General features: G+C 55.7%; 98 protein-coding genes, 3 tRNA genes, 1 pseudogene and 1 riboswitch. Of the genes and pseudogenes, 48 read left to right on the top strand and 54 right to left on the bottom strand.

Features of this window, described 5'->3' with window-relative positions; genetic code table 11:
- A pseudogene (locus EDC90_RS09015) lies at positions 1–187 on the bottom strand (phosphomannomutase); the annotation flags it as partial.
- A gap of 344 nt (positions 188–531) precedes the next feature.
- On the opposite strand from EDC90_RS09015, the gene EDC90_RS09020 reads away from it, so the two are divergent.
- Positions 532–608, top strand: a tRNA-Pro gene (locus tag EDC90_RS09020).
- A 50-nt stretch (positions 609–658) separates the two neighbouring features.
- Here EDC90_RS09020 and EDC90_RS09025 read toward each other — a convergent pair.
- A complete protein-coding gene (locus EDC90_RS09025) occupies positions 659–1,312 on the bottom strand; it encodes a ribonuclease HII (RefSeq protein ID WP_132310725.1) in 654 nt (217 codons plus the stop codon).
- A gap of 101 nt (positions 1,313–1,413) precedes the next feature.
- Positions 1,414–2,517, bottom strand: a complete 1,104-nt coding sequence (locus EDC90_RS09030; protein WP_245511008.1) for a PA0069 family radical SAM protein — start codon at positions 2,515–2,517, stop codon at positions 1,414–1,416.
- 177 nt (positions 2,518–2,694) lie between these two features.
- On the opposite strand from EDC90_RS09030, the gene EDC90_RS09035 reads away from it, so the two are divergent.
- Positions 2,695–3,216 (top strand): glycosyl transferase, encoded by a 522-nt coding sequence (locus EDC90_RS09035; RefSeq protein ID WP_132310729.1) that lies wholly within the window; start codon positions 2,695–2,697, stop codon positions 3,214–3,216.
- Between the two features lie 6 nt (positions 3,217–3,222).
- Here EDC90_RS09035 and moaB read toward each other — a convergent pair whose 3' ends face one another.
- The 4 genes from moaB to EDC90_RS09055 form a co-directional block, all read right to left on the bottom strand.
- On the bottom strand, positions 3,223–3,762 hold the full coding sequence (gene moaB / locus EDC90_RS09040) for a molybdenum cofactor biosynthesis protein B (protein ID WP_132310731.1): 540 nt from the start codon (positions 3,760–3,762) through the stop codon (positions 3,223–3,225).
- Positions 3,763–3,765: 3 nt separating this feature from the next.
- Positions 3,766–4,665 (bottom strand): 4-(cytidine 5'-diphospho)-2-C-methyl-D-erythritol kinase, encoded by a 900-nt coding sequence (locus EDC90_RS09045; protein ID WP_132310887.1) that lies wholly within the window; start codon positions 4,663–4,665, stop codon positions 3,766–3,768.
- A 2-nt stretch (positions 4,666–4,667) separates the two neighbouring features.
- The gene (locus EDC90_RS09050; protein WP_132310733.1) at positions 4,668–6,488 is read right to left on the bottom strand and encodes a tetratricopeptide repeat protein; all 1,821 of its coding nucleotides are present in this window, start codon (positions 6,486–6,488) and stop codon (positions 4,668–4,670) included.
- 114 nt (positions 6,489–6,602) lie between these two features.
- Positions 6,603–7,619: a polyprenyl synthetase family protein gene (locus tag EDC90_RS09055; protein WP_245511001.1), complete on the bottom strand. Its 1,017-nt coding sequence runs from the start codon at positions 7,617–7,619 to the stop codon at positions 6,603–6,605.
- 109 nt (positions 7,620–7,728) lie between these two features.
- On the opposite strand from EDC90_RS09055, the gene EDC90_RS09060 reads away from it, so the two are divergent.
- Both EDC90_RS09060 and EDC90_RS09065 read left to right on the top strand, forming a co-directional pair.
- Complete coding sequence (locus EDC90_RS09060; protein WP_132310891.1) at positions 7,729–7,953, top strand: DUF2007 domain-containing protein; 225 nt, start codon at positions 7,729–7,731, stop codon at positions 7,951–7,953.
- Positions 7,950–8,753, top strand: a complete 804-nt coding sequence (locus EDC90_RS09065; protein ID WP_132310735.1) for a tRNA1(Val) (adenine(37)-N6)-methyltransferase — start codon at positions 7,950–7,952, stop codon at positions 8,751–8,753. The genes EDC90_RS09060 and EDC90_RS09065 overlap by 4 nt, the downstream gene beginning before the upstream one ends.
- 16 nt (positions 8,754–8,769) lie before the next feature.
- On the opposite strand, the gene EDC90_RS09070 is transcribed toward EDC90_RS09065, so the two are convergent.
- A complete protein-coding gene (locus tag EDC90_RS09070) occupies positions 8,770–9,282 on the bottom strand; it encodes a Dps family protein (RefSeq protein WP_132310737.1) in 513 nt (170 codons plus the stop codon).
- 242 nt (positions 9,283–9,524) lie between these two features.
- Between EDC90_RS09070 and EDC90_RS09075 the strand changes: the two genes are divergently transcribed.
- The gene (locus EDC90_RS09075; protein ID WP_132310739.1) at positions 9,525–11,030 is read left to right on the top strand and encodes a sensor histidine kinase; all 1,506 of its coding nucleotides are present in this window, start codon (positions 9,525–9,527) and stop codon (positions 11,028–11,030) included.
- A 170-nt stretch (positions 11,031–11,200) separates the two neighbouring features.
- Positions 11,201–12,241, top strand: a complete 1,041-nt coding sequence (locus EDC90_RS09080; protein ID WP_132310741.1) for a PRC-barrel domain-containing protein — start codon at positions 11,201–11,203, stop codon at positions 12,239–12,241.
- Positions 12,242–12,449: 208 nt separating this feature from the next.
- On the opposite strand, the gene EDC90_RS09085 is transcribed toward EDC90_RS09080, so the two are convergent.
- On the bottom strand, positions 12,450–13,157 hold the full coding sequence (locus tag EDC90_RS09085; protein ID WP_132310743.1) for a phosphoribosyltransferase: 708 nt from the start codon (positions 13,155–13,157) through the stop codon (positions 12,450–12,452).
- A 384-nt stretch (positions 13,158–13,541) separates the two neighbouring features.
- Here EDC90_RS09085 and EDC90_RS09090 point away from each other — a divergent pair, with 384 nt between their 5' ends.
- A complete protein-coding gene (locus tag EDC90_RS09090) occupies positions 13,542–14,519 on the top strand; it encodes a magnesium transporter CorA family protein (RefSeq protein ID WP_132310745.1) in 978 nt (325 codons plus the stop codon).
- Positions 14,520–14,698: 179 nt separating this feature from the next.
- Here the strand turns inward: EDC90_RS09090 and EDC90_RS09095 are convergent.
- A tRNA-Gly gene (locus tag EDC90_RS09095) sits at positions 14,699–14,773 on the bottom strand.
- A gap of 299 nt (positions 14,774–15,072) precedes the next feature.
- Between EDC90_RS09095 and EDC90_RS09100 the strand changes: the two genes are divergently transcribed.
- The 5 genes from EDC90_RS09100 (at position 15,073) to EDC90_RS09120 (ending at position 18,791) form a co-directional block, all read left to right on the top strand.
- Positions 15,073–15,582, top strand: coding sequence for a prolyl-tRNA synthetase associated domain-containing protein (locus EDC90_RS09100; protein ID WP_132310747.1), 510 nt, complete (start codon positions 15,073–15,075; stop codon positions 15,580–15,582).
- Positions 15,583–15,644: 62 nt separating this feature from the next.
- A complete protein-coding gene (trxA, locus tag EDC90_RS09105) occupies positions 15,645–16,616 on the top strand; it encodes a thioredoxin (protein WP_132310749.1) in 972 nt (323 codons plus the stop codon).
- 23 nt (positions 16,617–16,639) lie between these two features.
- Positions 16,640–17,305: an LON peptidase substrate-binding domain-containing protein gene (locus EDC90_RS09110; protein WP_132310751.1), complete on the top strand. Its 666-nt coding sequence runs from the start codon at positions 16,640–16,642 to the stop codon at positions 17,303–17,305.
- Positions 17,306–17,316: 11 nt separating this feature from the next.
- Positions 17,317–17,505 (top strand): Trm112 family protein, encoded by a 189-nt coding sequence (locus tag EDC90_RS09115; RefSeq protein WP_132310753.1) that lies wholly within the window; start codon positions 17,317–17,319, stop codon positions 17,503–17,505.
- Between the two features lie 152 nt (positions 17,506–17,657).
- Positions 17,658–18,791 (top strand): lytic murein transglycosylase, encoded by a 1,134-nt coding sequence (locus tag EDC90_RS09120; RefSeq protein WP_132310755.1) that lies wholly within the window; start codon positions 17,658–17,660, stop codon positions 18,789–18,791.
- Between the two features lie 54 nt (positions 18,792–18,845).
- On the opposite strand, the gene EDC90_RS09125 is transcribed toward EDC90_RS09120, so the two are convergent.
- Entirely contained in the window at positions 18,846–19,703 is an 858-nt protein-coding gene (locus EDC90_RS09125; protein WP_132310757.1) for a MurR/RpiR family transcriptional regulator, read from the bottom strand.
- A gap of 498 nt (positions 19,704–20,201) precedes the next feature.
- On the opposite strand from EDC90_RS09125, the gene EDC90_RS20870 reads away from it, so the two are divergent.
- From EDC90_RS20870 to EDC90_RS09135, 3 genes are read left to right on the top strand one after another with little or no spacing between them, the layout of a single operon-like run.
- Positions 20,202–20,357, top strand: coding sequence for a hypothetical protein (locus tag EDC90_RS20870; protein ID WP_165972795.1), 156 nt, complete (start codon positions 20,202–20,204; stop codon positions 20,355–20,357).
- Positions 20,354–21,373, top strand: a complete 1,020-nt coding sequence (locus tag EDC90_RS09130) for a serine hydrolase domain-containing protein (RefSeq protein ID WP_132310759.1) — start codon at positions 20,354–20,356, stop codon at positions 21,371–21,373. The genes EDC90_RS20870 and EDC90_RS09130 overlap by 4 nt, the downstream gene beginning before the upstream one ends.
- Positions 21,370–22,494 carry an anhydro-N-acetylmuramic acid kinase gene (locus EDC90_RS09135; protein WP_132310761.1) on the top strand — a complete coding sequence of 375 codons (1,125 nt, stop codon included), beginning with the start codon at positions 21,370–21,372 and terminating at the stop codon, positions 22,492–22,494. Before EDC90_RS09130 ends, EDC90_RS09135 begins: the two co-directional genes overlap by 4 nt.
- Positions 22,495–22,516: 22 nt before the next feature.
- Here the strand turns inward: EDC90_RS09135 and EDC90_RS09140 are convergent, their stop codons facing one another.
- From EDC90_RS09140 to EDC90_RS09155, 4 genes are all read right to left on the bottom strand, one after another.
- Positions 22,517–23,149, bottom strand: coding sequence for a nucleoside/nucleotide kinase family protein (locus EDC90_RS09140; protein ID WP_132310763.1), 633 nt, complete (start codon positions 23,147–23,149; stop codon positions 22,517–22,519).
- Positions 23,150–23,209: 60 nt separating this feature from the next.
- Positions 23,210–23,524, bottom strand: coding sequence for an L-rhamnose mutarotase (gene rhaM, locus EDC90_RS09145; RefSeq protein ID WP_132310765.1), 315 nt, complete (start codon positions 23,522–23,524; stop codon positions 23,210–23,212).
- 31 nt (positions 23,525–23,555) lie between these two features.
- Complete coding sequence (gene rhaI, locus EDC90_RS09150; protein ID WP_132310767.1) at positions 23,556–24,842, bottom strand: L-rhamnose catabolism isomerase; 1,287 nt, start codon at positions 24,840–24,842, stop codon at positions 23,556–23,558.
- A 100-nt stretch (positions 24,843–24,942) separates the two neighbouring features.
- Positions 24,943–27,042, bottom strand: coding sequence for a bifunctional rhamnulose-1-phosphate aldolase/short-chain dehydrogenase (locus tag EDC90_RS09155; RefSeq protein ID WP_132310769.1), 2,100 nt, complete (start codon positions 27,040–27,042; stop codon positions 24,943–24,945).
- Between the two features lie 193 nt (positions 27,043–27,235).
- Here EDC90_RS09155 and EDC90_RS09160 point away from each other — a divergent pair, with 193 nt between their 5' ends.
- From EDC90_RS09160 to EDC90_RS09185, 6 genes are all read left to right on the top strand, one after another.
- Positions 27,236–28,036 (top strand): DeoR/GlpR family DNA-binding transcription regulator, encoded by an 801-nt coding sequence (locus EDC90_RS09160; protein WP_132310771.1) that lies wholly within the window; start codon positions 27,236–27,238, stop codon positions 28,034–28,036.
- A gap of 47 nt (positions 28,037–28,083) precedes the next feature.
- A complete protein-coding gene (gene rhaS, locus EDC90_RS09165; RefSeq protein ID WP_132310773.1) occupies positions 28,084–29,073 on the top strand; it encodes a rhamnose ABC transporter substrate-binding protein in 990 nt (329 codons plus the stop codon).
- A gap of 83 nt (positions 29,074–29,156) precedes the next feature.
- Positions 29,157–30,674, top strand: a complete 1,518-nt coding sequence (locus EDC90_RS09170; protein WP_245511002.1) for a sugar ABC transporter ATP-binding protein — start codon at positions 29,157–29,159, stop codon at positions 30,672–30,674.
- Entirely contained in the window at positions 30,671–31,654 is a 984-nt protein-coding gene (locus tag EDC90_RS09175) for an ABC transporter permease (RefSeq protein ID WP_132310775.1), read from the top strand. The genes EDC90_RS09170 and EDC90_RS09175 overlap by 4 nt, the downstream gene beginning before the upstream one ends.
- Positions 31,651–32,685 (top strand): ABC transporter permease, encoded by a 1,035-nt coding sequence (locus EDC90_RS09180; RefSeq protein WP_132310777.1) that lies wholly within the window; start codon positions 31,651–31,653, stop codon positions 32,683–32,685. The genes EDC90_RS09175 and EDC90_RS09180 overlap by 4 nt, the downstream gene beginning before the upstream one ends.
- Entirely contained in the window at positions 32,682–34,091 is a 1,410-nt protein-coding gene (locus tag EDC90_RS09185) for an FGGY-family carbohydrate kinase (protein ID WP_245511003.1), read from the top strand. The genes EDC90_RS09180 and EDC90_RS09185 overlap by 4 nt, the downstream gene beginning before the upstream one ends.
- Before the next feature lie 193 nt (positions 34,092–34,284).
- Here the strand turns inward: EDC90_RS09185 and EDC90_RS09190 are convergent, their stop codons facing one another.
- The 10 genes from EDC90_RS09190 to EDC90_RS09235 form a co-directional block, all read right to left on the bottom strand.
- Positions 34,285–35,100, bottom strand: coding sequence for a tellurite resistance TerB family protein (locus EDC90_RS09190; protein WP_207903881.1), 816 nt, complete (start codon positions 35,098–35,100; stop codon positions 34,285–34,287).
- Positions 35,101–35,159: 59 nt separating this feature from the next.
- A complete protein-coding gene (locus EDC90_RS09195; RefSeq protein WP_132310781.1) occupies positions 35,160–36,818 on the bottom strand; it encodes a hydantoinase B/oxoprolinase family protein in 1,659 nt (552 codons plus the stop codon).
- 12 nt (positions 36,819–36,830) lie between these two features.
- Entirely contained in the window at positions 36,831–38,903 is a 2,073-nt protein-coding gene (locus EDC90_RS09200) for a hydantoinase/oxoprolinase family protein (protein WP_132310783.1), read from the bottom strand.
- Positions 38,900–39,403 (bottom strand): GAF domain-containing protein, encoded by a 504-nt coding sequence (locus EDC90_RS09205; protein WP_132310785.1) that lies wholly within the window; start codon positions 39,401–39,403, stop codon positions 38,900–38,902. The genes EDC90_RS09200 and EDC90_RS09205 overlap by 4 nt, the downstream gene beginning before the upstream one ends.
- Complete coding sequence (locus EDC90_RS09210) at positions 39,390–40,199, bottom strand: ABC transporter ATP-binding protein (RefSeq protein WP_132310787.1); 810 nt, start codon at positions 40,197–40,199, stop codon at positions 39,390–39,392. Before EDC90_RS09210 ends, EDC90_RS09205 begins: the two co-directional genes overlap by 14 nt.
- Positions 40,196–41,086 carry an ABC transporter ATP-binding protein gene (locus EDC90_RS09215; RefSeq protein WP_132310789.1) on the bottom strand — a complete coding sequence of 297 codons (891 nt, stop codon included), beginning with the start codon at positions 41,084–41,086 and terminating at the stop codon, positions 40,196–40,198. Before EDC90_RS09215 ends, EDC90_RS09210 begins: the two co-directional genes overlap by 4 nt.
- Positions 41,083–41,916, bottom strand: a complete 834-nt coding sequence (locus EDC90_RS09220) for an ABC transporter permease (protein ID WP_132310790.1) — start codon at positions 41,914–41,916, stop codon at positions 41,083–41,085. The genes EDC90_RS09215 and EDC90_RS09220 overlap by 4 nt, the downstream gene beginning before the upstream one ends.
- Positions 41,913–42,935, bottom strand: a complete 1,023-nt coding sequence (locus EDC90_RS09225; RefSeq protein WP_132310791.1) for an ABC transporter permease — start codon at positions 42,933–42,935, stop codon at positions 41,913–41,915. Before EDC90_RS09225 ends, EDC90_RS09220 begins: the two co-directional genes overlap by 4 nt.
- 235 nt (positions 42,936–43,170) lie before the next feature.
- On the bottom strand, positions 43,171–44,772 hold the full coding sequence (locus tag EDC90_RS09230; protein WP_132310792.1) for an ABC transporter substrate-binding protein: 1,602 nt from the start codon (positions 44,770–44,772) through the stop codon (positions 43,171–43,173).
- A 32-nt stretch (positions 44,773–44,804) separates the two neighbouring features.
- Positions 44,805–45,467 (bottom strand): helix-turn-helix domain-containing protein, encoded by a 663-nt coding sequence (locus EDC90_RS09235; protein WP_132310793.1) that lies wholly within the window; start codon positions 45,465–45,467, stop codon positions 44,805–44,807.
- 264 nt (positions 45,468–45,731) lie between these two features.
- Here EDC90_RS09235 and EDC90_RS09240 point away from each other — a divergent pair, with 264 nt between their 5' ends.
- The 3 genes from EDC90_RS09240 to EDC90_RS09250 all read left to right on the top strand — a co-directional run bounded on the left by EDC90_RS09240 (position 45,732) and on the right by EDC90_RS09250 (position 50,593).
- Positions 45,732–46,796, top strand: coding sequence for a siderophore-interacting protein (locus EDC90_RS09240; RefSeq protein WP_132310794.1), 1,065 nt, complete (start codon positions 45,732–45,734; stop codon positions 46,794–46,796).
- Between the two features lie 215 nt (positions 46,797–47,011).
- Positions 47,012–48,628: an FMN-binding glutamate synthase family protein gene (locus EDC90_RS09245; RefSeq protein WP_132310795.1), complete on the top strand. Its 1,617-nt coding sequence runs from the start codon at positions 47,012–47,014 to the stop codon at positions 48,626–48,628.
- 363 nt (positions 48,629–48,991) lie between these two features.
- Entirely contained in the window at positions 48,992–50,593 is a 1,602-nt protein-coding gene (locus EDC90_RS09250; protein ID WP_245511004.1) for an APC family permease, read from the top strand.
- 69 nt (positions 50,594–50,662) lie between these two features.
- Here EDC90_RS09250 and apaG read toward each other — a convergent pair whose 3' ends face one another.
- A complete protein-coding gene (gene apaG, locus EDC90_RS09255) occupies positions 50,663–51,061 on the bottom strand; it encodes a Co2+/Mg2+ efflux protein ApaG (RefSeq protein ID WP_132310797.1) in 399 nt (132 codons plus the stop codon).
- Between the two features lie 337 nt (positions 51,062–51,398).
- Positions 51,399–52,583 carry an O-succinylhomoserine sulfhydrylase gene (locus tag EDC90_RS09260; RefSeq protein ID WP_132310798.1) on the bottom strand — a complete coding sequence of 395 codons (1,185 nt, stop codon included), beginning with the start codon at positions 52,581–52,583 and terminating at the stop codon, positions 51,399–51,401.
- A gap of 33 nt (positions 52,584–52,616) precedes the next feature.
- Positions 52,617–52,694, bottom strand: a riboswitch (SAM riboswitch).
- A gap of 71 nt (positions 52,695–52,765) precedes the next feature.
- Here EDC90_RS09260 and EDC90_RS09265 point away from each other — a divergent pair.
- Positions 52,766–53,863 carry a 2'-deoxycytidine 5'-triphosphate deaminase gene (locus tag EDC90_RS09265; RefSeq protein WP_132310799.1) on the top strand — a complete coding sequence of 366 codons (1,098 nt, stop codon included), beginning with the start codon at positions 52,766–52,768 and terminating at the stop codon, positions 53,861–53,863.
- 41 nt (positions 53,864–53,904) lie between these two features.
- Here the strand turns inward: EDC90_RS09265 and EDC90_RS09270 are convergent, their stop codons facing one another.
- From EDC90_RS09270 to EDC90_RS09280, 3 genes are all read right to left on the bottom strand, one after another.
- Positions 53,905–55,347: a homospermidine synthase gene (locus EDC90_RS09270; protein WP_132310801.1), complete on the bottom strand. Its 1,443-nt coding sequence runs from the start codon at positions 55,345–55,347 to the stop codon at positions 53,905–53,907.
- Positions 55,348–55,495: 148 nt separating this feature from the next.
- Complete coding sequence (locus EDC90_RS09275) at positions 55,496–56,425, bottom strand: heme-dependent oxidative N-demethylase family protein (RefSeq protein ID WP_132310803.1); 930 nt, start codon at positions 56,423–56,425, stop codon at positions 55,496–55,498.
- 12 nt (positions 56,426–56,437) lie between these two features.
- Complete coding sequence (locus EDC90_RS09280; protein WP_132310805.1) at positions 56,438–56,731, bottom strand: YciI family protein; 294 nt, start codon at positions 56,729–56,731, stop codon at positions 56,438–56,440.
- Between the two features lie 322 nt (positions 56,732–57,053).
- Here EDC90_RS09280 and EDC90_RS09285 point away from each other — a divergent pair.
- Positions 57,054–57,138 (top strand) — tRNA-Leu (locus EDC90_RS09285).
- Positions 57,139–57,293: 155 nt separating this feature from the next.
- On the opposite strand, the gene EDC90_RS09290 is transcribed toward EDC90_RS09285, so the two are convergent.
- The 3 genes from EDC90_RS09290 to EDC90_RS09300 all read right to left on the bottom strand — a co-directional run bounded on the left by EDC90_RS09290 (position 57,294) and on the right by EDC90_RS09300 (position 62,214).
- Positions 57,294–58,907, bottom strand: a complete 1,614-nt coding sequence (locus EDC90_RS09290) for an ABC-F family ATP-binding cassette domain-containing protein (protein WP_132310807.1) — start codon at positions 58,905–58,907, stop codon at positions 57,294–57,296.
- A 286-nt stretch (positions 58,908–59,193) separates the two neighbouring features.
- Positions 59,194–60,360 carry an aminodeoxychorismate synthase component I gene (locus EDC90_RS09295; RefSeq protein ID WP_132310809.1) on the bottom strand — a complete coding sequence of 389 codons (1,167 nt, stop codon included), beginning with the start codon at positions 60,358–60,360 and terminating at the stop codon, positions 59,194–59,196.
- Positions 60,361–60,369: 9 nt separating this feature from the next.
- Positions 60,370–62,214, bottom strand: a complete 1,845-nt coding sequence (locus tag EDC90_RS09300) for a M3 family oligoendopeptidase (RefSeq protein ID WP_132310811.1) — start codon at positions 62,212–62,214, stop codon at positions 60,370–60,372.
- Positions 62,215–62,605: 391 nt separating this feature from the next.
- Between EDC90_RS09300 and EDC90_RS09305 the strand changes: the two genes are divergently transcribed.
- Together EDC90_RS09305 and EDC90_RS09310 are read left to right on the top strand one after the other, a co-directional pair.
- Complete coding sequence (locus tag EDC90_RS09305; RefSeq protein ID WP_432419999.1) at positions 62,606–64,171, top strand: DUF882 domain-containing protein; 1,566 nt, start codon at positions 62,606–62,608, stop codon at positions 64,169–64,171.
- Between the two features lie 61 nt (positions 64,172–64,232).
- The gene (locus EDC90_RS09310) at positions 64,233–64,487 is read left to right on the top strand and encodes an ArsR/SmtB family transcription factor (RefSeq protein WP_132310815.1); all 255 of its coding nucleotides are present in this window, start codon (positions 64,233–64,235) and stop codon (positions 64,485–64,487) included.
- A gap of 257 nt (positions 64,488–64,744) precedes the next feature.
- Here the strand turns inward: EDC90_RS09310 and EDC90_RS09315 are convergent, their stop codons facing one another.
- Complete coding sequence (locus tag EDC90_RS09315) at positions 64,745–65,329, bottom strand: GcrA family cell cycle regulator (RefSeq protein ID WP_132310817.1); 585 nt, start codon at positions 65,327–65,329, stop codon at positions 64,745–64,747.
- A gap of 375 nt (positions 65,330–65,704) precedes the next feature.
- On the opposite strand from EDC90_RS09315, the gene EDC90_RS09320 reads away from it, so the two are divergent.
- From EDC90_RS09320 to EDC90_RS09330, 3 genes are all read left to right on the top strand, one after another.
- Positions 65,705–66,910, top strand: a complete 1,206-nt coding sequence (locus EDC90_RS09320) for an aspartate aminotransferase family protein (protein WP_165972796.1) — start codon at positions 65,705–65,707, stop codon at positions 66,908–66,910.
- Between the two features lie 22 nt (positions 66,911–66,932).
- Positions 66,933–67,853 carry an ornithine carbamoyltransferase gene (gene argF, locus EDC90_RS09325; RefSeq protein ID WP_132310821.1) on the top strand — a complete coding sequence of 307 codons (921 nt, stop codon included), beginning with the start codon at positions 66,933–66,935 and terminating at the stop codon, positions 67,851–67,853.
- A gap of 134 nt (positions 67,854–67,987) precedes the next feature.
- Positions 67,988–68,989, top strand: coding sequence for an Hsp33 family molecular chaperone (locus tag EDC90_RS09330; RefSeq protein WP_132310823.1), 1,002 nt, complete (start codon positions 67,988–67,990; stop codon positions 68,987–68,989).
- 24 nt (positions 68,990–69,013) lie between these two features.
- Here EDC90_RS09330 and EDC90_RS09335 read toward each other — a convergent pair whose 3' ends face one another.
- The gene (locus tag EDC90_RS09335) at positions 69,014–70,270 is read right to left on the bottom strand and encodes a GGDEF domain-containing protein (protein ID WP_245511006.1); all 1,257 of its coding nucleotides are present in this window, start codon (positions 70,268–70,270) and stop codon (positions 69,014–69,016) included.
- A 234-nt stretch (positions 70,271–70,504) separates the two neighbouring features.
- Between EDC90_RS09335 and EDC90_RS09340 the strand changes: the two genes are divergently transcribed.
- A complete protein-coding gene (locus tag EDC90_RS09340) occupies positions 70,505–71,182 on the top strand; it encodes a TetR/AcrR family transcriptional regulator (protein WP_281015401.1) in 678 nt (225 codons plus the stop codon).
- An 83-nt stretch (positions 71,183–71,265) separates the two neighbouring features.
- On the opposite strand, the gene EDC90_RS09345 is transcribed toward EDC90_RS09340, so the two are convergent.
- Together EDC90_RS09345 and EDC90_RS09350 are read right to left on the bottom strand one after the other, a co-directional pair.
- Positions 71,266–72,852, bottom strand: coding sequence for a DHA2 family efflux MFS transporter permease subunit (locus EDC90_RS09345; RefSeq protein WP_132310827.1), 1,587 nt, complete (start codon positions 72,850–72,852; stop codon positions 71,266–71,268).
- A 92-nt stretch (positions 72,853–72,944) separates the two neighbouring features.
- Positions 72,945–74,087 (bottom strand): HlyD family secretion protein, encoded by a 1,143-nt coding sequence (locus EDC90_RS09350; protein WP_132310829.1) that lies wholly within the window; start codon positions 74,085–74,087, stop codon positions 72,945–72,947.
- 368 nt (positions 74,088–74,455) lie between these two features.
- Between EDC90_RS09350 and EDC90_RS09355 the strand changes: the two genes are divergently transcribed.
- The 3 genes from EDC90_RS09355 (at position 74,456) to lysS (ending at position 78,345) form a co-directional block, all read left to right on the top strand.
- A complete protein-coding gene (locus EDC90_RS09355; RefSeq protein WP_432420000.1) occupies positions 74,456–75,199 on the top strand; it encodes a TerC family protein in 744 nt (247 codons plus the stop codon).
- 184 nt (positions 75,200–75,383) lie between these two features.
- A complete protein-coding gene (gene gltX / locus EDC90_RS09360; protein WP_132310833.1) occupies positions 75,384–76,850 on the top strand; it encodes a glutamate--tRNA ligase in 1,467 nt (488 codons plus the stop codon).
- 1 nt (position 76,851) lies between these two features.
- On the top strand, positions 76,852–78,345 hold the full coding sequence (gene lysS, locus EDC90_RS09365) for a lysine--tRNA ligase (protein WP_132310835.1): 1,494 nt from the start codon (positions 76,852–76,854) through the stop codon (positions 78,343–78,345).
- A gap of 69 nt (positions 78,346–78,414) precedes the next feature.
- On the opposite strand, the gene EDC90_RS09370 is transcribed toward lysS, so the two are convergent.
- Positions 78,415–79,041 carry an NADPH-dependent F420 reductase gene (locus EDC90_RS09370; RefSeq protein ID WP_132310837.1) on the bottom strand — a complete coding sequence of 209 codons (627 nt, stop codon included), beginning with the start codon at positions 79,039–79,041 and terminating at the stop codon, positions 78,415–78,417.
- 102 nt (positions 79,042–79,143) lie between these two features.
- On the opposite strand from EDC90_RS09370, the gene EDC90_RS09375 reads away from it, so the two are divergent.
- Entirely contained in the window at positions 79,144–80,040 is an 897-nt protein-coding gene (locus EDC90_RS09375) for a LysR family transcriptional regulator (protein ID WP_132310839.1), read from the top strand.
- Positions 80,041–80,068: 28 nt separating this feature from the next.
- Here EDC90_RS09375 and EDC90_RS09380 read toward each other — a convergent pair whose 3' ends face one another.
- Entirely contained in the window at positions 80,069–80,281 is a 213-nt protein-coding gene (locus EDC90_RS09380) for a tautomerase family protein (protein ID WP_132310841.1), read from the bottom strand.
- Between the two features lie 35 nt (positions 80,282–80,316).
- Entirely contained in the window at positions 80,317–81,051 is a 735-nt protein-coding gene (locus EDC90_RS09385; protein WP_132310843.1) for an SDR family oxidoreductase, read from the bottom strand.
- Between the two features lie 105 nt (positions 81,052–81,156).
- Here EDC90_RS09385 and EDC90_RS09390 point away from each other — a divergent pair, with 105 nt between their 5' ends.
- Both EDC90_RS09390 and EDC90_RS09395 read left to right on the top strand, forming a co-directional pair.
- Positions 81,157–82,050, top strand: coding sequence for a LysR family transcriptional regulator (locus tag EDC90_RS09390; RefSeq protein WP_132310845.1), 894 nt, complete (start codon positions 81,157–81,159; stop codon positions 82,048–82,050).
- A gap of 108 nt (positions 82,051–82,158) precedes the next feature.
- A complete protein-coding gene (locus tag EDC90_RS09395) occupies positions 82,159–82,920 on the top strand; it encodes an SDR family NAD(P)-dependent oxidoreductase (protein WP_132310847.1) in 762 nt (253 codons plus the stop codon).
- Positions 82,921–83,005: 85 nt separating this feature from the next.
- Here EDC90_RS09395 and EDC90_RS09400 read toward each other — a convergent pair whose 3' ends face one another.
- The 13 genes from EDC90_RS09400 to EDC90_RS09460 all read right to left on the bottom strand — a co-directional run bounded on the left by EDC90_RS09400 (position 83,006) and on the right by EDC90_RS09460 (position 96,588).
- Complete coding sequence (locus EDC90_RS09400) at positions 83,006–84,391, bottom strand: amidase (RefSeq protein WP_132310849.1); 1,386 nt, start codon at positions 84,389–84,391, stop codon at positions 83,006–83,008.
- A gap of 60 nt (positions 84,392–84,451) precedes the next feature.
- Complete coding sequence (locus EDC90_RS09405; RefSeq protein ID WP_132310851.1) at positions 84,452–85,267, bottom strand: ABC transporter ATP-binding protein; 816 nt, start codon at positions 85,265–85,267, stop codon at positions 84,452–84,454.
- On the bottom strand, positions 85,264–86,091 hold the full coding sequence (locus EDC90_RS09410) for an ATP-binding cassette domain-containing protein (protein WP_132310853.1): 828 nt from the start codon (positions 86,089–86,091) through the stop codon (positions 85,264–85,266). Before EDC90_RS09410 ends, EDC90_RS09405 begins: the two co-directional genes overlap by 4 nt.
- A complete protein-coding gene (locus EDC90_RS09415) occupies positions 86,088–86,906 on the bottom strand; it encodes an ABC transporter permease (protein ID WP_165972797.1) in 819 nt (272 codons plus the stop codon). The genes EDC90_RS09410 and EDC90_RS09415 overlap by 4 nt, the downstream gene beginning before the upstream one ends.
- Positions 86,903–87,847, bottom strand: coding sequence for an ABC transporter permease (locus EDC90_RS09420; RefSeq protein ID WP_132310855.1), 945 nt, complete (start codon positions 87,845–87,847; stop codon positions 86,903–86,905). Before EDC90_RS09420 ends, EDC90_RS09415 begins: the two co-directional genes overlap by 4 nt.
- 79 nt (positions 87,848–87,926) lie before the next feature.
- Positions 87,927–89,420: an ABC transporter substrate-binding protein gene (locus EDC90_RS09425; protein WP_132310857.1), complete on the bottom strand. Its 1,494-nt coding sequence runs from the start codon at positions 89,418–89,420 to the stop codon at positions 87,927–87,929.
- Positions 89,421–89,545: 125 nt separating this feature from the next.
- On the bottom strand, positions 89,546–90,469 hold the full coding sequence (locus tag EDC90_RS09430) for a LysR family transcriptional regulator (RefSeq protein WP_132310859.1): 924 nt from the start codon (positions 90,467–90,469) through the stop codon (positions 89,546–89,548).
- Between the two features lie 66 nt (positions 90,470–90,535).
- Positions 90,536–91,429 (bottom strand): N-acetylmuramic acid 6-phosphate etherase, encoded by an 894-nt coding sequence (locus EDC90_RS09435; protein WP_132310861.1) that lies wholly within the window; start codon positions 91,427–91,429, stop codon positions 90,536–90,538.
- A 29-nt stretch (positions 91,430–91,458) separates the two neighbouring features.
- Positions 91,459–92,361, bottom strand: a complete 903-nt coding sequence (locus EDC90_RS09440; RefSeq protein ID WP_165972798.1) for an N-acetylglucosamine kinase — start codon at positions 92,359–92,361, stop codon at positions 91,459–91,461.
- Positions 92,358–93,215, bottom strand: a complete 858-nt coding sequence (locus tag EDC90_RS09445; RefSeq protein WP_207903882.1) for a carbohydrate ABC transporter permease — start codon at positions 93,213–93,215, stop codon at positions 92,358–92,360. The genes EDC90_RS09440 and EDC90_RS09445 overlap by 4 nt, the downstream gene beginning before the upstream one ends.
- On the bottom strand, positions 93,212–94,063 hold the full coding sequence (locus EDC90_RS09450; RefSeq protein ID WP_245511007.1) for a carbohydrate ABC transporter permease: 852 nt from the start codon (positions 94,061–94,063) through the stop codon (positions 93,212–93,214). Before EDC90_RS09450 ends, EDC90_RS09445 begins: the two co-directional genes overlap by 4 nt.
- Before the next feature lie 162 nt (positions 94,064–94,225).
- Positions 94,226–95,467, bottom strand: a complete 1,242-nt coding sequence (locus EDC90_RS09455; protein WP_132310867.1) for an extracellular solute-binding protein — start codon at positions 95,465–95,467, stop codon at positions 94,226–94,228.
- Between the two features lie 59 nt (positions 95,468–95,526).
- Positions 95,527–96,588: an ABC transporter ATP-binding protein gene (locus EDC90_RS09460; protein ID WP_132310869.1), complete on the bottom strand. Its 1,062-nt coding sequence runs from the start codon at positions 96,586–96,588 to the stop codon at positions 95,527–95,529.
- A gap of 270 nt (positions 96,589–96,858) precedes the next feature.
- On the opposite strand from EDC90_RS09460, the gene EDC90_RS09465 reads away from it, so the two are divergent.
- The 4 genes from EDC90_RS09465 (at position 96,859) to EDC90_RS09480 (ending at position 100,657) form a co-directional block, all read left to right on the top strand.
- The gene (locus EDC90_RS09465; RefSeq protein WP_132310871.1) at positions 96,859–97,596 is read left to right on the top strand and encodes a GntR family transcriptional regulator; all 738 of its coding nucleotides are present in this window, start codon (positions 96,859–96,861) and stop codon (positions 97,594–97,596) included.
- A 36-nt stretch (positions 97,597–97,632) separates the two neighbouring features.
- Complete coding sequence (locus EDC90_RS09470; RefSeq protein ID WP_132310873.1) at positions 97,633–98,661, top strand: SIS domain-containing protein; 1,029 nt, start codon at positions 97,633–97,635, stop codon at positions 98,659–98,661.
- A gap of 1 nt (position 98,662) precedes the next feature.
- Positions 98,663–99,817, top strand: coding sequence for an N-acetylglucosamine-6-phosphate deacetylase (gene nagA, locus EDC90_RS09475; RefSeq protein WP_132310875.1), 1,155 nt, complete (start codon positions 98,663–98,665; stop codon positions 99,815–99,817).
- Positions 99,818–99,946: 129 nt separating this feature from the next.
- A complete protein-coding gene (locus tag EDC90_RS09480) occupies positions 99,947–100,657 on the top strand; it encodes an outer membrane protein (RefSeq protein WP_132310877.1) in 711 nt (236 codons plus the stop codon).
- A 17-nt stretch (positions 100,658–100,674) separates the two neighbouring features.
- Here EDC90_RS09480 and EDC90_RS09485 read toward each other — a convergent pair whose 3' ends face one another.
- Entirely contained in the window at positions 100,675–101,790 is a 1,116-nt protein-coding gene (locus tag EDC90_RS09485) for an Mrp/NBP35 family ATP-binding protein (protein ID WP_132310879.1), read from the bottom strand.
- A 656-nt stretch (positions 101,791–102,446) separates the two neighbouring features.
- Between EDC90_RS09485 and EDC90_RS09490 the strand changes: the two genes are divergently transcribed.
- The 6 genes from EDC90_RS09490 to EDC90_RS09515 all read left to right on the top strand — a co-directional run bounded on the left by EDC90_RS09490 (position 102,447) and on the right by EDC90_RS09515 (position 108,245).
- The gene (locus EDC90_RS09490) at positions 102,447–103,349 is read left to right on the top strand and encodes an SMP-30/gluconolactonase/LRE family protein (protein WP_132310881.1); all 903 of its coding nucleotides are present in this window, start codon (positions 102,447–102,449) and stop codon (positions 103,347–103,349) included.
- A 57-nt stretch (positions 103,350–103,406) separates the two neighbouring features.
- Positions 103,407–105,284 (top strand): DNA mismatch repair endonuclease MutL, encoded by a 1,878-nt coding sequence (gene mutL / locus EDC90_RS09495; protein WP_132310883.1) that lies wholly within the window; start codon positions 103,407–103,409, stop codon positions 105,282–105,284.
- A 39-nt stretch (positions 105,285–105,323) separates the two neighbouring features.
- Complete coding sequence (locus EDC90_RS09500; protein WP_132310906.1) at positions 105,324–105,554, top strand: DUF2093 domain-containing protein; 231 nt, start codon at positions 105,324–105,326, stop codon at positions 105,552–105,554.
- Between the two features lie 142 nt (positions 105,555–105,696).
- Positions 105,697–106,734 carry a ferrochelatase gene (gene hemH, locus EDC90_RS09505; RefSeq protein ID WP_132310909.1) on the top strand — a complete coding sequence of 346 codons (1,038 nt, stop codon included), beginning with the start codon at positions 105,697–105,699 and terminating at the stop codon, positions 106,732–106,734.
- A 30-nt stretch (positions 106,735–106,764) separates the two neighbouring features.
- Entirely contained in the window at positions 106,765–107,769 is a 1,005-nt protein-coding gene (locus EDC90_RS09510) for an SPFH domain-containing protein (protein ID WP_432419998.1), read from the top strand.
- 5 nt (positions 107,770–107,774) lie between these two features.
- Complete coding sequence (locus tag EDC90_RS09515) at positions 107,775–108,245, top strand: NfeD family protein (protein WP_132310885.1); 471 nt, start codon at positions 107,775–107,777, stop codon at positions 108,243–108,245.
- Positions 108,246–108,402 lie beyond the last annotated feature (157 nt).

The raw sequence follows: 108,402 nt of genomic DNA on the forward strand, positions 1-108,402 counted from the left end.
TGCATCTGGCCGCGATTTTAGGGCTGGAGGCGCGAAAATCCTGCCCGACGAGGACCGGAGCACCTTGTTCAGCATGTCCTGACTCAATCAGATGGCGGCAGAACGCCGCCGTGTATAATGAAGATGGCTCACCAACGAGATCGGAAGAAAGACCCCGAAGTCCACTGGTTCCGAATTTGACACTCATGGAATGATGTATCCTGATCGTATCTGTTGTCCGGTTAAAATCAATTTGTTCAGTTTCTCAAAACAAAGGCAACCTGACGTGCCCATACCTGGGGTTAACAACTTCGGCGACGAAAAGTTCCGTTGACCAGAGCATTGGGCAATTGGTCCGCAGCGCTCGACCCTCGAAGGGGCAGGCTTCATCTTTATTCTGCAAAACTGACCGCTGATTGCAAATGACCTTCGTCAGGGCGGCAAAATCGCTGCGTTTCGAGGTCCTCCGCCGCTTACTGAATTATGTCGGAAATTTAAAAAACAGTGCTTGCCGAACAGCCTTTGCTGTTTTATAGAAGCCTCCGCTGGTCACGGAGTGTAGCGCAGCCTGGTAGCGCACCTCGTTCGGGACGAGGGGGGCGCAAGTTCGAATCTTGCCACTCCGACCATCACTTCTCCCCTTAAAATTTGTCTGGTTTGAAGTCTTTGATCTGGCCTGTCAGTCCTTGCGCATCGGGCGAAAACTCATGCGATGAAGCGGGCATGGGCCATCTTCGGCAATGGTCTGCCGATGCCTGGCTGTGCCGTAGCCCGCATGGCCGTCAAAACCATAAGCCGGATAGACGGATGCCGCATTCTCCATCATTCGGTCCCGGGTTACTTTGGCAACGATGGAAGCGGCCGCAATCGAAAGTGAACGCGTGTCACCCTTGATGATCGCCTGAGCTGGACACGCGATGCCGGGGGGGATATCGCGTCCATCGGTCAGGACGAGTGCCGGTTTCCGGCTCAGTGAATTGACTGCCCGGCGCATGGCATCCAGACTCGCTTTGAGAATGTTGCCTCGATCAATGTGCTGTGCGCAGCTCGATGCAATGGAAACTTCCGCTGAAGCGCAGATTGCCTCGAACAGAAGCGCCCGTTTTCTGGCCGAAAGCTTTTTTGAATCATTCAGTCCGGTCGGAATGTTGTCCGGGTCGAGAATAACGGCTGCTGCCACGACCGGACCTGCCAGCGGTCCGCGCCCCACTTCATCGGAGCCTGCTACTGGCCAGAGACCGCGCCGTTTCGCATCGGTTTCAAACGTAAAGTCCGGCCCGTTGGAGCCGGATGAGAAAAGATCAGGAGAATCAGGCGGTCGGCGTGATGACATGAAACGCATTTCGCACGACCGCCCGATCTCCTGCAAGTCCCCTTATAAATGGCGGCTTCAAGGGGACTCTTCGACCGGGCCAGGGGAGCCGGGCCGGAAACTTAAAAAAGATTGAGCTGGGTTCCGCCAAAGCCCGGTGAGACGAACAGGTCGTCACGCAGGGCGATACCACGTTTGGCAAGTCCCAGACGTTTCGCCGCCATATCGAAGCGGCGGGCGATCTGCCATGCATAAGGTCCGCTCCCTTTCATGCGCTTACCGAATTCGGCGTCGTAGTCCTTGCCACCGCGCATGGAGCGGATCAGGCTCATCACATGGCGGTAACGTTCCGGATGGTTCTCCAGGAGCCAGTCTTTAAACAGCGGGGCGACCTCCAGCGGCAGCCGCAGGAGAATGTAGCTGGCCTCAGTTGCCCCCGCTGCCTTGCCGCTATCGAGAATGCGCTCGATTTCGTGGTCGGTCAGCACCGGGATAACCGGAGCTACGGAGATGCCCACCGGAATGCTCGCCTCTTTGAGCTGGCGGATGACCTCCAGCCGCCTTGGCGGGGTCGCCGCACGTGGCTCCATGGACCGGGAAAGCTTTCTGTCCAGTGTGGTGACAGAAATCGCAACCTTCACCAGACGCTTCTCCGCCATCGCTGATAACAGATCGAGATCACGCAGGATCAGCGCAGATTTCGTTGTAATGGCTACCGGGTGATTGGCGGCAGACAGCACTTCCAGGATCTGACGCATGATTCGCCATTTTTTTTCAATGGGCTGATACGGGTCAGTATTGGTGCCGATGGCAAGGGTCTTGGCGTGATAGCCAGGTTTTGAAAGTTCACGGGTCAGCTGTCGTGGTGCATCTGGCTTGGCAAAAAGCTTTGTTTCAAAATCCAGACCGGAAGAAAGGCCCATAAAACCATGCGACGGCCGTGCGAAGCAGTAGATGCAGCCGTGTTCACAACCACGATATGGATTAATGGAGCGCTCGAACGGAATATCCGGGGAATCATTGCGGCTGATGATCGACTTTGCACGCTCGACCTGAACGTCGGTCTTTATCGGCGGCAGATCTTCATCAATGTCCCAGCCATCATGAAATGTTTCACGCGCCTGCTTTTCGAACCGTCCATCCGGATTGGACGTGGCAGCGCGTCCGCGCCTGACGCGCTGATCAACGGCAGAAAAGTGTTGTGCGTGTCCGCGCGCCAAAGCCATATCAGGGATTGGTTCATTCGCGAGAAAATCCGGTATGTCGTCCATTTTGATCTCCTGCCGAAATCGCGTGTGCGTGGCGCACCAGAATATGGTTAAGATAAATGAATAAACAGAACATAACAAGAACATATATGAAAAAACGTTGCAAACTGGCGAACAGACCGCATAAGTAGGAACATGCTTAGCGTGATTATAGAATGCGACGACAACGAGCCTGAGCTGGCGCATACGCTTTCAAGCCTCGTGGTTGGGGCCGTTGAAGGGTTGATCAGCGACGTCACGGTCCTCGATCGTCGCGCGAGCGAGGGTACGTCTCTTGTGGCTGAAGCAGCGGGCTGCCGTTATTTCAGAAACTGGGATTTGACAGACGTCGTCACGTCAGCACGCGGGGATTGGATACTGGTGCTGGAACCGGGGGCCCGTCCGCTTTCCGGATGGGTTGATGCCATTCACGAGCATATTGCCACTGAGACAAAGCCAGCACGATTTTCTAAATCGCGACGTCACCGTCGTGCGTTCTGGAAGCGGCTTTTCACGCGCAGATGTCCGCTCGAAGCCGGGCTCTTGCTGCCCAAGCCGATTGCACTGGAGAAAGCGCGCGAGTGCGGGACGTCTCCATTTGCGATGGCACACCGCATGGTGACACGCCGGCTTTCCTGTGAGTTGATCCCAGCCTCCGCCATGCCGCGGCTGCGTTGAATCAGACTATTGTCCGCGTCTCAGGTGTTCATCGAGGCGCGGCATGATTTCAACGAAGTTACAGGGGCGGCTCCGATAGTCGAATTGCTGTTTCAAAATGCCGTCCCATGCATCTTTGCAGGCCCCCGGAGAGCCGGGCAGAACGAAGATGAAGGTGTTGCCGTTCAGGCCAGCCGTGGCGCGGGACTGAACTGTCGATGTGCCGATTTTTTCAAATGAGATCCTGTGAAACACGGCTGAAAAGCCATCCATACGCTTTTCGAAAAGCGGTTCCAGCGCGTCCGGCGTGACATCACGTCCGGTAAAACCGGTGCCACCCGTCGTCAAAACCACGTCAACCGAGCCTGATGCGCACCATTTTGAAACCGTGGCGGCGATCTGTTCCTTGTCATCGGTTACGAGCCGGCGGTCCGACAGAATGTGGCCTGCGTCTTCAATACGCTGCTGCAACGTATTACCGGATTTGTCATCTGCCAGCGTTCGGCTGTCCGAAACAGTCAGAACCGCAAAACGGACGGGGATAAAAGGGCGTTCCTGCTCAACCATCGATCACCTTCCAGATGTTACTGTTCTGACGGCCACGACAAACCATTCGGGCTGGGCCGACTTGATATGCGCAGCTGCTGCTTCGGCTGCTTCAGCACTTGGATAAAGGCCAAAGCAGGTCGCGCCGGAGCCGGACATGCGCACCAGATCGGCCTTTGCAGCGTATAAGATGTCCAGAACAGATCCGATTTTCGGCACGATACTGCGGGCAGGCAGCGACAGATCGTTCCGGCTTTCCTCAACCAGATGATACCAACCTCCGGCATCGCGTGGCGGTTCACCTGTCAGCAAAGGAGCCTGATGTTTATGCTGAAGCGCTTTGAAAACAGCAGGCGTTGAAACCGGGATCAGCGGATTGGCGAGCACCATGAAAAGCGCCGGGAACATTGTTGCTTCCGTAATATCTTCACCCACACCACGAGCGATCAGCGGTCTTTTTGCCAGGCACATGGGCACATCTGCGCCCAGTGTCAGGCCCAGCGCCTTGAAGGCATCATGGTCGGGCTGGATATTCCAGAACTTGAGAAGTCCGCGCAGCGTTGCAGCAGCATCGGCTGAACCGCCGCCAATGCCGGCTGCCGGTGGCAGTTCTTTCTTGAGGTGAATGTGCACCGGTGGGCATTCTGCGCCCTTGGACCGGCCGAGCGAACGAAGGCCGTTTCGTGCCTTTAAAACGAGATTGCCCGTTTCGGGGTCATCTGTGCGCGGCACGTCGTCTGCAAAAGAGCCGGAAACAGAGAACCGGTCCTCGTCAGCGGGTTCGAAGGTCAGGCTGTCTCCGAAATCAGCGAAGGTGACAAGGGAATCAAGCAGGTGATAGCCATCACCTCTCTGGCCCGTCACATGAAGTGCCAGATTGATCTTCGCCGGTGCTGCTTCCTCAAGGCGAAGGCCGCCTGCCATCGTCAAGGTGTGCTGCCGGCGTCCGGGTTGCCGTCTCCCTCAGGAGCCTCGGCGAGAGAGGAGGCATCGTCGCTTTCCTCCGGCAGACCGTTGGCAATCTTGTCTTCAATCGTCGCCACGTCTTCCTCCGGTGGTTCCAGGGCCAGCGCCTTGTTCCATTGATAGATGGCCTCAAGCTTGCGCCCGACCTGCCAGTAGGCATCGCCAAGGTGATCGTTGATCGTCGGGTCGGCTGTGTCGAGCTGGGCTGCCCGTTCAAGTTCTGCGACGGCATCGGGAAAGCGCCCGAGACGATAATAAGCCCAGCCGAGCGAGTCGACGATATAGCCGTCGTCCGGGTTTTGATCGACGGCCTGCTGAATGAGGTCGAGACCTTCATCAAGATGCATGCCCTGATCAATCCATGAGTAACCGAGATAGTTCAGGACCTGCGGTTGATTGGGATACAGCTCAAGTGCCTTCTTGAAGTTCGGTTCGGCTTTTTCCCATTCCTTCAGGCGTTCGTAAGCTATGCCGCGCCGATAGAAGATGCTCCAGTCTTCACGCGCTGGAACCGGACCGATCATTTCAACGGCCTCATCCAGAACACGAGCCATGTCCTCAAACTTCTGCTGACCGGAGTAAACGGCTGAAAGAGCAAGATAACCGCGCCGGTCATTCGGCATTTCGGCAACCAGTGTTTCCAGCTGGGTTTCGGCCTCTTCAAGGCGGTCCAGATCCGCCAGCACAAGCCCGCGCTGCAACTCTGCCAGCCGGTATTGTGGTGCGTCAGGACCGATTTGGCTGAAATAATTCAAGGCACGCTCAGGATCCTGATCACGGATAGCCAGCGTTCCGCGCAGATAAAGAATATCCGGCTCATCGGGGGTCAGCGTGTTGGCGAGTGACAGGTAAAGCGCGATAATATCATCACCGCCGCCCTGACTAAGCGCTGAGGCGAGCTGGAACAGGACGCCCGAAGCGCCATCCACAGCGCTGCCAACCTGACCACTAAGGGGTTCTCCGGCTTCAATCTTCTCCCGAAGAGGATTCAGGATAGCGTCGTTGATGCCGTAGGTTTCGGCCACCGAAATTGAATCAAGCGCCTTGCGCTGATTGCCGGCCTGCTGTTCCAGTGTCGCAAGTGCGATTGCCGTTCGCAGCATCGTGTCCGGCGATGTGGCGCCACCCTCGCGATCAACAACGGCATTGTTGAAGTATCCGCGCGCGCGATCGGTTTCACCTGCAAAAGCGGCGATTGCACCGGAATTATAGTTTTTGAACAGAGCATACCAGGGCGGGCCGGAAAGCGCATCGAGATTGCTCAGCGCCTGGTCAGTCTTTCCGTCGCCTGCCAGTGCCCATGCCTCCAGCAAGGCGCTGATCAGTGTGTCCAGATCGCTGCCATCATAGGCCTTGAAGTGTTCGACTGCCTGATCGTAATCGCCATGATTCAGCGCATTCAACCCGTTGACCAGATTGCTGAGCGGTTCGAGTCTCGGTCCGCCTGAAATCTTTTCAGACTGTGCGGCTGCACCTTCCAGATCGCCATTAAAGGCCAGCGCGATGAACAACTGATCATTGGTGCTGATGTCGTCGGGGGAAAACTGCAGAGCCCTGCGGAAATAGGCGATGGCGTTCGTCAGGTCATCCTGATTTGCGGCTGACTGCGCCGCCAGAAGCGCACCGGCAAAGCTTCCGGTCAACTGCGGTTCAAAGGCTGCCGAAGCGCTGCTGTCGCCAGCGGCAAAGACGTTTCCGGTTGGCTGCATCAACATGATGACGGAGGCCGCCGCCAAGATGGATATTCTGAGGTTGCGCTTCAACGGATTGGTTCTTTTCATCAAAAACCCTTCTCAAACAGAGCTAAAAGCGCCTTGGCCGTTTGCGGCGCGTTTTCCTTTTTCTGCTGAACTGTGCGGAAATGCCCCACCGTCCAGCCTACTCAGAAATATGTCTTAACTGATGCGGGCGATGCAGAAATCAACCACGTCCATCAATGCATCCCTGACCGGTGTGTCAGGTGCAAAAGCAAGGGCACGACGAGCCGCTTCGCCATATTCGAGCGCCAGAGAAACAGAAGCGTTGAGCGCATTGTGACGCGCAATCAGCGTGCGCGCTTTTTCAAGCGCTGCGTCATCGTTTTCACCGTCTTCCATCGCTTTGCGCCAGAACGCTTTTTCAGCATCATCCCCATGCTGATAGGCGAGAATGACCGGCATCGTAATCTTGCCTTCGCGGAAATCGTCGCCGACATTCTTTCCAAGGTCAGCGCTGGAGCCGCCGTAATCGAGAACGTCGTCGACCAGCTGAAAGGCGAGGCCAAGGTTCATGCCATAGTTACGCAGTGCCTGCTGCTCTTCGGCTGAGGCACCCGCAATGATCGGCCCGACTTCGGCAGCGGCTGCGAACAATTCAGCTGTCTTGCCGCGAATGACGGCGATATAGTCATCCTTGGTCGTCTCCATTTTCTTGGAAACAGCCAGCTGAAACACTTCGCCCTCGGCAATCAGGGCCGCTGCATCGGAGAGCACGCGCAGAGCCTCCATGGAGCCGGTTTCGACCATCATTCGAAAGGCCTGACCCAGAAGGAAGTCGCCAACCAGAACACTTGCCTGATTGCCCCAGATCATCCGGGCGCTGGATTTTCCACGTCTCAGGTCGCTTTCATCTACAACATCGTCATGCAAAAGCGTTGCGGTGTGCATGAACTCAACGCTTGTCGCCAGACGAACATGCGAATCACCCTGATAGCCAAACATCTGCGCTGTCGCGAGCGTCAGCATCGGGCGCAGCCGTTTTCCGCCCGAAGAGATCAGATGGTTCGCAACCTCGGGGATCATTTCAACGTCGGAACCTGCCTTGGACAGGATCAGCGCATTGACGCGCTCCATATCAGCTTTGGTCAAGTCTACGATGGGCTTGACCGAGCCGGACGGTTTGTTCTCTTTTACTAGCGGTGTAACGGCGCCCAAGGCAACTCGCTCCTATTGACATATTTGACGCAGACAATAGGCAGCAGGACCATGAGCGACAAGAGGTAAATTGTTTCTTTTCAATGAAAAGGCGGTGAGCAACGTGGCCCTGATCAATCTGATGCGCACAAATGATGCGGTGGTTCTCGGCCTTGCCGAAAGTCTGCTGAAGGATGCCGGCATCCATTTTTTCGTGGCTGACCGTGCCATGAGTGTCACCGAGGGGTCGCTTGGCCTGTTGCCGCGCAGGCTGATGGTGGAAGATGGCATGGCTGACGAAGCGCGTGCACTGCTGAGAGACGCGGGGTTGGGCAAGGAGCTCGAACCGGAATGACGGCATCGGATGTAGGTCGTTCGGTCACTGTCACAGTCGACGCCTTCCACCGTGGCCGGTTTTATCTCAAACAGCCGAAAGGCCGAGGGCATCGCGCCGGTATGGATGCCATGCTGCTCGCTGCAATGGTAGATGCCGACCGTCCGGTTCATGTTGCGGATCTGGGAGCGGGGGCAGGCGCTGCAGGGCTTGCTGTTGCAGCAAGGCTGCCAGAAGCGCGTGTACAACTTTTCGAAATCTCGGAAGAGATGGTGGGCTATGCGCACCAGTCACTGGCGTTGCCGCAAAATGCGGATATCGCTTCGCGGGTCAGCATCTCTCACGCAGACGTGATGCTGAAAGGCAGTGCGCGCAATGCTGCCGGCCTGAAAGACGATTGCTTCGATCACGTTATCATGAACCCGCCTTTTAACGATGCCTCGGACCGCAGAACCCCGGATACGCTCCGGCAGACCGCACATTCGATGAACGAGGGATTGTTTGAAGGCTGGATCCGAACCGCCGGGGCGATCCTGAAGCCCGGAGGACAACTCTCGCTGATTGCAAGACCGGAATCGATTGCTGAAATCATCGCCGCCTGTGGACGCCGTTTTGGTGGGCTGGAGATCACGCCCGTTCACCCGCATGCCGGCGAAAACGCATTTCGTGTGCTGGTCTCTGGTATTAAGGGATCACGGGCGAGGCTGGTGATGCGTGCGCCTTTGGTCATGCACGCATCCGGCAGCCATGCTTTTTTGTCTGAGGTTGATGACATGAATAACGGCCGGGCGGCTTACAGCCGCGCCAGCCGCCGGATCTGACTCCATCTTGTCAGGATTACTTGCTGACGATGGCCCTTAACATCCAGAGTGCTTTTTCATGGAATGTCAGGCGCTGGGTCAGCATGTCTTCTGTAACCAGATCGTTGGCATCTCCAGCTATCTCACCCGCATCACGCATGGCGCGAACAGCTTCTTCGTGGTCATGAATCAGATCGTTGACCATGTCTTCGGCCGTGAGATTGGCAATGGCCTTGCCGGAGGGCGAGAACGCTGCTGCATCCGCCACACGTTCCGGCGCCAGAAAACCGATTGCCCGCACACGCTCGGCAATGGTGTCTGTTGCCTCGAAAAGTTCATTATAGTGCTCTTCAGTCAGCTCATGCAGTGATCGGAAGAGGGGGCCAACAACGTTCCAATGGTAGATGTGGCTTTTGATGGTGAGCTTATAGGTCGTCGCGAGAATTTCAGAAAGGCTGTCGGCCATTTCAGATCGGTACTGTTCGGAAAGGCCGGTATTCAGTTTGCTCTCATGGGCTTCCGGTTTCAAAACGCTTGCTGTGCTGGCCATAAGTTTGCTCCTTTTCTTCGTTGTTCGACAACCAAACGGAAACGCCGCGATAAATGTTCCGCGATCAGGATGAATGATAGCGCGAACAAATTTGAAATCAGATGGAACTTTCGGGCAAAGGTGGCGTTATCCGCTCAGACCAATCGCGGCTCCAGTGGCAACTGGGTTTGCGATTGCCCTCTTAAGTAAAGTATGAAAGGCCAGATTTCTGGCCTTCAGAACAGCGAGAAGCGTGAAAGCCCGTGGAACATTTGCCGGCCGATCTGGTCAAATCAATCAAGGATGAAAAAAGGCTGGAAACGCTGTCGCGTTCAATCATCCGTTCCGGACAGGAGGATGATGATTTCGTCGCGATTGTTGAAGCAGCGGCACAACGTTTTTCTGCACCATCAGCCATTATTCTGATTGCTGATTGTGACGAAAACTGGGTGCAAGCTGTTTATGGCATGGATGTCGCCGAGGTTCCAACCCGTTCTGGCTTGTTCGTCTATCCGCTTGCGCTTGAAAAAGAGCCGGTAATGGCGGTCAACAATCCGGCACGGGATGCAGCACTGGCCCCTTCGGTGCCTAAGGTCGAAGGCGGAAAGATTAAGTTTTTCGCTGGCGCACCGATTAATGTCCACGGCGTTCGGGCAGGTACTTTGTGCGTTGTCGATACCGAAAGACACAAAGGTGTTTCCAGGGAAGATGGTGAAGCGTTGGCAAGGCTGGCCGGTCTCGCGGGATCGCTATACGAACTGAAACATGCTGCGCGCGGCAAGCGTCTGGCGGATCGTGCACTGGAGCGTGCTCAGCGCCGACATTCGCTGGCGTTAAGGGCGGCAAATATTGCTGCCTGGAGCTGGGACGGGACCAGCGAAACCATTGAATGCGATGATGCATTGCGGTCACTGCTTGACCTCCCCCCCGGCCAGCCGGTTACGCGAAAAAGCTTTGTCGGGGCTATTGCACCTGAGCTTCGTTTCGCCGCTATCCGGCAATTTCGAAGTGCACTGGAAAGAGGTGAGGAATACCAGTTTGAATTCAAGGTCCAGTCGACAGGCCGGTGGTTGCTCTCACTTGGCGGCACTTATGACGGGGCAGCCACACATCACCAGGGCGGCACTGTCTTTGGTGCGGTGGTCGATATCACCAGCACCAAGGAGGCCGAGCAGAAAACCAGGCTTCTGCTGCGCGAATTGAACCACAGGGTGAAAAATACGCTGGCTATCGTTCAGTCGATGGCCGGACAAACCTTGCGGCGCTCGCGTTCGGCGGCGGAATTCAATATGGCGTTTTCCGGAAGGCTGCAGGCTCTTTCGGCGGCCCATACATTGCTGTCTGATGAGCAGTGGGGGGCGATCTCTCTGGAACGCCTGCTGCGTTCGCAGATTATGCCCTATGCCGAGAATATCGAACGGCAAATCGATATTCATGGTGATCAGGTCTATCTGGATCCCGATGAAGCGCTGGCGCTGGGCATGGTCATGCATGAACTGGCGAGCAATGCCGCAAAATACGGCGCATTGTCTGTTTCAACCGGAATCGTTGATATAACGATTGGCTGCAGCGAAGGGCCGGAAGGGCCAACGTTGAAACTGGACTGGATCGAAGTCGGCGGGCCGAAGGTTTTGCCCCCGGATCATAAAGGCTTTGGCGCAATTCTGATCGAGCGTAGTCTCGATAAGATTATTGGTAGCAAGGTCGATGTGGATTACGCTGAAAACGGCCTTCAGGTTCAGATCAGAATGCCGCTGCGTTTCTGCTGATCTGGCTTATCTCCCCAATATATCCCTCGCTCATTCTCCTGTAAAAAATAACAAACTTTTCGGAACAAGCCTCTGTCGGGGACGTTTTTAAAGTACAGGATGATGAAGAAACAATAAATTCAGAATTAATATCGTCCTTATAGATAGAAGATATAAGAGAGGATTACCCAATGCTTCGCAAGATTCTTTCAACCACTGCAATTGTCGCGCTTGTTTCAGGTTCTGCAGTTTATGCGCAGGATGCCTCAGGCTCGAATACGCAGTCGATGCAGAGTGAATCCGGCACGGGTATGAACAGTGATGCCCAGAGTGTTTTCCCGGATATGCAGGCCGACAACACTGATAAAGACTTTATGGGCACGACCGATACGCAGGTACTGGCAAGCTCGCTTCTGGGTTGGCCAGTTTATAGCACTGCCTCTTCTGACGGAGAGATGCAGCAGGTCGGCGACATCAATGATATCGTTATGAATCCGGAGGGTAACGCGACAGCAGCCGTGATCGGTGTTGGTGGTTTCCTTGGAATTGGTGAAAAGAATGTCGCTGTTTCCTTTGATCGTCTCACCTGGAAGACCGGCGATCAGGGCAACTGGCTTGCCGTCAATGCCTCACGTGAGGAGTTGGAGAACGCGCCGGTATTCGATACCGAAGGCTTTAATGTAATGCGCGTGGGTGCGATCGATACCGACGCGATGCGTGAGAGCGCCGGCAATGCGGCCGACCAGGTGGGAAATGCCGCTAACAATGCCTATAATGACCTTTCAGACGGTCTTGCAGATGCGGCAGACAGCGCATCTTCTGCGATGAACAACGCCGCTGAGAATCTGGACCAGACGGCTGAGAACATGGGCCAGAACGGTGCCGCAGACAGTCTGATTCTGGATGGTATGAAGCCTGTTGAAATGGAAAAAGTTTCCTTTGATCAGCTTCAGGGTGCCCCGGTCCTCAGCGCCGACAACAATCGCGTGGGCGAGGTTTCGGAGGTCGTGATGCATGACGGCCAGTCCCAGCATGTTCTGATCGTTGATGTGGGTGGCTTCCTCGGGATTGGTGAGAAGCCAGTCGCAATTGCCTCCAGCGCGACACGTGTAATGAGTGACGGCAATACCTATGCTGTTACCACGGAGTTTGATCGCCAGACGCTTGAAAATCAGGAGGCCTATTCAGAAGAGCGGTTGAAGAATAATCCTGACGCCGTGCTGCTGAACTGAGCGACAAAGTCTGAGACATAGAAAAGCATAACTTTTGAAAACAGGCCCGCGATCCGTCATCGCGGGCCTGTTCCTGTTTATTGTCAGTGGTCGCCGCGTGCTAATGATTACAGCACCGGCCCGAAAATCGGAATCGATTTTCGGGCCGGTGCGTAGATTCAATAGGTTAGAGAGCGTCCTTTGTGCATCCGAATGCATGCACGGCGTTCTAATAGCCTGATGCTCTGTTACTTAGGGGCGGCACGTGCCAACGGCCATCTTCGCCCCGTTTGAGCATTGGTGAGTTAAACGCCGTTATGACATTGCTGCCAAGCGTTGGATCATGTCTGGCGAAGGCATCGTCGGATTTGTCCGATTGCAGCATCGCTGCTGCAATCGCAACGGGCTGGATGCCACATTTTTCCAGCAGCTCCAGACCTGCCAGCATTGAACGGCCGGAAGAAATGACATCATCGACGAGAATGACCCTCTTGCCTTCCAGCAGAGGGAGCATGCGCGGATCGATGAACAGGTTTTTCTGCTGGTCCGGTGTTGTCACGGAGGACAGAGGCACTGAAAGCTCTTCATCATACCAGAATTTGCGCGAGGTACCGAAAGGCACATACCGGCTGTGTCCAAGCGCTTCGGCAAGTGGTGCAGCAAGGCTCAGTCCCAGTGTTGGCAGTCCGGCGATCACGTCCGGCTTAAAAGGCGCAAGCCGTTCTGCAAGGTCGGCAGTCAGGGACCGCACGACATCAAAGGAAGCCTGATTGATGATCAGCGAAGCAAGAGCAGAGGTGCCGTCACCCACAGTGCGCAGCGGCAGAAGAAGCTGTCGTCCATCGGCAAGTGTTGCCGGATATGCGGCATCGAACGGTCCGGCAGGATCGTGTGTGTCAGGTGGCAGCAAGTGCTGCCAGAAATCATGAGGTTGCATTCAAACTTCGCTCAAAGCGCCTTTATCGTTCTAAGTGTTTGAGGCGACCGGAATGGAAGTGCTGGCTTCCGGTGCAGCCTTACCAAAAGCTTTCTTATGCTTGTAATATGGCTTCGCTAACCAGCATTTAACATGCAGCAGTCAGGATCTGGCAAATGCATGGACCTTTGCCTCATGGTTCGGTTAAATGGTGTCTAGTGGAATGAATTTGACATTTGAATCCCGCCTGCCGCCAGTGATAGTTTCAAATGTCAAATTCGAAAATTCCACTAGAAACATAAACTTGGCTAGTGGTTGTTTTGATTCCGGCATTTGGATGAGCGCGTGCGGAAAAGGGAACCAAATACCGGAATCGAACCACTAGAGAGGGCTCGTGGGAACTGTATGATACATCTTTACAGAATTGGCGGTGAAAAATCCTCGTTGCCAGCATCCGGTGCACCGGCGCCGCTTGATGATGATGTTATCTGGATTGATATGCTCGATCCGACAGATGCCGACATGCATACAGTTGAAACGCTTCTTGGTGTGATGTTGCCGACCCGCGAATCGCTGAAGGATATCGAGCCCTCAAGCCGCTTTTATACGCAGGGTGATGCCGTCTATATGACCGCATCTGTGGTGATGAATGTGGATTTCGGGCTGGCGCATCTGACGGATGTGGGCTGTATTCTGGCTGCCGGCCGGCTGGTCACGATCCGTCACGCGGAACCCAAGCCGTTTTTTCTGTTTTCTGCCGATATGAAACGCCTTCCTTTGCAGCCGGGGCAGGGGGCAAAAGTGCTGGTCTATCTGCTGGATGCTGTGGTTGACCGCACGGCCGAGATTATCGAACTGGCTGTTTCCAAGATCGATAACATCTCGATAGCTGTTTTCGGAGAAGGTGCGCGCGGGCGTCGCCGCCCACCGGCCGAGCTTGAAGAGCGGCTGATCGAGATTTCGACCTATCACCGCCTGATCAGCAAGACGCGCGATAGTCTGACAACCCTTGCCCGGCTGGCGACCTATGTGCAGTCACTGCAGGCCGTTCGTGATGACAAGCCGACAAAAGATCTGTGCCGAATTGTGGCGCATGACATTCAGTCGCTGGCTGAGCACGTTGGTTTCGTATCGTCGAACATCTCGTTTTTGCTGGATTCGTCTCTCGGTCTCATAAACCTTGAGCAGAATAACATTATGAAGCTGTTCTCGGTCGTGTCTGTGGTTTTTGCGCCGCCGATGCTGATTGCGGGTATTTATGGGATGAACTTCGATATTATGCCGGAGCTGCACTGGAATTTTGGCTATCCCGCCGCCCTTGTCGGAATGTTTCTGACGATGTTTCTTGCCATATACTGGCTGCGATCCCGCGGCTGGTTTTAAGTCTTATATAGTCAGGTCATGGTTTGATGTGGCGCGGCGTGAAGGCGGGCTGGCAGAAATTTGCGCCCTGCTATCTGCAAAACAATCTCATTGCAGACCGTCTCGCAGCAATTGGAGCCTACGGACATTGCAAGACATTAAAAAATGATGATGTGGCTGGGAAATTTCTGAAAAGAAACTGGAGCGGGCGAAGGGATTCGAACCCTCGACCCCAACCTTGGCAAGGTTGTGCTCTACCCCTGAGCTACACCCGCTCATCAAAACCGGTCCGGGGTAATCAGTGACCGATTTGTTTGCCGCGTCAGCGACGAGGGCGTATATGGCCCAAGCCGAATTCAAATGCAACAGGGAAATGACATATTTTCGCATTTTTTTGCGTTTTCTGAAAAGCTGTTTGATTTCAGGTGTTTATAAATGAGCCTCTGAGAGAGGTTTGTCCTGTTCCTAGCGAGGCTGTCTGAGAGCGGTGATCCGGCTTTCTTGCAATCGGCGGGTAATGGTGGTGAAACAATCCTATCAAAAACATCAGACCAGATCAGACCGGCACAGCCTCATGACAGAAAAACAGATCAAGACATCGGATGATGTATTCGGGTTCCTGAACACACTCGGCATCGCCTATCAGAACCATGAACATCGTCCGGTCTTCACCGTTGCCGAAGGTGAGGATCTTCGGGAGAAGATACCGGGCGGGCACACCAAAAACCTGTTCATCAAGGATAAAAAGAGCCGGTATTTTCTGCTGACCGTAGAAGAATACGCCACGGTTGACCTGAAGACCGTTCATACGCTGATCGGGGCTTCCGGGCGCGTTTCTTTCGGTAAGCCGGAGCCGATGATGGAGTATCTTGGTGTGGTTCCCGGATCTGTCACGGCACTTGGCGCCATTAATGATACCGATCTGCAGGTAACCTTTATTCTGGACGCCGGTTTGATGGAAAACGAAACGATTAATTGCCATCCGCTGCGCAATGATGCGACCATCTCCATCAATCGTGACGATCTTTTGCGCTTTATAAAGGCAACCGGCCATGAACCGCTTGTCTTGAAAGTTACGGCATGACACACGATTTTAGACGTTGAAGACACCGATGGCGCTTACCGCGCCTTGAAGGGGAGAAGATGATGAGCGGTTTCGACAATCCTTATGGCGGTTCGTTTGGCGGCCAGATGAATGTGACGGCCAGTGACGCCAACGGAGCGACGCCGCCCGGCGGACTGATCAAGGACACAACAACAGCTGACTTCAAGGCCGATGTGGTTGATGAATCCCAGAATCAGCCGGTTCTGGTCGATTTCTGGGCCCCCTGGTGCGGTCCTTGCAAGCAACTCGGCCCGATCATCGAAAAGGCGGTGAACGAGGCTGGTGGTGCCGTCAAACTGGTGAAGATGAATATTGATGATCATCCGGCCATCGCCGGCCAGCTTGGCATTCAGTCTATTCCCGCGGTTATCGCCTTTTCCGGTGGCCAGCCGGTGGATGGCTTCATGGGTGCCGTGCCTGAGAGCCAGGTCAAGGAATTCATTTCCAAGCTTTCCGCGTCCAGTCCTTCGGAAAAAGATCGTGCAGCTGAAATCGCTTCTGCGCTTGAACAGGCTGAACAGCTTCTGGCAGAAGAGAAAATGCAGGAAGCAGCCCAACTCTACAGTATGGTGATGCAGGCCGAGCCGGAAAACCCGAAAGCGATCGCGGGTATTGGTCGCTGCATGGTGGCCGCGGGCCAGATCGACCGCGCCAAACAGATCATGGAGCAGGTACCGGAAGAAGTTCGTGAGGACGACGCGATCAAGGCACTTGCGACCAAGATTGAACAACTGGAAGAAGCCCGCAAATTTGGCGATCCCTCCGAGCTGGAACACACGTTGTCCTTAAACCCGGATGATCACGGCGCGCGCATGAAATTGTCCAAGGTTTTGAATGCCGAAGGAAAACGACTCGAAGCCGCCGAGCACCTTCTGGTGATCATGAAGAAAGATCGTGAGTTTGAAGACGATGGTGCGCGCAAACAGCTTGTTGCGTTCTTCGAGGCTTGGGGGCCGAAGGATCCGGCAACAATTGCGGCCCGGCGCAAGCTTTCAACGATCCTGTTCGCGTAAGGCTTTTCAGGAGGAGCAGAAAAATGCAGGTCGGTAACGCCCGTTATATCAGACGGCAGGATTTGCCGGAGATCGTGCCGGTTTTTCCGCTGACGGGCGGGCTGTTGTTGCCGCAGGGCCAGTTACCGCTGAACATATTCGAGCCCCGTTATCTGTCGATGTTCGACCTCGCTCTTTCCGGCAATCGCCTCATCGGCATGGTTCAGCCTTCTCATCACGATGAAACGCTGAATGTCAGTGAGATTACACCGCTTTCCAATATTGGCTGTATCGGCCGGATTACATCGTTTTCTGAAACAGGTGACGGTCGTTATCTGGTCGCTCTTACTGGCGTTTGCCGTATGCGGCTGATCAGCGAGCAGCGCACAACACGGCCGTTTCGCAGCTTTGAGATCAATCCTTTCCTTGGTGATCTTCGTGACGAAGGACAGGACGAAGGCGTGGATCGTACCGCCCTGCTTAAGGCATTCCGGGATTATCTGGATGCCGAGGGCCTTGAAACAGAATGGGAGCATATCGAGCAGGCCAGCAATCTGGCTTTGGTCAATGCGCTTTCGATGATGGCACCATTCGGCCCTGCGGAAAAGCAGGCGCTTCTGGAAGCGCCGGATTTAAAATCGCGTGCGGAAATGTTCATTGCGATGATTGAATTTGCGCTGGCCGGAGATCCCGGCGACAATCTCCAGTAAGGTTTTTGCCGATGGCCAGAGATGCCGGAATTGACCCCAAAATGCTGGAACTGCTGGTCTGCCCAATTACCAAGGGCCGCCTTCGCTATGACGCTGACCGGCAGGAGCTGATTTCAGACAAGGCAAAACTTGCCTTCCCCATTCGCGATGGTGTCCCGATCATGCTTGCATCGGAAGCGCGCCCACTCGAAGGCGTTTAAGGTTGTGCGGTTTTGGATAGGCGAAGCCGTTCAGAGCGCCGTGGATCCATTCGGATGCACAAAGCACGATGCTGTAGCTGACTTTTATTAAATCTTAATTCGGTTCAGGCAGGTTATTTTGCAGGTTTATGCTGCTTCGCGGAGGTGCACAGATGCCTGTCACGAGACGTGCGTTCGCTGTCGGGGCGCTTGCCTCTGTCCTTACATCCTGTTCCAGTAATCTGTTTGACAGCTTTGGCGGCGTGGCAGAAAACCAGCCTGTGCGTAATCCGGGCTGGGACGCCTGGGTTGCGGGTTTCAAGCAGCGCGCCCGCTCAAAGGGTATTTCTGATGCCACGCTTGCCCAGGCATTTTCCGGCGCTGCCTATGAGCCGCAGGTCATCGAATCGGACCGGAATCAGACAGAGTTCAGCCGCTCACTGGAAGAATATATCGCGATCGCCGCCTCGGATGAACGGGTTTCGAAGGGCCGGGCCAATTATGCTCGCTATCGCGATGTTCTGGCACAAATTGAAGAAACCTATGGTGTTGACGCCAATGTGGTTGTCGCAGTCTGGGGGCTGGAAAGCATGTATGGCGAGCGCCGCGGTAACATTCCAGTCGTCTCTGCTCTTTCAACGCTGGCCTATGATGGCCGCCGCGGAGCATTCTTTGAAAATCAACTGCTTGCTTCCATGAAAATCCTGCAGAATGGCGATATCAGTGCGCAGCGCATGACAGGCAGCTGGGCGGGTGCCATGGGCCACACGCAGTTCATTCCGACGTCTTATCTGGCCTATGCTGTTGATTTTAATGGCGATGGACGCAGGGACATCTGGAGCAATGATCCGACTGATGCCCTTGCCAGCACCGCATCCTATCTTGCGCGATCCGGCTGGAGAAAAGGTCAGTCCTGGGGCGGAGAGGAGGGAACGCCGGGTGCTGCTTCCGGCACGCGACGGATACAACCGCAGGCCGGTGGCCCGGTTTTCATCATCGGACCGAATTTTGATGTCATCAAACGGTATAATAACTCGACCAGCTATGCGATCGGCGTTGGCCATCTGGCAGACCGTATTGCCGAAGGCGGGCCATTAAAGGGGCGTTTTCCGCCGGATCGCTATGGTTTTTCGGCTGAGCAACGTGAAGAACTGCAATCGCGTCTTCAGGCCGCAGGCTATGATCCGGGAACGATTGATGGCGTCTTTGGCACTCAGACACGTTCAGCCATTTCCGCCTATCAAAGGCAAAACGGTCTGGCCGTAACAGGCGAGCCATCGCTGGCGCTGCTGCAGACTATGCGCTGAACGTCTCTTGATTGGGCGTGGCGTCGGGCGCAACCGGGCTGAGCCTGCTTCGCTTCAGCGTTCGCGAGCGAGTTTTAAGGCTGTAATCGCCTCGCCGCTATTGGCGATATAGTCGCTGGAATCGTTTTGCTTTTGCAAAAGCAGAATGAAAATGAAATCCGTCAGCATCAGCTGGGCATCGCGCGTGGCAATTGCAGATGAGCGGACACGTTCTTCATCGGCAATCGTGTAAAGGTTGATGTTGGCAATCCGCGCAATCGGATTGTGCTGCGGCCCCGTTATGGAAATGACAGTGGCGCCGCGCGCTTTGGCAAGCTCGGCGATGCGCACGCTTTCAATGCTTGTTCCGGAGTGAGAAAGTGCAATCAGAACGTCACCGGTCTTGGCCGCCGAAACATTCGCCATCTGCACATGACTGTCCGAATTGTGCAGGGCGTAGCGGCCCAGCTTCTGCAGCTTGTAGCAAAAGTCCCGCGCCACCAGTGAGGATGCCCCGACGCCGCCGACATAGATGCGTTGCGCTTGGTCGATTTCGTCGATCACCTTCGCGGTTTCGCGCTCGTCATTGGCATCAAGCGTCTGCTGCATGGCCTGCATCTTGGCTGACAAAAGCTTCTGGGCAATTGTCGCGTGGCTGTCACCAAGCTCGATATTCGAGTGGAGCGCGCCGGGTGGCCGCCATTCCTTTGCCTGTGCGCGTGAGATTGCAAGCTTCATATCCTGATAGCCGGAAAATCCGAGCTTCTGGCAGAATTTGACGACGCTTGACTGACTGCGTCCTGTCTTTTCAGCAAGGCTGGCGGAGGAAAGACGCAACACCTCGTCAGGACAGGTCAGAATAAAGGCACCAATCTGTCTATCTGCCGGTGACAGGGTTTCCAGCTGGGCTTCAATCACCTTGAGTACAGACACGGGTATCCTTTCTGCGCATAGGCGCGATCTTTGAATAATAAATTCCTGTAATTATGAATACAACGGAATTTCGCTGGTGCCGCGGGCATAATGGTGACCGATGGTCCACCAAGATCCCATAAAATTGGAATAAATTATTCTAAAACAGATTTGACAGATGGAATTTATGAACATAGCGTCTGATCTGATGAATTTGAAATTCGCCTCATTATTGCAGCAATCTCGGATGCGAATTGCAAATTCGAAAACCGAAATAGAAACATATACTTGCTAGTCACCCTCCTTGAATCTGACGTTGGTTCGGAGCAAGCGGAACAATGAGACGAACTACAGGTGCTGGCGACTGGTATGAACTTTAGCGTACGGCCACAAAAGCAATAAGCCGGCGCAGCTTCAGGGGAGTGCAAATTGCACGTGTCGGCGTTTGAGCTTGAAAAACGGGTCTCCGAGGGGCGCAATCCGCCTAGGTTCAATCCCGATACTTTGAGCACTGGGGAAATGAGCCGCACGATCAATGTCGAACGGCGATATCGGGGATATCCGCCGGATATGACGGAAGTGCCTTCGCTGGTGCATCCTTTGGGCTATGAGCCGCCGAAAGCCGAATGGCTGACATTTGGCGCTGACCATATGGCACGGGTGGGTGCGCGATGACCGGAACTTCGGCAAATGAACGCTTTGAAAAAGCCTTTGACGCGCTTGAGCAGGCGGTTGATGGCCGCCGTATCCCTGGTGGTGTGCTTGGTTATGCCGACCTTGAAGGGAAACGACTGACACGGGCTGTTGGTTCGGCTGCCATCGTGCCGCAGGTGCGGCCAATGACCACGGAGATGTGGTTTGATCTGGCGTCGCTTTCCAAGGTGCTTTTTACCACCTCGCGTATTCTTGCTCTGGCTTGCGAAGGCTTCATTGATCTTGATGCACCGCTTACGACGGTTATTCCCGATTTCCGCCAGTACGATCCGAATTGCTGGGAGCGGAAGGTGACGTTTCGTCAGTGCCTCGGGCACTCGACTCATTTTCCCGCGGTCGAGCCGATTTATACCTATGGTGACGATCCTGCCCGGCTGCGTGCGTTCGTTCTCCAGCGTGAATGGGCGCGGGTTGAAACACCGGTTTATTCCGACATCAATTTCATTCTGCTTGGCATCGCGCTGGAGCGGCTGGCTGGAAAGCCGATCCGTGATCTTGATCCTGGCGCCGGGTTTGCCTTCTCCGGCGATCCGGCTGAAACCGCTGCGACAGAGCATTGCGCGTGGCGCGGTCATGTGATGTGCGGCGAAGTGCATGATGAGAATTGCTATGCGCTTCAGGGTTCCGGTCATGCCGGACTTTTCGGCACTGTGGATGCTGTTCTCGACCACGCGGAAAACCTACTTCAGCGGGATATCGAAGGTGATCCGTCCGTTGAGCTGATGCGAACCCCTCTTTCAGACCGGCGCACCCATGGCTGGGAGCGGCCCTATGAAAACTGGCATGGAGGTGCGCATTGTTCGGCTGAAACTATCGGCCATACAGGGTTCACCGGCACGTCGCTTTATGTCGATTTTGAGCGCGGATATACGTGGACGCTTCTGACCAACCGGGTCCACCCGAGCCGCCATTTCGAAAGCGGCATCATGACCCTGCGCCGACTCGTCAGCGATCGCATCAACGGAGCGAAAGAATGACTGAGCCTTTCAAGCCGGTCTGGGCGGTTGGCCTGATGACCGGGACTGTGCTGGACGGCAATATCGACGTGGCCCTTTTGAAAACCGATGGGGTGACCGTCGAAGCCTTCGGTGCTTACACACTTGCGCCTTATTCTTCCGAAACGCGCGCACTTCTTGAAGAAACGCTGGCTGTTGCGCGTAAATGGAATTTTGATGGCCCGGAACCTGAAATTTTCCGGCAGGCAGAGAATGTGCTGACACGCGCCCAGTCGGAGGCGGTGCGCAATCTGGTTGAGGCTGAGGGCATGACGATGTCCGATATCGGCATTGTCGGCTTTCACGGCCAATCTGTGCTGCATCGCGCTCCGCAGAAAGGGCGGATCGGCGATACGCGGCAGCTTGGTGACGGGGCATTGATGCATAACCTGCTCGGTTGCAAGGTCGCCTATGATTTCCGTACCGCAGATGTGCGGGCCGGCGGGCAGGGCGCGCCGCTTTCGGCTGGCTATCATCAGGCGCTGCTGAGGCGGCTCGATACATCTGGCAAAACTGCCGTGCTGAACCTTGGTGGCGTTGCCAATGTCACGAGTTGGGACGGTGGCGACTGTCTGATCGCTTTTGATACCGGGCCGGCAAACGCTCCGTTGAATGACTTCATGAAACAAAACGGACTTGGCGAGATGGATCGCGACGGGGCGCTCGCGCTTTCCGGGACGGTCGATGAGGCACGGCTTTCAAAGCTTCTGGAGCATCCTTATCTTGCAGCAGCTTATCCCAAATCGCTCGACCGTTTTGATTTTACCGCCGCAATGGCCGATGGACTGGACCCGGCAACGGGCGCTGCAACCTTGACGGCATTTACGGCTTCAGCTGTTGGCAAAGCGCTGGATCTTCTGCCGTCGCGGCCGGACCGGCTGGTTGTCTGCGGGGGCGGGCGGCGCAATCCGGCGATCATGCAGATGCTGCAAAGCCGTGCCGGGGTAGAGCCGGTCGCGGCAGAAAAGGTCGGCTGGCGCGGCGATGCCATTGAGGCTGAATGCTTTGCTTTTCTTGCTGTGCGGGCTCTGCGTGGCCTGCCGATCAGCTTTCCGGCGACGACAGGCGTTCCCGCACCGATGACCGGCGGAAAGATCGTCTGAGCCGAATGACGGCGGGCTGCGTTCACCCGTTTGTCAGCCGGAAATCGGCTGCAACGCTTTGTGAAATCACAAGGCGCATGTTCGGCAGATCATTACCTTCCAGCTTGTCCGCACGGCCTTGCGGCGAAAAATGTGCCCAGCGTTGTTCCAGCCGCTGACGAAGAACAGGTTCCGGTACATCGATAAAAACCGTCTTGTCGAAGAGTGCCGTCAACGGTTGCCAGCGTTTGTCATCAAGCAGGAGATAATTGCCTTCAACAATGATCAGACGTGCCTCTGGCGTGATGATCCGCGCACCGGCGCGGGCAATTTCAAGTGTGCGGTCAAAAACCGGAACAGCGATTTCCGCGCCGTCATCGGCGCTAAGCCGCTTCAGCGTGGAAAGCAGCCCACCGGTATCAAACGTGTGCGGTGCGCCCTTGCGCGGCAGGTCGCCACGCTCACTTAGAACGATATCATCATAGTGAAAGCCATCCATGGGCAGGACAGCGACTTTGCCGGGGCGTTCTGTGCTCAGTCTTTGATGGAGAGCGTCAGCAACATGGCTTTTGCCTGCACCAGGTGACCCGGCAAGCGCCACCAAATGCCTGCGCTCACCGGAGGCGAGGTCGTGCAGATAAAGCGCAAGCGCTTCCAGTGAAATGGCCTGATTCATTGCCTAACCACGCTGATGGCATCTGGTTGTTTAAAAGCGGCAGTCTCCGTGCCGCTCCTTTCAGGGCAGATGAAACACTTTCGTGAGTGGAATTTCAACGGGACTGTTGTCTGCATTGGTTTCCATAATATCAGCCATGAAGTCCCACCAGCGACGCACGACCTCATTTTCGGGAATGTCATCCATCCCGTGATTTTCACTGCGTTTCAGGACCGCAAACAGGTGGTGGGTCTCTTCGTCCAGAAAAATCGAATAGTCGGAAACGCCTGCCTGCTTCAAAACGTATGCCAGCTCCGGCCAGATTTCATCGTGGCGGCGTTTATACTCCGCTGCCTGGCCGGGATGAAGGTTCATGCGCAGCGCAATGGTTTCCATTTGACTGTCCCCCATAAAGTGGGTTTCTCATTTAAACAATACCACCGCCAGCCCCGCTGACAGCTGGCCGGATGTCCGCGACCTTTTGCCGGTAGCCAGCCTTGCGGTATGTGGCGATCGGATCAATCGCGCCACCGGATTTCCTGCGGGCCATGGCGAGGATCGGTTCAACATCGCTGCGGAAGGCCTGTTTCAGGGTTTGCGAAGCCATCATCGCATCATTGTCCTGCTGAAAGCCGGAAAGTGTCTTGCGGTCAACCAGAAGCGCCTGCGCATAGGCACGGCAGACTTCGGTGGCAGAGCGCATCAGGCTTTCAATCGGATCGGTGACATTGTGGGACTGATCCAGCATATGTGCGGGGTTAAAGCCTGCCTTGCCTTCTGCCTCCACCAGTTCATTGAAGACCAGAAACAGACGGAACGGATCAATCGAGCCGGTGTCGAGGTCGTCATCACCATATTTGCTGTCGTTGAAGTGGAAGCCGCCAAGCTTGCCGAACTGAATAAGCCGGGCAACGATCACCTCGATGTTGACGTTCGGGGCGTGATGACCAAGATCGACGAGGCAGAACGCTTTCGGGCCGAGTTCCTGTGCAATTAGGTAGTTGGTACCCCAGTCCTGCACGACGGTCGAATAAAAGGCCGGTTCGAAAATCTTGTGTTCGGTGAAAACCCGCCAGTCATCGGGCAGCGCCGCATAGACGGTTTTCATGGCATCGAGATAGCGCTCGAACTGACGGGTGAAATGGCTTTGACCTGGAAAGTTGGATCCGTCACCGATCCAGACAGTCAGCGCCTTTGAGTCGAGTGCCTTGCCGATTTCAATGCACTCGATGTTGTGGTCAACTGCCTGTTGGCGCGTTGCCGCATCGGTGTGGGACAGTGAACCGTATTTATAGGAGTGGGCCTGGCCGTCCTGATCCTGAAACGTGTTGGAGTTCATAGCATCAAAGCCAAGGCCAAGTGCTTCACCGCGCTGTTTCAGCTCTCCAAGGTCATCGACCTTGTCCCATGGAATATGCAGGGAAACGGAGGGGGTGGCGCGGGTGAGCTGCTGGATTACCGCACAGTCTTCCAGCTTGTCGAAGATATGGCGCGGCTCACCGGGGCCGGGAAAGCGGGCAAAGCGGGTGCCGCCGGTTCCCACGCCCCAGCTTGGAACGGCGATGCCATAGGCGGCAACCTTTTCCGTCACAGCGTCAATACTGACGCCGTTGCGGGCAAGTTTCTCGCCCAGATTGGCATAATCGCGATCAAGGTCGGCGGAAAGCCGTTCGTTTTCAGCCGAAACAAGCCCGGCGTCGATCATATGGTCCATGGTTTCCTCCCGTTGCAGGCTTGCAGGCCTGCTGTATGTCTTTGTCACCGTGGTTGCGGTGAGGCAAATGCGGCCCGTTTTTCAAAAAGGCCGCATCGGATCATCGTGTGAAAGACTGAGCGTTGCCCGCATCCACATTGATGATATTGCCGGTCGATTTTGCTGACATGTCTGACGCAAGGAAGTAGATCGCTTCTGCAATATCCTCCGGCAGAACCGAGCGTTTCAGCATTGACCGATCGCGATAATGCGCTTCCAGATCATCGGTCGACATCTTGTAGGCGGCAGCGCGCTGCTCTTTCCACTCGCCTGTCCAGATTTTCGAGCCGCGCAGCACCGCATCCGGATTGACCGTGTTGACACGGATCTGGGCGGCCGCCCCTTCCAGCGCGAGGCAGCGGGCCAGGTGGATTTCCGCAGCTTTGGCGGTGCAATAGGCCGATGCGCCGGGCGATGCGGCGAGCCCGTTTTTCGACGAGACGAAAACCACATTGCCGCCCGCATTCTGATAGCGGAACAGGCGGAAGGCTTCGCGGGAAACCAGAAAATATCCGGTCGCCAGAATGCCGATATTCTTATCCCAGAGTTCCAGCGTTGTGTCTTCAATCGGCGCCGATGAGGCAAGGCCTGCATTCGACACCAGAATATCAAGTCCGCCGAATTCTGCCACGGCGCTGGCGAAGCCGTTGGCGACATCGGCCTCATCCGTTACGTTCAGATGAACGGTGCGCACAATGTCCTTGCTGAACGCATCAGAAAGCTCTCCCTTCGCCGTTTCAAGAGCATCATCGTCAATGTCGGCCAGCACAACACAGGCCCCTTCGCGCGCCATGCGGATTGCGGTTGCCTTGCCGATGCCGCCCGCACCGCCGGTGATCAGTGCCACCTTTGCGGCAAGTGGCTTCGGCTTTGGCATACGCTGGAGTTTGGCCTCTTCCAGCAGCCAGTATTCGATGTCGAACGCCTCCTGTTCGGAAAGACCCTGATAGGTCGAGACCGAAGAGGCGCCACGCATCACATTAATGGCATTGACGTAGAATTCAGCGGAAATACGTGCAGTCGCCTTGTCCTTTGCGAACGAAATCATGCCGACGCCGGGCACCAGGTAGATGACCGCATTCGGGTCACGCATCGGCGGTGAGGTTTCACGCTTGCAACGCTCATAATAAGCGGCATAGTCATCGCGATACGCTTCAATGGCTGCGCCCAGGCCTTCAACCGTCTTGTCGATATCCGGGTTTTCCGGGTCGAAATCGATAACAAGCGGACGGATTTTGGTGCGGAGAAAGTGGTCCGGGCAGGATGTGCCGAGCGCTGCCAGCGCTTCAAGCTCATGCGAGCAGACGAATTCCAGTACGGCGGGTTGATCGTCGAAATGGCCCAGTTTGCCTTCGGTTTCGGAAATCATACCGCGGATTTTTGGCATCAGCTTTCCGGCGACTGCGCGTCGCTCGTCGGCATCAAGGGTCTTGACCTTCTCTCCGCCGAAGACCGGTCCCTTAATTTCTGCATCCAGCCAGCTCATCGCCTTGTTGATGATTTCGAGCGTCGTCTCGTAGCTTTCCTTCGCTGTGTCGCCCCAGGTGAACAGGCCGTGACTTTCCAGAATAACGCCACGGGCATTCGGGTTCTCAGCGCAGAATTTCTCAAGCCACAGACCAAGCTCGTAGCCGGGGCGTTTCCACGGTAACCAGCCGATCTCGCCACCGAAAATCTTCTCGGTCAGTGCTTTGGAATCTATGGATGCGGCAATCGCGATAATAGCATCGGGATGCATATGATCGACATGCTTTTTCGGCACATAGGCATGCAGCGGCGTATCAATGGACGCCGCGCGAGCATTCAGATTAAAGGTGCAATGCGGCAGGTAGCCGACCATTTCGTCTTCATGTTCCGGCCCACGATAAAGGCCCTTCAGCGCCTTCAGCTTGTCCATGTAAAGCGTTGCAAAGCCGTCCATCTTGATCGTGCCGACATCGCCGCCTGAGCCTTTGACCCAGAGAACTTCTACCGTTTCGCCGGAAAGCGGATCCTTTTCCATAACCTTGGCGGATGTGTTGCCGCCGCCGTAATTGGTAATCCGCTTGTCGGAGCCAAGCAGGTTGGAGCGATAGAGCAAAAGCTCGGCCTCGCTCATATTGGCGGCCTTGCCTTCATCCCACAGGTTCTCAAGCCGGTTTGTCCGGTTACTTGTCGACATGTCTTCCTCCCGTTTGCGCGAGCGGGGTCTGGGCCAGCTCACCGTGTTCTGTCAGAAAATTCATGCGAAAATAGCATTTGTCAATCAAAAACGATCAAGATCAATCAAAATTGGTCTGAAGGTCATTGTTTGTGATTATTGATGATTGACAATGACGAAAAATATCTCAATTCTGTCGGCTGAGGAGAGGTTCATGCACGAAAAAGAGCGTCATCGCATCATCCTGTCAGCGGTGCAGGAACGGCCGGTTGTAACGGTTGCCGAGCTTGTTGAGCTGACGGAAAGCTCCGAGGCGACAATCCGGCGCGACATTGCGGCGCTGCATGTGCAAAAACGCTTGAAGCGGGTGCGTGGCGGTGCAGAAGCGCTGAGCCCGCCCCAGTTTGTCGGTCTTGCCGGTCGTCCGTTCAGCGTGAATGAAACGATGAACGCCCGGCAGAAGCAGGCCATTGCGAAGGCTGCTGTGGCCCTTTGCGATGATGGCGATTCCATCATCATCAATGGTGGAACCACAACCTTTCAGATGGTGCATCATCTCGCCAACAGGCGCATGCAGGTGTTTACCAATTCATTTCCGATTGCCGAGCATCTGCTCAAACACAGCAAAAACACGGTCATGGTTTCCGGGGGTGCCATTTATCGCGAACAGAACATCATCCTGTCGCCGTTTGAAAACGATGTGACCCGGAACTTCTGGGCCAGGCGGATGTTCATGGGCGCGCAGGGGCTTGGGCCGCTCGGGCTGATGGAAACCGATCCGCTGCTGATACAGGCCGAACAGAAGCTGATTGATCAGGCTGATGAGCTGGTTGTTCTGGCGGATTCTTCAAAGTTCACGCGACGGTCCAGCCTTATTCTGTGCGGGCTGAACCGGATTGCGACCGTGATTACAGATTCCGGCATGGCGGCATCGGATGCCCGCATGCTGGAGGAGGCCGGTGTGTCGGTGATTATCGCCGATGCCGAAGCGATGGAGGAAACCGGCTCAGCCTGATTTTGGAGGAAAACAGGCCGGGCCTTGTTCATCAATGGAGGAGTAAGATGAGCATTTTGAAAAAAGTTCTGATCGGGGCGATGGTTTCCACCGCGCTGATCGCGCAGGGCGCCAATGCGGCTGACAAGAAAATTGCGCTTGTCGTAAAAGCACTGGGGATCGGCTTCTTTGAAGCTGCAGCTGATGGGGCCAGGGAAGCCGCTGAGGAAATTGGTGATGTTGAACTGATCTATACCGGCCCGACCGACACCACAGCTGAAGGCCAGATTGATGTTATCAACTCGCTGATCGCGCAGAAGGTCGACGCCATTGCCATTTCCGCCAATGATCCGGATGCGGTTGTTCCGGCGCTGAAAAAGGCGATGCAACGCAGTATCAAGGTCGTTTCATGGGATTCCGGTGTGGCGCCGGAAGGCCGCATGGTGCACCTCAACCCGTCATCAAATCCTCTGATCGGAAACATGATCATCAAGCTTGCGGCTGACAATATGCCGGATGGCGGTGAGGTCGCCGTGCTCTCTGCTTCGGCAACCGCCACGAACCAGAACATCTGGATCGACGAGATGAACAAGGTCAAAGGCGACTATCCGAATATCGATGTTGTCACGACGGTTTACGGGGATGACCTGTTCGATAAGTCCTATCGCGAGACACAGGGCCTCATTCAGTCCTATCCGGATCTGAAAGCGATCATCGCGCCGACATCCGTTGGCATTGTGGCGGCCGCTCAGGCCGTGACAGATGAGGGCAAGATTGGCGAAATCAACGTCACCGGGCTCGGGTTGCCATCTGAAATGGCTGCCTATGTCGAAAACGGTGCGTCTGAATCCTTTGCCATCTGGAACCCGATTGATCTCGGCTATGCCGCTGTCATGCTGTCCAACGATCTGATTGATGGTGCGGAAGCCAAACCAGGCGCAGAGCTTTCCATGGGCCGCCTTGGTGAGCTGACGCTTGACGATGACAACGCTGGCGCCATGGCCGATCCGTTTGTCTACGACAAGTCGAACATCGACAAGTTCAAGGATATCTTCTGAGAAACGTCTCAGCCGCGAGCAGCCCCGTCAAAGGCGGGGCTGCCCAAGATATTCATTCAGACAGACGTTTCCGGCAGGCAGTTATGTCCAAGACACATCCATCTGTGGTTGCCGCAATCGCGCTTGACGGCATCACCAAAACCTTTCCCGGCGTTAAGGCGCTTTCTGATGTCTCGCTCAGGCTTTATCCGGGCGAGGTCACGGCTCTTGTCGGCGAAAACGGCGCGGGAAAATCGACTCTGGTGAAGATTCTGACCGGGATCTATCAGCCTGATTCCGGTTCAATTTCAATGCGTGAAACACCGGTCACCTTTCCGACCGCTGAGGCCGCCACGCACCACGGTGTGACCGCCATTCATCAGGAAACGGTTTTGTTCGATGCGCTCACTGTTGCGGAAAACATCTTCATTGGTCACGCGCCCAGAAACCGGTTCGGTCTTCTCGACTGGAAGAAGATTAACCGTGAGGCGAGGGCCATTCTGGATGCCATCGGCGCGCGGATCGATCCGCATCACCGGCTTTCAGAACTTGGGATTGCCAACCGGCACATGGTCGCGGTTGCGCGGGCTTTGTCCGTGGATGCTCGTGTCGTCATCATGGACGAACCGACCGCGGCCTTATCACAAAAGGAAATCGAAGAGCTTTACGAACTGGTCGAGCAACTGAAGGCCGATGGTAAGGCAATCCTTTTTATCTCGCATAAATTCGATGAAATCTTTCGCATTGCGGATTGCTACACTGTGTTTCGTGATGGTGAAATGGTCGGTGAGGGCCTTATCACCGATACGAACGAAAGTGCGCTTGTTGAGCTAATGGTGGGCCGTCCCGTCGGGCAGGTCTTTCCCAAACAGGATGTGGCCATTGGTGCGCCTGTGCTTACAGTTGCAGGCTATCGTCACCCTACGGAATTCGAGGATATCCACTTCACCCTGAGAAAAGGTGAAATTCTGGGTTTCTATGGTCTTGTCGGTGCGGGCCGTTCCGAGTTCATGCAGGCGCTCTTCGGTATTACCAAACCATCGGCTGGTGCCGTGCGAATTGATGACGAGATTGCCGTCATCCGCTCACCGTCGGAGGCGGTTCGGCAAGGTATTGTTTACGTGCCGGAAGAGCGCGGAACGCAAGGCGCGATCACGGCCATGCCGATTTTTCAGAATGTCACCCTGCCATCGCTGCAAAACGTCTCTCACAAGGGCTTTGTCAAAATGGCCGAGGAATTCGCACTGGCGCGGGAGTATACCGAGCGACTGGATTTACGGGCCGCATCGCTGGATCAGCCGGTTGGCAACCTTTCCGGCGGCAACCAGCAAAAGGTGGTGATTGCCAAGTGGCTGGCCACCAGCCCGAAGGTGATCATTCTTGATGAGCCGACAAAGGGTATCGACATCGGCTCGAAATCCGCCGTTCACGCCTTTATGAGCGAATTGGCAAGCCGGGGGCTTTCGATCATTATGGTTTCGTCGGAAATCCCTGAAATCCTCGGCATGTCCGACCGGGTGATTGTCATGCGTGAGGGACGTATCGTTTCCCAGCTTTCGCGGGCCGAAATGTCGGCGGAAAGACTGGTGCGTTCTGCTGCGGGCATCGGGGAGGCTGCATAATGGCTGCTTTTCTGAAACATCGTGAAGTTTTGCTTCTGGTCGCAATCGGGCTTCTTGTCGGGGCGATCGAGTTGCGTTTTCCCGGTTTCGTCGCGCCGGGTAATCTCGCTTCGATTTACAATGATACTGCGATCCTGATCATTCTGGCGCTGGGTCAGGCTGCCGTGATTTTAAGCCGCGGTATCGATCTTTCAATTGCCGCCAATCTTGCGCTGTCCGGCACGGTTGCCGCTCTCTTGAACGTGGCTTTCCCGGATCTTCCGGTTATCTTTTTACTTGCCGCTGCTGTCATCAACGGGACTGTTCTCGGTGCGATCAATGGCCTGCTGGTCTGGCGCCTTTCGATCCCGCCGATTGTCGTGACGCTTGGAACGATGACGATTTATCGTGGGATTATTTTCCTTCTTACCGGCGGTGGCTGGGTGAACGCCCATGAAATGACGGATGCCTTCAAGGCTGTTCCGCGCGCAGTGTTTCTGGGGCTGCCTGTCTTGTCGTGGTTTTCGCTGGCAGCCATTGCAGTCATGGTCGTGGTGCTGACCCGCACCCGCCTTGGCCGCGCATTTTATGCTGTCGGCGGCAATCCCAATGCGGCCGTCTATACCGGGATTTCTGTCGGGCGCACGCATTTCTTTGCCTACCTTCTGGCCGGTGCACTGGCGGGGCTTGCCGGATATCTCTGGGTTGCGCGTTATGCGGTTGCCTATGTCGATATCGCCAATGGTTTTGAGCTGGATGTGGTCGCCGCCTGCGTTATCGGCGGCATTTCCATCGCCGGCGGCGTGGGAACGGCCATTGGCGCTGTGCTGGGTGCCCTGTTTCTCGGCATCATCAAGAATGCGCTGCCGGTCATCGATATTTCACCGTTCTGGCAGATGGCGATTTCCGGCGCGGTGATCATCATCGCTGTTGCTGTGAATGCCCGTGCTGCGCGGCCAAAGGGCCGTGTCATTCTGAAGAACGCGGAGCATGCGTTATGAGCATTGCCGACACTCAAACCGATAATGCGCCAGCCCGTCATGTTCCTGACCGTTTACACGGACGCGGTCACAGATGGCTGAAAAGCTGGGAAAGCCTGCTGATCGCGGTTGCAATCGCAATCTTTGTCGTCAACAGTTTTGCCTCGCCTTATTTTCTCGATGCCTGGAACCTTTCGGACGCGACATTCAACTTCACCGAAAAGGCTTTGATTGCCTTTGCCATGGCTCTGGTGATCATCTCCGGGGAGATCGACCTGTCAGTCGCTGCCATCATTGCGCTGGCATCCACGGCCATGGGCTATGCGCTTCAGTTTGGCGCCGGTACGCCGGAACTTGTTGCCATTGGTCTCGGGGTCGGTCTCCTGTGCGGTGTTTTCAATGGCATTCTGGTGACCGGTCTCGGGCTTCCATCGATTGTGGTGACAATTGGTACGATGAGCCTTTTCCGCGGTCTTTCCTATGTCATTCTCGGTGACAAGGCCTTTACCGGATACCCTTCAGACTTTGCCTTTTTCGGGCAGGGCTATGTGTTCTGGGTGGTCTCGTTCGAACTGGTGCTGTTTGCCGTCATGGCGGTGATTTTCGGTATCGTGCTGCATATGACAAGCTTTGGCCGCATGGTTTATGCAATCGGTAATAACGCAACGGCAGCACGCTTTTCCGGTATTAGGGTCGGGCGCGTGAAGTTCATGCTGTTCCTGCTCACCGGGCTGATGTCAGGGCTTGCCGCGATATGCCTGACGTCACGTCTGGGCTCAACGCGTCCATCAATCGCCTTTGGCTGGGAGCTTGAAATTGTGACGATGGTCGTGCTGGGCGGCATCAATATTCTCGGTGGCTCTGGAACAATACCGGGTGTTGTGCTGGCTGCAATCATTATGGGTCTCGTCACCTTTGGTTTCGGACTGATGAATGTTCCCGGTATCGTCATGTCGATCTTCATCGGTCTTCTGCTGATCGGCGTGATTGCCATTCCGGTTCTCTATGGCCGCTTTGTTCAGCACATGCGTGCACGCAAAGGCGGATTATGATGCAGACGCCGGTTCGCAACATTGCCGTTATCGATATCGGCAAGACCAATGCCAAGGTGATCGTCTATGATCTGCTGAAGGCCTGTGAAGTGGATGCCCGGTCTCACCGCAATGCGGTGACCGGCACAGCGCCTTATCCGCATTTCGAAACGGATGAACTGTTTGGTTTTGTCCTTTCAGCCCTTTGCGAACTCCATAAGCTTCACGGCATTGACGCGATATCTGTGACCACCCACGGCGCAACAGTGGCGCTCTTGAATGACAGGGGCGGTCTTGCTCTGCCTGTGCTGGATTATGAACATACCGGCCCGGACGAGACCGCTTCGGCCTATGATGTGATCCGGCCTTCATTTGCCATGACCGGCTCGCCGCGCCTTTCAGCGGGGCTGAATATCGGTGCACAGCTCTTCTGGCAGAAAGAACGTTTTCCGGAAGCCTTTGCCTCGATCGGCTGCGTGCTGCCCTATCCGCAATACTGGGGCTATCTTCTGACGGGCAATCGTGCCGGTGAGGTGACCAGCTGGGGCTGCCATTCCGATCTCTGGTCACCGCGTCAGCGCAGCTTTTCTCCACTCGTGGAAGCCTTGGGCCTTTCAGATAAAATGCCGCCTTTGCGCGGTGCCGACCAGCAGCTTGGCTCCATTTTGCCTGAGATTGCGGCAAAAAGCGGTCTTCCTGCCGGTTGCCCGGTTTATACTGGCATCCATGATTCCAATGCGTCATTGCTGCCGCACCTCTGGTCGAGGCGGCAGCCGTTCTCGGTGGTCTCGACCGGGACCTGGGTGATTGCGATGTCTGTGGGTGGACGCTCGCCAACCTTGGATGAAAGGCGTGACACGCTGATCAACGTCAATGCCTTCGGGGAGCCTGTGCCCTCCGCGCGTTTTATGGGCGGGCGGGTTTTTGAAGTGGCTGCGCCTGCGGAGGACGTTGTTGCCACTGATGACGACCGTGCAGCGCTGCTGCGTGACAGTCTTATGCTGATGCCCTCTGTCATTGGCGATACAGGGCCGTTTCAGGGTGTTATCGGCGGCTGGACGGATGATGAGGAAACGCTGACGCCGGGTATGCGGCTTGTCGGTGTTTCCTGGTATCTGGCGCTGATGACGGCGGTTTGTCTCGATCTGACTGCCGCCTCAGGGCCGGTGATCGTCGAAGGCCCTTTTGCAGAAAATGCGGATTATCTGTCGATGCTGTCGGCAGCTGTCGGCAGGCCGTTGTTTAAAAGCACAGGAAGCGGCACGAGTGCCGGCGCAGCCGGCCTCGTGATCGGCGATGTCGCGCCACGTGTTCAGGTGTCGCGGAGCATTGATCCACCGGAGAATTTCGATACGCTCGCCACATATGCGGAAGCATGGCGACACAAAGCCGAGCGGATTGAAACCACGATGCCAGATCTGTCCTGAAAATTGCGAAGCCAGAACCCATCCAACGGATGTCCGGGAGCCATCGTTATTCTGGCGGGAGTATTGCGCAGTCCGATGGAAACATCTGACATCCGCGGAGATGCGTTAGCGCCGTGCGTCCATTCGGACGCACAAAGGACGCTCTGACTTGTTCAATCTACGCATCGTGCCATCCGAAAATCGATTCCAATTTTCAGGCCTCAAGCTGTCTGCGGGCGGCAGCGGCTTCCAGGTCGAGATGGCCGCGCAGTCCGTCGGGCATATTCAGATGCCCGGCCAGTGCTTCAAGATAGCGCTGCTCCTCCGGCGTATCCGGGTCAATCGTCAGCGCTGAGGCCAGATAGATTTCGGCACGCTGCTCATTTGTCCGGGCCAGTGCGCTGATCGTTGCCGGATCCGCGGGGGCTCCAAAATAATCGAACAGAACCGCCTTTTCTTCCGCGCCCAGACCGATCTTCTGAATCTGATCATGAATGCGGCTGTGTTCTTCCTGATCGATATGATCGTCGGATTTCGCAGCAGCGATCATCGCCCGCATCAGAGACAGGCGGAAATCGTGGCCTTCATTGTCATGATCATGTTCAATGTCGAAGCCGCTGTCGGCTGGCGGTTTCGGCAGGTTAAGCGGCTGCTGCTCAGTGCCGGACGTCTTGTTTTGCTGCCAGTCGCGGTAGGCCTTGTAGGCAAGACCAGCCACGGCCGCCATACCGCCATATTTAATGGCCTTGCCGCCCAGCTTCCGGCCCTTTTTCGATCCCAGAAGCAAGGCAATCGCGCCTCCGGCTGCAGCACCACCGGCCAGGCCGCCCGGAAGGCCGGACATGCCAACGGCAGACTGAGACTTTCCGCCTGCCTGATGGTTTGAAGACTGTCCTGAAGAGCCGAGAAAACCTTCCAGCAGCTTGTTGATATCCATATCCGGTGTGCCCTTTTCATTGGTGTTCAGCCAACTGAACTGGGAGGTGTTTGTGCGCTTTTCAAGGCGCTCCTCTTTTTGTGAATACGGCACGAAAAAGCCCCGGCGAACCGGGGCTTGTCTGTGTGTTCTCGTCAGGCTTCAGCTGGTTTTCAAGAAACGCCGTGAACTTCAGCAGCGCGCTCGGCTGAAATCAGGCCGTTCTTGATGTCCTGGCGCACTTTTTCCGGATCGCGCTTCTTCGGGTCCCCATAGCCGCCACCGGCTCCGGTCATGATGCGGATCACATCATCCTTGTCGACGCGCAGGCCGGAAATGAATGCATAGCGTTCTTCTGAACCATCCTTGCGGCGCACCAACGCATAATTGTTTGAACCTTCATTGCCGCCATCCAGTGACCACGGCTTCATCTTTGAGCGGGTGTACCCGATGGTGAGGAAGGAATCGTCACGGCGGATACGGTAGTCAAGCTTGATACCGCGCCCGCCTGTCCACTGGCCTTCGCCGCCTTCTTCGAGGTTCAGTTCCATCCGGTCGATAATCAGCCCGTTTCTGGCTTCGGAAATTTCTGCCGGGCAGTTGAAGGTTTCACCGTGAACGGCGGAGAAGATGGCGCTGTTGCCATCATAGCCCTTTTCAGCGCCCCAGCCACCGATTTGCGGTTCGATGATCGTATACTGGCGCCCGGTATCGGGATGAATGCCGCCGATAAACGTGCCCGCAATCGAGGCGAAGTGGCCAGCGGGGATCCGGCCATCCATGTGCGGTGCGAGGCAGCGGCAGATCAGATCATAAACGCGGATGCCGACTTCATAGTAAAAGCCGACGGCAGCCGGTTCTTTTGCATGGAAGACGGTGCCCTCGCGCGTCAGGAGTTTTACCGGACGGAAGGTGCCTTCATTGGCGGAAAGCGCCGAATCCGTCAGAGATTTGAAGGCCACCTGCGTGGAAACCAGCGCGTCGTCGAAGCTGGCATTGAACGGACCATCCCCCTGTTCCGGATTATCTCTCAGATCGACAATGAATTCATCTTCGGTGATCGTCAGCTTAACGTTGAAGAAGCTGCCGTCATCCTGCTCTTCGGTGAGTTCAAACGTGCCGTTCGGCAGTTTGGCGATTTCAGCGCGGGACTTCTGTTCACCCACCGTGATGAAGTTTTCAACAGCGGTCTGGAAGGTCTCGACACCGTATTTCCCGGCAAGTTCAGCAAGCCGCTTGGCGCCGATGCGCACAGAAGCGATTGCGGCCCAAAGGTCGCCCTCGATGAAATCGGGCATGCGGGAGTTGACCATAATGACCTCGAACAGAGGCTTGATCGGCTCACCCTTGGAGATCAGCTTAATAGCGGGAAGGCGTAAGCCCTCCTGAAATATCTCACGGGCGTCCGCCGACATGGAACCGGGCGCCATACCGCCGATATCGGAGTTATGGGCAATGTTGGCTGTCCAGGCGATCAGCGTGCCATCCACGAAAACCGGCATGGCAACGATCAGGTCGTTCAGATGCGTCACACCGCCATAATAAGGGTCATTGGTGATGAAGACGTCGCCGGGTTCGATATCACCCGGTCTGGAGAATTTTTCTGCCAGCACCTTGACCGATTTGTCGAGAACGCCGACGAAGCCGGGAATGCCTGCGCCGGAGCTTGCCAACTGGCCTTTGGCATCCAGAACGCCGGTGCCCATGTCGAGCACTTCATAGATGATCGAGCTCATCGCCGTCTTGCGCATCGCCGCAAACATTTCGTCAGCGGTGGCCTGAAGCGAGTTCTGGATGATTTCCAGCGTGATCGGGTCTTTGATTGCAGTCATCGTCGCCTCTCCTTATGCGGTAAGCGTGATGTGAATATTGCCGAAGCCATCAATCCGGACAGCGTTTTCCGGATGAATGACAATGGTCGTGCCGGGATCTTCGATCACCGCAGGGCCGGCAAAGGTCATGCCCGGCTCCAGCTTCTCGCCATCATAGATGTCGGCGTCATGAACGCCTTCCAGTGCATAATCGACCATGCGGCGGCCTTTAAGCGCTGCCGATGCCGGTGTCTGCGTCTCCGGCTTTTCCTTCATCGTCAGCTTGCCGACTTCGGCGGCTGCAACAAGGTGGATACCGACCATTTCGACCGGCGCATCAAGGCGGTAGGTATATTCCTGCTCATAAGCCGCGTGAAAATCTTCGGTGATCTTTGCGATCCCTTCTGCGGTGACATCTCCGTCGATCAGAACCTCGGTTGTATGCTCCTGATTCTGGTAGCGGAATTTTCCGAGACGCTGAAATTTCACCTTCGAGGCATCAATCTTTTCAGCGGCAAACTGTTCAAGCGCGCGCTTTTCCGTCGCTGAAAACAGGCTGTTGATATTGTCAGCTGCATTGTCGGCAACATCGACAAGCTGGGTCACGAAGTAGTCACGGCGCAAATCAGACATCATCATGCCCCACGCCGAAAAGACGGAGGCACCTGCCGGGATTACGACCTTTTTCGCGCCCAGTTCTGCACCAAGTGCTGCGGCGTGCATCGCACCGCCGCCGCCAAAGGCAACAAGCGTGAAGTCACGCGGGTCATGCCCGCGGTTGAGCGAGACGAGTTTCAGGGCATTGACCATGTTATTATTGGCAATGCGGATGATGCCGCGCGCGGCCTCGTCCTTGTCGACACCGAGACGTTTGCCGACAGTCTCAAGAGCCTTTTCCACGGCGTCCATATCCGCTTCAACGGAGCCTCCGCAGAAATAGTCGCGGTTGATCCGGCCAAGCCAGAGGTTGGCGTCTGTTGTTGTCGCTTCCGTGCCGCCACGGCCATAGGCTGCAGGGCCGGGCTTTGCACCGGCTGACTGCGGACCGACATGCAGCTTGGCGAAGTCATCAACCCACGCAATCGAACCACCGCCATTGCCGATCTCGACCAGATCAACCACCGGAACCATGATCGGATAGCCAGCCGAGGACTGGTTGCGCTCGATCCAGTAGTCCGTCATGATCTTGACATCGCCGTTTTCAATCAGGGCGCATTTGGCGGTTGTTCCACCGATATCGAGAGCCAGAACATTGTCTTCACCGATCAGACGTCCAAGCTCTGCTGCGCCCCAGAAACCGGATGCCGGGCCGGATTCGACCATGGTGATCGGCACTTGTGAAACCGCATCCAGCGTATCGACGCCGCAGTTCGACTGCATGATGTAAAGGCGACCATCGAAACCCTGTTCAGTCAGGCCACCGGACAGGCGGTGCAGGTAACGCTCGGCTGCGGGCTGTACATAGGCGGAAAGCACCGCCGTGTTGGTGCGCTCATATTCGCGCCATTCGCGCGTGATCTGATGCGATGAAACGACAGCTGCTTCCGGCCATAGTTTTTTCACTTCTGCCATGGCTGCCTGTTCATGCGCCGGATTGGCATAGGCATGCAGGAAGGAAATGGCGACAGCCTCGACACCTTCGGCCCTGAACCCTTCGAGGATCTCCGGCAGGCCGGAGAGATCCAGAGCCTTAACCTCGTGGCCATGATAGTCCATACGGCCGGCGACTTCGCGGCGCAGGTGCCGCGGCACGAAAGGTGCTGGCTTGCGGTAGTGAAGGTTGAAAAAGTCCGGGCGGTTGCCGCGGGCAATTTCCAGCGTATCGCGGAAGCCTTCCGTGGTGATAAGGCCAACCTTCACGCCTTTGCGTTCGGTCAGCGCATTGATAACCACGGTGGTGCCATGCGCCAGAAAATCAACGGTTTTCGGATCAACGCCACCCTTCTTAAGAACGTTCAGAACGCCCTGCTCAAAATCCGGCGGTGTGGTATCGGATTTTGCCGTTGTAATGGTCTGTTCGCCGGTCTTAAGATCGGTCTTAAAGCAGACGAGATCGGTGAAGGTGCCGCCGACATCGGTGGCGACGCGGATGGTTTTCTCGCTCATGCCCGGTTCCTCTTGGCTTTTTCAAACATCAGCATGCAGACAGCGCCGGGAAGTTTCAGCGCTTCGGCAGCCTTAATGCGTTCTTCTGTGTAGTAATCCGCCTCATGCAGGCAATTGATGGTGCCGATGACACGGTCGCCGACCGTGACGGGAATATTGATGACCGACTGGCAACCGAGTGAATTGATCAGCTCGAAATCGTCAAAGACCTTCGCAATGTCTTCGATTGAATTGGCGACAAAGGTTTGCTTGCGCTTCAGCGTGATCTCAGACCATTCTGTCTCATTATAAGGCTTGGTGCCTGAAGCCGGGTAGGCGTCTGGCATATTGGTATAAATACGCTCGGATTCCTTTGCTTCGGTGTCCGCCGTCATCAGCGTGAAAAGCTTCACGCCAACCAGTTCCTTGGTCAGCTTTTCCAGCGCTGCGCAGGCCGTTTCAGGCTGTGTGCCCGCTTCAGCCACGGCACATGTGAAGGCACTGTAATCAGGATTTTGCATCGATACTCTCCGTAATGCGCTGTCGAAGCGCCATTTCATCCGCGCCGACCACCGGAACAGCCGAAATCAGGCGGCGGGTATAATCATGTGTAGCGTTGGCAAAAATTGCCTCGGTGCTGTCGATCTCGATCAGTTCACCCTTCTCGAAGACCGCCATGCGATCAGCAATATTGCGGGCAACGGCCAGATCGTGGGTAATGAATACGTAGGTGAGGCTGTGCGTCTCCCGCAGTCGCTGCAAAAGCTTCAGCACGCGTGCCTGTACCAGCACATCAAGTGCTGACGTCGGCTCATCGAGCACCAGAAGCTCGGGTTTGCAGGCAAGCGCGCGGGCAATTGCCACGCGCTGCCGCTGGCCACCGGAAAGGCTGGCGGGTGAGCGACGGGCAAATTCTGCCGGAAGCCCGACTTCCTCCAGCAGTTCAGCGACGCGTGCCTTTCGGCCTGAACGCGGTCCGATATCGTGAATATCGAGCGGCAGGCGTAGTGAGGCGCCGATTGAGCGGCGCGGGTTCAGTGCGGAAAGCGGGTTTTGCTGAACGAGCTGAATTGTGCGGCGTAGTTCCCGGCTTCTTTTATCCGGGAGTTCGCGTTCTTTGAACAAGACGCCACCATCAGTGGCATCGTGAATGCCGAGAATGATATTGGCGATTGTACTTTTGCCTGAACCGGATTCACCGACGACTGCAAGGCATTCGCCCTTGGCAACATCGAAGCTGATGCGATCAAGCGCCTTGACCGTGGACCCGTTGACCGAGAATTCTTTCGAGACGTTGTAGAGGGAAAGCATTTTCATTTCAGCAGTTCCCTTTCGCTGTAGCCTTCATGCGCGATCAGCGGATCGTGAAACCCGTCCATATCTTCCGCGATATCTGGAATGCCACCGCCGGAGATGCGCGGCACGGCAGAAAGAAGGGCTTTGGTGTAGGGGTGGCGCGGATCGGCAAACAGGGCGTCGGTTGGCCCCTGTTCAACGATATTGCCTTTGTAAATCACGTAAACACGGTCTGCGAACTCACGCACAACGCCGAGGTTGTGCGAGATAAACAGAACGGCCGTTTCATGCTTTTCAACAAGGCCGGACATCAGTTTCAGTGTCTGCGCCTGAACCGTCACGTCCAGTGCTGTGCCCGGTTCATCGGCCAGAAGCAGCGCCGGATTGTTAACAAGAGCCATGGCGATCATGACGCGCTGGTTCATGCCGCCGGAAAGCTGAAATGCATAGCTGTCAAGGACACGCTCCGGCTCGTGAATTGCCACATCATCAAGTGCTGAGGCGGCCTTTTGCCGTGCATCCTTCTCGCTGATTGCGGGATCAGCGCGGCACAGAACCTCGAAGAATTGTCGCCCGATGGTATAAACCGGATTGAGCGACGATGTCGGATCCTGAAAGATCATCGAAACGCGTGTGCCTCTGAGCGCACGGTGACGTTTGGCACGCATCGCGTTAACGTCTTCACCTTCAAAAAGAACGTTACCGGAAATGCGCGAGGCCGAAAGCTCCTGAAGCATGCCCAGTACGATGCGCGCTGTTACCGACTTGCCGGAACCGCTTTCGCCGACGAGTGCAACACGCTCACCCTTGCGGATATGCAGCGAAATGCCATGCAGCACTGGGTTCACACCGGACCAGGACTTGAAGCCCAGCTTGAGGTCCTCGATTTTGAGTGTCAGATCGGTCATTCGTCCACTCCCAGAATTTCACGCAGGGCATCGCCGATGAGGTTGAAGCCGAATACGACGACGAGGATCGCAAGGCCGGGGAATACGGTCAGCCACCAGCTGTCCGGCAGATAACGCGCGCCTTCGGCAACCATTGAGCCGAGATCGGGGGTTGGCGGCTGAACGCCAAGGCCGAGGAACGAGAGGGAGGACGCGATCAGGATCACAAAGCCGAAATCAAGCGTCATCTTGGTGAGGATCGATGGTACGCAGTTCGGCAGAATTTCCCTGAACATGATGTGCAGTTTTGAGGCGCCAAGCACCTCGGCGGCGAGCACATACCCTTCCTGCCGCTCAGAACGTGTGATGTTGTAGATCAGGCGTGTATACCAGGGCCACCACATGACCGTGACGGCGATCATGCCGTTTGTCAGCGTAGGCTTCAGCAGCCCCATCACCGACATGGCCAGAACAAGCGGCGGAATCGACAGAAAGATGTCGGTGATCCGCATAACAATGAATTCGGTCTTGCGGCCCATATAACCGGCCATCAGACCAAGCGAAACGCCAACGGGAACGGCAATCGCCAGAACCACGACGCCCAGCATCAGCGAAATGCGATAAGCGTAAATGATCCGGGAAAAGAGGTCGCGTCCGACAAGATCGGTTCCGAACCAGTTTCGTGCATTCGGCGGCTTGTTAAAGTTGACGAAATCAACAACAGCACCGCGGTGCTCGGGAAATGGTGCGATAAAATCTGCGAAAACCGCCAGAATGATCACTGTACCGACCAGAATCAGGCCAGCCAGCGACATTGGATTGCGGGTAAGGATAACGAATGCTTTTTTCATGCCTTGCCCTCCGCAAGCCTGATCCGTGGATTGACGAAAGAGACCAGCAGATCGACGATGATGTTGACGATGAGGAACATCGCGGCAATCACCAGCACAGTGCCGATAATGCCGTTCAGATCCTTGCGGAGGATGACCGCCACGCCGTAGCGCGAAAGACCCGGCCAGGCGAAGACGGTTTCAATCAGAAACGCGTTGCCAAGCATGGAAGCAAAGTCGAGGCCGATCACGGTGAGTGACGGGATCAGCGACGGGCGGAACGCAAATTTCCGCGCCACCTTGCGTTCGGGAAAACCATAGGCTTCGGCCATTTCGATATATGGCTTGCCGTAAGTTTCAACCATGTTGGCCCGGATCAGCCGTGCCGTCTGTCCGATGCCTGCAAGCGCCAGCGCCGAGGCTGGAAGCACCAGATGCCAGAGTGCGTTGAAGAAGGCCTGAATGTTGCCGGCCAGAAGGGTATCGACCAGCAGAAAACCCGTGACACCGGGGATCGAATAGCTGTCGGAAATACGGCCCGCGATGGGAAAAAGCGGAATGAAGTAGGCAAAAACCAGCATGAAGACCACGGCCCAGACGAAGCCTGGTGCGGAAACCGTCAGGAGTGCCAGAATGCGGGTGACGTGATCGAGCAGGCGTCCGCGGTGACGCGCTGCCATGATGCCGAGCGGAAGCCCCACACCCACCATGATGATGCCAGCGGCGATCACCAGTTCAAGCGTAGCAGGCAGAAACTGGGCGATGTCCTGCATCACCGGGCGGTTGGTATAAAGAGAAATACCCAGATCACCGCTGAACAGGCCTTTGAGGAAATAACCATACTGGGTGATGAAACTGTCGTTGAGATGGAGCTGCTCCCGAAGTGCGGCAACGGCCTCGGCCGTCGCATTCGGACCCAGCGCGATGCGGGCGGGATCGCCGGGGATGATCCGCGCGATCGCGAAAATCAGAAAGGAAACGCCCACGAGGACAATCAGGGAAATTCCAATCCGCTGCGCAAGCAATCGGATGACAGGCATCGTGTTTCTTTCTTTGCTGAGATGAGGGCCAATCCGTTTTCACCAAAAGGCGAACTGGCCTGTCTCGTTATCTCAAGTTGATCTTTGCCAGGTCGCTGGCGTCGTTCGCAAAGTGTCCCGCACGGAGGATCCTCCGCCGGCTTTAAAAGCTGTCCCGGACTGCATCAGGGGGGAAATGCAGTCCGGGAATATCACCGCCGCGGCGCACCCGGTCGGCGGTGAAAAGTCATTCGCATTACTCGGCGTCCTTCATTTCCATCATGCGGAAATTGAAGCCGAAGCCAGCGAGTGCATAAGCCTTGGACGGATCCGAAAGGGTCGGTGCAGAAACACGGTCACTGGCCGCAAACACAGCCGTCTGGTCCTGAGCGAAAATCGATGGCGCAATCGACACCAGATAGGTGTTGAGCTCTTTATAAATTTCCGCTCTCCTGGCCGGGTCGCTTTCCTTTCGTCCAGCGTCCAGCAGCTCATCAACCTTTGGATCATTCAGGTGTTCCGGCGACATCCACGTACCGGCCGACGAAGAGTGATACATTGAATAAAGCAGGGTATCGGGATCACCGGTGACGGTGTTGACGAAGACCTGCGAGATGTCCGGGGTGTTTTCCGGCTTGCTCACCTGCTCGGTGAAGAGCGCCCACGGCACCTTGCGAATGGTGGACTGAACGCCGATCTGGGCCAGATTGGCCTGCATAAGCAGCGCAAAGCGCTCTTCCAGCGGCACTTCACCGATCCAGGAAATCTCGATATTCATATCGTCGGCATATGAGCAGTTGGCCAGATGCTCTTTGGCTTTATCCAGATCCTGCCGGATGACGTGATCCTCACCAAGCGCGCCCATCATGCCGACTGGCAGGGCGCCGGTGGACGGACTGCCCTGCGATACCTTGTCGGTGATCGAAACCATCTTGACGCCGGTGTCATAGTCGAATGCGTAGGATACGGCCTTGCGGCATTCTTCGTCGTCGAAAGGCGGCTCAGCCGTATTCATCTTGATGTAAAACTCGGTCGTGCCGCTTTCTGTGAGAAGCTGTGCGCCATCATTGGCCAGGGATTTGAGGACTTCCGGCGGCATCCACTGCGAGGAAATGTCATGTTCGCCCTGCGCGATGAGTGTACGTACTGTGGCCGGTTCAAGGCCGTAGCGCATGCGTACTGTGTCCGGTGCTGCATCGGGAACACCAAGGAAGTAGTCGCTGTTTTTTGCCAGGTCGGTTTCAGACTGCGGATTGTGGCTGACGAGAGAGTAAGCGCCGGTTCCAGCTGTGTGGCCGGAAAGCCAGGCCTGACCCCAGTCACCCATTTCGTTTTCACCATCTCCGTCTTCGATGTGTTCAAGAACCAGTGCCTTATTAACGACCGGCAGACGCACCAGAGACGAAACAAAGGGCGCGTAGGGCTCATTGAGGGTGAAAACGACCGTGTGATCACCGGCTGCCTCAACGCTGTCAACAACCTCGAAGAGATAGGAAAGGCCCTGTCCAAGCGCTTTCATCCTGTCCATCGAGAAGACGACATCTTCCGCCGTCATCGGCGTGCCGTCCTGAAAGCTGACGTCATCACGCAGCTTGAAAGTGTAGACGGTGGCGTCGTCATTCGCGCTCCAGCTATCGGCAAGTAACGGCTGATAACCGGGCTTTCCCTCATTGGGAATGACCAGAGTGTCGTAAAGGTTATACATCAGCACAGAGTCGGCATAGTCTGATGCCTTGGCCGGATCGATTTCACCGACCGGTGAGAAATCCGCCCGCAGCACGGTTTCCGCAAGTGCGGGCGTGGCAAGCGCTGTTGCCGCCAGAAAACCGGCGGCGAAGAGTGATCTGTTCAGTTTCATATCCAGTTCCCCTTTTTAGTGAGAGACGTTCGTTATGCTCCGGAGCGACCAGAAGCGCGTGTGATGACCGGGTTGGGTTCGTCTGACAAAGCCGTGTCAGCATCACCGAACACATCCATCGTGCAGGTGTGGAAAACCACGGTGTGTTCGTCTGTGTGGTTCCACGTGGTATGCGTCATATTTGACGGGAAATGTGCCGTGTCTCCGGCTTCCAGAACGGTGCGCTCCCCTTCGATTTCGATGGTCAGAGCGCCGGAGACTATGTAGAAGATCTCCTCGCCTTCGTGCGCCATCGGCTCGCTGCGATAGCCCGGCGGTTCGTGAATGATCGTACTTTTCAGCACATTGCCGGGAAAAGAAGCCGAAAGCCTTTCGTACCGGATGGCATTCTCGTTATTTTCGGACAGACGATAGAGCTGGCGTTCGCTGTGTCGGGTAATCGGTGTCTGGTTCTGCGGTTGCGTGAGAAAACTGCCGATGTCTGCGTCCAGAACGCGGCATACTGCGACAAGCGACGTGAGCGAGGGAACCGTTATGCCGCGTTCGATCTGCGAAATGAAACCAACAGAAAAACCAGCCTGGTCGGCGACCTGCTGCAGGGTGAGCTTGCGCGCCTTGCGTCGGGCTCTCAGCCGTTCGCCGAGCGGAGGGGCTTCCGCGTTTTCGGTTTGCGTTTCATCAATATTGCCGGGCATTCGCTGTTCCTTTTTAGTATTACTATAATCCAAGCTGTCGACACGATATCTGTCAAGATATTTTTTTAGTCATGCTAAAAAAATGGGCAATTAGTAAGTGCATATTGACTTTAGCTGAGCCTTTTTCGGTTTTACTCAACCCTTTGCGGGGCCGGGACACTTGCATCAGCATAAAAGATGATATTTACAGTCATGTATTAAGTCGCTGCAGCCTGGCGAAGTGTTCGCAGTAAATAGCGATGGCATGCCGAAAGGACGTGAAACATGACGGAACAACAGGGCTGTGTGCTTTGCGGAACGGCAATTCCGAAAGATCCGGAGGCGATGCTGGAAATGGTCGCCGAGCACTTTTCTGATCACGCGGAGGTAACGCGACAAAAAGGTTCTGTTCGGCTCAACAGTGATATCGGGCAGGCCGTGCTGCAGCTTGAAAACGAACAACTTCATATCTGGCTGGAAACGCCAAGTGTCGAGAAACTTCAGCTTTCGCGAACCATGCTGGCCGAGCATCTGTTCTACTTTGCCGGTGATGATGCGCTTGAACTGACATGGTCCGATCCACCGCCACGGGCAATGCCCGCTAATCTGCATGAAGTAGCGGTTGTTTCGACCGGGTTGGTAACGCCTCACATGCTCAGGGTTAAGTTTTCCTGTGCCGATGTGTCTCCGTTTGTCAGTGGGCATATGCATGTCCGGCTTCTGGTGCCGCCCAAAGGGCGTTTACCTGTATGGCCGGTGGTTGGAGATGATGGACGTATCCGGTGGCCGGAGGGTGAGGATGCGCTTCTTGTCCGTATTTATACCATCCGTCATGTCGATGAGGAGCGCGGGGAAATCTGGATCGACTTTCTGCAGCATCCGGCGCCCGGTATCCCGACGCCCGGAGCTGATTTTGCCCGCGATGTGCAACCGGGCGACCGTGCGGCGCTGATCGGTCCGGGTGGTGGTGGTATCCCGGATGCGAAAAGAATTTTTCTGGCCGGCGATGAGGCTGCGCTGCCTGCCATTGCGCGCATTGCAGCCGAGGCTCCCGCAGGCATGCGGCTCGATGCGATCATCGAAGTGGAAGATGAAGCTGAGGAACAGCCGATTTCAGGCGAAGCCGATATTCATGTGCGTTGGTTGCATCGCTCTGGTGGCCCGGCAGAAGCCAAAGGTCAACTGGTCTCTGAAGTGCTGAACATGATCGACAAGCTCGATACGGAGACCTATATTTGGGTTGCCTGCGAGAAAAGCGATGTGCGCGATGTCCGTCGCGCCTTGAAAGCGCACGAACACGACCGCAAGAAAATGTATGTTGCCTGGTACTGGGAACGTCAACCAGGCTGAGGTCAAAGGCCTGTCTGGCATTATGCTCTCTAAACTTTCAAAAATATCCGGCCTGCCTTCAACTTCTGTTCACATGAAATAGTGTATCGCTTCTGAATGATGTGATGCGGCCTTTCGCTTTGGAACAAACAAACAGTGTTGGTTGCATCACCGCTCGATCTGTTCCACCTTTCAGCCAGTTCGGTTGATATCGGTTAAACGTGAGGGGAGTTGATATGCGGGATATGATTTTGCGTTGTATGGTGCCGATCGGCGCGATTGTTCTGACCATTCTAGCTCTTGTCTTGGGGTGGCACTGGTTGTTGGTGATTACAATCCCGGTTCTGGCTTTGGCAGCTTACGATTTTTTCCAGTCAAGCTGGACGATTACCCGGAATTATCCGGTTCTTGGCCGTATCCGCTGGCTGGCGCTGGAGCTCCGGCCCTTCATCCGGGCCTATGCAGTGGAAGATGATACACACGGCACGCCGTATTCCTACGCTGCACGCCAGCTCATCAAAACCCGCTCTCATGGTCAGCCGGATACCATCCCCTTCGGGACAGAGCGTGAGGTCTATGAAGAGCCGCATCACTGGATTTCGCATAGCCTTTCGCCGGAAAACGAGCCTGATCTTTCTCCACGTATCACAGTGGGCAATGAACAGTCCTCAAAGCCCTATTCTGCATCTATCCTGAATATCTCGGCGATGAGCTTCGGCGCGCTTTCGGCCAATGCCGTGCGCGCGATGAACATCGGTGCAAAGAAGGGCGGTTTCTATCAGGATACAGGTGAGGGAGGGCTTAGCCGCTATCACCTTGAAAATGGCGGCGACCTCGTCTGGGAAATAGGCTCCGGCTATTTCGGTGCGCGTGATAAAGACGGTAAGTTCGATGCCGAAATGTTTCGCGACAAGGCCGCCAATGACGCCGTGAAGATGACCGAAATCAAGGTCAGTCAGGGCGCCAAGCCCGGTCATGGAGGCATGCTTCTGGCAAGTAAGGTCACGCCGGAAATTGCCGAGGTGCGCAATGTCCCCGTTCATCAGAACTGTCTTTCGCCACGCGGGCATTCGGCGTTTTCAACGCCCGCACAGATGCTTGAATTTGCAGCGCAAATGCGTGAGCTTTCTGGCGGAAAACCGGTTGGCATCAAGTTCTGCGTCGGTCAGCCGCATGAGCCGTTTGCGCTTGTTAAGGCGATGCGCACGACCGGTATCTATCCCGATTTCATCGTCATTGATGGGGCCGAAGGCGGCACGGGGGCTGCGCCGCTGGAACTGGCCGACTGGATTGGTATGCCGCTTTGGGACGGGCTTATTCTGATGCGCAATGCGCTGGTCGGCGCAGGCGTGAAAAAACATGTGCGGCTTGCAGCCAGCGGCAAGGTTTTCTCGGGTATGGGGCTCGCGCATAACCTGGCGCTGGGCGCAGACTGGTGCAATGCAGCGCGTGCTTTCATGATGTCGGTTGGATGCATTCAGGCCCAGCGCTGTCATACCGGCACCTGTCCCACCGGCGTTACAACGCAGGATAAATGGCGCCAGCGCGCGCTGGTTCCGGAAGAACAGGGTGAGCACGCCGCCCGCTTTCACAAGAAAACGCTGGAAGCACTGGCTGACATCGTCGCTTCGGCAGGCTTCAATCATCCGCAGGATCTGCAGCCACATCACATCATGCATCGCGTGGGCACACATGATGCGGTGCCGTTGGATACGCTGCATTCATTCCTGCCGGAAAACATTCTTATCGATGAACCGGATTCGACCATGTATGCCCATTGGTGGCGTGCTGCCAGTTCCGATAGTTTCCGGCCAGTTGAAGATCTGGTGAAGCTGAGAGCCAGCACCGGCTGATCCTGAGGCCGCCGCAGGCGGAGAACCACGGGCCAGGTGGCCCCGGCAAAGTTGTGCTTTGCGACAGGAGACTTTTGTCGCGCAACTGTGAACGTCTGCGGAAATATCTATCAGCAAAGCTTAAATTATTGACACGACCAGATACCCGCCCAAATACTGGGCGGACTGAAAATGCAATCCATTGTAGTAAGCCAGCAGGGGTGGTCAGCTGCATAATAATTAGAGCGCTGTCGCATCCATTCGGATGCACAAAGGACGCTCTAACCTATTGAGTCTACGCATCGTCCTTTCCGAAAATCGATTTCGGTTTTCTGGCCGATGCTGTAGCGCGTTGGCTAAGAGGGGACTTAGAAGAAAATGGCAATGCGACGCGAAATCGGTCTGATCGGCCTGACCTTTGTGGCTGTTGGCGGCATACTGGGATCGGGATGGCTTTTTGCTCCACTGGAGACAGCGCAACTGGCCGGGCCTGCCTCTATCATTTCATGGCTGATCGGCGCGGTGGCAATGCTGCTGATCGCTTTGACCTATGCCGAAAACTCAACCATGTTTCCGATTGCGGGCGGGATCGCCCGTATCCCTCAGTTCTCCCATGGCCGGCTGCTTGCTCTGGCAATGGGCTGGAGCGCCTGGGTCGGCTACTGCACGACTGCGCCGATTGAGGTCAAGGCTTCGCTTGGATATGCCTCATCCTATCTTCCGTGGCTGACAAACAGCACCGGCGATCTGACCTTTCCCGGATACATCGCTGCGGCAATCTTTCTGGCACTGCTGACCGTTGTGAACGCTTTTGGCGTTGCCTGGTTTGCCCGTCTCAACACCGCAATGACCTGGTTCAAGATCTTCGTTCCGATCGTTTTCATGGTTGTCATCGTCGCTGCACGGTTTGACGGGGCCAATTTTACGGCTGAAGGTGGCTTTGCGCCGTTTGGCGTGCCGGGCATTTTTGCTGCCGTTTCATCCGGCGGTGTCGTCTTCGCGTTCATCGGTTTCCGTCATGCAATCGACCTTGCAGGAGAAGTGAAGAACACCCAGCGGGTGATTCCACTCGCGCTCATTCTGTCCGTTCTGATCTGCCTTGCGATCTACGTCGGGCTGCAGATTGCCTTTGTCGGCTCGATGGATCCGGCAGAACTTGCAAAGGGCTGGCAGAGTGTTGAGGCCTCACATGAGTTGGGCCCGCTGGGCGCGCTGGCAACATCTGTTGGTATTCTCTGGCTTTTGAGTATGCTCAATGTTGCGGCCGTGATTTCACCTGCGGGTAGTGGGCTCGTTTCGGTCGGATCAAACGCCCGTCTGGCGCTTGCGATGTCGAATAACGGTGTCTTCCCGCGTATATTTGCAGCCCTGAATGCCTATGGTGTGCCGTTATGGGCGCTGGTTCTGAACTATGTCGTAGCGTTGCTTCTGCTGATTTTCCTGCCCTTTCAGGAGATTCTCGCACTGAACGGCGCGGCCGTGGTTCTGTCATTCGTCGCAGGTCCCGTCTCCATGGTTGCGTTCCGCTATCTGGCGCCCAAGGCACACCGGCCTTTTGTCGTGCCGGCAGCCAGTGTGGTTGGTGCGCTGGCCTTTGTGATCGCAAGCCTGATGATATTCTGGTCGGGCTGGGATACGATCTGGCTGCTCGTGGTTTTGCTTGCTGTCGGTGCTGCGTTGTTCTTCCTTCGGCTTGCGGTCATCGGACGGGAGGACCTCGAACCGAAAAGCGCGATCTGGTTCGGACTTTATATGGTTGGCCTGACGATCATATCCTATCTCGGCGCCTATGGCGGCGGTCTGGGCGTCATTCCACACCCGATGGACAGCATCTTGGTGGCATTGTTTGCCGTCGTGATGTTTGTCTTTGCCGTTCGCGGTCGTGTCTCTGTCGAAATTTTCAATAAATTCCGGCATGAACAGCGCGTGCTGGAACGTCAGGAATACGGACATGCAGACGAAGAAGACGAAATGTCCCGCACCTGATCTGGTTGAAAGCGCTCTGGCTTCAACGATATGTGGTGACAACTGTGTTCCCGGATGGGGACACAGTCCTCAATGATGGCGCCGCCGTTCATAAGGTGAATCGAGTGAAAACGCCGGAATTTCGATTTGCAAAAGCTGGTCGTCGGCTGAATGCACCAGATAATAGCCCATCATGATGCCGGAAGGTGTTGGGAGCGGTGCGGCAGACTGATAGCGAAACTGTTCGCCCGGTTCCAGCACGGGCTGTTTACCGACAATACCATCCCCCGCGACCTCTTCCACGCCACCATTGGCATCGGTGATCTTCCAGTAACGCGACATCACCTGTACCGGCCGGTCGCCATTGTTGGTCAGTTCGACATCATAGGCCCACACGAAATGGTCATCGCCCGGCTCGGAATGTTCGTCGAGAAACCGCGGCTCGACACGCACGGAAATACCATGCGTTGTCGCCTCGTAGGTTGTCATCGGCGGCTCCTTATCTTTGTCTGATATCCGCTTCTCGTTAAATGTTGTCTCCATACCACAGGCGGTGGAATTTCGCACCGGCCGGGTTTTCAAAATGGCGGCATAAGGCGGGCGCGGCGGGTCTCATTGTCGATTGGCCCCACCCCGGAAAAGTGCGGGGGCGAACTCATCCCGGCACCATTTCGGTTCATAGTTTCACATTGCGACCGATATTCTCTTACCTCGACGCAGGTTCGTTCCGGAACATCGGGCGATTAGTCAGCAACGCCCGATGTTTCGGATTCTTTTTTCGCGTTGGGTTCGCGAAAAACCGGCTGACAGCTTTTTGCCCCGGGCTCTAACCGGGAAGCTTTGAGAGTGCCTGCTCAAAGTCTGCAATCAGGTCGTCGCCATCTTCAATTCCGGCAGAAAAGCGGATCGTGCCGCTTGTAATTCCCAGTTCCTCACGGGCGTCTTCAGACAGGTTCTTGTGTGTTGTTGTCGCCGGGTGGGTGATCAGGCTCTTGGCATCTCCGAGATTGTTGGAAATCGAAACAATATCCAGCGCATCCTGAAGCTTAAAGGCTGCCTCCTTGCCCCCTTTCAGATCAAAGGCGATCAGGCTGGAACCTCCCGTCATCTGCTTCTTGATGATGTCAGCCTGCGGATGGTCATCACGACCCGGATAAATCACTTTTGCAATCTGTTTCTGGCCAGCCAGAAAATCTGCCAGACGCCCTGCCGTTTCTGTCTGCTGCTTCACGCGCAGGGGGAATGTTTCCAGCCCCTTCATCAAAAGCCAGGCGTTAAAGGGCGAAAGCGCAGGCCCGGTATGGCGGAAGTAGTCCTGAAGTACCTCTTCAATCCATTCCTTTGACGATAAAACAACGCCACCGAGGCAGCGGCCCTGTCCGTCAATATGTTTGGTCGCCGAATAGACAACAACATCTGCACCAAGTTCCAGTGGTTTCTGGTAAAGCGCGGTGGCGAAGACATTGTCCACGACAACGCGCGCGCCTGCCTGATGGGCAAGGTCGCAAACGCCTTTGACGTCAACAACTTCCAGCGTCGGATTGGTCGGGCTTTCAAGGAAGAAAAGCTTCGTGTTCGGGCGTATCGCAGCTTCCCAGTTTTTCAGGTCTCGGCCATCAACCAGCGTGCATTCGATGCCATATTTGGGAGCCAGTGTTTCCACCACCCAGCGGCATGAACCGAACAGCGCGCGCGCGGCCACGATGTGATCTCCGGCGTTCAGCTGGCACAGAATAGCTGCCGAAACCGCCGCCATGCCGGATGCGGTGGCGCGTGCTTCTTCCGCCCCTTCCAGCGCACACATGCGTTTTTCAAACATATCATTGGTCGGGCTGCCATAGCGGGCGTAGATAAAGCCGTCATCCTCGCCTTTGAAACGGGCTTCGGCGTCGGCAGAGGTTTCATACAGAAAGCCCTGCGTCATGAAGATACCTTCGGACATTTCGCCGAACTGCGATCTGAGGCTTCCGCCGTGAACGAGCTTGGTTTGGGGGCGCCAGGAATTCTTCATCATTTTTCTCCAAACAAAAAAACCGGTCACATAAGGACCGGTTCCCCGGCCTTTTAGCAAGTTGTTTAACGTGGCTGCAAGCCGACCGGCCAAATCACCACGGGTATAAAACGGGCATAGTCCTCTAAAACGCTTGCGTCAATTGTGAAACATTGGTTTTGTCGCGCCACAGGGAGCTTACCATGTCGAAAAAACCGGGAATACTGACAGATCGCGCCATTGCCGCCCTCTTTGAAAGCGGCAATCTCGTCTGTGAAAGCGCGCTCGATCATGACCAGATTCAGCCCGCCAGCCTTGATCTCAGGCTTGGTGCGAAAGCCTATCGCGTCCGCGCCAGTTTTCTGCCCGGACCGGAGCATAAAGTTACAGATAAGCTCGAACGGCTCAGCCTGCATGAGGTTGATCTGAGCCAGGGGGCGGTTCTGGAAACCGGTTGCGTTTATATTGTCGAACTGATGGAAGCGCTGAAGCTTGACGAGGCGATGTCCGCGTCCACCAATCCAAAAAGCTCCACCGGCAGGCTCGACATCTTTACCCGCGTGATCACCGACCATGCGCAGGAATTCGATATCATTCCGGCAGGCTACAACGGGTCGCTTTATCTTGAAATTTCCCCGCGAACGTTCCCGATCATCGTTCGCAAAGGATCGCGCCTTTCCCAGATCCGCTTTCGTTCGGGGCATGCGGTTCTTTCCGAAGTGTCGCTGATGGCGCTGCATGAAAATCAGACGCTTGTGGCCAGCGATATGCCGAACATTTCAGGCGGCGGCATTGCACTATCGATTGATCTGGACGGTGAGGGCGAGAATGATCTGATCGGCTATCGTGGCAAGCATCATACCGGCGTGATCGACGTCGATCGCAAGGCTGGCTACGATATTCTCGATTTCTGGGAGCCGATTTACGGGCGCGGCAAGAAAGAGCTGATCCTCGATCCGGACGAGTTTTATATTCTGGTCTCGCGTGAGGCTGTGCATGTGCCGCCGCTTTATGCTGCTGAGATGACGCCATTCGACCCATTGGTGGGGGAATTCCGGGTCCACTATGCCGGTTTCTTTGATCCCGGTTTTGGTCACGCAGAGGCGGGCGGCAAAGGAGCGCGCGCCGTTCTGGAAGTCAGAAGCCACGAAGTGCCGTTCATTCTGGAACATGGCCAGATTGTCGGGCGGCTGGTTTATGAGCATATGCTGGACAAGCCTGATGCGCTTTATGGCGCTGGTCTTGGATCCAATTATCAGGCGCAGGGCCTGAAGCTGTCAAAGCATTTTCGGGTGGCTTGAGGCCGCCCATAAAGGCAGCCTCGGATTTCCGGTCCGATCAATCAGGACACCAGAATATTCTTGAACTGCCAGGGGTCTTTTTCGTCTTTCTTTTCCGGGAAAAGCGTCTGGCGGCCGGTAAGTGGTGTCCAGTCGGTATAATGGCCTTCGACCGGGCCAAGATAAGGCTTTTGCACTTCAAGGCAGCGGCGATAGTCCATCTCGTCGGTTTCGACGATGCCGGCTTCCGGATTTTCCAGTGCCCAGACCATGCCTGCCATGACCGCAGATGTGACCTGAAGCGCGGTCGCATTTTGATACGGTACAAGGTCGCGGGTCTCTTCAATCGAGAGGCGTGAACCATACCAGTAGGCGTTTTTATCGTGCCCATAGAGCAGAACGCCCAGCTCGTCGATGCCTGTCAGGATGTCGGCTTCTTCCAGAACCAGGTTGTCCGAAAGCGCGGTACCACCATTGCCGAACATTTCATCCAGTGAAAGAACAGCCACATCAGCCGGGTGATAGGCATAATGGCAGGTCGGGCGGTAGGTCACCTTGTCCTTGTCATTTCTGACCGTAAAAAAGTCGGCAATCGAGATCGACTCATTATGGGTAACAAGAAAGCCATATTGCGGGCCGGGTGTCGGGCACCAGCTTCTCACACGTGTATTGGCACCGGGCTGATCCAGATAGATTGCGGCCTTTGAGCCCTTTTTCTGTTTGTGCGCGTTTTTCGGAATCCACTCTTCATGCGTGCCCCAGCCAAGTTCTGCGGGCTGCAGGCCTTCGGCGACAAAACCTTCAACAGACCAGGTGTTCCAGAATGTACCCAGAGGGCGGAGGAATTTTGAACGCTGCGTATCACGCTCGGCGATGTGAATCCCTTTCACACCGGCATCCTTCATCAGTTTTGCCCAGCCTTCACGGTCATCGGCCTGCGGTTCGATATAATCCATGCCGGTGTCGCGGGCCACGTCAACGAGGGCCTGTTTGACAAACCATGAAACCATGCCGGGATTGGCACCGCAGCAGGAAACGGCGGTCGTGCCGCCAGGGTTCTTGCGCTTTTCTTTTCGCACCGTTTCACGCAATGCGTAATTGGTTCGCTCGGCATTGCCTGCTTTTTCATCGAAGTAAAAGCCAAGCCAGGGCTCAACGACGGTGTCGATGTAAAGCACACCAAGCGAGCGGCAGAGCTTCATGATGTCCAGCGAGGATGTATCAACTGAAAGATTGACACAGAAGCCCTGCCCGTCCCCTTCTGTCAGAAGCGGCTCCAGAAGCTCTTCGTAATTGTCTTTGGTGACGCCGGCATGGATGAAGCGTACACCGTGATTGGCTGCGAGGCCTGCATGGGCATCATTCGGGTCGATGATGACCATGCGTGATTTGTCGAAGCGGAAATGTCGCTCGATCAGGGGCAGAGCACCGCGCCCGATTGAGCCGAAGCCGATCATCACGATGGGTCCGGTAATTTCGGCATGGATCGGGTATTCCTGTTGCATTTCCTTATCCTTCTGGTCTCGTTTCGGCCTGAAGCGGCACGCATGATTTCCTGCGCTGCAGCCACGGGCAGCGTCGCTTGCGAACGTTCACCTGAAAGCGCAGTCTTAAAGAAGCGTGATCACAATCTACTGTCTTAGTAAAGCCGATTTAGCGGCTCGGTTCCACCGTTGAGGTCGAAACTTTCACGAGATAGGCCGTCAGCGCTGCAACGTCGCTGTCCGTCATGCCTTTATAGGCCCGTTCTTCTCGTGTCAGTGCTTGCAGCTGTGCCATCATTGCCCGGGCGATCCTTTCGGCCTCCTTATGGCGTGCGATTACCGCCAGCGGGTCCGAATATATGCGGATCGTGAAGAGCACTGCACCCGTTTGCGGCAGGCGGCGCAGCGTCTGGCGCTCAACGCGGATAAAGTTTGCAGCAATCGGGCGAACTGGTCTGAAAGGGTCGCCGTCCACTTCTTTAAGGGGCGGCATCGCCAGCGAAGGTGAGCCTTTGAAGGACCAGTTGAAGCGCTCAGCCGGAAGATCAGGTTTCAGATTATCGAAAATGCGCTCAACCAGCTTTGCGTTCCGTGTCCCGGCCTGAAAGCCCGGCACGGTTTCATGTACACCGCTCATCGGCCGCCCGGCCTTTTCAGCCAGTAACCATGATGAGGGAAAGGCAATGAAGCCTGCAGCAAGGTGCCATTCATTCCCCCGCTTGCATAAAATGGCCAGATCGTCCTGGATCATCAGCCCGGCTCGCATCAGCGGCGGGATGGTTTCGTCTGAAAGGCTGACGCTATGGCCGGAGCCCGCGGTGATGCGGTCGCCGGTCCGTTGAAACCGGTCAGCGTGGTATTTCGCAAGGTGATCGCTGATCAGCGAAAGCGCTTCCCGCTGGGCCGGCAGCGTGTCTTCGTCTGCCCGGAAGACATTCTCTGCATCTTTCTTTAAAAGCGCCGCTTTTTCGTCGAGGTAGCGGCCGAGCTCATCATCCGGCTCCAGCCATTGCGACAGCGGCAGCTGCGAAAGGCCGATGGCAAAGGGTTTATGCATGCCACCATAGGGCATGTGGCGCGGAGAAGAAAAATCGGTCATACGCTTTTGCGATTAGTCTTTGTTGTCCTTCAGTCCCTCAAGGCCGGCGGCAGTGCGTGAAAAGTCAACTTCGGTTAGTTGTGCCTCGGCAACGCCGCTCCAGACAAAGGGATCGGCATTGCAAATTGCCTGCACGTCTTCCATCGAACCCTTTGCCAGTATGACACCGCCCGTCCGTGGAACCTTGCGGCCGGAGGCGATAAAATCTCCTGCCTCATAATGCTTCTGGAGCCAGTTGATATGTGCATCGAAATGCTCCTGAACGAGTTCCATAGGGGCAATGTAGGTCAGCGAGATAATGATCATAGCAATCCTGACTGGCTGTTGAGGCTACCGGTTGTGTCAGGCGGGATGGGACCTGAATACCGGCTTTTCAGTTGTCCGTGGTATGCCGCTGCTTCTTGAGAATCAAGAATATGTCGCGCGCCGGACAGAGGTTTGACCCGCCGTTCGGTTTGCGACTGCTACCCGCCCAGTATAGGGAAAGGCAGATGCATAAAACGGTCTTTTTCACTAAGTTGCAAGCCATCGGGGCCGTGCCTGGAATAACGGATGAAATCTCTGAAAACCTGTCCACATGCGTCTTGCATCTCATAGCCATCTCGAATATGAGGAGCCTCACTTTGATGCGCGTGTGGCGGAATTGGTAGACGCACCAGATTTAGGTTCTGGCGCCGAGAGGTGTGGGGGTTCGAGTCCCTCCACGCGCACCAGGAGTTTCTTGTCGTGATTTCAGCTTGATCCCAAGCTCCGGAAAGTCGCAACAGTGGCTCGGGGCAGGTAAAGACCGGTGCCTGCGGGCGCTTCGTGGCCGACAGCAAGCCCGCTATAAAATCATGTATCTGGTTTGATGCTCTCCACAGTCCTCTCAAACCGGCTCGAGGACCCAGCCCTGTTCCGTCGCAAGCAAGCGATCTGATAATCCGATGTTTTTCAGAAATGACGCATCATGTGACACAACAATCAACGTGCCCTGATAACCACGCAACATGACTTCCAATGCTTCCAACGAGGGCAAATCAAGGTGATTGCTCGGCTCGTCAAGCAGCAACAGTTCTGGTGGTGATGCAGCGTAGAGAATGCAGGCGAGCGCGGCCTTCAGACGTTCACCACCGCTGAGTGAGCCGCTGGGTATTGCTATTTTCTGCGCGTCAATCCCGAGCTGAGCCAGACGCATACGCAGATCCCCTTCGGCTGCTGTGCTGTTCGCCGACTGTAACTGTTCCAGCACCGTTTTATCCGGTTCCAGATTCTCTAATCGCTGATCGAGATATGCGCTTGATGAGGTTACGTGAAATTCACCGGCCAGAGGGGTAACCCGGCCTACAAGTACCCGCAGGAGTGTGGATTTACCACAACCGTTCGGACCGACGACACCGATGCGCTGCTGTCCGCCCAGAAGCAGGCTGATCGTACTGGTCGCACCCGAAATGTGAGGCAGTTTCACGGCGTTCATTTCTGCCACGCGACGCTTTGCGGCCTGCCGCACCGGTACTTTATGAAGAACAATCGGTAGTTCCTCTTCGACCTCCTTTGCGGCATCGATGACGCTTTGGTTGAGTTGCGCCCGGCTGGCGGCCTGTTTCCGGTGCATTGCACCTGAAGATGTTTCGCTGCGCTCTTTTTGACGATCCAGCAAAATCTTGGTTTGATTGGCCTCCTTGCCTTGCCGGTTGCCACGTGCCTGCCGTCGCTCCTGTCGCATACGCTGTTTCCGCATCGCCTGTTCCTGACGTTGGCGTTCAAGCTTGCGCGCACTCAGATTTTCGATTGCCGTCTGTCGTTCGTGTGCTTTGGCTTCAGCATAAAATGAATAGTTGCCGCCATAGCTGTGCAGTCCCCGAGAGGACAATTCGATAATACGTTCCATGGTTTCCAGCAATTGCCGGTCATGGCTGACCACAATCAGCCCGCGTGGCCAGCATTGCAGCTGTTCGATAATTGCCTGACGGTTCGGTTGGTCGAGATGGTTGCTTGGCTCATCGAGAACCAGGAAATCTGCATCTGAGAGCATAGCGCCGATCAGGGAAACCCGTATCGCCTCGCCGCCGCTCAGAACTCCGGCGGGTGTATCTGCTTTCAGGTGACCCAGCTTGTTGCGTTCGAGAGCGTTGCAGAGTTGTTCCTGTATGTCCCACCGGTTGCCTACGGCATCGAAGGCTTCAGGGGCTATACTGCCTGCCTCAATACGGTCTATCGCATCCAGTGTGGGTTTAATTCCCGCCAATCCTGCCACTGTAGAACCATCCGGCGGTACCACTTGCTGCGCAAGGTAGTGCACACTGCCTGAACACTGGCATTGGCCCGAGGTGGGTTGCAGCACCCCGGACAGAATACGGGCGAGCACAGTTTTTCCGATACCATTGCGTCCAACCAGTCCTGTTGGGCGCGTATCGAACTGCTCATGAAGGCCGGAGAAAAGTGTTCTGTTGTCTGGCAGAACGTAAGATACGTCTTTGAGTACGAGATGGTTATTCGTCATGCTTTATTCCAAAGATGCCAAGAACTCCCCTGCTGACGGGGGCTGGTGGAGACTGGCCGTTATAAGAACGGCGACATCAATGGCGCATCAGACAAATGCCTCATAATGGAACGGTTTGGCTCCCTATTTTACAGGCACTTGCATCAATGGACAACACAGTCGTTCCAAAAACGCAGTTTCAGGTGAACGAACCTTATCTCACGAACCGCTGGAAATGCGGGTGTGCAGAGTGGGGTGTGCGGGCCTGGCAGACGCTTTAAAGCGCGACCACGCACACCACCAGATGTTATCCGGAGTAAGTGGAATGAAGCGCATGGTCTCCCGTGACAAATCGGGCTTTCAGCAGTGCTTCGCGGTATTCAGCCTCAGCGGTTGAATCAAGGACGATGCCTCCACCGACATTGAAGACAGCCTGACCGTCAGCGAACAGCGACACCGTGCGTATGGCGACATTGAAAAGCATGGCGCCGGTTGGGGCGATATGCCCGATCGCGCCGCAATAGGCGCCGCGTGGCCCGTCTTCCAGTTCATGCAGAATTTTCATGGCTGCGATTTTGGGCGCCCCGGTGATCGATCCGCAGGGGAAAAGTGCGGTGAAAATGTCGGCAATGCTGAGATCAGGCAGAAGGCGCGCGCGCACATGACTGACCATTTGGTGAAGGGTTGGGTATGTTTCGATCTCGAACAGTTTCGGAACGTGGACACTGCCGGTTTCGGCAATACGTGAGATATCATTGCGCAACAGATCCACGATCATGCAGTTTTCCGCCAGCGTTTTTTCGTCATCAAGCATTGCCGCAACGATTGCTTCGTCTTCAGTTCCGGATTTGCCACGCGGGGCGGTGCCCTTCATCGGGTGCGTTTCGATAAAGCCATTGTCATCGACCCTGAAGAACAGTTCCGGTGAGCGTGATAAAATACACGGCCCGTCAAGGTCGATGAAAGCAGCGTAACGGACAGGCTGGCGGGTCGAAAGCGCCTGAAATCCGGACCAGGGTGCACCTGTAAAACGCGCGTGAACCGGAAAGGTCAGATTGCCCTGATAGCAGTTTCCCGCCATCAGGTTGGTGTGAAGCGTGTCGAAGCGCTGAGCATAGGCCTTGAAATTCCAGAGCGGCCTGAAATCTGTAAACCCGATGTCCTCTATTTTGCGGGGCGCGTGATTATGCGCCAGAGGCCACTCTTCCGGTGTGCCGAAAATACCGAATGAAAGGTAGGGAACCTCTGGTTTTGCCGGCGCCAGATGGGCAAGAACAGGCTCAAGCATGAAGCCTGCCTCATAAGCCATGTAACCCGCCAGCCACTTGCCTGAACGACGGGCTTCTTCCATTTCTTCAAGCGCCGGAGAAACCTCTTCTGCCCGGTGGGCTGTGATGATCCGTTCCGGCCTTGAAAAGGCACGCGTCCTCCCGGCGATGTCATCACAGAAGATGGCATGGGGGGCGGCGCGCATCGGCCAATATCATTCTTCGTTGTCGAGCGTTTCCAGCTCGTCAATCAGGCCTTCAATCATCGAAAGGCCTTTGCTCCAGAATGCTGGGTCACTGGCATCCAGACCGAAGGGCTTCAAAAGCTCGGTGTGATGCTTTGTGCCGCCAGCCTTCAGCATATCGAAATACTTGTCCTGAAAGCCGCTTTCGGCATTCTGATAAACGGCATAAAGCGAGTTCACCAGGCAGTCGCCGAAGGCATAGGCATAAACATAAAATGGCGAATGAATGAAGTGTGGCACGTAGGTCCAGTAGGTCTCATAGCCATCAGCCAGTTTAATGGCCGGTCCAAGGCTTTCGGCCTGAACCGACATCCACATCTCGCAGATCTGATCTTCGGTCAGTTCGCCCTCGCGCCGTGCCGTGTGAACCTTGCGTTCAAACTGGTAAAAGGCGATCTGGCGCACGACCGTGTTGATCATGTCTTCAACCTTCTGCGCCAGCATGGCCTTGCGGGCAGCCTTGTCTTCGGTCTCCGCCAGCAGTGCGCGGAAGGTCAGCATTTCACCGAAAACGGAGGCGGTTTCTGCCAGCGTCAGCGGCGTGGAGCACATCAGCCCGCCCTGTTTACCAGCCAGAACCTGATGGACGCCGTGGCCCAGCTCATGCGCCAGTGTCATCACATCCCGCGGCTTGCCGAGATAATTCACCAGAACATAGGGGTGGGCGGAAGGCACTGTCGGATGTGCAAATGCACCAGTGCGCTTGCCCGGGCGGATTGGTGCATCAATCCAGTTTTCATCAAAGAAGCGACGTGCGATATCGGCCATTTCGGGCGAGAATGCACCATAAGCTGAAAGCACTGTATCCTTCGCTTCAGTCCACGGAATTGTGCGCTCTGCGGTTTCCGGCAACGGAGCATTGCGGTCCCAGTAATTCATCTGGTCCATGCCAAGCCACTTTGCCTTCATCTTGTAATAACGGTGCGAAAGCCGCGGATAGGCATCAGTGACGGCTTCTGTCAGCGCGTCGACCACGTCACGCTCCACCCGGTTGGAAAGGTGGCGGCTGTCGGCAATATCCTCAAAACCATGCCATCGGCTGTTGATCTCGGTATCCTTCGCCAGCGTATTCATGATCAGGGAGAAGGTCGGCAGGTTGGCCTTGAATGTTTTTGCCAGCGCTTCGGCTGCAGATTTGCGCTTTGTTTCTTTTGTGTCGGAAAGAAGGTTCAGCGTCTGCTCCAGAGGCAAATCCTTGCCGTCGACCTCAAACCGCAGGCCGTCCATGGTCTGGTCAAACAGGCGGTTGAACGCCTGAGCGCCGGTCATCGACTTTTCCATGAACAGCTGCTCGGTCTTGTCGTCAAGCTGATGCGGCTTTTCTTTTCTGAGATCAATGATCCATGACCGGTAATGTGCGAGGCGTGAGTCAGTCTGAAGTGAGCTATTGATGGTGTCTTCGCTGAGCCGGTTTAACTCCAGTTCGAAGAACAGAAGGTCGGCATAAATTTCAGTGATGCGTGCCGAGGTGTCGCCGAAGAGTTTGCGCAGTGCCGGTTCACTGGCATTGGCGAAATATGCAAGGCCTGCATAAGAACCAAGGCGCCCCAGGATTTCGCCAATGGCCTCATATTCCTCAACGGCGGCCCCGAGGCCGTCATCGCCAGTTTTCGCGGCAGCGGCTTCAAGCGTACCCTTCCAGCGCTCAGAAAAAGCGCGTGCTTTTGCTGCCGCGTTGTCGAAATCCTGCCTGAATTCAGCAGAATCGGGAGTCGGGTAAAGGTGCGTCAGATCCCATTCCGGAAGACTGCCGAGAGCCTTCTCATCTGAGTGAGTATTTTCGGCGCTGAACTGCGGAAACGGGATGTGCAACATAAAACGGCCTTCCTGAATGAACGGAGACAATCGCAACGGCAACTGCCTCAGATTTTTATCAAGATGTACGGGCTCGAATGTCAGTTCGCAAGGCATGGCCTCAAGATGATTTAAAGCAAGGTTTTAACCGTTGGGAAAGGTTAATGTCCTATAACGGGGACTAGGAAATTAACGCTGAATTGACTATAAAGCGGCAAAACGGAAATGGTGACCAAGTATTGCCTCGTTTGCGCCGCATTGGGTCTGCACAAAGAAGATTATCCATGCTTGCGGCCTGACGCCTGACTTTAGGGGAAGCATAAGGCGATCTTCAAGAACATTCCAGGGAGAACCCGGTTTGATCATCCGTCCATCGTGTATTTTGTTCAGACGGACACTTCTCGCTCTTGCGATCGTTGCGACGGCGTTTTTCGCTTTCGGAACGGCGGGAGCGCGGGCTGAAACACGTACGCTCAAGATTTATTACATCCACACCGGAGAAAAAGCCGAGATCACTTTCAAGCGCAATGGTCGATATGATCAGAAAGGGCTTGATAAGCTGAACTGGTTCCTTCGCGACTGGCGGCGTAACGAGCCGACCAAGATGGATCCGCGACTCTTCGATCTGGTCTGGGAGGTTTATCAGCGTGTTGGTGCCTCAGATTACATCAATGTGGTCTCCGCCTACCGTGCGCCGGAAACCAATGCGATGCTGCGGAAGAACTCATCCGGTGTTGCGAAGAAATCTCAGCACATTCAGGGCCGCGCGATGGACTTTTTCATCCCCGGCGTGCCGCTGGCAAAGCTGCGCGCGACCGCAATGAAGCTGCAGCGCGGCGGGGTCGGATATTACCCGCGTTCAGGCTCACCCTTCGTGCATCTGGATGTCGCCAGCGTGCGCGCTTGGCCGCGCATGAGCCGCAGCCAGCTGTCTTCTCTGTTTCCGGAAGGGCATACGCTGCATCTGCCTGCTGACGGAAAACCTCTGCCCGGTTATGCTGAGGCGCTTGCAGAATACAAGGCCAAGGGAAGCGTTTCCGGGTCTGAGCCGGTGCGTGTTGCAAGAGCGAGCACCAATGACGACAGCGACGAGGATGAAGGCCGCACATTGCTGGGCATGCTGTTTAAGCGTGGCGGCGACGGCAACCAGTCTTCGGGCGCATCCGGCTCCCAGTCTCCTTCACAAAACAGCGCGCCGGCACAGCGTCCGGTTGATATTCTGACTGCTGCCGTGAGCTTCGACAATCTCGATATTCCGGTTCCGCTTTCGCGACCGGGCGGCTCTGAAGAAGGACCTGGGACGGCTCTTGCGACTGCTCTGGTTGATCCCAATCCCATCGAGGATGAGGCGGAAACAGACCTCGCACTGGCTGCCAATATACCGCTGCCGCAGGAACGGCCGGCAACCATTGTCTCCAGCAGCGATCTGTCGGTTTCTGATGTGCTGGTCGACGAACAGCTTTCCGGTGGTTCGGCAGAGCGCGTCGAGGTTGCTTCGCTTGAACCCGGTCGTGAGCCGGAAAGTGTGGCGCTGGCGCTTTCCTCTGCAAGTGTCCCGGTGCCAAGCCCGCGGCTCGCATATGCCGAAACCGGTTCCTCTGAAGGACTCTCGTTTGATCCCTCTAAGGGTGACGCTCCGTCGCCCTTGCGCGAGCCCAGGCGGAAGGCGCACAGTGTCCTTGCAGACAAGCTCGAAGAAATGGGTGACACGACCGTTGTTGCTGTGAATGAAAAAGATGACTTCCGGGCCGTATTCCAGCCGACCGTTGCGCGGCTGCGCGCCGCCGTCCCTGAGGCCCCTGTGAAGGGTGAAAGACCCGTCCTTCCGGTGGAAGTTGCACTTGGTACAGCTAGCGCTGGTTACACCGGTAGTATATCCGCAGTAAGCGGATCTTCTGGATCGCTTTCGGGTCAAACTAATACAGTAAAATCAAATAAAAAGACCATTTCTGAGTATTTTGATGCCGAACGATTCTGAAGATCGGTCTTGTTGTGATTTTTTACTTGTGGTTGATGTTTCTTTGACGTAACGTGCGTCTATGACCACATATGACCCCTTTATTGCGATTTCCGATCCGAACCGGCGCCATCTTCTGATGGCGTTGCGGCGTGAGCCAAAGACGGTGACGGAGCTTTCGGAAGGACTGCCGATCAGCCGGCCAGCGGTATCGCAGCACCTCAAGGCGCTGCTGGATAGCAAGCTCGTGCGTGTCACGCCCGTTGGGACGAAGCGGTTTTACGCAATCGATCCTGAGGGGTTCACGACGCTCAGTGTCTGGCTCCGTCAGTTCTGATATCGGTTGCTCTTGTCGCATGTATCAAAACATACGTCATCGATGATGATTTTGAGCCTATCTTTGAGCGTGTGTTTGAAAGGGTAGGCTTTCGGCATCAGAGCTGGGTATTCGATCTTGAAACCGTCTTCCCGATTCTGTTTTCCGAAAATCGATTCCGATTTTGGGGCCGATGCTGTAAATTTCAGGCATTAAAAAAGCCGCCCCGCGGGAAATGGGGGCGGCTTTTGTGATGGTTGGCTTCTGCTGGTCTCTGCTCAGCTTGCGCGACGGCGCTCATTGACCGGCTGATAGGCCAGCTTTGCATGATACTTGCAGTAAGGCGAATTTTCAGAAGCGTCGCAGCCGCAGAAGTAGAAATCTTCCTGCGTCGGATCTCCGACCGGCCACTTGCAGGTCATTTCGGTCAGTTCCGTCAGTGCAATTTTCCGCATGATCGGAACAACATTGTTGTCCGTATTGCGTGCAACTTCCGGCTGGGTGGCGACCTCTGCTTCAGGTTCCTGCTTCAGCGCCGTCGCACCAACACTGCGCGGTGCGCTGCTGGTTGTGGACGCGGTTGCCTTAGCGTTCACAGAGCTGCCGGAACCAGCCGGGCGTCCTGCAGCCTTGGATGCAAAATTCGGTGCGCGCGGCGCGGCCGTGTTGCGGCTTGTGGCGCGTGTCTGCTGAGGCGCTGCGGAACCGCCGCTCTTGGTGCGACCCGGCAGGCTCAGGCGATGTACTTTGCCGATCACGGCATTCCGGCTTACGCCGCCAAGCTGTGTCGCGATCTGACTCGCACTCAGCCCCTCGGACCAGAGTTGCTTGAGTTTTTCGACGCGCTCTTCAGTCCAGCTCATACGTTATCTCCGCCAATTGCGGGCGGAATCCCTCCCCATGCCCAGAAAAGACCATTCCGGGGCAGGCAGTTTGTGCCAGTACGGGTAAAAAGATCCGCCGCTTGCAGTCTTTGATGGGCTTTAAGTTAGGCTGATGGCGGAACCGTGGCAAGGTTGCCGCGAATCACCTGATTCCTTTTTCAAGGTTTTCCCCAACTTGGTGGTGTCCGACACGAAATTGCCACAAAATCGCAGGCCGTGCGGGATTTATTGACATTGTTTGCGGAGATGACAATATATGGCTGGCCGCCCGTCAAAGGCGGCATTTTTAATTTCTGAGCTGGCCGTTTTCATCGGCAGGCTGATCTCATGACCCAGGCCGGGAGCAAAATCGTCATGTCCGGAGCATCGCCTCTATACAACACCTATGCCAGAATACCGCTCAACTTCGAGCGCGGCGAGGGCGTGTGGCTTGTCACCGACAATGGCGAACGATATCTGGATTTTGCTGCTGGCATCGCCGTGAACGCGCTGGGTCATGCGCATCCGCATCTTGTTGCCGCCCTGAAGGAGCAGGCCGACAAGCTCTGGCATCTTTCCAATTTGTATCAGGTGGCCGGTCAGGAGACGCTGGCCGAGCGGCTTGTCGCGCACACATTTGCAGATCGGGTCTTCTTTAACAATTCCGGAGCCGAGGCGCTGGAATGTGCCATCAAGACCGCGCGTCGCTATCACTATGCCAAGGGTAATCCGGAAAAGATCGACATCATCACCTTTGAAGGCGCCTTTCATGGTCGCACACTGGCGACCATCGCTGCTGGTGGGCAGGCGAAATATATGGAAGGTTTCGGCCCGAAAGCGCCGGGATTTCGCCAGATATCGGCCGGTGACGTCGAGGCATTGAAAGCCGCGGTTAATGAAGAAACCGCCGCGCTGTTGATCGAGCCCATTCAGGGTGAAGGCGGTATCCGCCTCATTGATAAGGCTTATCTACAGGCGATGCGGGCGGTCTGCGACGAGCATGATCTGCTGCTGATCTTTGATGAAGTGCAATCCGGCGTCGGGCGGACTGGTACATTCTTCGCTTATGAACAGACCGGTGTTCATCCTGATATTATGGCAATCGCCAAGGGTATCGGCGGTGGGTTCCCGCTGGGGGCCTGTCTGGCAACGGAAGAGGCTGCTTCCGGCATGGTTCCGGGTGTGCATGGTACCACATTCGGCGGCAATCCGCTGGCCATGGCGGTTGGCAATGCTGTTCTGGATGTTGTGCTTGAAGATGGTTTCCTGACGCATGTGAAAGATATGGCACTTATTTTCCGTCAGGGATTGGCAGAACTGCAGGATCGATATCCGGATGTTATTGCCGAAATCCGCGGTGAAGGGCTGATGCTTGGCATCAAGGCGAGCGTTCCGGCTTCGGAACTGGTCGCGGCCATGCGTGACGAACATGTGCTGGCCGTTCCTGCCGGTGACAATGTGATCCGGCTTCTGCCGCCATTGATTGTCAGTGCGGAGGATGTCCGCAACGGCCTCGATCATATCTCGAAGGCGGCTGAAAAGCTGCATACCGCTCAAATTTCCTCTCAGCAAACTGCCTGAACGAATAAGAAAGAACTGACCGATGTCGCATCCGAGACATTTTCTCGATCTGTCTGCCATGTCCAAGTCCGCTCTTCGGGAGATCCTGGATGACGCAGCGACCCGCAAGGCGGCGCAGAAAGCCGGAAATGGCAATAAGCCCCTCGATGGCAAAGTTCTGGCGATGATCTTTGAAAAACCATCGACCCGCACACGTGTCTCTTTCGATGTCGGTATGCGTCAGCTTGGCGGTGAAACGCTGGTTCTTTCCGGCAAGGATATGCAGCTGGGGCGCGCCGAAACAATCGGGGATACAGCCAAGGTTCTGTCTCGTTACGTTGATGCGATCATGATCCGGACGACCGATCATAACCGCCTGCTGGAGCTGGCGGAATATGCCACTGTTCCGGTGATCAACGGGCTGACCGACGATACCCATCCCTGCCAGATCATGGCGGACCTCCAGACGCTGGAGGAGCATAACGGTCCGGTGGCCGGCAAGACAATCGCGTGGACCGGCGACGGCAATAATGTGCTGCACTCCTTTGTTGAGGGGGCCGCGTGCTTCGGTTATCGCATGAACATCGCCGTGCCGGCTGGCTCTGAGCCAGCGAAGCGCTTTATTGACTGGGCCCGCAATGAAGGTGCAGAGATTAATTTCTTTGAGAGCGCTGAGGCGGCGGTTAAGGGCGTAGACTGTGTGGTGACGGATACATGGGTTTCCATGAACCAGGAGCATAAGGCGCGCGGTCATAATGTTTTCCAGCCTTATCAGGTCAATGCTGACCTGATGCGCCACGCCAGGGAAGACGCAGTGTTCATGCATTGCCTGCCAGCCCATCGCGGCGAAGAGGTGACCGATGAGGTGATTGACGGCCCGCAGTCCGTTGTTTTCGACGAGGCTGAAAACCGTCTCCATGCCCAGAAATCGGTTATGGCCTGGTGCCTAGGCGCGTTTGGCTGACGCGCCGGAATTTTAACGCGGGCCGTTTTTTTTCGGCATCGCGAACATGCTCGGTTTTTGTTTTTCGCGCGATTGGACCGACGGCAATATGCGGGTTCATTGAAAAATCGCGTCAATCGGCCAAGGAGTGAAACATGCAGGATCTAGAAAGCCAGCTCGGCGAACTCGGGTTCGCCGGAGATGATATGGTTGTGCCCTTCCAGGTCGATGCACTCGATGTGCGTGGGCGGACTGTTCAACTTGGCGGTTTGCTGGACACGATACTGGAACGCCACAACTATCCTGAAGCCGTTGCCCGGCTTCTGTCCGAAGTGATCGTGCTGACGACGCTGATCGGCACCTCATTGAAATTCGAGGGTAAATTTACCGTTCAGACCAAGAGTGATGGTGCTGTTGATCTTCTGGTCGCGGATTTTTCCACGCCGGATGCATTGCGTGGCTATGCACGCTTTAATCAGGAGGCGCTTGAGGCCGCAGTCGCGGCCGGCAAGGCCGAGCCGCAGGACCTGCTGGGCGCAGGTGTGCTGGCGTTTACCATTGATCAGGGCAAATATATGCAACCCTATCAGGGGATCGTTCAGCTGGACGGGCGTTCGCTGGAGGAAATCGCGATGGCGTATTTCCGTCAGTCCGAGCAGATTCCAACGGCTGTGCGTCTTGGTGTTGCAAAGCTGATCGACCGGGATGACGATGGTAATACGCGTGAGCGCTGGCGTGCCGGCGGGCTGGTTGCACAGTTCCTGCCGGAAGAAGCGGGCCGCATGCGTCAGCCGGATTTGCATGGTGGAGATGGTGACGACGGTGAACCGTCACACGGTATGGACGATTCCTGGAATGAAGCCCGTGCGATGGTTGAGACGATCGATCTTGATGAAATGACGGATCCGGAAATCGGGGCAGAGCGTTTGTTGTTCCGGTTGTTTCACGAGCGCGGTGTTCGTGTTTATCCGGCGCAGCCTGTTTATGACCGCTGCAGCTGCTCGCGTGAGCGGATCATGGATGTGCTCAAAGGCTTTACGGCCGAAGAGATTGATGAGAGCACAGAGGATGGAAAGATTTCGGTGACCTGCGAGTTCTGTTCAACGCTCTACGAATACACTCCGCAGGAAGTGCGGGATGCTGTGAAGGGCCAGTAACACAGGCTCATTCTACGGCTATACTCAGCTTCTGGCCGTCCGTGCTATGATTTTGTTGCGGCCTGAGGACTTTGCCTCGTACAACAACTCGTCGGTAAATGCGAAAGTGTTCAGAAAGTTGCTGTTCTCGGTGAATGTGGTGAGGCCGATACTGCACGTGACGTGAAAGTCTTGCTGAGCGAAAGAAAAGCGGCAGGCTGCAACAGCCAGCCGCAAGCGCTCGGCAAACAGTCTGGCGGCTTCCATTGTCACGCCCGGAAGGATAATAACAAACTCCTCCCCGCCTATTCGGCCGACGATGTCTTGTTTTCGGGTGTGCTGCTTAAGGGTTTCTCCGATCGTTGCCAGCACTTCGTCCCCAGCCAGATGCCCATACGTGTCGTTGATCTTCTTGAAATGATCGAGATCGCAAACAATCAGGCTGGAATAGGTCCACGGGAAGCGGCCGGTTGTTTTTGCTTCTCCGTCGACAGCGATGTCAGAGGTTGGAGCGGTCGCCGAAAGTGCTTTGTTTGCCTTGCTTGCGCGCCGGTCCTCACTGAGAAACAGTTTTGATGAGCGTCGTTCAAAACCTGTTCGGTTCAGAATGCCGGTCAGTGGGTCGATGTCACGTTCGTTCTGGATGTCGGAGATGATATCGCTGATGGCCGCCGCGAGGACTGTCAGAGCCAGTGCCGGACCAAGAATCCCGTTTGTAAGCATGAGGTACTGCCAGAACTCCGAACGTCCGAAAGCCGGTACGCCGTGCGGTGGATTCAGGCCGATTGTCAGGACTGTCCGAACGATAAACTGCAGACCGAAAAGCAGCACGAAGCAGAACAGTGCCCGGTTTATCGTTCGTTGCTCCAGATGTTTCCTCATCCGCAGGGCGGCAGTGATAAAAAGCGCGCCATAGCCTGCGTTTTGAATGTAGACCCGCATCAAAACATCGCGGTCGACGTAAAAATAATACGCGATAAGCGCCATAAAGGCGGTGAGCAGCAGTATATCGCGTTTGAATCCAATCGGCCGGCGTGCGCGTAGCAGAATGCCCTCAACCGCGCACAGGATGGCCGATGTGTAGAAGAAATTGGAAAATAGTGCATTGCGCCCATCGCCGGATGGCCATTGCAGGATTTGCATGATGGCGCCTATGGGCGCAAGAAGGCAGCCTGCGGCCATCAGCAAAAGATAATGACGCTCGCGGTCCTTCAGCCACGCCCCGATGAAAGCGGCTGTGAAAATCATCAGGACTGATGGTGCAATCAGCGATAGTAGCAGCCGGATACTTGCGTCATTCATGATTTGAAAAGTGTTCTTGTCTTTTAGAAAATGGAAGGCAAGGGGCAGTAAATTATCGTCAAGTAGTATATAAAATATTGTTCGGGTTCAACTCAGGTGGATTTTGGCTTCCGCATTTATTAAGCCGGACCTCAAAAAGGTTTTGGAATTTCAATTGAGACGCTTCTTTAACGCGCTTAGAATAACAGTGAATAGGGTTGATGTGTCGAAGGAGATTGCAGCTTGAGGTTGGGGATCCCAAAGACCAGGTTTTGTGAAGCGGGTGAAGCGCCTAGGTGTCGGGCCCGGCGGGGCCGTCATGCTGCGGGGGAAGATCCGGCCAAACGTGCGCAGATACTGGAAGGCGCCGGCGAGGTCTTCATGCGTGTCGGTTTCGATGCCGCCAGCATGAACGATATCACGCGTGCCGCCGGCGTTTCCAAAGGGACAATTTACGTTTACTTCGAAAACAAGGAAGAGCTTTTCCGGACGATCATTCTGGAGACGCGTAAACGCATCTTTGCCGATCTGCGCTCAATCCTGGAGAGCGGTGGTGAGGTTGAGGAGACGTTAAGGCGCTTTTCAATGACCCTCATCACCGGGCTGACACAGGATGATACCATCCGCGCCATGCGTATCGCCATAAGCGTTGCAGACCGTTTCCCCAAACTGGTTCAGGCGTTCTTTGCCAATTCGACCGAGAACCTTCAGGATGCCGTCACGGACTTCGTTGCTGCTGAATGCAAGAAGGGACGGCTGAAAGTCGACGATCCGCGTATTGCGGGTTCGCAGTTTCTACAGCTTTGCACCGGTCATATCTGGAAGATGCGGCTTTTCGGCCTGATGGAAAACGAGCCCCAACCTGCAGAGATCGCCGAAACAGCAGAAAACGCTGTTTCGATGTTCATGCGAAGCTATGGCCCGTCGGAATAGCTGTTTTCTGATTGTTTTCAGGCCGTCTGCGTTTCGCCGGTTGAATTTCTGCGTGCTCACCTTCGGTAAGGGCCGTTTCGGCTTCAGTGTGCCATGTCGCCGCCGTCGCCCTGTGGTTTGCGCACGAGAATGATGCAGACTGTCAGTACGGCAAAGAGCACGGTCAGAATATCAAACACATCGATGTAGGCCAGCAGCCAGGCCTGCTCTGATACAATCCGCGACAGTTGATAGATGGCTGCCTTATCCCCGTCCAGCCCCTGACTGGACAGAAGGCCGCCGACCATTTCCAGCCACTCCTGAGTGGTGTGGCTTGCTGCATCCACGCTGGCTGCAAGGCGGTCATAGTGAAAATCATCACGGCTGGTCAGCATAGTGTTGATAATCGCAAGGCCCACAGCACCGCCGAGGTTGCGTGTCAGGTTGAACAGGCCGGATGCATTTTTGACGTCCTGCGGCGGGAGCGTTCCAAGAGCAATATTGGAAACAGGGATCATTGACATCATCAGCGCTACGCCGCGCAAGGCCTGTGGCCAGAACAGTTCCCAGTAGTCCCATTCAGCCGTAATATGCGTCATCTGCCACGTGCTGAATGCAAACAGGCCAAGGCCGATCGCCATCATCACCCGCGGGTCGAGCTTGTTTGACAAAATTCCGGAGATTGGAGCGGTGATCATCATCGCCGCGCCGGTGACAAACATGGTTTCACCGATCATCAGCGCGTCGTAGCCGCGAATATTCGCCATATAGAGTGGAAACAGGTAGACGAGGCCATAAAGGCCAATGCCGATGGAAAAAGAGAAGATCGAGCCGATGGAGAAATTAAAATCCCGGAAGGCCCTGAGATCGACCACCGGATAGCGCGTGGTGAAGGAACGGTAGAAAAAGATGATGGCGCCGATCACCATGGCGGCAAAGACATAGCGGATTGTCTCGCTCTGGAACCAGTTGTCTTTGTTGCCTTCTTCCAGAAAATACTCAAGTGAGCCCAGAAACAGCGCCATCGAAAACAGGCCGACCCAGTCAAAGTGTCTGAAAATCGAAAAGTCAGGTTTATCGAAATCGATCAGCATCCAGGCGCCGATTGCGACCAGAATTCCCGGCACAACATTGATCAGAAACAGCCAGTGCCACGAAAATGCATCGACCAGATAGCCACCGACTGTTGGTCCAATGGTTGGTGCCAGCGTTGCGACAAGCCCGACGACCGGGATAACCGTTGCCCGTTTTGACGGTGGAAAAGCGGTGAAGGCAACAGCAAAGACGGCTGGCACCATTCCACCGCTCATGAAGCCCTGCAGTGCGCGATAAACGATCATCTGATCAATATTCGTCGCCGTGGCACAAAGTGCGCTGCAAAGTGTGAACAGCGTGGCCGAGATTGAAAACATCACCCGTGTGGACAGGATACGCGCCAGAATGCCGGAAAGCGGGATCATGATGACTTCGGCAATCAGATACGATGTCTGAACCCAGGCGATTTCATCGGCGCTGGCCGAAATGCCTGCCTGAATGTCCGTTAATGCAGATGCAACGATCTGAATGTCGAGGATCGCCATGAACATGCCGAAAGCCATGACGATGAAAGCCGCCCAGGTGCGCCCGCTGACATGATCAGAGGCCTGCTCTGGCTGCTTTTGATTGTCATCTATGGTGGACGTGTCTGACATGGCGAGAGGCCGTTCCGGCATAGTTCAGAAAAAGGGGCGAAAATGCAGAGGCCCGCCTTGTCATTCAGCAAGCGGGCCCTTTTATCGGGAGGCTAGTCTGTGGCGCCGTTTACTTCGCCCAGTGTGCCATCCGGGGCTGTGCGGCTGTCAGCTTCCACCGTGACCGAAAGCCCGGCCTTCAGATGGCCCTTGTCGAGTTCATCCTGAGGGATCGAGATGCGAACCGGAATGCGCTGCACCACCTTAGTGAAATTGCCCGTGGCATTTTGCGGCGGCAGAAGCGCGAAGACTGAGCCCGATGCTGGCGAGAAGGATTCAACCTTGCCCTTGAAGTCATGTGCTTCATAGGCATCGACGGTGACATGAACATCTTCGCCGATACCGAGCCTGTTAAGGTCAGTCTCCTTGAAATTTGCCTGGATATAGAGGTTTTGCGTTGGCACCAGTGCTCCAAGACGCTTGCCGGAAGACACAAGGTCGCCAACCTGAACATTCTTGTTGCCGAAAATACCGTCGATCGGCGCGCGAATTTCAGTGAAGGACAGGTCGCGTTTGGCCTGTTCCACGGAAAGCTGGCTCTGCTTGAGTGCCGCCTGCTGCTGAGCGAGCTTGGCTTCTGCTGTGTTGATGTTCGAACTGGCAACATCAATGGCTGCGTTTGCGGCTTCAACCTTGGCCTTCAGCTGATCGACCATCGCTCTGGCATCATCGAACGAGGCTTCGGTTGCAGCCCCTTTTTCCTTCAGCGTATTGGCACGCTTGAGCGCCGTTCTGGCATTTTCAATCTGCGGGTCCAGTGCATCGCGGTTCGCTTTGGCCTGGTTCAGCTGCGCTTTCGCGCCGGCAATTTCTGCTTCCGTGGCTTTCAAAGCGACCTTTTGAGCGTTGAGCTGGGCTTCGGCCTGAGCCAGAGCGTTCTCATAGTCACCGTCATCAATCTTGATCAGAAGGTCGCCCTTCTTAACCTTCTGATTGTCTTCGACACTGATGCTCTCAACATAGCCTGAGACCTTCGGCGAGATGATCGCGATATCTCCTTCGATATAGGCGTCATCTGTTGAAACCATGAACCGTCCATCTGTCCACCAGTGCCAGCCAAACCAGCCCGCGCCAGCGATTACGGCCAGTGCAATGATGGTGAAAACGATTTTCCGCGCTCCCCCGCCACCTGATTTTTCATTTTGGTGCGCGGTTGCCGGGTTGTTTTCGTTTCCAGTGTCTTCTGTATGGCTCATCTCGTAAAAATGCCTTTCTCATGCCGGGGCTGGCGGCAAACCGTCGAACAAGAGGGGGGTATCGTCGGGTCGAACCGATAGGTTCGATCTTAGATCGTTGCTTTATTGCTGGCCGATACAAGGGTCAAGCACGGCATACATTTCTTGCGCCTCAAAGGGCCGTTCATCTGGTGTGGATGTTAAATTGACGGTATAGATCCCCAAAAGGGGCACGGGAGGGAACCATAGTGTTTCCCAAACGTATGTCTATGCACTCAGCGGTATATACCGCGTGGTTTATTGTTTTTTCAAGTGATTAAATTTCTGGCCTTTCGTGCGTTGAATGTTAATGGAGATGAAGCTTGTCTGACCTCGTAATACTGGCAACAATGCCGGAGGCCTGGGCCGCTCTGGTAACCCTCATCGTTATGGAGGTTGTCCTTGGCATCGATAACCTTGTCTTTATCTCCATCCTGACAAACAAGCTGCCAGAAAGTCAGAGACAGAGTGCAAGGCGGATCGGCCTTGGATTGGCACTTATCCTGCGACTTTTGCTTCTGGCGACCGTTGCCTTCATCGTGCAACTGACGACACCGGTCTTCTCGGCTTTCGGTCATGGTTTCTCGTGGAAGGACATCATCCTCATTGCAGGCGGGTTGTTCCTTGTCTGGAAGGCGACAAAGGAAATTCACCATAATGTTGATCCGGATGAACAGCCCGGTGAGATGATCGGTGGGGCCGTGAAAACAGGCTTTGCCGCCGCCATTGCCCAGATCCTGCTTCTGGATCTCGTATTTTCCATCGACAGCATCATCACCGCCGTTGGCATGACGGAGCACTTGCCGATTATGGTGATCGCGGTTGTGGTTGCCGTAACACTGATGCTGGTGGCCGCGGGTCCGCTGGCGCGGTTTATTGAAGCCAATCCGACCATCGTGATGTTGGCACTGGCCTTCCTTCTGATGATCGGCATGACGCTGATTGCCGATGGCCTCGGCTTTCATGTCCCCAAGGGGTATGTCTATGCCGCCATGGCTTTTTCCGGTCTGGTGGAGTTTCTCAACATGCTGGCAAGGCGCAAACGGCGGAAGGATCGCGCCATGCAGACGGACGCAGCAGAAACACGTCATTAATGCCTCGGCCTTGACGTTACCGGTTGAATATGGCCTAAGGCTGGCCTGAAAGAGCCGCATTTTAAAAGGGCGCAAGACGCCCTGGCGGTTTTACGGAATTTCAGTTTTTTGAAGAACTCTTTCGGCCGGGCGCTTGAGCCCTTCCATCTTTCGCGATCCGGCCGGCAGCATGGACAAACATCTCATGAGCACAACCGGCCCGCGTCTGCGTATCGCACCGTCCCCCACCGGCGAGCCGCATGTCGGCACTGCCTATACCGCGCTTTTCAACTATCTCTACGCCAAAAAGATGGGTGGCTCCTTCATTCTGCGTATTGAGGATACGGACGCTTCGCGTTCAACGCCGGAATACGAGAAAAACGTGTTGGATGCTCTGAAATGGTGCGGTCTTGAGTGGTCGGAAGGGCCGGATGTCGGTGGACCTTATGGCCCTTACCGTCAGTCGGATCGCAAAGATCTCTATCGCCCCTATGTCGACAAGCTGGTCGAAGATGGTCACGCTTTTTATTGCTTCTGCACACCGGAGCGGCTGGAGCGGATGCGTGCCGGTCAGCGCGCCGAAGGCCGAGCACCGAAATATGACGGCCTTTGCATGCATCTCAAGGCAGACGAGGTCAAAGCTCGCATTGAAGCCGGGGAACCGCATGTTGTGCGCATGAAAATCCCGGAAGAAGGGTCCTGCAAGTTTACCGATGGTGTCTACGGTGATGTCGAAATCCCGTGGGATGCCGTGGATATGCAGGTTATCCTGAAGGCAGACGGCATGCCGACCTATCATTTGGCCAATGTGGTTGATGACCATCTGATGAACATCACCCATGTTGCCCGTGGTGAGGAATGGCTGGCATCCGTGCCGAAGCATATCCTGCTTTACAGGTATTTCGGCTGGGAGCCGCCGCAGTTTTTCCATCTGCCTCTGATGAAAAACCCGGACAAGTCGAAGCTGTCGAAACGTAAGAACCCGACCTCGATTTCCTACTACTCAGCGCAGGGCTATCTGTCAGAAGCGCTGATGAACTTCCTCGGCCTGTTCTTCATCCAGATCGCCGAAGGCGAAGAGATGATGGATATGAACGAGCTGATCGAGAAGTTTGACCCGGACAATCTGAACAAGGCCGGTGCGGTTTTCGATACGCAGAAACTGGAGTGGCTGAACGGCCGGTTCATTCGCGAGCGTCTTTCAGAAGATGACTTCATCATGCGTGTGGCGGAATGGGCCGCTGAAAACAGCCGTTTGAAAGACGGGTTGAAGCTTTCGCACAGTCGTGTCGCAAAGCTCGGCGAACTGCCCAATCTGATGGGCTTCCTTCTGGCATCCGATATGGTGCCGGCGCCCGAAGCGTTTGCGAAAATCAAGAAAACCAGTCCGGAAGAGATTTTGGAAATTCTAAAAGCGGTTCAGCCCGTGCTGGAAAAGCTGGTCGAATGGAATGCTGAAACCGTAGAGCAGGCATTGCGCCAGCTTGCCGATGACATGGAAAAGAAGCTGAGGATCGTTGTCGCGCCGCTGTTCGTGGCCATGTCCGGTTCATCACGCTCGCTGCCTTTGTTTGACAGCATGGCTGTGCTTGGCCGCGCCGTTGTGCGCCAGCGGTTAAAAACGGCAGAAGGCGTTGTCGCAAAGATGGTCGCAGAAGAGGCAGGTAAGTAAGATGAACAAGAAGACCGAAGAACAGGCTCTTTCCTCTGACGCCACGGAAGTGCGTGCCCAGAAACTGGAATTACTGCGTGAAAAGATTGGTGACGTTTACCCGGCACATTTTCACCGCACCATCACCAATGCGGAACTGGCTGAAAAATATGCCGACCTGCCTGACGATACGATCACCGAAGATGTCGTCACCGTGGCGGGCCGTGTCTATTCCATGCGCAATTCCGGTATGTTCGTTGACCTGCGTGATGCCTCCGGAAAAATCCAGATCTTCTCGCATAAGGAAACGACGCCGGAAGAGGTGCGCGAACTCTGGTCGCTGGTTGATCTGGCCGACATCGTTGGCGTGACCGGCGTTGTCCGCCGTACCAAGCGCGGTGAGCTGACGATCAATGCCCAGCAACTGACCATGCTGACCAAGTCGCTGAAGCCGATGCCGGAGAAGTATCACGGGCTTGCCGATATCGAGACGCGCTATCGCCAGCGCTATCTCGACATCATGAGCAATGATGACAGCAAGCTGCGTTTCATTCAGCGTTCGAAAATCCTGTCCGGTATTCGTCGTTTCCTGGAGGGCGAGGGCTTCATGGAAGTTGAAACGCCGATGCTGCAGTCGATCTATGGCGGCGCCTCTGCCGATCCGTTCAAGACGCATCACAATGCGCTGGACATCGACATGTATCTGCGGATTGCGCCGGAGCTTTATCTCAAGCGCGTTCTGGTTTCAGGTCTCACCGACAAGGTTTTCGAGGTCAACCGGAACTTCCGCAATGAAGGTGTTTCCACCCGGCATAACCCTGAATTCACGATGATGGAGTGCTACTGGGCCTATGCTGACTACGAAGACATGATGGGTCTTGTTGAGCGGTTGTTTGAGACCCTGGCTGTTTCTCTGCACGGCGATTCGGCAGTGAAATTCGGCGAGCTGGAACTCAACTTCAAGGGGCCGTTTAAACGGGTGCCGATGCCGGAAGCTGTCAAGGACGCGACGGGCATTGATTTTCTTGCGATCGATAATGACGAAGATGCGCGTGAGGCCACGAAGGCTGCCGGTTTTGAAATCGAAGATGACTGGACGTGGGGCGAGTGCCTGTCTTTCATCTTTGAGGAAAAGGTGGAAAGCACGCTCCTGCAACCAGCCCATGTCACGCACTTCCCGAAAGATATTTCACCCTTTGCCAAGGAAGTGCCCGGTGAGCCGCGCCTCGTCGAGCGTTTCGAGACTTATGTCAACGGCTGGGAAATGGGCAATGCCTTTTCCGAACTGAATGATCCGGTTGAGCAGCGCCGCCGTATGGTTGAGCAGCTGGAGCAGGCGCATGCCCGCGGTGAAATGGAAAAGAAGCTGGATGATGATTTCCTGAATGCCATGGATCACGGCATGCCACCAGCTGGCGGCCTTGGCATTGGCATCGACCGCCTGATCATGCTTCTGACAGACGGCCCGTCGATCCGCGATGTGATCCTGTTTCCTGCGCGTCGTCAGAAGGACTGACACTTTCTTGTGTCTCTAAATCATAGAAGCCCGGACGGTTTCGCCCGGGCTTTTGGTTTTTACGTGGCTTTAGCGCACTGTTTCGCGGAGCGCGGTGTCGAGGTCAGCTCTGCCCAAAAGCGTGCAATAGGCTGGCCGGTCGCGTTCAAAACGCCAGCCCGCAGACAGTGGACCGACATCGATACTGTCAAAGCCAAACTCTTCGTAGAGCTCTGCCACCAGCGCCTTTGCGTCCTGGTCATCACCGGCCAACGGAAGTGCTACGCGGTCCGTGGCTCCTTTGGGACGGGATTTTTCGTCCAGATCGATCATGCGGACAGCGTTGAATGCCTTGACGACGCGCGCAGCCGGCAGGTGCGCTGCCAGCATTTCGCTTGTGGTCGTTGTGGCATTATCGAGGGCTTCGATCCGGCCATCGCGTTCTGGATAGTAGTTGACCGCGTCGATTGCGATTTTTCCGGCAAAAGCGGACGCGGGCAGTGTCTTGTAGGCTAAAAGAGGGATGGCGATGATGACAATCTTGCCAAAGGCAATGGCCTCATCGACCGTCCCGACCTCGCAGCCGATGCCACTACTCAAGCTGAAAAGGGTATGAGGCCCGCGTGAGTTGCTGATCATGACCTGATGGCCGACTTCCATGGCTTTCGTGCCGAGAATCCGCCCGACAAAGCCCGCACCAATGATTCCTATTTTCATGACTGTTTCCCTTCAAATGAACGATGAAAGGGTTTTAATACTCTGGTATTTGTTGATAAATGCCGGATATAAATGGTCACTAACAACTCAAAGGGGATAATTGTGGACCGGCTTACCAGCATGGCCGTGTTTGTCAAAGTGGTCGATCTCGGCTCTTTCGTTGCGGCAGCCAATGAGACGGGCCTGTCGCCGCAAATGGTCTCCAAGCATGTGGTTTTTCTTGAAGACCGTCTGGGTGCGACGCTTTTGAACAGGACCACACGCAAACAAAGCTTGAGTGATATTGGCCGCGCCTATTATGAGCGCTGCAAGATCATTCTCGGCGAGGCAGAGGCAGCTGAAAGCCTTGCATCCGATATGCGACGCCATCCGAGGGGCCTGTTGCGCGTCAACGCGCCAAAGACTTTCGGATCGCTCGTTCTCGCGCCGATGGTGACGCGGTATCTGGCGCGTTTCCCTGATGTCGAGATTGATCTCGTGCTGGAAGATCGCTTCGTCGATCCTGTAGATGAGGGCTATGAAGTGGTTATTCGGATCGGCAACGTCCCTGCACCGGGCCTTGTTGCTGTGCCGCTTGCCCCGTACCGGATTGTCGTTTGTGCAGCGCCCGATTATCTCGCCCGTTTTGGAGAACCGAAGAAGCCTACCGATCTGATGCATCACCAGTGTCTGGTTTTCGGCCAGAGCGCTTTGTCCAGGCCCAGTTGCTGGCACTTTTATGAGGATGGCAAAGAGACGGAAGTCAATATTTCCGGGCGTATTCGCAGCAATGACTGGCTTACGCTGATGCGTGCCGCGGTGGAAGGCTATGGGATCGCGCTCGGGGCGGAGTTGATCATGAGGGACGAATTGGCGGCGGGGCGGCTGGTTCAGGTTCTGGACGGGTATGATGTACCGATACGCCCGGTCAATGCGTTTTACATTGCCGGGCGAAGACCGACGGCCAAGGTCAGAAGTTTTCTGGATGCAATGGTTGAGGCCTTCGGCCCGGAAGGCTAGTGGCGTATTTCGCCCTATTACAGTGTGCCTATGCCTTGGCTCTGTAAGCCTCCGGAATTTTGAAAGTTTCGTCAGCCCGGTAGTAGCCGCCGTCCTTCACCTCTTCGATCAGCACCATCGTATGCGGGCGCGCTGCTTCGGAAAAATACTCGGTCAGCATCTCGGTGACACGGTGGCCGATCTCGGCCTTTTGATCGCTTGTAAGCGCCGCTTCCGGAGTTTTGATGTTAACAAATGGCATATCTGCAATCCTTCCTGGTTGAGAATAAAATCGGGTTAGACCAAGCCGCCATTGACACGGATGACCTGTCCGGTGACGTAACGTGCTGCATCGCTCACCAGAAAGGCGACCACATCGGCGATATCGTCCGGTTCGCCCAGGCGGCCGGCAGGGATCGTGCCGGTCAGGCGATCGATCAGTTCTTCACTCTTGCCGTTCAGAAAGAGCTCTGTCGCCACCGGGCCGGGGGCGACGGCATTCACGGTGATTTTGCGGGCAGCGAGTTCCTTTGAGGCGATGTGGGTCATCGTTTCAACGGCTGCCTTGGTTGCCGCATAGACGCCATAGGCCGGTAGTTTGGTGCCGACGACACTGGTCGAAAAATTGACGATCGTACCGCCATCAGCCAGCCTGTTTGCAGCCTCGCGAAGGCCGCGGAATGTGCCGCCGAAATTGACCGCGACTTCACGTTCGAAGCGCTCATCATCGAAGTCTTTCAATGGGGCAAGTTCGAGTACACCGCCATTATTGATGAGGATATCGACCTTGCCGAACTGCTCTTCGGCGGCATCAAACAGGGTTCTGATGCCCTGTGTGCTGCTGATATCAGCCTGGATTGCGACGGCCTTGCCACCTTCGTTGCGAATGCTTGCTACAACGTCGTCTGCGGACCTGGCGCTGTTGGCATAGTTGACGATGACGTTCGCGCCGTCGCCGGCAAGTCGTTGGGCGATTGCTGCCCCGATCCCGCGCGAGGCACCGGTGACGATAGCTGTTTTGTGACCCGTCATGTTTGTCTCCTTTCAAACGTCGATAGCCGGAAAATAATCAGCTATGAACGGGAAACAATGCGATAATAATTGACATTATAATTCGCAAGATGCGAACAATCCTTCATGGACAAGCTTGACCGAATGCAACTTTTTGCCCGCGTCGTGGAACGAGGCAGTTTTTCTGCGGCAGCGCATGACCTGGGGCTGGCGCGCTCGACGGCGACAGAAGCAATCAAGTCCCTTGAGGCCGGTCTCGGTGTGAGGCTGCTTGAGCGCACGACGCGGCATGTAAAGCCCACACTTGACGGTGCCGCCTTCTATCGGCGCGTGATTTCTATTCTTGCGGACGTCGAGGAGACCGAAACTGCGTTCCGGGATAGCAGTCCACGTGGCCTTCTTCGCATTGATGCGCATCCGCTTTTAACGCAGACATTTCTGCTACCGGCGCTTCCGGCATTTCTGGCGCAGTATCCAGAGCTCAATCTGCATTTCGGACAGGGAGATCGCCTTGTCGATCTCGTTCGCGAAGGTGTCGATTGTGCAATTCGTGCCGGTGAGCTGGAGGACTCCAGTATGATTGTGCGCCGTCTTGCGACATTGAACGAAATTACGTGTGCCAGTCCTTCTTATCTCGCGGCTCACGGAATGCCGCGCGCACCTGACGATCTGTCAGGACATCAGGCGGTCGGGTTTGTTTCCTCACGCACAGGGGAAGTCATGCCGCTGGAGTTTACATCAGGCGGACGTGTAGAGTTCGTTCATCTGCCCTGCCGGGTTACAGCCAATAATTCGGATACGGCAGCAGAGCTTGCAAGGCTTGGCTTCGGATTGGTGCAGGCCCCGCACTATCGCTTTGAAGATGACCTGAAAAGCGGAAGGCTGATTGAGGTGTTGCCCGATTATCCGCCATCGCCAACGCCGCTTTCGGCGGTCTATCCGCAAAATCGGCAGATGTCCCCGCGCCTCAGAGTGTTTCTGGACTGGGTTAGCGATCTACTTTCCAAAGCTTCGATTTAGCGTTGCGATTTTTCCTATCAGTAAGATGAAATTTACGTAACTGTTCTTGTGAATTGACCGGTCCGCACACACATAAAAAAGACAGAACGCAAGATAGAGGAGGCATCCATGGCAGAGCTTCAGAACAAGGTTGCAATTATCACAGGCGGCTCCGGCGGTATTGGTGTTGCCACGGCAAAGCGAATGCTGGCCGAAGGAGCCAAAGTTCTGTTGGTGGACATCGATGAGGAGGCTTTGAAGGAGGCCGTTTCGTCACTTGGCGATGGGGCTGATTACTTTGTCGCAGATGTAACCGACCCGGCGCAGGCGGAAGCCTACGTAAAGGCGGCAGTCGACAAGTTCGGAAAGCTCGACATCTATGTCGGTAATGCCGGGATAGAGGGTGTCGTGAAACCGATTACTGAATATCCGGTAGAAATGTTCGACAAAGTGCTGGCGGTTAATGTCAGAGGCCTGTTCCTTGGCCTGAAATTCGCAATGCCGGAGCTGAAGAAAACCAAGGGTAACGTCGTGTTGATGTCTTCGGTTGCCGGTCTTGGCGGAACACCGGATGTCTCTGCCTATATCACCTCAAAACATGCCGTTGTCGGCCTGATGCGCACTGCAGCCCTTGAGGGCGCGCGCGATGGTATCCGCGTGAACTCGATCCACCCGTCGCCGGTTGAAACCCGGATGATGCGCTCGCTGGAAGAAGGCTTCGCCCCCGGCAAGGGCGAGGAAGCCAAGAAAGGTCTTGCCGCCGGTATTCCGCTGCAGCGCTATGCCGAACCGGAGGAGATTGCAGACGCGGTCCTGTATCTGGCCAGCGACCGCGCGAAATTCGTCACCGGTGTCCGCCTGCCAGTCGATGGCGGCATGACGGCTGAATAAATATTCGACAAGCTCTCCCGCGGCGCCATGCTGCGTATGTGAGGCCCGGATTGCGCTTTTGCGATCCGGGCCTTCGTTGTTCTTGTCAGAGTGTCGGCCAACTGGAGATTGGCCCGCGCCAGCTTTCGTAGGTTTTGGCAATCGCCATGACGCCAAGGTCATCAAAGCGCGGTCTGACAATCTGCAGGCCGATTGGCATACCGCTTGTCGAGAAACCGCAGTTGATCGAGGCGGCTGGCTGCTCACCCATATTCCAGGGCAGGGTGAAGGCGATATGTTCAAACGGGCGCTGAGGATCATTGGTCGGCGAGGCCCAGTCTGCCGGATAAGAGACGTTCGGGTTTACCGGCGAAAGCACAGTATCGACTTTCTGGAACACGGCGGCACAGGCATCGCGCATTGCCATTGTCGCATCAAAGCCTTTGACGACATCAAGCGGGTTGGCGTCGCCACCGGCTTTGGCCCAGTCGAAGATGTAGGGCAGGATTGACTGGCGATGCTCTTCCGTCAGCTTCAGCATTGTCCCCCAGAAGCGCGCGCGCCAGAAGACGTCAAGTCCATCCAGCCATTCCCGTTTCAGCACCGGTGGTATTTCGATGATCTCTGCACCTGCGGCCTCAAACTGTTGTGCGGCAGTAACCACAGCCGCTTTCACATCCGGCTCGGCATCGATGCCGCAGCCTGCATCCAGCATCAGACCGATTTTCATGCCTTTGACGTTTGCTGGTGGCACATCCCAGTCAAGCGCCTGATAATCAACCGACGTGGCATCGCGCCAGTCCGGCCGGGTGATGGTCGGCATGACCATGACAGCATCATCCACGGTGCGGGTCATCGGCCCGGCGCAGCGCCCGGTGTAATAGGGATGGATCGGAATGCGGCCAAGCGTTGGTTTGAATCCGAAAAGTCCTGTCCAGCCCGCAGGAAGGCGTACCGAACCGCCAATATCCGTACCGATGTGCAGCGGACCGAAACCGGCTGCGCCAGCTGCGGCTGCCCCGGCTGATGAGCCACCGGGGTTTTGAGAAAGGTCCCATGGATTGCGGCTTAAATGATGAAAGGTGGAAAGACCGGAAGACAGCATGCCGTAATCCGGGCAGGTCGTCTTCGCAAAGATGATTGCACCGTCTTCCTTTAGTCGCGCAGCGGTCGGTGCGTCTTCGCTGGCCGGTGTCTTGTCTGTGGCAGCTGTGCCCTGTGGCACGGGATCGCCCTTTGTGGCGATCAGTTCTTTTACGGTGACCGGCACCCCATCCAGCGGACCGGTGGTTTCACCATTCAGCCAGCGGGTTGTCGAGGCTTCGGCCTGCTTCAGTGCCTCATCCGGCTTGAAGGCATAAAGCGCGCAGACTTTCGGTTCCACAGCTTCAACGTGGCTGATCAGCCAGCGCATATATTCGGTGGGGCTCGTGTCACCGTTCTTGTAGGCGTTTAAAAGGTCGCGGGTATTCATTGCGGAAAATTCGTTCATGTTCGAAATCCGGTTTCAAAAAGATAAAAGTGATGTTTCAGGTCAGGCGTTTTTCGCGCACTAAGTTGGCGGCGGCTCACCGGCATGGCGCTTGCGGCGGCCAATCCGCTCCAGCGTCGGTTCAGCAGATAAAAGGCGCTGGGTATAGGCCTCACGCGGGGCATCGAGAACCTGACGCACAGGACCGTTTTCAACGAGCTTGCCTGCCTGCATCACCGCCACATTGTCGCAAATTTCGTCGACAACGCCGATATTGTGGGTGATGAACAGCACCGACACGCCATGATGATCGCGCATGTCACGGATGAGTTTGAGGATTTGCGCCTGCACGGTCAGGTCGAGCGCAGAGGTTGCCTCATCGGCCACAATCAGCTTTGGCCGGGTAATCAGTGCGCGGGCAATGGCGATGCGCTGGCGTTGACCTCCGGAAAATTCATGCGGATATTTGTCCATATCGCTGGCTGAAAGTCCGACTTCCTCTAAAAGAGCGCCAACACGATCGCGCCGGTCCTTGCCGGTGGGGGCGCTGGCTTCCAGATGGAGTGGCTCGGCTATAATGCGCGAAACCTTGTGGCGCGGATCGAGCGAACCATAAGGGTCCTGAAACACCATCTGAAAATTGGCCCGGAACCGGCGTAGTCTGGCTACCGTCAGCGCGAAGATATCTTCGCCCTCAAACAGAATATTCCCGGAGGTCGGCTTGTCGAGCGCCATGACGATACGGGCCAGCGTTGACTTGCCAGAGCCGCTTTCACCAACAACGCCCAGGATTTCGCCTTTGTCGAGCGACAAAGAAACATTGTCGACAGCGCGCACGGTCGCGTCGCCCAGCCCGAACTCACGCGAAAGACCGATGATTTCCAGCAGCTTGCTCATGGTGCTTCTCCCGGTGCAGGCGACGTGAAGTCCAGCCCGGCTCTTGCGCGGCGTGGCAGAGCCGAAAGTAGCTTGCGGGTATAGTCATGGCCGGGCTGGCGCAGTACGCGCTCTGTCTCACCCTGTTCCATCTCGTTGCCACGATACATCACCAGTGTGCGATCAGCGATCCGCGCGATGACGCCGAGGTCATGCGAGATCAGGATCAACGCAATGCCAAGCTCACTGACAAGGTCGTCCAGAATGTCGAGAATTTCAGCCTGCACCGTCACATCCAGAGCGGTGGTCGGCTCATCGGCAATCAGCAGGTCAGGCTTGAGCGCAAGAGCAATGGCGATGCCGACCCGCTGGCGCTGCCCGCCGGACATCTCGTGCGGATAGGATTCAATGCGGCGCTTGGCATCCGGGATCTGCACCATGTCCAGAAGCCGCAAGGCTTCGGCTTGGGCTTCCGCCCGGCTGATAGAGCGATGCAGTCTCAGGCCTTCGGCGATCTGGTTGCCAACGCGCATGGCCGGGTTCAGCGCCGTCATCGGTTCCTGAAAGATCATGCCGATCTTGGAACCGCGCAACTGACTGAGCCTTTTCTCCGGCATTTTCAAAAGATCATCGCCATTGAACAGTATTTCGCCGGTGGGTTTTGCTGTTTTGGGAAGAAGCCCGATGGTTGCCAGCGAGAGAACCGACTTCCCGGAGCCGCTTTCACCGACGATACCTAGGGTTTCACCTTTGTCGAGCGACAGCGAAATACCGTGAACCACTTCAGTCGGCGAACCGCTTTCGTTCTGAAAACTGACCCTGAGGTCGCGGATGTTGAGCATCATGTTGCCTGCCTCCGTCTGGGGTCGGTGAGATCGCGCAGGCCATCGCCCAGAAGGTTCAGTCCAAGCACGGCAATGCAGATGGCAAGGCCGGGGGCCAGCACCATATGTGGCGCAGTGGAAAGATAGGTCTGGGCATCGGCCAGCATCCGGCCCCAGCTGGGGGTCGGTGGGGCAACGCCAAGGCCAAGAAAGGACAAGCCTGCTTCGGTCAGAATGCCAAGACCAGTCTGGATTGCAATCTGCACGATAATCTGAGCTGCAATATTGGGAATGACATGTTCAACGGTGATCCGCGTGCCGCCCTTGCCGGCCATGCGTGCGGCAAGAATATAGTCCCGCGCCCAGATTTGCAGAGCAGCCGAACGGGTAACGCGGGCGAAAACCGGGATCATGAAGAGCGCGATGGCCACAATCGTCGTCAGCGGGCCGCCGCCGAGAATTGCGGCGAGGAGAATGGCTGAAAGCACAGGTGGAAATGCGAACAGAACATCGTTGAAACGCATGACGAGCGCTTCAAAGCGACCACGGCGGGCGGCCGCGGCAACGCCCAGAACAGTGCCTGCCGTTCCACCAATGGCAATGGCCGAAAAGGCAATACCAAGTGAGGTCCAGGCACCGGCCATGATCATGGAAAGTTCATCGCGCCCAAAGTGATCTGCACCCAGTATGCCGCCGACACCGGGGCCTTTCAGGCGGTTGGGTATATTGATCGCGGTTGGATCGACCGGTGTCCAGAACCGGCTTAAAATGGCCGCGGTGACAAGAACAGCCGTGATAGAACCGCCGATGATAAGGGCCAGGGGTATCTTTTTCATCGCCGCGTCCTCAGTCTCGGGTCGAGCACAGTGTAAAGCGCATCGACTATGAAATTGACGACCATGACAATGGCAGCGAAGAACAGAACCACATTCTGGATCACGATCAGGTCACGCTGGGCAAGCGCCTGATAGGCCAGCGTTCCCATGCCGGGAAGCGTGAAGACGTTTTCAACCAGAACGGCACCTGCGATCAAAACCGAGATCTGCATGCCAAGCATGGTGACGACCGGGATCAGTGCGTTTGGTACCACATGTCGCCACAACGCATGAGAGGGGGAAGCGCCCTTGGCGCGGGCGGTGCGGACAAAATCCTCGTTCGTGATTTCGATCACGGCAGCGCGGGTGACGCGGGTTAAAACCGCAGCCTGCGGAATGGCCAGTGCCACTGATGGCAGGATGAGCGCCATCAAGGCAGGCCAGAAACCGGCTTCCCAGCCCGGAAAGCCACCGGCGGGAAACCAGCCAAGCGTCAGCGCAATGCCCAAAATCAGCAGAAGACCGATCCAGAAATTGGGTACGGCAATGCCGATCTGGGCGAAGAGCGAGGCGAATGCGTCAATGATGCCGTTGGGTCGTGCTGCGGCCAGAACGCCAAGCGGAAGCGAAATGGCGACAGACAGAAATACGGCAAGGCCGGTCAGTGGCAGAGTGACCATCAACCGTTCACCGATCAGGTCGGAAACGGGCGTGCGATAGGTGTAGCTTTCGCCGAGATTGCCCTGAAGCAGACCGGTGAGCCAATCGAGATAACGCACAAAAAACGGCTGATCGAGGCCCATTTGTTCGCGCAGTGCCGCAAGCGTGTCGGGTGCCGCAGATGTGCCGAGCATGATCTCGGCCGGATCACCTGGCACAGCCTCCATGACCAGAAAAATGACAAAGGAAATCACGAGCAGGGTGAGGATCAGCCCTGCCAGCGATCTGGTGATATGACGCATCTTGAAAAAGTCCTTCGGGATTGCTGCCGATGGGCTGTTGCCCGCCACGGGCTTTGTGGGGCGGCGGGCAGCAACAAGCTTACTCGCTCCAGTAAACGTCGGTTACGTCATTGGAAGGAACCGGCTCATTGGTCCAGAGGCCTTCAAGGCCCGCCTTCCATACGCCGATTTTGGGCCATGCGTAGAGGAAGAGGGCCGGCACATCATCGGCCAGAATTTCCTGCGCCTTCTTGTAAGCGGCAAGGCGCTCTTCTTCGGTTGTCGCATTGGCGATTTCGGCCATCGTTGCATCGAAATCGGGGCTGCTGTAGTTGAAGTAGTATGGGTCACGGGCATAAATGCCGATATCAAGCGGCTCGGCATGGCCAATAATGGTCATGTCGTAATTGGTGTCCTTGAAGACATCCTGAATCCATTTTGCCGGAAACTCCGAGCTTTCAATCGTCATCATCACGCCGATCTGGGCGAAATAGGCCTGCATGATTTCGGCGGCACGTTCAGCATAGGCCCGGTTCGGCACTTTCATCGTGAAGGAGAAGCCATCCGGATAACCCGCTTCGGCCAGCAGGTCTTTTGCTTTCGCCGGATCATAAGGCAAAACGCCGCTCAGATCTTCAAAGCCGGCATCAGATGGTGAGAAGTGGCTGCCGATTGGCGTGCCGTATCCGGCATTGGTGGCATCAATGATTGCCTGACGGTCAATTGCCATCATCAGCGCCTGACGGACCTTCACATTGTCAAACGGCGCTTTGGTGTTGTTCATCCCAGCCACAACTTCCATTCCGGTTGTGCCGATGACGACGTCGAAGTCGTTGTTGCTTTCAAACTGGGCCACGAGTTCAGGCGCGGTGAATTCCGGAATCGCATCAACACCACCGGACGTCAGCGCTGCGGCTTGCGCCTGCGGGTCTGCGATGAAGCGGAAAGTAACCTTGTCGAGCTTCGGCGCTTCACCCCAGTAATCATCGTTTTCGGTCAGCGTAACCTCATTGCCCTTCTTCCAGCTGGCAAATTCGAACGGGCCGGTACCGACAGGTTTCGTTGCATTTTCCGGTGCGCTTTCGGGCTCCACCATCACGGCGGAGGGGAAGCCAAGCCAGTAAAGAAGGTCGGCAGACGGTTTTGAAAGATGCAGAACCAGCGTGTCGCTGTCCGGTGCCTCTGTGTTTTCAATCGCGGCATAAAGTGACTTCTGGCCGTTGATGGAATCCGGCGCGATAATTCGATCAATGGTGAATTTCGCGGTTTCCGCATTGAACGGCTGGCCGTTCTGGAAGGAAACGCCATCACGCAGATCAAATGTGTATGTCAGGCCATCTTCAGAAATCTCCCAGCTCGTCGCCAGTTCCGGCTGGACTTCGCCGTCTTCATCGATTGTCACCAGCCCTTCAAACAGGTTCTGCCAGACGACCTGGCCAATGGCGACGGGGGCGGCCGCTGTCGGGTCAAGGCCCGAGGGCTCGATGCTCATGCCCAAGGTAAGGTCTGTGTGCGGCTCGGCCATGGCACTGCCTGCTGTTGCAAGACCAAGGGCAGTCGTTGCGGCAAGAAAAAGCTGGAGATTGCGTTTCATAGAGCGATGGTCCCTGCTGATGGTTTTTGAGAAGATTATTATCGTTGTTGTTTATAGACTGCCTGAGGTCTGAGTGTAAACGCAATGACAATTATTAGCGCACAGTGCATTCAAAACCGTTGCACTTATTGTCCCGCATCCTGCACAAGCCGGGCTTGTGCAGGCAGAAATTCCTCCAGAAAATCAGCAAGCCTTGCGGCAGCAAAACTTGGTGCCGTGGTTCTGGCGCGGCCCAGTTGCAGATCCGTGGCGATTTCATTGACGCTGGAAAAAGGGCGCGCGACCAGTTCGCCCGCCTCGATTTCGCGCATGACCGACATGGCTGGCAAAACCAGAACCGCCGCACGATGGCGTGCCAGCTCCTTTTGCAATTCAAGGGAAGAGGTGGTGAAGGCGGTATCCACTGGCTCAAAACCGGCAATGCGCTGACTATGATCGAAAGTGCGGCGAATGCCGAATGATCGGTCCGGCATGGCAAGCGGATGCTTGCGTATCGCTTCCAGCGGGATTTCGGCCAGGCTGGCAAGCGGATGGTCCGGTGCCATGACCGGCTCGTGGCGTACCCGCAGTTTAAAACGCACATCCATTTGTGCGTCCGGGGGTGAAAACATCGTCACCGCCATATCCGTATTGCCGCTTAAAACCGCGTTCATGGCCTCCTGCGCGGAGGAGACGGTCACCTGTATCGTTACGGCCGGGTAGAGTGTGTAAAATTCCGCCAGAGCCGGCGCAAGAATGGCGTTTATGGCTGCACCGTTGACGTGGATTGAGACGTTGCCGCGCTTGAGGCCGCGCAGGTCATCAATCACCTGCCGAGCGTTTTCCAGATCGCGCATCATCGAGCGTGATCGCGCAGCCAGAAGCTCTCCGGCGGCTGTCAGCATGATGCCCCGTGCACCACGTTCGACAAGCGGAGCACCGAAATAATATTCGAGATTTTCCAGCTGGCGGCTGATGGCCGTGGGGGAAACGCCGAGTGTTTCAGCGGCCTGACGGATTGAGCGCGAGCGCACAAGCTCGTTGAAATAGGTGATAGCGTGAAGCTGCAAGCCATGGTCTCCCGGTGAATATTCCGGGACCTATTTGAACGATGCCGGAAAGCGCAGGCAAGTGCTTTATTCTGAGCCTGCCTCAAGTGCGCGGCGAAGATTGCCGCCAGCGTGTTTGAGCATTGCTTCCGCCTTTTCAGCCGCAACGCCGTATTTTACCATCACCGTTGCGGTCTTGATCGAGCGCCCACCGGCTTCAAGCGCTGCAGATGCTTTGACCAGATCGCAGCCGGTCAGCGTGGCAACCATCTCTTCAGCGCGCTTGTGCAGCTTGGCATTGGTTGGTTTCATCTCAACCATCAGCCCCTGATAAACATAGCCAAGCCGGATCATGACAGCCGTGGAAAGTGTATTCAGTGCCACTTTCTGGGCGGTGCCTGCCTTCATGCGGGTGGAGCCTGCCACAAATTCTGCGCCGGTTGGCAAGAGGATGGAGAACTGAGCCATTTTACCGACAAGGCCGTGTGGATTGTTGAAAATAGCGACGGTGACACATCCGGTCTTTTCGGCATATTCAAGGGCCGATGCCACATAAGGGGTGTTGCCGGAGGCTGCGACACCAATGAGCACATCGTTGTTTGAAAGTTCGACGGCGTTCAGGTCGGCAATGGCAGCGTTGCGGTCATCTTCGGCGCCTTCCTTTGCCACCAGAAACGCGTCCTTGCCACCGGCCATCAGGCTGATGGCGCGCTCTGGAGGAAAATTATAGGTCGGCGGCAGTTCCGCGGCATCCAGCGTTGCCAGACGCCCCGATGTTCCGGCCCCGGCATAGATGATCCGGCCGCCGTCTTCGAGCTTTGCACAAATGGCGTCCGCCGCATCTGCAATGACAGCCGATGCGCTCTGAACCGCTGCGATGGCGGAGAACTGACCTTCAATAATGCCATCAACCAGATCATTCACCGGCCATTTTTCAATTGTTGCGTAGCGTTTGGAGCTGGATTCGGTTGTCGACTTCATGGATTCGATCCTGCGTGGCATGTGATGGTTTAGAATTCTTCAGAGAAGATCGAGCGTGCCAGTTCGGCAGCCCCTTTTGCCTGGTCAAGCCTGGGGAAACTGGCTTCACCGTTCAGTGTCTTGCTGATGGTTTCGCGAATGATCGGTGAAAGGCCCAGAACACCGCCGATAAAGGCGACAGGATGATTGCCGCAACGTTTGATCAGTATATTGCCGAGGCGTGCGAGTTCTTCTCCGGCCTGTTGCATAAGCATCAGGGCAAAGGGATCTCCGGCTTTGGCTGCCTCTCCGACGGCCTTTGACAATGCGCCGATCTTTCCACGGTCACCGCTATAAATATAGGCCCTGATATCTGACCAGTCACCCCCTCCGGCGGCGGCATAGAGCGCACCGGCCAGCACGGACATATCACCCGGTGTACCTGTTTCATCCAGTCTGCGATAAAGCGCTCTTAAAGCGGCAAGAGCGATCCATGCGCCGGAACCGGCGTCATCGATCAGTGTGCCACGCCCGCCGATGCGCAACAAATTGCCGCCCGTGTCCAGATGTATGGCAATGGACCCGGTGCCGGCTGAGACAAGGTGGCCTGTGCCGGGTGCAAACAGACTGCGATAGGCAAGCTCGATATCGTCACTGATGAAGATGTTTTCACTGGCAATATCAATATGACTGCGAATGATCGCGACGATTTCATCGCGCGCGCGGGCGCCATAACCCGTCAGGCCGAAGGCGGCGCCATGAACGGGACCGGCGATGGCGTTGCCGACCTCGCCAATTGCCTTATCAAGAGCTTCGCGAATATCGGGCGTGAAGATCAGCGCGGTCGCACCGCTTGCCTTTCCCTCGGAAAGCACTGCGCCCGTCTGATCGACGAGGCAGAAGCGTGAAGCTGTGCCACCGATGTCACCGCCCAGATACCGCTTGCTCGTCACTTGATCGCTCCCGAGGTCATGCCATTGATGAACTGGCGTGAAAGAATGATGTAGAGCAGGGTGATCGGCGCGGCAGCGAAGGTGAGGCCGGCAAACAGAACGCCCCAGTTGGTTGTGTACTCACCCATAAAGCCGGTCAGACCTTGCGGCAGGGTTTTCAGCGATTCATTCTGAAGGAAGATCAGAGGAAAGAAAAAGTCGTTCCAGATCGGCACAAGGTTGTTGATGGCGGCGATCACCATGGCAGGCCTGGTGAGCGGCAGCATGACCGACCACATGATCCGGGCTTCCGATGCGCCATCCATGCGCGCTGCATCTTCCAGTTCTCCGGGAAGGGAGCGGATAAAGCCGGTCATGATGAAAACCGCAGAAGGCAGGCCCATGGCGACATAGATCAGGATCAGTGAAAGTTGGGTATCCAGCAGGCCGAGGTCGCGCATCAGCACGAACAGCGGGATTACGGCAAGCTTCAGTGGCAGCGTCAGACCCGCCAGAAAGAACAGCAGGATGAAGCTTGAGCCTTTGAACTCGTAGCGTGCCAGCGCATAGGCCGCCAGAGTTCCCAGCACGAGAATGGCCAGAATGGCCGAGCCGGTGATCAGCAGCGAGTTGAAGAAATAGCGGACAAAATTGGTATCCGTCCATATCGCCACAAAGTTTGAGAAATCAGTGAAATCCGGAAGCGAAAACGGGTGACGGAAGATCGTCATCGTTGGCTTGAAGGCTGAGAATACCATGATGACGATCGGCGCAATCATGATGAAGGAATTGGCGATCAGGAAAATCTGCAACAGACCATCACGGCCGAAGGTGCGCAGAAACTGGGATTTTTCGGAGTAATGCGTCGAACTCAAAGCTCAATCTCCCGGCGGCGCAGGAACAGCGTCATGGCGGTTGCAAAAACCGTGATGAATATGAAAACGAGGGCGGCCAGGGCGCTGCCGTGGCCAAAATCTGCCACACCGGTGGAGGGGCTGCCGAACGCCAGACGATAGAAATAAAGCGCCAGAACATCGGTGTTTCCGTATGGTGAGCCGAGCAGGTCTTCCATCACATAAGGCAGTTCGAACCAGTTGAATGAGCCGATAAACTGCAGCACGAAAACGATGGTTGCCGCCGGGGCCACAAGCGGCCATATGATCCTGCGGATTTTCACCCATTCACTTTCGGTTTCCATGCGCGCAGCGTCGTAAAGCTCGCTGGGGATGCGCTGCATGGCGGCCAGAAAGATCAGGGTCGGGAAGCCGACCCAGTGCCAGGCATTGACAAGAATGAGCGAGCCGAGCGCGGTATCGGCCTGCCCAAGCCATGGCTGTGCCCATGCGGAAAGCCCGACCATCTTCAGCGTCTGATTCACGATACCGAAGAGCGGATTGAGGAACAGCTTCCAAAGATAGCCGACGATGACCGTGGAAAGCACGACCGGCAGAAAGACTGCGATCCGATGAAAGCGGGCCAGCGGGAACTCACGCCATAAGGCGTATGCCAGAAAGAAGGCCGCGCCGTTTTGCACGAACATCAGCGTGAAGAACACAATGACATTGTTGATGAAAGCGTTGCGCACCGTGCTTTGATAGGGCTCGCGAAACAGCACATCGGTGAAATTCTGGAACCCGACAAATTCGCCTCGCGCCAGACCGTTCCAATCGTAAAAAGCATAAGCGAGCGCTGAGACAATCGGATAGGCGACAAAAAGGATCATCACGGCCAATCCTGGCAGAATAAGGCAGCTGATCCACAGGCCGCGCGGCGTGGGTCTTAAGTACGACATGAAGGGAACTCCGGCAAAAGAACCGCGCTTTCAGGCCGCGGCCTTTTCACTGTCAGATGTGCGGGCGCAAAAGAACGCCTGCACGGAATGATCTCAGTTTTTCTGAAAGGGCTCGTAGTAGCTGGAAAGACCTTCAGTGATGGCCTTGCCTACGCCTTCCGGTGTTTCGTCACCGGCCATCATCTTCTGGATGTTTTCCTGCACCAGGGTTGAGCCGGAGGGCTGATCAAAGCGGAAATGGACCAGCATCATGTAAGGGATCGAGGTCTTGTTCAGGTCTGAAACCGCCTGCAGCTCCGGATTGTCAAATGTGACGCCGGGGATCGGCGAAATGTTCGACAACTCATTGGCAAAGACCTGTCCGAATTCCTGAGAGGCAAGGAAGTTCAGGAATTTCGTCACCGCTTCCTTATGCTCCGAGGCTGCGTTGCCGGCATAGCCGCCATCATAGAAAACCGCGACCAGACCTTCGTCATCCTCGTTGACCGTCGGGGCGGGCAGGACGCCGATATTGATGTCCGGGTTCATGCCTTTCATCGCCGCGATTTCATAGGAGCCGCCGACAAATATTCCGGCCATGCCAGAGGCAAAAAGCTGCTGTGAAGACGGATAATCAAGGCCGATAAAACCATCCGGGAAATACTGGCCCATGTCTTGAATGCGGGTCAGCGCGTCAATAAAACGGGGATCGGTGAAGTCTGTCTTGCCGCTCATGACATCCTGATAGAAACCTTTGCCCATGGTGGATGCACCAAGGCCGAAGGTCAGCACCTCGTTCTGCCATGCCGCTGCTGTGCCATTTGCGAAGGGGTAGAAACCTGCGTCTTTCAGTGCTTCTGCATCGGCTTTCATGTCATCCCAGGTTTTCGGCGCATCAAGACCGAGTTGCTCGAAAATGTCCTTGTTATAGAGGACCATCATCGTCTGCGAGGCAAATGGAACAGCATAGACCGTACCATCGGCGCGCAGTGTTTCAGCCTGAAGGGCATCTGCCGGAAAGTCCTTCAGCGCCGGGACATTTTCATCTGTCAGCGGCATCAGGTAGCCGCCCGATGCCAGATCCTCAAACGAGCCATAGGCGCGCACCATCATGGCATCCGGGCCGGATTCGCCTGCCAGTGCCGTTTTCAGGATCGTGCCGTAGCTCACGGCTTCGACCATGCGCAGGTTGACATTGATCTCCGGGTTTTCAGCCTCGAACATGTCGATAAAGGCTTCGTATTGCGGAACGTCTTCCGTGCGCCAGCCCCAGAAAGAGATATCTTCGGCAAAAGCCGGGGCGGCGAGGCCCGCTAGGGTCGTGGCCGCAATCATTGTCTTGGCAAAGGGTGTCATCTGTTATTCCTTTCGATCCGTTCCCCTAAAAGTATCGATGACAAGCTGCATCTCCTGTTTCAGGAAACTCTGAGGCCGCTCGCCCTGTCGAAAACGTGAAGCGTATCCAGTTTCGCCGTCACGGTGACATCAGCATCCGCATCAAAGAAAATCGACTGCGGCACTCTGACGGTGACCTGCTCGCCGCTTCGAAGGCGGACATAAACATAGGAATCATCACCGAGATATTCGGTGTAAATCACCTTTCCGGCAAAGCCATCTTCTCCATGGCCAGCCTCAAGCTCGAAATTGTCCGGGCGCGCGCCGATGGTCAGCGCGCCCTGTTCAAAACGTTCCGGCGCATCGATGGCGCCGGTCCCGGCAATGGCAAGTTTGCCGTTTTCATTGGCGACGTTGAGCAGTGTCATCTTTGGCGAGCCGATAAAGGTCGCTACAAAGGTATTGGCGGGTGTTTCGAACAGCTCACGCGGGCTGCCCACCTGTTCGATATAGCCATTGTTCATGACCACGATCCGGTCGGCCAGTGTCATCGCCTCTACCTGGTCATGGGTCACATAGATCATGGTTCCGCCGATCTCCCGGTGCAGGCGGGCAATTTCAAGCCGCACATCGGCTCTTAATGCGGCATCAAGGTTGGAAAGCGGTTCATCCAGCAGGAAGACGTCAGGTTTGCGCACGACGGCACGGGCAATCGCGACGCGCTGTCGCTGTCCGCCGGAAAGCTGCCGCGGCTTGCGGTCCAGATATTCTTCAAGGCGCAGCATGCGTGAGGCTTCAGCAATCCTGCGTTTAACCTCGTCTTTCGAGAGCCCCATCAGCCGCGCGCCGAAAGCCATGTTTTCGTACACATTCATATGCGGGTAGAGCGCATAGGACTGAAATACCATGGCCGCACCGCGTTTTGACGGCGGCACATTGTTCATGACCTTGTCATTGATGCTGAGCGTGCCGTCCGAAATCGGGTCCAGGCCTGCAATCAGGCGCAAAAGCGTCGACTTTCCGCAGCCTGAGGGGCCGACGAAGATCATCAGTTCCCGGTCTCCGATTTCCAGATCAATGCCATGCAGGACTTCGGTTTCCTTGAAACGCTTTACGATCTTCTTCAGGGACAGGCGCGCCAAAATGAGATTCCTTAAGATGCCATTACAATACCAATCTATTGTTTGCCGTTTTTTGCAGAACTGTAAAGAGGAGGATTCGATGAAAATTGCTGGATATGGGTGATAATCGGGTCGCCGTGTCATGTTTTTCGAGCGGTTGGTACAGAATTTTTCATTTGGTATTGCATTGGTTCTTTCCAGCGACGATACTGTTTCAAGGGTGATCCACGATGCATGTGCAGTGTTTCACATCACTCGATTTCGTTTTGCAGGAGCCGGACAAGACAGGTCATGAAACATTTTTTCGAGGCGACGGATCTTGCTGGTGACGGCCCCCTCTACATCCGGCTGAAAAACGCGATTGAAGAGGCGGTTGACGCCGGACGTCTTGCGCCGGGAACAGCGCTTCCTGCAGAGCGTGAGCTGGCAATGGAACTGGGGGTGAGCCGGGTGACTGTGCGCCGGGCCATTGATGCGCTGGCGCAGGATGGCCTGCTGCAGCGCCGCCATGGCTCCGGCACGTTTGTGGCGCAGCCGGTCGACAAGATACAGCAGCCGCTGAAACGTCTGACCTCATTCACCGAGGATATGGAAAGCCGTGGTTTGTCTCCGCGTTCGCGCTGGATCGAGCGTTCGCTGGTGGCCGCTTCCCCGGAAGAGATCATGAAACTCGGGCTTTCTCCCGGTAGCCAGGTGGCGCGCCTGAAGCGGATCCGTCTTGCGGATGACATGCCCGTTGCGATCGAGACCACAAGCCTGCCGGCAGATGTTCTCCCGGACCCTGAAAGTGTGACGGGGTCGCTCTATGAACGGCTTGCGCAAAGCGGCGTCAAGCCGGTGCGCGCTGTTCAGCGTATTACAGCTGCGTTGGTGACAGAGGCACAATCGACGCTGATGGGGGTTCCTGTCGGTGCGCCCGCTCTGGTGATGGATAGCACGGCATTCAACGAGACCGGACGCGCTGTCGAGGTAACGCGCGCTTATTACCGCAGCGATGTCTATGATTTCATATCCGAACTGACGCTTTAGTTTTCAGCTGTCTATTTATTCCGATAAGGATTTTACATGTCTTCAGAGACCCATATGCACCGCGAGATAGCGGAAATTCCTGTCGCTGCACGACGCTTTCTGGATGAGCAGAAACAAGCTTATGGACTTGCAGGAAAGGCTTTGCGTGACAAGGATCCTTCGGTGGTTGTTACAGTGGCGCGCGGTTCATCCGATCACGCAGCGCTATTTCTGAAATACGCGATTGAACTGACTATCGGCGTACCCGTTGCTTCTCTCGGGCCATCTTTGGCCTCCATTTTCGAGGCCCCGCTGAAGCTTCAGGGTGGCGCTGCTTTTTGTATTTCGCAGTCCGGGAAAAGCCCCGATATTGTGGCTATGGGCAAAGCCGCGCGCGCTGGTGGTGCGCTGACAATTTCGCTGGTGAACACCATCTCCTCGCCGCTTGCAGAGATCGCCGACCAGCCGATTGATATTGCAGCCGGGCCAGAAAGGGCGGTTGCCGCGACGAAATCCTATGTCAACTCGGTGGTCGCCGGTCTGGCGGTTCTGGCAGAGTGGGCGGATGATGACCTTTTGCGCCGAGCGCTTGAAGAATTGCCTGCAAGCTTTGAACGAGCGCTGGCGCTGGATTGGGCTGCGCTGCTGAAGCCGTTAGAGGTGGCGCAATCGCTTTATGTTCTCGGGCGTGGGCCAACCTTTGCAATCGCCAGTGAGGCGGCCCTTAAATGCAAGGAAACCTGCGAATTACATGCAGAGGCTTATTCTTCGGCAGAAGTGATGCATGGTCCGGTCTCGCTGGTGGAAAAGGCGTTTCCGGTGATTGCCTTTGCCGCAGGTGACAAGGCGGAATCCTCGATCGCGGCAACGGCATCCGGCATGGCCGGAAAAGGGGCAAATGTCTTTCTTTCGTCTTTGAAGGGAGAGGGTGTTTCCGTGCTGCCCGCTGTTGAAACAGGTCATCCGCTGACAGATGCGCTGGCGCTGATTGTTCCCTATTATCGCTTTATTGAACAGCTTTCGCGCGCTCGTGGCTTTAATCCGGATTCACCGGTCGCGCTCAACAAGGTGACGGAGACCGAGTGATATGAAAAAGGTTCTCAAGGGTGCACGGATCTTCGATGGCGAGACAACCCGCGAAGGCCTCGCGCTGGTGTTCGATGAAACCGGCATTGAACGGATCGTCGCCTCTCATCTTGCCCCCTCAGATGCTGAGGTCATTCAGGCTGATGGTCTTCTGGCTGCGCCCGGCTTCGTTGATTTGCAGGTCAATGGTGGCGGCGGCGTCTTGTTGAATAACGATCCCAGCCGCATCGGCATTGAAATGATCTGCCGTGCCCATCAACAGTTCGGCACGACGTCTTTGCTGCCGACACTGATTACGGACCGTCCGGATATTGTGAAAGAGGCCGTCGCTGCCGGTCGCGAAGCCTTCGAGGCGGGTGTGCCGGGCTTTCTTGGCCTGCATCTCGAAGGGCCGCATCTGGCGCTTTCGAGGAAGGGGACGCATGATCCCGCTCTGATCCGCCCAATGGATGACGCCGATTGTGACTTTCTGGTTGAAAATGCCGGAAAATTTGGTGTCGCTCTGACAACAGTCGCGCCGGAAAGCGTCAGGCGTCAGCAGGTGGCAAGGTTGTCCCGGGCCGGGTTCATCGTCAGCCTCGGGCATACCGATGTCACATGTGCTGTCGCGCGGGAATATCGCCTTGCCGGTGCCTCCATGGCAACACATCTGTTCAACGCGATGAGCCCGCTGAAACACCGTGAGCCGGGGCTGGTCGGTGCAGCGCTGGCAGATGGTGGACTGTCCTGTGGTCTGATTGCCGATACCTTCCATGTCGATTCTGTGGCCATGGATGTCGCGATACGGTCAAAGGCCGGGCCGGGCAAAATCTTCCTCGTGACCGACGCGATGTCTGTGACGGGCACAGATGATTCGCGTTTCGAACTGAATGGCCGGACGATCTACCGTCGTGGCGGACGTCTGACGCTGGAGGATGGCACGCTCGCCGGAGCGGATACCGATATGCTGACTTGCGTGAAAAACGTCTACACACTTCTCGGTGTACCGCTGGAAGAGGCGCTTCGAATGGCTTCGCTTTATCCTGCCAATGCCGCTGGTGCTGCAACCAAGGGGCGGCTGAAGCCGGGCGCTGACGCCGACTTTGTGCTTCTGGATGATCACCTTGGCCTGAAAGCGACTTATATTGGCGGGCAGCGTGTGTTTGCTGCTGCATAGTCTCTATTGATAGCGAGGGCCGATATCATCTACGCAGGATAAAACGACGGCCTTTCGTTACGTTACATTTACTCCTTGTTTAATTGCTCGTGTTAAAGCTGTGACTGAAATCGGTTTTTCGAGGGCAAGATGAATTGCAAGTTATTAATCGCTACGGCTACGATCGCATTCTCTTCTTCTGCTTTGGCTGCAGACTATACGTTCGAAGCTCCGCTTCGCCCGACTTTTGATTATAATCAACGTTCTGGCGTCCGGGTTTCTGGCGATCAGTGGAACGGGCCTTACGCTGGCGTTACCCTTGGCTATGGCTGGGATCGTCTGCGCGGAACGCTGAACGGATATGAAACCGAGCCCGAAAAGCTCGATGGTCTCAATCTGGGCGGTTTTGCCGGCTATAATAAACAGTTCTCAAATAGCATCGTCCTTGGCCTTGAAGGTGACTTTGAATACGCTTGGAATGAGAACGCCTATCCGCTGGGGCAGGGGCTCGAACTGAAAACAGGAACAACATGGGGCGGTTCTTTGCGCGGGCGCATCGGGGTGGCGGCAGGAAGGGCGCTGTTCTATGGCACAGCCGGTGTTGCTGTCAGCAATCTCGATGTTGCCAGAATCTCTGACCTCGGCATAAGCAAGACGATGTGGGGATATACTGTCGGCGCGGGCGTGGACTATGCGTTCACCGACATGATCTTTGGCCGATTGGAATATCGTTACACCGGTTATCCGGAGGCAGACGTTCTCAAGGATGCGGCCCGCGCTGTGTTTCCCGATACGCCGGTCGATCTGGGCGTCAAAATGCACAGCAATACCGTCCGGGCTGGCCTGGGCGTCAAATTTTGACAGTATCGTTTCTCATTTCAGTCAAACACGATTGCTGGGCCTTTGGTCTCACGGCCTTTCAGTCCGGCAAGCGTGGCGGAGGCGATGGCTTTATAGGCTTGTGCATGGGGCCCGTCCGGTGCGCCTGCCACAACCGGGGTTCCCGCATCTGAGGTCTCGCGAATGTCCATTGCCAGCGAAACCTCGCCGAGGAAGGGAACGCCGATCTTCTCAGCTTCGTCCTTTGCGCCGCCGTGACCGAAGATATTGTGAACCGTTCCGCAGTTGGGGCAGACGAAGGTGCTCATATTTTCGACAATGCCAAGCACGGGCACTGACACCTTGTTGAACATGGCAATGGCCTTGCGGGCATCGATCAGTGCCAGATCCTGCGGCGTCGAAACAACGACGCTGCCTGCAAGCGGCACCTGCTGAGCCATCGTCAGCTGGGCATCGCCAGTGCCCGGCGGCATGTCGACCACCAGCACATCCAACTCGCCCCACGCGACTTCTTTCAGCATCTGCATCAGCGCTGACTGTACCATCGGGCCACGCCAGATAACGGCGGTTCCTTCATCGACCAGAAAGCCGATAGACATGACCTTAAGGCCGTACTTCTCCATCGGCAGAATGGTCCGGCCCGGTCCCTGCAAGGGTCTTCCGGAAAGGCCGAAAAGGCGCGGGATAGATGGGCCGTAAATATCCGCGTCCAGCAGCCCGACTTTAAGGCCTTCGGCGGCAAGGCCAAGCGCAAGATTGACAGAGGTTGTCGATTTGCCGACGCCGCCCTTGCCCGATGCAACGGCAATGATTGACTTTATGCCCGGAATTTCGGGTTTGGAGGGCTTTTCGCCTTTTGGCTGCTGCTGCGAACCCTTGCTTTTCGGGGCGGAAGACGAGGCGGCAGGCTTGTCCGCCGTCAGCGTGACAAAGGTCTGGGTAACACCAGGGAGTTCGTTAACGTGCTTCTGCGTCGACTGGCGAACCGGTTCAAAGGCTTCGACGCGGCTTTCAGGCACGCTGAGAGAGAAATAGACCTTGCCGTCGGAAATGAAAATGTCCGAAACCATGCCGCTGTCAGCCAGATTGCCGCCTTCTGGCAGGGTTATGGCTTTCAGGCTTTGAAGGACCTGTTCTTTGGAAAATTCCGTCATGATGCCTCTCGCTTGTCTTGCCCGTAGATAGTGAAGATTGATGCTGACGCCAAGCGCAGAAAACAATTCGGCTGACAAAGCGGGCCACTAAAATGACGGTCGCCTGTTATACCATCGTATAATAAGTAACTTCGTTCTCTTCAGGGTCTTGGGCAAATAAAAACGCCGACCTGAAATCTGAGCTGTCAGATTATCAAGGTCGGCGTCTTTATGTTTTCAAACCGCGCTCTCGGGCGCGCTTTTGTTTCATCCCCTCTGGACTTGGTGAGAAGATGACCTATTCGTTTCTGCTTGGCAAGCAGCTTTTTATTAAGCGGGCCTACTCAACATGCCCCGGAACGGATGGGATGGGAGGAGGTGTCATATTGCTGCAGTGCACAAATATTTGACACGGCTTATTTTTTAGGCGTGATTGCGTTGTCGCAGCATGTGCGACAGTTTTATGAAAAAAATATCTGAACCAGAAAAAAAGTATGACCTGCGCCTAAAACGGCCGTCATGTACAGCCAATAGGACGCACGTGAGGAAAACATCGCTTCTTTGCTTTTCAGCATTTGCAGGAATGGCAAAGTCTGCGATTTTCTGTTTTGAGACAAAATGAAAACGGGAGTTGCTTTCATACCGGAGTGTCTGTGTGTGAAGGCGGGAGTAACCAGATGACGGCAGAGACGGTTTTTGAAGGCAGAATTCTGAGTACGGATCGGATGGCGCTGGGGGAGGGGCCTGGCTATGATCCCGAAACGGATCTGATCTGGTGGTTCGATATCACCAATTGCCGCCTGAATTTTATGAATGCTTCTAACCGCGATCGCCGGATCATAACGTTGCCGGAGATGGCCAGTGTTCTGGCGCCGGTGGACGAAAAGCGCCAGCTGATCGCTATGGAAACCGGCCTCTATTTTCGCGACACGGCGCACGGCGCTTTGACTTTGCATGTGGCAATTGAGGAAGACAGGCCCGAGACCCGTCCCAATGACGGACGGGTTCATCCTTCAGGCGCATTGTGGATTTCGACAATGGGGAAGGAGGCTGAGGAAGGTGTTGGCGCGATTTATCATGTGCTGAAGGGCGAAGTGACGAAAATCGTCGAGGGCATGACGATACCGAACGCGATCTGCTTCTCGCCCGATGGTGAGACCGGATACTATGTCGATACGCCCGTGGGCAAACTGATGCGCATGCCGCTTGATCCGGAAACCGGCCTGCCGGATGGTGATCCAGAGGTCTTTATTGATAACGCAGAAAAGCCCGGCGGCATGGATGGTGCAGTTTGCGATGGCGACGGGCACATCTGGAATGCGCGGTACGGCATGGGCGTTCTTGACCACTATCATTCTGATGGGCGACTTATCGCGCGCTATCAGTTGCCGGCGCGTCAGCCGACCTGCCCGGCCTTCATTGGCAAAGATGGTGGCTGGATGATGGTGACAACGGCGGCTCAGAATACCCGCCCCGAAGAAGAGCCGAATGCCGGTTTTACTTTCGCTCTGGTGACCGGTGCGCGCCCGCGTTTCGATCCACCCTATCTGGCGGAAGAGCCGCTGCCGTTTCGCCGTTAGTCAAAAGCTTAAAACTGCTGCTTCCACGATGCCGCGAATCTCTTTACAACTCAGTGCATGAGCATCAGGCAACTAACCGAAACCGTCATCAACCAGATCGCAGCTGGCGAGGTCATCGAACGGCCCGCCAGTGCAGCGAAGGAACTGATCGAAAACGCACTCGATGCCGGAGCGAGCCGTATCGAGATTGCCACTGCAGGCGGTGGCAAGGCTTTGCTGCGCGTCAGCGATAATGGCTGTGGCATGGGTCCGGATGACCTTTCACTGGCTGTCAAACGTCATTGCACCTCAAAGATATCCGATGATCTGACCGATATTCGCTCGCTGGGGTTTCGAGGCGAAGCCCTGCCGTCAATCGGTTCGGTGGCGAAGCTGTCCATTTCAAGCCGGTTAAAAGGGGCAAGCGAGGGGTACAGGATCGCGTTGGAAGGCGGGCACCTTTTGCCGCCGGTGCCCGCTGCGGTGAATGCTGGTACAATCGTCGAGGTGCGTGACTTGTTTTTTGCCACGCCTGCACGCCTCAAATTCCTGAAGACGGAGCGTGCCGAGGCTGGCGCGACTACCGAAGTGGTCAAGCGTATGGCGCTTGCCTTCCCCGCCGTGCGTTTTGTGCTGTCCGGCTCGGATCGCTCCACGCTGGAATTGCCTGCAACCGGTGATGACCGGTTGGCGCGGATTTCACAGATTCTGGGTAAGGAATTCAGGCCGAACGCGATTGAGATTGACGCTGAGCGAGAAGATGTCGCCCTGACCGGTTTTGCCGGTGTGCCAACGTTTAACCGAGGTAATTCAGGCCATATCTATGCTTTCGTCAATGGTCGCCCGGTGCAGGACAAAATGCTGATGGGAGCGATCCGGGCCGCTTATGCCGAGACTGTGCCGAAGGGACGCTATCCGGTTGCGGTTCTGTGGTTTTCGCTCGACCCGGCGCTGGTTGATGTCAATGTTCATCCGGCCAAAGCTGATGTTCGGTTCCGCGATCCTGGGCTGGTGCGCGGGCTGATTGTCGGCGCGATCCGCGAAGCGCTGACACGCGGGGGAGACCGGGCATCTTCGACCGGCGCAGAGGCCATGCTGAAGGCTTTCAGGCCTGAGGCACGGGCAGGCCAAGGATCCACCGGCTCACAAGCGGGTTTTGGCAATCGCTTTGAGCGTTCGGGAAATGCGAACTGGAAGGCTGAGCAATCGCCTTACCGCCCGGAAGGATTTCGTGAGGAGACGCGTCCGCATGATGTCTTCAACCCGGCTCCGGCAGGCTATCCGGCAGAACCGCGACAATCCGGCTTCTCGGATTTTCATCAGCCATCCGCGCGTGCTGAACCTGTCAACGAAAATGCGCTGACGGATACGGAGCTAAAACAACCGCTTGGCGCAGCCCGCGCGCAGGTGCATGAGAATTATATCGTCGCCCAGACCGAGACCGGTCTTGTCATCGTGGATCAGCATGCTGCCCATGAGCGGCTCGTCTATGAGGCGATGCGCAAGGCGCTGAATGACAGGCGTCTGCCGTCTCAGGTTCTGCTGATTCCGGAAATCGTAGACCTGCCGGAAGAAGAATGTGATCGGCTGATGCCGTTTGCCTCTGAGCTTGAGCAGCTTGGTCTTGTGTTCGAGCGGTTCGGCCCGGGTGCAATCGCCGTGCGCGAAACACCGGCTATGCTTGGCGAGGTGGACGGCACTGCGCTGATCCGTCAGCTTGCCGATGAGGCCGGAGAGTGGGAAACCGCAAACGGGCTGAAGGCAAAGCTGGAATCCGTCGCCGCAACAATGGCGTGCCACGGTTCTGTGCGCTCTGGCCGGCGCTTGCGGGCCGATGAAATGAATGCTCTTCTGCGCCAGATGGAAGATACCCCAGGCTCCGGCCAGTGCAATCATGGCAGGCCGACCTATATTGAGCTTAAGCTTGCCGATATCGAGCGCCTTTTCGGGCGCTGAGTATTTCGTCTGGCTGAGTCGAATTTGGAGTTGATGACCTTGAATATTCTGGAAGGCAATGGCCGCGGTGAGGCCAAGATCAAATATCTCGATGCCGACTTCGATGTGATCGTCCCCGGTACGCATGTCGTTTGCGCGGTCACTTCAAAGCGCATTCCACTGGATGAGCTGCGTTACTGGAGTGTTGCGCGTCAGGAAGCCTATATTGATGCCGTTGCTGCTTTCGAAGCGGAAAAGCGCGCAGGTGCGTTGCCGACTGAGAAAGTTTAAACCTTCCGGTCAAAATTGCGGGGGGCTTTAAAAGACAATTCGTCGCGCCCTGATCGGTCTGAAACGGGTTGAAGTGCGTATTATATAACGAAGAATACCGATGGCTGGTCTGACCGGCCTTATCAAGCACTGGGAAGCTCTGATGTCTGAAATGCATGCCGCCTGGCCGGATAACCATCCCACTGTCGCTTTTGGCAAGGTTGGGGTTCTGCTTGTTAACCTCGGAACACCCGATGGCACCGACAAGAAGTCGATGCGCCGGTATCTGGAAGAGTTTCTGAGAGACAAACGGGTCATCGAATGGCCAAGGGCACTTTGGTATCCGATCCTCTATGGTATTGTGCTGAACCGTCGCCCGGCCAAGGTTGGCGAGGCTTATAAGCTGATCTGGAATGATGATCTGGATGAGAGTTTTCTGAGAACCTATACCCGCGCGCAGGCCGAGAAGCTGGCCGAACAATACGCCTCAACGCCCGATCTCGTTGTTGACTGGGCAATGCGCTATGGTCAGCCTTCTATTCCTGCGCGTCTTGAAGCTCTGAAAGCTGCGGGCTGCGAGCGAATCCTGATCTTTCCGCTTTATCCGCAATATGCCGCTTCAACCACAGCGACCGTCAACGACAAGGCTTTTGAAACGCTTCTGAAGATGCGCTGGCAGCCGGCGATCAGAACTGTGCCGCCGTATCACGATGATCCGGTTTATATCGATGCGCTCGCAGAATCGATTGAAACGCATTTGTCCGGTCTGGAATGGGAGCCGGAGGTCATTCTGACATCTTTTCACGGCATTCCGCAGTCATATTTCAAGAAGGGCGACCCTTATCACTGCCAGTGTCAGAAAACAGCACGTCTGTTGCGTGAAAAACTGGGACTTTCGAAAGAGCGCCTTAAAATCACCTTTCAGTCGCGCTTTGGTCCGGAGGAGTGGCTGCAGCCCTACACAGACAAGACTGTCGAAGAGTTGGCGAAAAAAGGCGTGAAACGCATCGCTGTTATCAACCCAGGCTTTGTTTCGGATTGTCTCGAAACGCTGGAAGAAATTGGGTCAGAGGCACGTGATATCTTTATCGAACATGGCGGTGAGCATTTTACGCATATTCCATGTCTGAATGATACACCTGCCGGTATGCGTGTTATCGAACACGTTGTACGGCGTGAATTGAAAGGCTGGGCGGAATAACCTTTCCCAGCTCTTACGGGAGGAAATGCCATGGACGTGCTGACCGGATTTTCCCTCACCATTATCATTCTGGTGGTGCTGATCCTTCTCACCCTTGCTGCGGGTATCAAGGTCGTCCCGCAGGGTTACGGATATACACTGGAGCGTTTCGGACGGTATACACGCACGCTCACGCCGGGTCTTAACCTGATTGTTCCGTTTATTGATCGGATCGGGCGGCGCATTTCAATCATGGAACAGGTTCTGGATGTACCTGAGCAGGAAGTGATCAGCCGGGACAATGCCAGCGTGAGTGCTGATGCTGTGGCTTTTTATCAGGTGCTCAATCCCGCAAATGCGGCCTATCAGGTTGCCAATCTTGAGCTGGCAATCCTGAACCTGACCATGACGAACATCCGCTCGGTCATGGGGTCTATGGATCTGGATGAATTGCTGTCCAACCGTGACTCGATCAACGATCGGCTGTTGCGCGTGGTGGATCAGGCGGTTGAACCGTGGGGTGTAAAGGTCACGCGTATAGAGATTAAGGATATCCGTCCGCCGAATGATCTCGTCGAGGCCATGGGACGGCAAATGAAGGCGGAGCGCGAAAAACGCGCGCAGGTGCTTGAGGCCGAAGGGCACCGTAACGCGCAAATCCTGCGGGCAGAAGGCTCCAAGCAAGCCGCGATCCTTGAAGCCGAAGGCGAGCGGGAGGCCGCTTACCGGCAGGCCGAGGCGCGCGAACGGCTCGCGCAGGCTGAGGCAACGGCGACCAGATCCGTCTCTGAGGCCATTGCCGACGGTGATATTGCGGCGGTGAACTATTTCGTGGCCCAGAAATACACCGAGGCGATGGAAGCCATCGGTTCTGCTAAAAATTCCAAGGTCGTTCTTATGCCGATGGAAGCCTCGTCACTGATCGGTTCGCTTGGCGGCATCGGTCAGATCGCTCGCGAAGTGTTCGGCAAAGATGATGGCGGCGATGGTTCTCACCGCTCGTCTGTACGTTCGACACCGTCCGTAGGCCGCTCCGGCGAGAATGGTGAAGGCTGACCATTATGGCTGAGTTTGCAGATCTTGTCGGTTCCTTCGGGCCTTGGGGCTGGTTTATCGCCGGACTCCTGCTGCTGGTGGCCGAACTCGTTCTGCCCGGCGTGTTCTTGATGTGGGTGGGGATTGCTGCGCTGATTCTTGGCGTGTTTTCACTGATCCTGTGGCCATACCCTTTCTGGGGCTGGCAGCTACAGGCCGTTTTGTTTGCCGTCTTTTCCGTCGTGAGCATACTGGTTGGTCGAAAACTGCTTTCCCGGCGTGAAACGGCGAGCGATCAGCCGTTTCTAAACCAGCGCACAGCGAGCCTCGTTGGCAGGTCGGCTGTTTTGCGTGAGCCGATCACAGATGGGCGTGGACGCATTCACATCGATGATACAAGCTGGATCGTCGAGGGGCCGGATCTGCCCGCCGGCACCCATGTGAAGATCGTTTCGGCCGATGGCCGGAACCTGCGTGTCGAGGCTTTTCAGAACTAGAGCGCCGTGCATCCATTCGGGTGCACAAAGCACGATGCTGTAAACGGCTCCGGATACCGCTACTGACCTGCCCCCCTTGCGTCCCTCGTTCAATTCGAGAGTCTGCGGTGTCGTGATTGGTAGTTTGGTTGGTCTGCTTGGGCAAGGGTCTGTGTGG

The organism is Martelella mediterranea (assembly GCF_004342225.1).
GTDB lineage: Bacteria > Pseudomonadota > Alphaproteobacteria > Rhizobiales > Rhizobiaceae > Martelella > Martelella mediterranea_B.

Excerpts from the sequence above, each read along its gene's own strand:
- EDC90_RS09155 (WP_132310769.1), bottom strand. The coding sequence starts at position 27,042 with ATGTCGACAAGTAACCGGACAAACCGGCTTGAGAACCTGTGGGATGAA.
- EDC90_RS09180 (WP_132310777.1), top strand. The coding sequence starts at position 31,651 with ATGAGCATTGCCGACACTCAAACCGATAATGCGCCAGCCCGTCATGTT.
- EDC90_RS09510 (WP_432419998.1), top strand. The coding sequence starts at position 106,765 with ATGGACGTGCTGACCGGATTTTCCCTCACCATTATCATTCTGGTGGTG.
- EDC90_RS09485 (WP_132310879.1), bottom strand. The coding sequence starts at position 101,790 with ATGACGGAATTTTCCAAAGAACAGGTCCTTCAAAGCCTGAAAGCCATA.
- EDC90_RS09265 (WP_132310799.1), top strand. The coding sequence starts at position 52,766 with ATGTCGAAAAAACCGGGAATACTGACAGATCGCGCCATTGCCGCCCTC.
- argF (WP_132310821.1), top strand. The coding sequence starts at position 66,933 with ATGTCGCATCCGAGACATTTTCTCGATCTGTCTGCCATGTCCAAGTCC.
- EDC90_RS09480 (WP_132310877.1), top strand. The coding sequence starts at position 99,947 with ATGAATTGCAAGTTATTAATCGCTACGGCTACGATCGCATTCTCTTCT.
- EDC90_RS09345 (WP_132310827.1), bottom strand. The coding sequence starts at position 72,852 with ATGTCAGACACGTCCACCATAGATGACAATCAAAAGCAGCCAGAGCAG.
- EDC90_RS09420 (WP_132310855.1), bottom strand. The coding sequence starts at position 87,847 with ATGCGTCATATCACCAGATCGCTGGCAGGGCTGATCCTCACCCTGCTC.
- EDC90_RS09120 (WP_132310755.1), top strand. The coding sequence starts at position 17,658 with ATGCCTGTCACGAGACGTGCGTTCGCTGTCGGGGCGCTTGCCTCTGTC.
- EDC90_RS09380 (WP_132310841.1), bottom strand. The coding sequence starts at position 80,281 with ATGCCATTTGTTAACATCAAAACTCCGGAAGCGGCGCTTACAAGCGAT.
- apaG (WP_132310797.1), bottom strand. The coding sequence starts at position 51,061 with ATGACAACCTACGAGGCGACAACGCATGGTATTTCCGTGCGTGTCGAG.
- EDC90_RS09295 (WP_132310809.1), bottom strand. The coding sequence starts at position 60,360 with ATGCGCGCCGCCCCCCATGCCATCTTCTGTGATGACATCGCCGGGAGG.
- EDC90_RS09395 (WP_132310847.1), top strand. The coding sequence starts at position 82,159 with ATGGCAGAGCTTCAGAACAAGGTTGCAATTATCACAGGCGGCTCCGGC.
- EDC90_RS09205 (WP_132310785.1), bottom strand. The coding sequence starts at position 39,403 with ATGCAAAATCCTGATTACAGTGCCTTCACATGTGCCGTGGCTGAAGCG.
- EDC90_RS09270 (WP_132310801.1), bottom strand. The coding sequence starts at position 55,347 with ATGCAACAGGAATACCCGATCCATGCCGAAATTACCGGACCCATCGTG.
- rhaM (WP_132310765.1), bottom strand. The coding sequence starts at position 23,524 with ATGGAAACCATTGCGCTGCGCATGAACCTTCATCCCGGCCAGGCAGCG.
- EDC90_RS09115 (WP_132310753.1), top strand. The coding sequence starts at position 17,317 with ATGGCCAGAGATGCCGGAATTGACCCCAAAATGCTGGAACTGCTGGTC.
- EDC90_RS09200 (WP_132310783.1), bottom strand. The coding sequence starts at position 38,903 with ATGAGCGAGAAAACCATCCGCGTCGCCACCGATGTCGGCGGCACCTTC.
- EDC90_RS09080 (WP_132310741.1), top strand. The coding sequence starts at position 11,201 with ATGCTTCGCAAGATTCTTTCAACCACTGCAATTGTCGCGCTTGTTTCA.
- gltX (WP_132310833.1), top strand. The coding sequence starts at position 75,384 with ATGAGCACAACCGGCCCGCGTCTGCGTATCGCACCGTCCCCCACCGGC.
- EDC90_RS09070 (WP_132310737.1), bottom strand. The coding sequence starts at position 9,282 with ATGGCCAGCACAGCAAGCGTTTTGAAACCGGAAGCCCATGAGAGCAAA.
- EDC90_RS09045 (WP_132310887.1), bottom strand. The coding sequence starts at position 4,665 with ATGGCAGGCGGCCTTCGCCTTGAGGAAGCAGCACCGGCGAAGATCAAT.
- EDC90_RS09130 (WP_132310759.1), top strand. The coding sequence starts at position 20,354 with ATGACCGGAACTTCGGCAAATGAACGCTTTGAAAAAGCCTTTGACGCG.
- EDC90_RS09160 (WP_132310771.1), top strand. The coding sequence starts at position 27,236 with ATGCACGAAAAAGAGCGTCATCGCATCATCCTGTCAGCGGTGCAGGAA.
- EDC90_RS09415 (WP_165972797.1), bottom strand. The coding sequence starts at position 86,906 with ATGAAAAAGATACCCCTGGCCCTTATCATCGGCGGTTCTATCACGGCT.
- EDC90_RS20870 (WP_165972795.1), top strand. The coding sequence starts at position 20,202 with ATGAGCCGCACGATCAATGTCGAACGGCGATATCGGGGATATCCGCCG.
- EDC90_RS09215 (WP_132310789.1), bottom strand. The coding sequence starts at position 41,086 with ATGACCGATCTGACACTCAAAATCGAGGACCTCAAGCTGGGCTTCAAG.
- EDC90_RS09470 (WP_132310873.1), top strand. The coding sequence starts at position 97,633 with ATGTCTTCAGAGACCCATATGCACCGCGAGATAGCGGAAATTCCTGTC.
- EDC90_RS09385 (WP_132310843.1), bottom strand. The coding sequence starts at position 81,051 with ATGACGGGTCACAAAACAGCTATCGTCACCGGTGCCTCGCGCGGGATC.
- EDC90_RS09225 (WP_132310791.1), bottom strand. The coding sequence starts at position 42,935 with ATGCCTGTCATCCGATTGCTTGCGCAGCGGATTGGAATTTCCCTGATT.
- trxA (WP_132310749.1), top strand. The coding sequence starts at position 15,645 with ATGAGCGGTTTCGACAATCCTTATGGCGGTTCGTTTGGCGGCCAGATG.
- EDC90_RS09260 (WP_132310798.1), bottom strand. The coding sequence starts at position 52,583 with ATGAAGAATTCCTGGCGCCCCCAAACCAAGCTCGTTCACGGCGGAAGC.
- EDC90_RS09210 (WP_132310787.1), bottom strand. The coding sequence starts at position 40,199 with ATGAAAATGCTTTCCCTCTACAACGTCTCGAAAGAATTCTCGGTCAAC.
- EDC90_RS09400 (WP_132310849.1), bottom strand. The coding sequence starts at position 84,391 with ATGAACGAATTTTCCGCAATGAATACCCGCGACCTTTTAAACGCCTAC.
- EDC90_RS09390 (WP_132310845.1), top strand. The coding sequence starts at position 81,157 with ATGGACAAGCTTGACCGAATGCAACTTTTTGCCCGCGTCGTGGAACGA.
- EDC90_RS09300 (WP_132310811.1), bottom strand. The coding sequence starts at position 62,214 with ATGTTGCACATCCCGTTTCCGCAGTTCAGCGCCGAAAATACTCACTCA.
- EDC90_RS09425 (WP_132310857.1), bottom strand. The coding sequence starts at position 89,420 with ATGAAACGCAATCTCCAGCTTTTTCTTGCCGCAACGACTGCCCTTGGT.
- EDC90_RS09135 (WP_132310761.1), top strand. The coding sequence starts at position 21,370 with ATGACTGAGCCTTTCAAGCCGGTCTGGGCGGTTGGCCTGATGACCGGG.
- EDC90_RS09350 (WP_132310829.1), bottom strand. The coding sequence starts at position 74,087 with ATGAGCCATACAGAAGACACTGGAAACGAAAACAACCCGGCAACCGCG.
- EDC90_RS09450 (WP_245511007.1), bottom strand. The coding sequence starts at position 94,063 with ATGATCCTTTTTGTCGCCTATCCGATTGTCTCAGCGCTCGCTTATGCT.
- EDC90_RS09335 (WP_245511006.1), bottom strand. The coding sequence starts at position 70,270 with ATGAATGACGCAAGTATCCGGCTGCTACTATCGCTGATTGCACCATCA.
- moaB (WP_132310731.1), bottom strand. The coding sequence starts at position 3,762 with ATGGTTGAGCAGGAACGCCCTTTTATCCCCGTCCGTTTTGCGGTTCTG.
- EDC90_RS09140 (WP_132310763.1), bottom strand. The coding sequence starts at position 23,149 with ATGAATCAGGCCATTTCACTGGAAGCGCTTGCGCTTTATCTGCACGAC.
- EDC90_RS09405 (WP_132310851.1), bottom strand. The coding sequence starts at position 85,267 with ATGAGCAAGCTGCTGGAAATCATCGGTCTTTCGCGTGAGTTCGGGCTG.
- EDC90_RS09435 (WP_132310861.1), bottom strand. The coding sequence starts at position 91,429 with ATGAAGTCGACAACCGAATCCAGCTCCAAACGCTACGCAACAATTGAA.
- EDC90_RS09090 (WP_132310745.1), top strand. The coding sequence starts at position 13,542 with ATGATACATCTTTACAGAATTGGCGGTGAAAAATCCTCGTTGCCAGCA.
- EDC90_RS09310 (WP_132310815.1), top strand. The coding sequence starts at position 64,233 with ATGACCACATATGACCCCTTTATTGCGATTTCCGATCCGAACCGGCGC.
- EDC90_RS09280 (WP_132310805.1), bottom strand. The coding sequence starts at position 56,731 with ATGATCATTATCTCGCTGACCTACATTGCCCCTATGGAACTCGTTCAG.
- EDC90_RS09100 (WP_132310747.1), top strand. The coding sequence starts at position 15,073 with ATGACAGAAAAACAGATCAAGACATCGGATGATGTATTCGGGTTCCTG.
- EDC90_RS09465 (WP_132310871.1), top strand. The coding sequence starts at position 96,859 with ATGAAACATTTTTTCGAGGCGACGGATCTTGCTGGTGACGGCCCCCTC.
- EDC90_RS09195 (WP_132310781.1), bottom strand. The coding sequence starts at position 36,818 with ATGACTGCAATCAAAGACCCGATCACGCTGGAAATCATCCAGAACTCG.
- EDC90_RS09235 (WP_132310793.1), bottom strand. The coding sequence starts at position 45,467 with ATGCCCGGCAATATTGATGAAACGCAAACCGAAAACGCGGAAGCCCCT.
- EDC90_RS09035 (WP_132310729.1), top strand. The coding sequence starts at position 2,695 with ATGCTTAGCGTGATTATAGAATGCGACGACAACGAGCCTGAGCTGGCG.
- EDC90_RS09275 (WP_132310803.1), bottom strand. The coding sequence starts at position 56,425 with ATGACCGATTTTTCTTCTCCGCGCCACATGCCCTATGGTGGCATGCAT.
- rhaS (WP_132310773.1), top strand. The coding sequence starts at position 28,084 with ATGAGCATTTTGAAAAAAGTTCTGATCGGGGCGATGGTTTCCACCGCG.
- EDC90_RS09410 (WP_132310853.1), bottom strand. The coding sequence starts at position 86,091 with ATGATGCTCAACATCCGCGACCTCAGGGTCAGTTTTCAGAACGAAAGC.
- EDC90_RS09250 (WP_245511004.1), top strand. The coding sequence starts at position 48,992 with ATGCGACGCGAAATCGGTCTGATCGGCCTGACCTTTGTGGCTGTTGGC.
- EDC90_RS09030 (WP_245511008.1), bottom strand. The coding sequence starts at position 2,517 with ATGGCTTTGGCGCGCGGACACGCACAACACTTTTCTGCCGTTGATCAG.
- nagA (WP_132310875.1), top strand. The coding sequence starts at position 98,663 with ATGAAAAAGGTTCTCAAGGGTGCACGGATCTTCGATGGCGAGACAACC.
- EDC90_RS09240 (WP_132310794.1), top strand. The coding sequence starts at position 45,732 with ATGACGGAACAACAGGGCTGTGTGCTTTGCGGAACGGCAATTCCGAAA.
- EDC90_RS09315 (WP_132310817.1), bottom strand. The coding sequence starts at position 65,329 with ATGAGCTGGACTGAAGAGCGCGTCGAAAAACTCAAGCAACTCTGGTCC.
- EDC90_RS09355 (WP_432420000.1), top strand. The coding sequence starts at position 74,456 with ATGCCGGAGGCCTGGGCCGCTCTGGTAACCCTCATCGTTATGGAGGTT.
- hemH (WP_132310909.1), top strand. The coding sequence starts at position 105,697 with ATGTCTGAAATGCATGCCGCCTGGCCGGATAACCATCCCACTGTCGCT.
- EDC90_RS09050 (WP_132310733.1), bottom strand. The coding sequence starts at position 6,488 with ATGAAAAGAACCAATCCGTTGAAGCGCAACCTCAGAATATCCATCTTG.
- EDC90_RS09370 (WP_132310837.1), bottom strand. The coding sequence starts at position 79,041 with ATGAAAATAGGAATCATTGGTGCGGGCTTTGTCGGGCGGATTCTCGGC.
- EDC90_RS09185 (WP_245511003.1), top strand. The coding sequence starts at position 32,682 with ATGATGCAGACGCCGGTTCGCAACATTGCCGTTATCGATATCGGCAAG.
- EDC90_RS09220 (WP_132310790.1), bottom strand. The coding sequence starts at position 41,916 with ATGAAAAAAGCATTCGTTATCCTTACCCGCAATCCAATGTCGCTGGCT.
- EDC90_RS09245 (WP_132310795.1), top strand. The coding sequence starts at position 47,012 with ATGCGGGATATGATTTTGCGTTGTATGGTGCCGATCGGCGCGATTGTT.
- EDC90_RS09065 (WP_132310735.1), top strand. The coding sequence starts at position 7,950 with ATGACGGCATCGGATGTAGGTCGTTCGGTCACTGTCACAGTCGACGCC.
- EDC90_RS09455 (WP_132310867.1), bottom strand. The coding sequence starts at position 95,467 with ATGACACCCTTTGCCAAGACAATGATTGCGGCCACGACCCTAGCGGGC.
- EDC90_RS09170 (WP_245511002.1), top strand. The coding sequence starts at position 29,157 with ATGTCCAAGACACATCCATCTGTGGTTGCCGCAATCGCGCTTGACGGC.
- EDC90_RS09490 (WP_132310881.1), top strand. The coding sequence starts at position 102,447 with ATGACGGCAGAGACGGTTTTTGAAGGCAGAATTCTGAGTACGGATCGG.
- EDC90_RS09230 (WP_132310792.1), bottom strand. The coding sequence starts at position 44,772 with ATGAAACTGAACAGATCACTCTTCGCCGCCGGTTTTCTGGCGGCAACA.
- EDC90_RS09085 (WP_132310743.1), bottom strand. The coding sequence starts at position 13,157 with ATGCAACCTCATGATTTCTGGCAGCACTTGCTGCCACCTGACACACAC.
- mutL (WP_132310883.1), top strand. The coding sequence starts at position 103,407 with ATGAGCATCAGGCAACTAACCGAAACCGTCATCAACCAGATCGCAGCT.
- EDC90_RS09515 (WP_132310885.1), top strand. The coding sequence starts at position 107,775 with ATGGCTGAGTTTGCAGATCTTGTCGGTTCCTTCGGGCCTTGGGGCTGG.
- EDC90_RS09110 (WP_132310751.1), top strand. The coding sequence starts at position 16,640 with ATGCAGGTCGGTAACGCCCGTTATATCAGACGGCAGGATTTGCCGGAG.
- lysS (WP_132310835.1), top strand. The coding sequence starts at position 76,852 with ATGAACAAGAAGACCGAAGAACAGGCTCTTTCCTCTGACGCCACGGAA.
- EDC90_RS09330 (WP_132310823.1), top strand. The coding sequence starts at position 67,988 with ATGCAGGATCTAGAAAGCCAGCTCGGCGAACTCGGGTTCGCCGGAGAT.
- EDC90_RS09025 (WP_132310725.1), bottom strand. The coding sequence starts at position 1,312 with ATGTCATCACGCCGACCGCCTGATTCTCCTGATCTTTTCTCATCCGGC.
- EDC90_RS09290 (WP_132310807.1), bottom strand. The coding sequence starts at position 58,907 with ATGACGAATAACCATCTCGTACTCAAAGACGTATCTTACGTTCTGCCA.
- rhaI (WP_132310767.1), bottom strand. The coding sequence starts at position 24,842 with ATGGACCATATGATCGACGCCGGGCTTGTTTCGGCTGAAAACGAACGG.
- EDC90_RS09320 (WP_165972796.1), top strand. The coding sequence starts at position 65,705 with ATGTCCGGAGCATCGCCTCTATACAACACCTATGCCAGAATACCGCTC.